This window comes from Neorhizobium sp. SOG26 (genome assembly GCF_003491345.1).
Lineage (GTDB): Bacteria > Pseudomonadota > Alphaproteobacteria > Rhizobiales > Rhizobiaceae > Neorhizobium > Neorhizobium turbinariae.
Map to the genome: position 1 here is coordinate 1512219 of NZ_CP025512.1, position 113054 is coordinate 1625272.

Here is a 113054-nt window from a genome sequence, read left to right on the forward strand (position 1 = left end):
CATGCAGGGCACGGCCACGTCCATCTCGTTGTCGGCGATCCGCTGCAGCGCCTTGCGGATGCTGCCGATCGGGCCGGTCACCGAGCGAACCACGAAAGTCGCGCCGCCAACCATGACCAGCGAGCAGACGCCGAAGATCATGGCAAACCGGATGGCATCCGAACGGAACATCGCGTGCAGGTCGTCGACGTAGACGCCCGTGCCGACGATCCAGCCCCAGGGCTCGAAGCCGGCAACGTGGGAATATTTCTCGACCGGCTGGTCGGCGCCCGGCTTCGGCCAGTAGTAGTCCATGAAGCCCTTGGCGGTCGTGCTCGCCTTCACGACGTTGACGAATTCCACGAACAGGAACTTGCCGTTCGGATCCTTGTCGCCGCGGAGATCCTTGCCGTCCATCTCCGGCTTGATCGGATGCATCACCATGCGCGGCAGCATGTCGTTGATCCAGAAATAGCCGGTGCCGTCGCCATACCGCATCACCGAAATGATGTTCTTGGCCTCGGTCTGGGCCTGGTCGCGCGTCATCGCGCCGGATACCTCAAGGTCATGGTATTTCTTCAGAACTGTCAAAGCAGCATCATTCATCTGGGCGAGGCCAGCCTTGCGCTCGCGCTCCGACGAAGAGTAGCTCTGGAAAAGGCTGAAGATCATCGCGCCGCCCAAAATAACGAGCGACAGCATCACAAGGCAGTAGAGCCGCCAGGATATGGTTAGACGTTGCATGGTACCCCCCTTATTCTTAACACCGGTCAATTTGTAACTGACGTTGGTTACCAGGTAGTGAAGCACCGTTTGGCGTCACCGCATGCGCGAGTAAGCGCCCGCTAATCAAGCGCGTAGAGATTCAATCGCCGGCGCATTGCGCCCCTGCGCCCGAGGTCTAAGGTGGCTGGAGGAGGAATCGGAAACGGACTGGCTGAAGGACCTTTGACGAATGACCGATACTGCGAAGCCAACGGGCGAACTGACGCTCAGAACCCTGGCCATGCCGGCCGATGCCAATGCCGCGGGTGATATCTTTGGCGGCTGGGTCATGGCCCAGATGGACCTGGCGAGCGGCATCCGCGCCGCCGAGCGTGCCCGCGGTCGCGTCGTTACCGCCGCCGTCAAGGAAATGGCCTTCGAGCTGCCGGTTAAGATCGGCGACACGCTGAACGTTTACACCGAGATCACCCGCGTTGGCCGCTCCTCGATCACGCTCTCGGTGGAAGCCTGGGCGCATCGTGCCCGCCACCGCATCCTCGAGAAGGTGACGGCGGGGACCTTCATAATGGTGGCGCTCGATGAAGAGGGCCAGCCGACCCCCGTGCCGGCCGAAGAATAGGCCCTACCCCTTCAAGTAGTTCGACGCACCGTCGAGCGTCAGGCCCGGAAACACCTTGGTGGTGAGGTTGGCCGGCGAGACCTCGAACTGCTGCTGCAGCAAGGATGCGGCCACCGCGCGCAGGTCACCTGTCGGCGACAGGTCCTGGCCATCGAGCAACTGGTCGGGCGTCAGGCCCGGCCACTGGCCATGAACCTGCCCGCCGGCCACCGCGCCGCCCGCGAGCAAGGCCACGCTCGCTGTGCCATGCTCCGTCCCGCCTTTGTCGTTTTCGCGCGCAGTGCGGCCAAACTCCGTCACCGCCAGCACGACCGTCTTGTCCCAGGCCTCCGTGCCCAGAGCCTCCTTCAGCGAGATGATTGCCGTCGTCAGGTCGCCGACTGCCTTCGGGAATTGCGTCTTCTGGTCAACATGCGTATCCCAGCCCGCGATGGAGAAGTTGGCGATCCGGTAGTTCTCGCGCAGCAGGCTGCCCGCCATCCGGCCGATCTCCGAGATTTGCGTCGCACGTGTCGCGCCTGCGGGCGGGCTCGGTGGTCCGCCGCCATCGGTGGTCGCTGCCGCGGACCAGACCTTGGCAAACTCCTCGTCGCCGCTGAACAACTCCTCGAAGAACCGTTCCTCGTCGCCTGCCAGCGCCAGGCCATAATGCGCACCGCGCCTCTGTGCGTCGTTCGGCCCATTCAGGATCAACTCGGAGGCACCGCTGACATTGACTGCCTGCCGTGAACCAGAGCGCGGCAGCACGGCGAGCGCCCGGTTCAGCCATCCGGATTTCTCGCCAACTTCGTGGCCACCGTTCTCCAGGATATCCTGGCCTTCGAAGTGGTTGCGCGCGCCGCGATACGGGGTTGCGACGGCATGCACGAAGGCAAGCTCGCGCGCCTGCCAGAGCGGCATCAGGTCGCCGGCGGCGGGATGAAGCCCGAAGAACCCGTCGAGATCGATCAGGCCGGTCTCGGGCTTCAACGCCAGCGACGGCCGCAGTGCTGCAAAGGCAGCGTCGCCATAAGGCTGCACGAGATCCAGCCCATCCATCGCACCGCGCAGGATGATGGTGACGAACCGGCCCTCACCGGACGCCGCGGCAACACTGATCGGCGCCATCATCGGCAAGGCGGCGAGTGCGCCTGCCCCGGCCAGAAGCTTGCGGCGGGACAACAGGAAGGATCGGTCGCGGGTCATCATCTATCTCCTGTTGAACTCGGGCGATGCAAGCACCATGCCGATGCCCTGCAGCCGGCTCGGCGCATGCTCCACCAACCTCTTCGTTTCCGGCCGCACCGCATCGCCTAGCGCCGCCACCACCAGCGCATTCGGCTCGATGCGTTGCGCGAAAATCCCGGCTACCATCCGCGCCCAGGAGATCCGTTCGCGCATCTGGTCCGGCGTCATCCAGACGCCCGCATCATCACCATGGCCTTCGAGGCGCGGAGGATGCCACATCGGCTGCCCCATCCGCTGCAACGCGCCCAGCGTCAGCGCCTCCGCCCGGTCGGCACGCGCCCTGCGATCCTCGACTCGAACGCCCGCCGCCAGTTCGATCGCCTTGCCCACCGGCCCGTCCGCCTCGATCTCCATGTCGCGCTGCAGGCCCGCCAGGCTGCGTTCCGAAAGTTCGATCGCCCTGAAGGTGGACGCAACGAATTCGAACGGCGCCTTGATCTTGCGTCCTGGCTCTGCCCAGGCGCGCGGATGCTCCAGCATCGCCTGGTACACCTGCATGAGGTCACCCTCGCTTTTCCCCCAGGCGTCGGTCATCGCGGAAACCAGCTCTTCCGGTGCCTCGTCGGCAATGAAATGCCGCACCAGCTTGCGACAGATATGCGCTGCAGTCTTGGGATGAACGGCAAGGTCCTCCAGGAACAGCACATGATCCTGGTTGCCGCCCTCTTCGCCACGATAGGTCTTCCCCATCACCACATGCGGACCCGGCGGGCTGAATCGAGGCTCGAACAGGATCGTCAGCGCCCGGTAATCGACCGTCACGCCGCCCAGCACACGGGCCGCGGCCTGCAGGTCATCGGGCGTCTGCCCAGCGTCCGGGCCGAGCGTATAGGCATCCAGCAACTGCCGCGCCAGCCGCTCGTTGCGGAGCGCCGGTGCACTGCCTTCCGCGGCCACCGTGGTGCCATCGCCCTGCACGCTGATCAGCAGCGCCGGATGCAGGACCGCCGACTGCAGCAGGGCTGAAAACTTGCCACCCAGCATGGGCCGGATGGCCTGCACCTCGTGAAGCCCCGCGATCATCCCCATCGGGAGAAAGTCGGCGACGCTCACCGCGAAATGGTTGGCCCAGAAGCTGACCAGCCGCTCGTAAAAGCCGAGGCGCGAATGCACCGCCCGGCCAAGCCGCGCCATGGCGTCCTGCCGGAAGATCTCACGCGCCTCCTTGTCCATCTCCTGGCGGATGCTCTCGTTCGGCTTGCCGCCTTCGGCAGCCTTCGCCTCCGCGGCCTTCACGGAAAGAAGCCGCGTCGCCCTTTCCAGCCGTCCCGCAACGCCGTCGCGCGGGAAGGTCGGCTTCTCCGCCACGCCTGCGGCGACCTGCGCAAGCACGCCTGCCGCATCACCGGGAAAGTCTTCACCGGGGCGCAATCCATAACCGTAGCGGATGGCGGCGAGCGTCGCAGTGGATAGAGCCATAGATCATTCCTCGTTCGCCGAACCACTGCCAGCGACAAAACACATAGACCAGTCAGGAAACGCGGCCATTTCGAGACGTGGAGTTTTCCAGATTATGTCGAACCGACGTTCTTGTGGTGGCGCGACAAGGTCCAACGTGACGATTCGCAGCCGTTCCGCAACATTGGAAATGCGGTGCAGCCGCAACTCTTTGTTACTCTCTGTTTAGGATGTTCCCGACATCATCGCGGCTCATCCCGCGAAGCAAGAATTTCTTATTATTCCTCTGGTTACGACTTCCACAACAACAAAACGAGCGACCGGAACCAGATGGAAGCCCAGCACATGCCCGGCTTGGACGGCCCCGCCCTCGCGCTGGAAATCAAGCGCGCACAAGCGGTGACGATGCGCGAGCGTTTGCGCTCCACGATCATCACCAATGCCTGCATCTCCGCTTCCGCCCTTTGCGTCGTCGCTGCCGGCCGCGGCCCCGTTTTCGAAGCTGTACTCTGGCTCGGCGCTCTCCTGTTGAGCATCGTTGTCCGCGGCATGGTCGGCGTGATCCTGACGAAGTGGGACGTGCTGGAACATTCGCCGCAGGCCGCGCTCGATGCCATGACGGTCGGCGCGCTGATCAGCGGCCTTGTCTGGGCGACGCTTCCGTGGGTGCTTCCAGGTTTCGATGCCACGGGCAAGGACGCCACGCTCTACCTGATGATGATCGGCATCTCCACCGGTGCGGTGCTGATGGGTATCGGGCACAGCCCGATCTCGCTCGCCTTCGCGGTGCCACCGCATCTGTCGGTGATGATCTCGCTTGGCATGAGCGGCGGCGTCGGCGGACCTCTTCTTGCCATCAATGTCTTGGCCCTGACGCTGATCCTCATCCGCAGCAGCCGCATAAGCCAGGCAATCTTCGTCAGCAATGTCTCGGGCAAGCTGCAGGCCACCGCACTTGCAACTTCGCTGTCGTCGGCGAACGGCGACATCATGCGCGCCAACGACCGGCTCGAAGTGCTTGCCAACTGCGATCCGCTGACCGGTCTCGCCAACCGCGCCGCCTTCAACACGGCGCTTCTGACCGGCATAGAAGAGGCCCGCACCGCCGGCCACCAGCTTGCGCTGCTGATCCTCGATCTCGACCGTTTCAAATCAATCAATGACACGCTCGGGCACAGCGCCGGCGACGCCCTGCTGATCGAGGTCGGCGAACGCCTTCGTGCTTCACTGGAGGGTCCCGGCATTGCCGCGCGCCTCGGCGGTGACGAGTTTGCAGTGATCCTCAGCGGGCCCCATGCGCTCGAAGACAGCCGCCGCCTCGCCCAGGCGATCCTCGATCGCGGCCGCCAGGCCATCATGCTCGGCGGCCAGCCCGCCGTGGTCGGCGCCTCGATCGGCATCGCGCTTTATCCGGACCACGCCACCACCGGCGAAGACCTGTTTGTTGCCGCCGACATGGCGCTCTACCGCGCCAAGGATGGTGGCCGCCGCCAGTGGCGCGAATTCGACCCAGCGCTGCGCTCGCAGTTTGACCGACGCCATCAGGTCGAGCAGGATCTTGGCGCCGCCCTCGCCGATGGAGAGGTCGAGGTCTGGTTCCAGCCGCAGGTCTGCCTCAACACCCACCGCGTCGTCGGTTTCGAGGCGCTGGTGCGCTGGTACCATCGCGAGCTTGGCCCCGTCTCGCCACCCGAGATCGTTGCCGCCGCCCAGGCTGCCAACCTTTCCGACCAACTGACGGCCACCGTGGCGGATGCCGCCTGCCGGCTGCTCAAGCGCCTGCCCGATCTTGGCCTGCCGTCAGCGACCGTCGCCGTCAACATCTCCCCGCGCGAGTTCGACTTCTACTGCGTCACCGAAATCCTCGACAGCATCACCGCCGCGCATGGCATCGACCCGGCGCTGTTCGAGATCGAGATCACCGAGGAAGCCATCCTCGACACGCTCGTCGCCGGCGAGCAGCTGAAGATGATCGAGCGCTCCGGCTACAAGCTCGCCGTCGATGATTTCGGCGCCGGGCATTCCTCCCTCGCCTACCTCGTCCAATTGAAGGTGGACCGCCTGAAGCTCGACCGCCGTTTCGTGCAGGGCATCACGGCCAAGGAGAACCAGGAGATCGTCGGGGCCATGGCGGGCCTTGGCCGCTCGCTTTCCATGGAAGTGCTGGTCGAAGGCGTCGAAACCGCCGAGGAAGCCGAGGCGCTGCGGGCGCTTGGCGTCGAGATGGCGCAGGGCTATCATTACGGCCGCCCGATGCCCGTCGAGCGCATCGAATCCTGGCTTGCCGACCGCGTGGTCGTCCCGCAGAAGCAGATCGCCTGAAGGTTTTTCGCAACCGCGCCTGTTTCTCTTCTGTACTCATTTTGCCGGCGCCGCCCCTTCCAATTCGGCCGGACTCCCTCCATATTCGACGCATGGCCAGATCCCCTCGCAAGACATCCGCCTCGAAGCCTGGTTTCGAGGAGGCTCCGCAATCGTCATTTGAAGGCGCGCCCTTCTCCGGCTCCGTCGCCGACTGGGTGAAGCAGTTGGAAGCCGAGGCGGAAGCGTCGTCGGTCGAGACGCAGCGCGAGATCGCCTCGAAGGCCGGCAAGCACCGCAAGAAGATCGAGATCGCTGCCCGCGAAGCCGCCATCAAGGAGGCCGCGAAGGACAAGGCGAAGTCTGCCCAGAAGACGGCTAAAAACACTACCGCCTCAAAGACCGCCCGCGGCGTCTCCATCGGTGCCTCTTCCGACCCGAAGACGCGCGCTCGCGCCGGCCTCAATCCGGTCGCCGGCATGGACATCTCGCTCGAGGACGCCCAGTCGCTGGCGCCCGGCGCCGTGACCGCAACCGTCGACGCGCTCTCGAAGCTCATCGAAAGCGGCAACCCGCTGTTCAAGGATGGCAAGCTGTGGACGCCGCACCGCCCGCACCGGCCGGAAAAGTCCGAAGGCGGCATCCCGATCGAGATGGTCACCGAATACCAGCCCTCCGGCGACCAGCCGACGGCGATCGCCGATCTCGTCGAAGGCATCAATTCCGGCGAGCGCTCCCAGGTCCTGCTCGGCGTCACCGGCTCCGGCAAGACCTTCACCATGGCGCAGGTGATCGCCCGCACCCAGCGCCCGGCCGTGATCCTCGCGCCCAACAAGACGCTCGCCGCGCAGCTTTATTCCGAGTTCAAGAACTTCTTCCCCAACAACGCGGTCGAATATTTCGTCTCCTACTACGACTATTACCAGCCGGAAGCCTACGTTCCCCGCTCCGACACCTTCATCGAGAAGGAATCGTCGATCAACGAACAGATCGACCGGATGCGCCACGCTGCCACCCGCGCCATCCTCGAGCGCGACGACTGCATCATCGTCGCCTCCGTCTCCTGCATCTACGGTATCGGCTCGGTGGAAACCTATACCGCGATGACCTTCCAGATGTCGGTCGGCGACCGCCTCGACCAGCGCCAGCTGCTCGCCGACCTCGTCGCCCAGCAATACAAGCGCCAGGACATCAATTTCGTGCGCGGCTCCTTCCGCGTCCGCGGCGATACCATCGAAATCTTCCCCGCCCACCTGGAGGATGCCGCCTGGCGCATCTCCATGTTCGGCGACGAGATCGACGCGATCACCGAGTTCGACCCGCTGACCGGCAGCAAGACCGGCGACCTCAAGTCCGTCAAGATCTACGCCAACTCGCACTATGTCACCCCGCGCCCGACGCTGAATGCCGCCATCAAGCAGATCAAGGAGGAGCTGAAGCACCGCCTCGCCGAACTCGAAGCCGCCGGCCGCCTGCTCGAAGCCCAGCGCCTGGAGCAGCGCACCCGCTACGATGTCGAGATGATGGAGGCCACCGGCTCCTGCGCCGGCATCGAGAACTATTCGCGTTACCTCACCGGTCGCCGCCCCGGCGAGCCGCCACCGACGCTGTTTGAATACATCCCCGACAACGCGCTGATCTTCATCGACGAAAGCCACGTGACGATCCCGCAGATCGGCGGCATGTATCGCGGCGACTTCCGCCGCAAGGCGACGCTGGCCGAATACGGCTTCCGCCTGCCCTCCTGCATGGACAACCGACCGCTGCGTTTCGAGGAATGGGACGCGATGCGCCCTCAGACGATCGCCGTCTCCGCCACCCCCGGCAACTGGGAGATGGAACAGGCGGGCGGCGTGTTTGCCGAACAGGTCATCCGCCCGACCGGCCTCATCGATCCGCCGGTGGAAGTGCGCCCGGCCCGCTCCCAGGTCGACGACGTGCTCGGCGAGATCCGCGAAACCGCGCAGAAGGGTTATCGCACGCTCTGCACCGTGCTCACCAAGCGCATGGCGGAAGACCTCACCGAATACCTGCATGAACAGGGCGTGCGCGTCCGCTACATGCACTCCGACATCGACACGCTGGAGCGCATCGAGATCATCCGCGACCTGCGTCTCGGTGCCTTTGACGTGCTCGTCGGCATCAACCTGCTGCGCGAAGGCCTCGACATTCCCGAATGCGGCTTCGTCGCCATCCTCGATGCCGACAAGGAAGGCTTCCTGCGCTCCGAAACCTCGCTCATCCAGACGATCGGCCGCGCCGCGCGAAACGTCGATGGCAAGGTCATCCTTTACGCCGACAACATCACCGGCTCGATGAAGCGGGCGATGGACGAAACCGCACGCCGCCGCGAAAAGCAGATGGCCTACAATGCCGAGCACGGCATCACGCCGGAATCGGTCAAGGCCCGCATTTCCGATATCCTCGATTCGGTCTACGAGCGGGACCACGTCCGCGCCGATATTTCCGGCGTCTCCGGCAGGGGTTTTGCCGAAGGCGGGCATCTCGTCGGCAACAACCTGCAGGCCCATCTCAACGCGCTCGAAAAATCGATGCGCGATGCCGCCGCCGACCTCGATTTCGAAAAGGCCGCCCGGCTGCGCGACGAGATCAAGCGCCTCAAGGCCGCCGAGCTCTCCGCCATGGACGACCCGATCGCCAAGCAGGAGGCGGCAAGCGCCGAAGGCGCGAGGGGCAACAGAAGAAGCGACGAGGCAAGGGCCGTGGAAGGAAAGCGGTCCCGCGATTCAATCTCCCCCCTTGCGGGGGAGATGTCCGGCAGGACAGAGGGGGGTGATACCCGCTCCGGTGCTGAAGGTTCACCCCCCTCTGTCCCTATCGGGGCATCTCCCCCTCAAGGGGGGAGATCAGGGGAGCCAGCTTCCTACTTCTCCAAACCCGGCCTCGATGACATGGGCCCGGGCACGGACATGCCGACACCGCTGTTCCGGAAAAACACGCTGGATGAAATGACGGTGGGACGCACGGAAAAACCGGTTCCCGGAACTCTTCCGCCCAAACCGTCACGCGACCCGAACAAGCGTTTTTCGCCGCTGCTCGAGGGATTGCCCGAAGTCGATGACGGCGTGCGCCCCGTGGCGCGCGGCAAGGTCGGTGTGGGGTCTTACGAGGATCCTGCGGACCAGAAGCGCAAGAAGGACCGGACGAAGGGCAAGACGGGGCGCCCGGGGCGGTGATCTTCACGTTGGCGTATTCAGGTAGAACCTCTTAAGCCGTTGATTTTCCCGAGCCCCTCAATATCCTCATCGAAAGCGGATATGAACGGCCGAGGAAAGCCCGTTGCCTCCTGCAGATACCGCATCACCTGCATATATACGTAAGAAACCTTTCGATCTCCGAGTACAAGCCTATTTGTATATTTTTCGTACTCTTCAACTACTCCGGATAGAGAGCGCAGCCCCAGTGTTCGTGCTGCAACCGGTACTCGTCTAAGGGAATTCACTGAGGGGATCAAAATTCCGATCAACTTGATGAAGCTGCTCCATGCAGGCAGAGCGAACTCCTCGTCTTCTAGCTGAAGGACTAATTGGCTCATCTTCTTCTTCGCTTGGAAGTTGTTGTAGCCACCCCAAAGATAGTACTTCGTCACTTCCTCAAGATAAGCCTTGTCACTAGAAGCTCCTACCATCCGTATCAGCCGGCTAACGGCAACCTGAAGATGAAGACAAAACGCAGCCACGATTTCCGCCAGCAGGTATCGATGCGCGGGTTTAATAGGGTCTAATTCGCCACTGATTTCGAGAAGTTTCGCCAGAAGTGATCTAATCGCTCGCGCCGAATCGCGCTCTAGGGGGCTTCGTTGCACCGCCCATTCATACGACGCCGAGAATACAGGGTTGGCGCGGATGAAGTCTTGAGCACTATCAAGTGCAACTAAGTCACTCAGATAGGACGTGGTAATTGTCGGTTCGAAGCCATGAAACTTCATGAACTGTTCGAAACCGTCAGCATCAAAAAGGTAGATGTCCTTCTCTTCCGCCGTAACTTTATGCGTAGGAAGAGCTGATCTTTTCAGGATGACATACGCCTCATCCAGGGACGAGTGCTCAACGATACCTGTCGACCAAATTGCTCTATTGATCGGGCTATCCTTCGACGTCTTGCAGTCGAAAAGCGTTCTGTGGATTGTCCCATTCCAGCTAAGCGTCAAACCCAGCACGTCTAAGTCGGTGATATATATCGGAGTGCGTTGAAACTGAACCTCTTCAACGACCGGAACCTCCATGTAAGGGAGTATTCCCTGCTGGATGCAGAACTCCATAGCCATCCGCTTTTGAGCGCGATCCTTGTCCTTCGGCGCCATTAGTCCGACTCCAGTAGCAGGTTGTTGAATATCTTAGTGGCTTCTGGATCGAGCACATGCGTGGACCGTTCGCGGAACTGGGCTGCACTCACCACAGATTCAACGTAGCTTTCATCACTTTCGAGCGCTATGACCGCGTCACGATCGATTTCTATGGATCCGGGATCACCGGTTCGCAACATAGCCAGAGCCATATTTATTGCTTCTATGTTTTCCTGAGTTTGCACAAGCCGAAGCCTATGCCAGCCCGGAGTGGTCTCCTCCAACACGGCCACCTTGAGGCTTACAAGCGTTCCGTACTGAAGATGTGCCTCGGTACTTGGACGTAGGTAACCAGTATCCCGCAGCGAACGGAGAATTGCGTAGGGGCTTCTGATCCTAATGCGAGCGGGAAGCAATTGCCCCTTGCGTACCGCCGAGACAAGGTTCATGGCCCGCTCGTAGATCAGCCGGTTGGTGGCGTTTAAGCGCCCTTGGCCAGGTGCAGGAGTGAAGAGAAACCGAAGATCGCCCGAAGGAGTAGAAAGAGATGGCGGTTTAATTACGTTCTCCTGAACGAGTTTTAGGATCAAATCCCGCTCTTCCCTTGAAACATCCACCCCTGCTAGCTTCGAGTTTGCCAATAGAAGATCCAGCGGCCAGCCTTGCGCCGACTTCAACTTCCTCATTACGGTCTCAAAATCCGAAAGTCCCTTCGATGCTGCCAAATCTGCGAGTGCGTCTAATCCGTCCGCGAAGTAGATTGGACTCAGAATGATGTCCTTGCCTCTAGCTCGATACTTTCGGACGAAGTTCCCTTTCTCGCCAATCGATATCGTCCTGCTTAATGGTGTTGGGTCAATACCAAGCGTCCCACCTAGACTAATCAAGTTTTCCGGCTTGTTCCTGAGGCGAAAAAGGATTTCCAGCGCAACGTTTTCCAGCTCGTTGAACCCCTTGATCGACGAATATTCACCGATCGACAAGTAAACATTATCGAATACAGAAATATTCGGAGTTATCTTGTTTATGGTTGTCCCGGTTCTGTCGATTTTAACCAACTCAACTTCTGCAAGAAGCTCAACGACACCCTTGAGGGCATACGACGGGATATTGAAATAGTGCTCCGAAACTAACCTTAGTTTCTCGTAAGGAATATCCGGAAAGGACTTGATGTGGGCTGCTAGTACAGCTCCCATCCCCACCATTCGTAGCAAGTCATATTCGGGAATGTCAGTCCGCCCAAGTCCGGTTTGGATGTCAAAGACAAGCTCGCCAGTTATCCGATCATCTCGCATAACCCCTCCACAAAATTCGCCACCTCTCCACTTACACTGGTAACCGAATGTAAACTACTATTTCAAGGTGCTAGTCAGATGTGGCGCGGCTTGAGTTTTGCACGAAAACTCACTTAGGAGCGGCTGAAAGCACCGGGCCGGAGGAATTCACCCGCCTCATCCCCGTCCCCCCGACCCCGCGCCTACACTTCCCTTGTCCCGCCGCGATACACCAGGAGGCATCCCGGCTGCCCGAAGGGACGGGCCGGCGCTGGTGGTGAAGGGACGACATGAACCTTTATCATCGGGGTCTGCGGAAAATGGTCTCCCTCCGGCGACACGGCAGCCTTCCGCCATTCCTGTGCTTGTCAGATGAACCGAGCAGTGCCGCGTCTGCAGCGCAGAGACTCTTTCGCCTCATCCTTCCGGCAACGACACCTCCACCCCCGTGGACAATTTCGCCCTTTTCCGCGCCCTCCCCACCAGAATTCAATCGCTTAGCGCCTGTTACGTCCACGCCCTGAAAGCCCGCGCCTACAATGCCCCTGTCCCGCCGCGGATACACCAGGAGGCGTCCTGGCGAGGCGGGGCCGGCGCTGGTGGTGAAGGGACGACGTGAACCTTCATCATCGGGGTCCGCGGAAAATGGTCTCCCTCCGGCGAGACGGGGGAAGCAGGCGGCTAGAAGGACCGGCCATCTGCTTCTGATGCCCGAAAGAGCGCGTCGGACGTCCCTGTGCGGCACACATGGGGGTCGGGGATGATGATGTCGCCGGGCTTTCGGGTCCGTCGGGAAGCCTGGGGTCAAACGCCAGCCTTTCCGCCACCGGCGAGAAGCATCGTCGTCCTGCAACCCTCGCAGAGAGACCCAAGTCGCGGGCAAAAACCGCCGAACGGGGCGCCGAAAGGTGCCACATACTACTAACTACCGAGGCAGCTTCCGGCGCCCCGTCCATTCATCAGATTTTTCAAGATCGCCAAGGGCGGAGTCTGCCTTGCCCTCAAGGTCCGGTTGAACGACCCGCCGCACGACGGGCGACGATCGACGGCGGCGATCGGAGACCAGGCCCATCCCAACCAGTCCGAGGAGTTTCTTCATGACCGACACCCCTGACATACCCGACACCGCCGAAACGGAGCCGCTCGACCTCAAACTCGCGATATGCGTCGTCGAGATGCTCGCCACGCCGCAGCTTGCCTGCCGCCACCGCAAGTGCCGGCGTGGCAACCGCTGCCACTATCACGTCATCGAGGAAGGCGTACCGGCTTGCGTCGGCAATTTCCGGCAGGCTCAGCTGGACGCATTCGTCGCGCTTTACGCCGACGCCTTTTATGTTCGCAACAACTGGCGCGGCCTCAACCTGATCCCGCCCGAAGCCGAGCAGCGTGAACTGCGCGACGCGGCGTTCGAAGTGGTCCGGCGAACCCTGCCCCGCCACGAATGGCCCGCCTTTTCCCGGCGGCTGCGCATTCGCCAGCGAGCGGCTTGCTGATACCCGCCGGGTTCGGGCGCATGGGATGCGCGTAGGGTGGCGGCGGTGCGGGAACATCGCCCGCACCCCGCAGTTCTCCATCACAACCCATGAGGAGCCATCCATGCCAGACCTGTCCAAGACCTTCATCGACGCCCTCGGGCGCCTCGAAACCGACCGCGACGTCGATGCGATCGCCAGCCTGTTTGCCGACAATGCGGAAGTCTCCAACCCGCTGGTGACCTACCAGGATGGCGGCGCCGATGCCGCCAAAATCTTCTGGTCGCAATATCGCGACGCCTTTGACGAGATCCGCTCCGAATTCCGCACCGTGACGGAAAAGGACGGCCTCTCCTTCCTCGAATGGACCAGCAAGGGCTCGATCGACGGCAAGGATTTTGACTACGAAGGCGTCAGCATCCTGGAAGGCGATGGCGACCGCATCACCTCCTTTCGCACCTATTTCGACACCCGCCACCTGCCGACCGCCCGCACCAGGGGTGGCGAAGGCACCGGCCGCGTCGAGGCCTCCGGCGAAGGCAACGGGAAGCCACAAGGCGGCATGGACTCGGGCGGAAAGGACGACATGGTGGAGGCGCAGCGTGACGCGGCCGAACAGCGTGCCGCCGGCGGCTACAGCTGATCGGCCACTGCAGCTGGCGTTAAACGGACATCAACCTCCGCATGGCATGGTTCCGACCGCCAGCAGCATAAGGAGAGTCGGATGGCGCTGATCGGTTTCAAGAACACCCATAACCAGCCGGTTTACGTCAATCCCGCCCAGGTGGCCTATGTCACCACCTTCGAGGAAGGCGTCACGATCATCGCGCTCGCCGTCACCGGTGCCGGCGGCAAGCCGGTGGCGCTCTATGTCCGCGGCGACATCGATTACGTCCAGCACCGGCTGGTCACGCCGCCCGCCCGCCACGCGGCCTGAGCTCAAACGCCGCTAGTCGGCGTCGAGCGTTTCGCGCACCACCACGGCAAGCTGTTTCAGCGAGAACGGCTTCGGCAGGAAGCCGAATTTCGCATCCGCCGGCAGGTTGCGGGCAAAGGCGTCTTCGGCATAACCCGATACGAAGATGAACTTCATGTCCGGATAGGACTTGCGCAACTCGGTCAGCAGCGTCGGCCCGTCCATCTCCGGCATCACCACGTCCGACACGACGATGTCGACCTTGCCGCCCAGCTCTTCCATGATCTCCAGCGCTTCGGCGCCCGATCCCGCCTCGTGCACCGTGTAGCCGCGCGTTTCCAGCATCCGTTTGCCACCGCGCCGCACCGCCTCCTCGTCTTCGACAAGCAGCACCACGGCTGACTTGCCCGTGAGGTCGAGCTCTTCGGCGGCCGGCATCGCCGGTGCCGCGACCGGTGCTGGCGCTGCCGCTTCCCGGGGCTGGCCGGCGATTGCCGGAGCAACAGCCTCCTGCTGGGGCTGCACCACGACCTCCGGGATATGCCGCGGCAGGAAGATCCGGAAGCTCGTGCCCCGGCCCACTTCCGATTCCGGATGGATATAACCGCCGGACTGCTTGACGATGCCGTAGACCATCGACAGCCCAAGCCCGGTGCCCTTGCCCACTTCCTTCGTCGTGAAGAAGGGCTCGAAGATCTTGTCCATGATCTCCGGCGGAATGCCCGTGCCCGTATCCGACACCTCGACCATGACGAAGTCTTCGGCCGGCACGTCGCCCTGCCCGAAGGCGATTGCCTCCGCCGCCGTGACGTTGCGCGTCTTGATCAGGATCGTGCCACCGTTCGGCATCGCGTCTCGGGCATTGACGCACAGGTTGATCAGCACCTGCTCGAACTGCGACAGGTCGGTGCGCACCGGCCAGAGGTCGCGGCCGTAATCCACCTCGAGCTTCACGTTGGTGCCGGAGATCAGCCGGTCGACGAGCATCCGCAGGTCGCCCACGACGTCCGTGAGGTTCAGCACGGCCGGGCGCATCGTCTGCTTGCGCGAGAAGGCGAGCAGCTGGCGCACCAGGACGGCGGCGCGGTTGGCGTTGCGCTTGATCTCCATCAGGTCGGCGAAACTCGGGTCCGACGGCCGTGCCTGCAGCAGCAGATGGTCCGACGACAGCAGGATCGCAGTCAGCACGTTGTTGAAGTCGTGCGCGATACCGCCCGCCAGCGTGCCCACCGCATTCAGCTTCTGCGTCTGCGCCATCTGCGTTTCGAGCGCTTTCTGCTCGGTCGTCTCGACGGCGTAAACGATCGCCGCCTCTTCCGGCGCCTCGTCGCTCTCGTCGATCACGGCATTGACGTAGAAGCGGACATAGCGGTTTTCGTCGCCCGGATGGCGGGAGTCGATCGGCGGAATATCGCCCTGCCGGTCCTTGGCCGCCGCCAGCGCCTGCATCAGGTGGGCGCGGGATGTTTCGTGAACGATCCGCTCCAGTTCGACGCCGGCCTCGACATCGTCGCGGGAGACGACGCCGTGGTAAAGCTTGAGGAACGGCGCGTTGATGCGCAGGATGCGGCCGTCGCCGTTGACGGAGGCGATTGCCATGGGAGTATTGTTGAAGAAGCGGGTGAACCGCATCGCAGACGCCGACTGGTCGCCCTCGCCGCCCTTCGGTCGCGTCAGGACGATCGTGCGGCTTTCGCCCGGAGCGCCATCGCGCGCGGCGCTGACGTTGTGCACGAGGCGCACCGGCAAGCTCTGGCCGTTGGCGCGCCGCAGGTCGAGATCGAGCGTTTCGGTGCGCTTCAGCCCGGGTGCGGCCTGGACCGACTCGATCAGCGCCATGCCCTCGCCCGCAACGATGTCGGAGATCGTCACTGAACGTGGCACGAACTGCGTCAGGTCGAGGCCGAGCCACTCGGCAAGCGTGGCATTGAGGTAGAAAAGCTCGCCGTTCCTGCCGGCCGAGAAGAAGCCGACCGGCGCATGGTCCAGGTAGTCGATCGCGTTCTGCAGTTCGCGGAAGAAGCGCTCCTGGTCTTCCCGTTCGGAGGTGATGTCGGTGATCTGCCAGATATCGAGCGGGCCGCCACGGCCTTCCACCGGCGTCAGGATGCGGGCTTTCAGCCGATACCAGTGCGCGCCTGCATTCTTGCCGACAGCGCGGCCGAGCGGCTGCATCAGGCGAAATTCCTCATGCCCCTCACGGCCCTCGCGCAGCGCCGTGGTCAGGCGGTAGAGCGCTTCGGTGCTCTCGCGGGTCTTGGAAAGCAGCGCTTCAAGGCTTTGCGCGTCGCTCGCCTTCGTCGCACCGGTCATCCGCCCATAAGCGGCGTTGGCGTAAAGGATGCGGCCCTTGGGATCGGTGATCAGGATACCGTCCGGATGGCTCGCCAGAAAGCTGCGCGCCAGTTCGTCGGACCGCGACTGCGGCATCACCTCGACCAGGCCGATGATCGACGACACGAGGAAGAATATGCCGACCATGGCAAGGATGCCGAGAACGCCGAGCACGACCTCGTTGTCCAGCGCATCCTGGAAAAGCACGAATGCCACAGCGACGCCGCAGAGAACCAACGCCAGGAGGACGATCCGGATGATGGTGCCGCCTCGTGCCCCGTGATCCACCAAAGGCGCGTCGTAGTTGCCGCCCTGCTGCAACTTCGTCATCAAGTCCTCGCATCTCGGCCGGTCTCGCGGCCATACAACACCTCGGGAGGCAATCCCGCGATTCTCTCTTAGCAAGTTGGGGGTAAAGCAAAAAGCTCTTGATGGGTATAAAACCCGGGACAGTTTGCGTTCGTGACCTATGTCTGCATTTTTAGCACCTCGTTTTACGCGGGAGCAGTGCCATCGGCAGCTTGCTTCACCCTGTAAAAAGTCGTCTGCTGCAGCGAAATAGAGTCACGGAGTAGGATGAATGATAGAAGAACTGATTGGCGCATATGGCGGTCGCGTGATTGTCGCGATCCTGGGCGTAGGCGTCGGTTTCCTGCTTCTGATCGGCATCCTTTGGATGATCCGCGGGCGTGGTGCCTCCTCGCCCTTCGTGCGGGGCGGCAAAAACCGCCAGCCGCGCCTGCAGGTACTGGATGCAGCAGCGGTCGATACACGGCGTCGGCTTGTCCTTGTCCGGCGCGATGATGTCGAGCACCTGATCATGATCGGCGGTCCAACCGATATCGTGGTCGAAAGCCGCATCATGCCGACGCAGTCTCGCGACACGGTCCAATCTCGCGATCAGTTCGTGTCGCCGGAGGCCTTGGCCCGGCAGGAGCCGGTCGCTTCAAGATCTCAAGCAGTCGAAACGCCGGTCCGGCCACAGCCCACCACGCCCATGCGGCAACCGGTCCCGCCGCGCGTGGCACCAGGAGCACCTGAGGCAAAAGCCGACGCGACCAATCAGGCAGGCGCCGCGCCCACGGCTCGTCCCCAGTTCGCACCGACACCTGCCCCGGCACCCCAGCCTGCCCCGGTTCCGCGCCCGGCTCCCGTTGCAACGCCCCCAGTCAACGCCGTACCGCCACGGGTGGAGCCCCAGCTTCGTGCCGCAACGCCAGACGTGCGCCCGGAACCACCAAAGCCACAGCCGGCTCCTGCACCCGTCATCGCCGAACCAGCCCCAGTTGCAGCCGCGGCGAAGCGTGATGTCGAACCGACGCTGATCGTCCCGGCCAGCGCCCCCGCGATGCCGGAGCCGTTGCAGGTCGCAGCCGAGCGCCCCAAACAACTCGGCACTGATTTCGACAAGCTTCTCCAGCAGGAAATGGAAGCAAACCTCGCCGCCCAGGACGCGCCCCAGGTGCAGGCGCCGGGCACGGAACCGAATGCAGCTTCCACAACCGAAAAACCCAAACCGGCGTCCCTGGAAGACGAAGTGGAAGCCGTCTTCGGAGAAATGTCTGCGACGCGCGACCGGTAGAAACGATCCGGTCCTGCAGGCAATAAAAAACCCGGCCAAGGCCGGGTCTTTTATTTGATCAGACGAGGCGGCTTTGTTCGAGGGCCGCTTCGATGAAGCTTGCAAACAGCGGATGCGGATCCAGCGGTCGGCTCTTCAGTTCCGGGTGGTACTGGACACCGATAAACCACGGATGATCCGGGTATTCGATCGTTTCCGGCAGCAGGCCGTCCGGCGACATGCCCGAGAACACCAGGCCGCAGCTTTCCAGCTTGTCCTTGTATTCGCGGTTCACCTCGTAGCGATGGCGGTGACGCTCGGAGATCTCCGTAGAGCCATAGATCTCGGCGATCTTGGTGCCCTTCTTGAGCGAAGCCTTGTAGGCGCCAAGCCGCATCGTGCCACCGAGGTCGCCCTTGGCCGAACGCTTCTCGAGCTCATTGCCCTTCAACCATTCCGTCATCAGACCGACGACCGGCTCCGGTGCCGGACCGAATTCGCTCGACGAGGCTTCCTCGATGCCTGCAAGGTTACGTGCGGCCTCGATCACAGCCATCTGCATGCCGAAGCAGATGCCGAAATACGGCACCTTGCGTTCCCGTGCGAAACGAGCCGCGTTGATCTTGCCCTGCGCACCACGTTCGCCGAAGCCGCCCGGAACAAGGATGCCATGCACCTTTTCAAGCCAAGGTGCCGGATCTTCCTTCTCGAAGACTTCCGACTCGATCCAGTCGAGCTTCACCTTCACATGGTTGGCGATGCCACCGTGATGCAGGGCTTCGATCAGAGACTTGTAGGCGTCCTTGAGGCCGGTGTACTTGCCGACCACTGCGATCGTGACCTCGCCTTCCGGCGTACGGATCCGATTGCAGACCTCTTCCCAAGCGTTGAGGCGCGGCTTCGGTGCCGGCTCGATCCCGAAGGCTGCCAGAACTTCCGAATCGAGGCCTTCCCTGTGATAGGCCATCGGCACGTCATAGATGTTCGCCACATCGAGCGCCTGGATGACGGCAGATGGACGGACGTTGCAGAACAGCGAAAGCTTGCGGCGTTCCGCTTCCGGGATTTCCCGGTCGGCGCGCACGAGCAGGATGTCGGGCGCAATGCCGAGTGCCTGCAGTTCCTTGACGGAATGCTGCGTCGGCTTGGTCTTCAGTTCGCCGGCAGCCGGAATGAACGGCATCAGGGTGAGGTGGACGTAAATTGCAGCGCCGCGAGGCAGGTCGTTGCCGAGCTGGCGGATCGCTTCCATGAACGGCATCGCTTCAATGTCACCGACCGTGCCGCCGATTTCGCAGATGACGAAGTCGTAATCGTCATTGCCTTCGACCACGAAATCCTTGATCTCGTTGGTGACGTGCGGAATGACCTGGACGGTTGCGCCGAGGTAATCACCGCGCCGTTCCTTGTCGATGATGTTCTTGTAGATCCGACCCGTGGTGATGTTGTCGGTCTTGGTCGCCGAACGGCCCGTGAACCGCTCGTAGTGACCGAGGTCGAGGTCGGTCTCAGCGCCGTCGTCGGTCACAAAGACCTCGCCGTGCTGGGTCGGGCTCATGGTGCCCGGATCGACGTTAAGATAAGGATCGAGCTTTCTCAGCCGAACCCGGTAACCCCGTGCTTGTAACAAAGCTCCGAGTGCCGCGGCCGCAATTCCTTTCCCAAGGGAGGAAACCACGCCGCCAGTGATGAATACATATCGCGCCATGGGAGTCACCGGATACCTTCTCATTGGCGATTCCGCCAGCCCAAATCGTACAATTCCGACATCGGCTGCAGAATCTTCACAAAATAAAACCGGCAGGCTTTTGGCCTGCCGGAGCTTGAATGCTTGACCTTGCCTTACTGGCCGGTCGGTACGCCACCCTCTGGGGCAGCTGGAGCGGCCGGAGCCGAAGGTGCTGCGGGCGCTGGTGCGGCAGGTGCTGCATCCGTTGCCGGAGCGGCTTGCGCCGGGGTGGCCGGAGCGGGTGCTGCAGCACCGGCGCCCGACGGTACGCCATTTTCAGACTGGTTCGGCGTCGCCGGACCAAGCTGGTCCAGAATGCCGGCGCCCGTGCCCTGCTGGCTCTGCGGAATGCGGTTCAGGATGTCGCTTGGACGCGAGTCGTAGCGGGCCATGATGCCGAGCGCGAGCGAGGTGATGAAAAACAGCGTCGCCAGGATGGCCGTCGTGCGCGTCAGGGCATTGGCAGTACCGCGTGCCGACATGAAGCCGGAGCCGCCGCCGACGCCGAGCCCGCCGCCTTCCGAACGCTGGATCAGCACCACGCCAACAAGCGCGAGCACGATCATGAGATGAATAACAATCAGAACGGTCTGCATATCGTAATCCAGGCCTCCGGATGGGAGGCAGCGAATGAGGTTGGCGGCTCTTTACATGAGAGACGCGGCCATTCCAAGCCCTTATGGAAGCTTTGCCGCCATCAGATCTTCATAGACGCCGTAGATGGCGAGGAAGTCGGCCGCTTTCAAGCTGGCGCCACCGATCAATGCACCATCGACATTCTCGATCGCCATCAACTCGGCGGCGTTGCTTGGCTTGACGGAACCGCCGTAAAGGATGCGCATGCGCCGCCCCTCCTCGCCAAACCGCTCAACGAGTTCGGCGCGCATGAAGGCGTGCGCGACGGCAACGTCGGCCGCGGTCGGCGTCAGGCCGGTGCCGATCGCCCAGACCGGCTCATAGGCAACAACCGTATCGTCGGCCGTGGAATCATCCGGCAGCGAGCCGAAGATCTGCCGCTTCAAAACCTCCAGCGTCTCGTAGGCATCCCGCTGGTCGGCCGTTTCACCGACACAGACGATTGCAGCCAGACCCGCCTCGTGGGCAGCCTGCGCCTTGGCGCGCACCACTGCGTCAGTCTCCCTGTGATCCTGACGGCGCTCCGAATGGCCAACGATGACATAGGTCCCGAAACAATCGGCAATCATCTCCGCCGAGATGTCACCCGTATGGGCGCCGCTCTGCTTGGCGTGGCAATCCTGCGCGCCGATCTGCAGCGGGCTGTCGGTCGCAAGCGCGGTTGCGACATAAAGGAGCGTGGCGGGCGGGCAGATCAGCGTCTCCACCCGTTCGGAGAGCGGCTGCAGGACCCCTTGCGCCATCGCCTTGATCTCGGAAAGGCTTTCGCGGGTGCCGTTCATCTTCCAGTTTCCGGCAACAAGCGGGCGCACGTCGGGCGTCATCGGCAACACATTCCTCTTCTCATGGCTCCATTGAAGGAGCTCCTCCACATGGGAAGCAAGCTCGTCGCCTCCTCCACCCACCTTCCTAAGCGAGGAACGGAGAGCACATCAAGGGCTTCGGCTTCAGTTCGACATCGAATATGGCAAGTCGTGCGCCGCAGCCAGATGGCGATCACCGGCTGCGGGACGAGAGGATGAAGTTGAGGAGCTTGCGCCAGTCCACCATGCGGATGGGCGTGCCGTGCCCGCCGGTCTGAAACATGGTGAAGCGGGTCGGATAGCTGGATTTGCGCAGCTGGCGGAAGATGCCGAGCTGGTGGTTCGCCTTGTAGACGCTGTCGGCGCTGCCATGCGCGAAATAAATCGGCAGCTTGTTCTTCACCGCCGGCGTCGTTGCCAGTCCGGGATCCGGAGGTCCGCCGAGCAGCGCCATGCCGCCAAGATACTGCACAGCCTCGCCATTGCGGCTGATATGCTGGCAGATGATGCCGCCCATGGAGGCACAGGCGAGGATAACCGGGCGCCCGGCGCTTTGTTCGAAGGCATGACGGATGAGGTTCGCGACATCGGCCGCGCCCTTTTCATCGAAGGACCGGATGCTTGGCGCGTAATAGACACTGCGGGACGCGACGACGAGGTTCTTGAGCCGGTTGAAATTGCCGCCAAAGCTGTAGTCGTTGGCACCGAGGCGCCGGTCGCCACCGCGCCCGTGGATGAAGATCACCGAGAAGGCCGCATTCGCCTCCTGTCCCACCCTGGTGACATCGAGCTTGCGGCCAGCGAGGTTGAGTGTCTCGTTCGCCTGGTAACGCCGCACCCCGAGCGAAACATAGGCATCCTTGACGCGCCGCTCCGGTTCCCGGTCGCGGCCGTTGATGTCGCGCATTTCCTGGTAGTCGATGAGTTCGTAGGCGCCGGAATCAGCGGTTTCGAGCACGGTCATGCGCGAAAACAGCTCGTCCTTGAACGGGCCGACAGGGCCCTGCTGCGCCGACACCGGAAGCGCCACGAGAAAGGCGAAAACGGCAAAAACAGCGTGACGAACGAAATGAACTGTGGACATGCCCGGCTCCACCTGCTTACTGACCGGCAAACGCCTTGCTAACGCAGGCTGCGCAACGCATTTCTCCAAGACGACCGTTTCCTCGCGGCATCGCGAACTCGCCGCCTTTCTGGCAGAATCGCGAGTGATTCGAAACAGCATGAGATGGGTATGGCTTCCTCTTCCGCGCCCCGACAGGTAGTAACGACGCAATCCATGGATGACAACAACGACCTCTTTGGCGACCTGACCGTGACGCCGAAGGTGGCTGCCAATGAACCGGCTCCTGCGGCGCGGGCTGAACGTGCTGCACCGCGCCCTGCCCCGGCACCGACGGGCGGCGATGACTACGGCGCATCCTCCATCCGCGTCCTTGAGGGGCTTGAGCCGGTGCGCATGCGTCCCGGCATGTATATCGGCGGCACGGACGAAAAGGCGCTCCACCACCTGTTCGCCGAAGTCATCGACAACTCGATGGACGAAGCGGTTGCCGGCCACGCCAACTTCATCGAGGTGCATCTCGACGCTGATGGCTTCCTAACCGTCACCGACAACGGCCGCGGTATTCCGGTGGAAAACCACCCGCAGGTGCCGGGCAAGTCGACGCTCGAAGTCATCATGACCAAGCTGCACGCGGGCGGCAAGTTCGACGGCAAGGCCTATGAGACCTCCGGCGGTCTGCATGGCGTCGGTGTCTCGGTTGTCAATGCGCTTTCGGATGTGCTCGAAGTCGAGGTCGCCCGAAACCGCAAGCTTTACCGGCAGCGCTTCTCGCGCGGTGTGCCGCAGGGTGGGCTCGAGGAACTGGGCGACGTCCACAACCGCCGCGGCACCCGTGTCCGCTTCCATCCCGATCCGCAGATCTTCGGCGATACTGCCAGGTTCGATGCCGGCCGCATCTTCCGCATGGCGCGATCCAAGGCGTACCTGTTTGGCGGTGTCGAGATCCGCTGGAGCTGCGACCCCGTTGTTCTGCCGGCTGGCGGCGAAATCCCTGAAAAGGCGGTCTTCCACTTCCCCGGCGGGCTCAAGGACTATCTGGCCGCAACGCTTGGCAAGGACTTCACCGTCACCCGCGAGATCTTCGCGGGACGGACGGAAAAGACCGGCGGCCACGGCGCCATGGAATGGGCGATCACCTGGTATGGTGGCGACCCGCAGCTTCATTCCTACTGCAACACCATCCCAACGCCCGAAGGTGGCACGCACGAGGCAGGTCTTCGCATCGCCCTGACCAAGGGGCTCAAGAACTACGCCGAACTGACGCAGAACAAACGCGCCGCGCAGATCACCACCGATGACGTGATGATCTCGGCTGTCGGTATGCTGTCCGTGTTCATTCGCGAGCCCGAATTCGTCGGCCAGACGAAGGACAAGCTGGCGACGGTGGAAGCCCAGCGGATTGTGGAAAACACGCTGCGCGACCCGTTCGACCACTACCTCGCCGGCAACCCAGCCGAGGCGGCGAAGCTGCTTGACTGGGTGATCGAGCGGGCCGAGGAGCGCCTGCGCCGCCGCAAGGAAAAGGAAGTCAACCGCAAGACCGCGGTGCGCAAGCTGCGCCTGCCGGGCAAGCTGGCTGACTGTTCGCAGAACACCGCCGAAGGCGCAGAACTTTTCATCGTCGAAGGTGACTCGGCCGGCGGCTCGGCAAAACAGGGCCGCAACCGTGCCAACCAGGCGATCCTTCCGCTACGCGGCAAGATCCTGAACGTCGGCAGCGCAAGCCGTGACAAGCTCTCGGCCAACCAGCAGATCGCCGACCTCATCCAGGCGCTCGGCTGCGGCACGCGCAGCAAGTATCGTGAAGAAGACCTCCGTTACGAGCGCGTCATCATCATGACCGATGCGGACGTCGACGGCGCCCATATCGCGTCGCTGCTGATCACCTTCTTCTACCAGGAAATGCCGGAGCTGATCCGCGGCAACCATCTCTATCTCGCGGTGCCGCCGCTCTATGTGCTGCGCCAAGGCGGCAAGACAGTCTACGCTCGCGACGACGCGCATCGTGCCGAGCTGATGAATACGGTGTTCAAGGGCAAGAAGGTCGAAATCGGCCGCTTCAAAGGCCTGGGCGAAATGATGCCGGCGCAGTTGAAGGAAACGACGATGGACCCGGCGCACCGGACGCTGCTTCGGGTGTCGATCGACGAGGTGGATTTCGAGGGCACCCGCGAAGCCGTCGATAACCTCATGGGCACCAAGGCCGATGCCCGCTTCCGGTTCATCCAGGAGCGCGCCGCCTTCGCCCAGAACCTCGACATCTAGCGTCGAAGCCTACAAAGCCTTCAAGACGACTGGGTGCCGTTCGTACGAGACACCAGCACGTTGGTCACGGCGCTGATCAGCGTCGCAGCCTCATACGGCTTTCGCACCACTGGCGCCGAAAAGCTCGACGGGATGATCGAGCGGTCGCTGTAACCGGTTGCGAAGACAAACGGGATGTCGCGGCGGATCAGTTCCTCCGCGATCGGCAATGACGTGCCCGAGCCGAGATTGACGTCGAGAATTGCAAAATCCGGGGTGTACTCCTTCAGGCGGCGGAAGGCATCGGCCGCCGATGGCGTCGTCGTCACCTTGTTGATGCCGTGATCGGCTAGCATCGCCTCGACATCCGCTGCAATCAGCATCTGGTCTTCGACAAGTAGCAGTTCGAGATCCGCCAGACTTGCTGCGCCATTGGTGGCGGACGGCAAGGCATCCGCTGAGACGACGACGGGCTCGGCTGGATCCGTTTCGACGTGGATGTGCTTGCTTGGGATGAGGAAGCGAGCCCTGACGCCCTCAGGCCGGTAATCCACTGTCGCCTGGCCATCCAGTTCGTACGGAACGCTGCGACCGATCAGCACGCTGCCAAAGCCGCTGCGCTGGGGCGGACGCACGAGAGGCCCACCGTCTTCGACCCAGTTCAGTTCGCAATCGCCGTTCGGCAGATGGCTCCACTCGATATCAAGCCGTCCGCCGTCCTGCGACAGCGCGCCATATTTGGCCGCATTGGTGGACATCTCATGCAGCACCAGGGCCATGACTGAAAATGTCCGGCTATCGAGCCATACCCTGGGGCCCTTCAAGGTCACCGTGCGGCGACCCTCGCTATAGGGCTTGAGCTCGGCCTCAAGAAGATCGCAAAGCAGGCCGCCATCGCTGCCGCGCACGACCTGGTCATGCGCCAGCGCCAGCGCCTGGATGCGGCCCTTCAAGGCGGCGATGTAATCCTGAAGGCTGACCTTGGCATCGACCGAGTGGCCAACCAGCGCCTTGATGATCGACAGGATGTTCTTGACGCGGTGGTTCAGTTCCTCGTTCAGCATCCGCTGGCGGACATCGGCCTTGTCGCGTTCATCGGCCAGGAGTTCGTTGTGATGCAGGACGATCTCCACCAGGACCGCACGGATCGCGTCGGCAATTTCCCGATCGCCGTCCGTCCAGGGCTGCGCCTGGTGATGGACGAGTTCCTTCCAGATCGCAAAGCTCTTGCGCGGCGTCAGACGATCGCCCAGGGGACCAACATTGTAGGACTTGTCGGGATTGCCGGCCCAGTTGAGCGTCTGCACAACCTCGCGGCGGAAGAAGAACAGGTAGTCCCTCGGACGCTGCGACAGCGGGATGGCGATGACGCCGCAGACATTCTCCGGTGACACACGCGAATCCGGCAGGTCCCGCGAGAGGTAGGATGTCGTCCAGACGCGTCCGCCACCGGCAACGCCGATCAGTTCCGTCAGTTCGGCAGCGAGTTCCTGCGACGGTGCGGTGCCGTTGCTCGACCAGATGCCGTCCAGCCACAGCCCGATGCCGTCGCACGGGATCATGGCCGAGAAGTCTCCGAGGGAGGTGCGCAGAAGCTCGCCGATATTGTCGTGATGCGAGGCCGTATGCAGGAAGCGGTCGAGCGACCGGCGGGCGCCGCTGACGGTTTCCATCAACTGCCGCTGCTTCAGCGTGTTGAGGTGCAGAGAGAAGAACTCGCCAAAGGTTTCGGCCGCCACGCGCTGCGGCATCGACAGCGTCTTCGGCGAATACTGGTGACAGGCGATCAGGCCCCACAATTCCTCGTCGACAACGATGGAGATCGACATCGAGGCGGCGACGCCCATGTTGCGAAGGTATTCGCAGTGCACCGGGGATACACTGCGCAGATGCGCAAATGAAAGGTCCAGCGGCTCGCCCGCCTCGTCCAGTTCCGGCACGATCGGCACGCGCTCGCCGCTGGCGTCGGCAATGATGCGAACGGTGTTCTTGAGGTAGAGTGCGCGGGCCTGCTTGGGGATATCGCTGGCCGGGAAGTACTGGCCCTTGAAGCTTTCCAGGTCACGGCGCTTGTATTCGCTGACGACTTTACCGGATCCATCCTCCTCAAACCGGTAGACCATGACGCGGTCATAGCCGAGCATCGCATAAGTGAGCCGCGCCGCAGCGTCGCTGAGCCGGTCGAGGCTGCCGACATTGCGGATGCGGCTGATCAGCATGCGGGCGACTTCAAGCGGCTGGTCGGAATCGGTCGAGGCCGGCTCGAACTCAAGGATCACGGCGGATGCCAGCCGATGGATCGCGATGTCGAAGATGCCACCCGACGGCAGCTTCACCGCGTGCCGCAGCGCCGGTCGTGCCGGGTCATCGGAGGTCGCGAGCGCGTTGCGCAGGCTGTGGGCCGCCTCTCCACCGACAATGTCTTCCAGCCGCTTGCCGTTCAGGCCATCGCCGATGGACAACATCTCTGGTGCATTGGCGGAATAACGCAGGATCTCCGAGCCCGCGGAATCGCAGGCGAGAAGACACCCATGAGGCTGGATGCTGCCGGGAATGTGGATGGGCTCTCGGTCGCAGTTGGTGAGATCGACCGTCTGCATGGGGGGCATGTCAAAGTTCCTGAAAGCCGTCTCCGCCAAACGACATGAGCAGCAAAAGCACTGGTTCCCGCCAAAGACTGAAAACGGTCACCTCATTACGATTAGCATCAACTCCGGCACAAACCGGCACACAGCAACATATTTCTATCGCATCTGCTGTTTAGGGCAAGCAGATGCTTGCCTAATTGGCGTTACAAAGTCTTGCGGCAAGAGGCTCCGTCAGCCATATGATGACGGGGAAACCCCAAGGAATGAAGCTGGTGAATGGAAGTGTAGATCATAAGGCCGCCCCGGAGCCGCGTTGGCTGGGCCCGGCGGCGCCTAGTCGTGTTGCGTTGATCCCTCCCATTTCTGCAGCCCGATGGCTTCTCATCCTCGTTGTTGCGGCAGGCATCTACTTCTTCCACGGCTTCCTCGTGCCGGTGCTGGCAGCCCTCGTCATCGGCTTTGCAAGCTGGCCTCTCTATCGCAGGCTGCTTCGGGCTGTCGGCGGCAGCACCACGATCGGCGCAACGCTTGCCATCATTGCCATCCTCGTCTTCCTGATCGTACCCCTCGCGGTAGCCATCACCTATACGATCGGCGAAGTTCGCCAGTGGATCGTCTGGGCTGCCGAGGTCAACCGGTTCGGTGCGCCCCCACCGGCCTGGATTACCGGCCTGCCATGGGTCGGTGAATGGCTCGGCGTGCAATGGGTTCAGCGGATCGGCTCGCCTGGCGCGATCGGCGAGCTCATCCAGATCGTCAGCGGCGCCAATATCGGCAATATCTATCGTGCGATCCTGGCGGCCGGCGACGGCGCCTTCCACCTTGCGTTGACCCTGATCTTCATGCTGATCGCGCTGTTCTTCGTTTATCGCGACGGCGCTTCCTTCAGCCAGCAGATCGACCTGCTCGGGGAACGCATCCTGCCGTCGCGGTGGGAGCGGATCTCGCGTGTTGTTCCCGCCACCATCAGTTCCACGGTCACGGGCCAGACGCTGATTGCGATTGGGGAAGGCATCGTGCTCGGTATCGCCTACTGGATCGCCGGCGTCCCCTCGCCCGTGACGCTTGGCGTCATCACAGGTTTCATGGCACTTATTCCGGGTGGCGCGCCGCTCTCCTTCACGCTGATCTCCTTCTACCTCGTCGCCAATGGCAACTATGTTGCCGGCCTCGGGCTGCTGACCTGGGGGACGGTAGAGCTCTTCATCGTCGACAAGACGCTGCGACCCCGGCTGGTCGGCGGTCCGATCAAGCTGCCCTTCCTGCCGACCTTCTTCGGGCTGGTCGGTGGCGTCAGCACGATGGGCTTCCTTGGCCTGTTCATCGGTCCGGTGCTGATGGCACTGCTTGTGTCGATCTGGCGGGAATGGATCCGGGAAGTGCGCAACGCCGAGACAGGCGAGATCGAGGCGGCAGACCTCGCGACCGGTCCCGCCGAACATCCGGTGGTCCGGACCGCTGCGTCCATCAAGAACTGATTGGCTAAGGCTCAGGCTGCGATCGAAAGACGGCTTGCGTAAGAGCGGGCATTGAGGCGCTCTTCAACACGGCAGAGCTTTTCGAGCATGTCGAGGACTTCGATCGGCGCGGCGAGCGTATTGCGGTCCTGGCGCAGTCTTTCGAGAAGACGCAGTGAGATGCTGCCGACGGCGAGTTCGGACGCGGCCTGACGCCACAGGAGCACGGCTTCCACGAATACTTCAGCCAGTTCCCGGCCGAGGCCTGCAGCCTCGAACAGCGCGCGCACGGCGTGAACGCGGGCAGTGGCTAAAATGGAGCGGACGCGCCGCTCCTCCAATCCTGACAGGGACACCATGGCTTTGGCAAAGAAATCTACCTTGCCGGTGCAGAGCGCGTGGATGAGGAAGGCAGGCGTCAGGTGACCGCCAGCACGCAGGTGCTCGACGAGCGCCACGACCTCGTTGCCGGCTGCCGTGCCGGCGATGGTGACGGTTGCCGCTTCGCCGGCCTCGCGCATGACGTGTTCGATGCGGCCGGATGCCATGGTCCCGCAGACGAGCGGCGAGCGCAGCAAGGTTTCTGCCACGCTGGTCACCAGCATGTGGCGGGCATCAGCCGGCAGGTCCTCGCGATCAAGCAGCATGTTGCGGATGTCGCAGCGATGGCCGAAGCGCTCAGCGAGGCGCCGCAGCGATGCCCGGGTGATGGATGCCGTCTCGTTTTCGAGCAGGATCAGCGCCTCGCCCTCGTCGCCGATTTCGGCGATTGCGGCTGCCACGCAGCGCGACAGCGACGGACGGGCGGCAATGATGCCTCTCCGGAGGCTGTCACCGCGCCCGGCGAGATCGACGAGGTCGTCATCCGTCAGCACGGGCGAGCGGGTAATGACGGTGCAGGCGATTTCCGGCTGGTCTTCGGCGAGCGAGATGATCACGCCACGCGGGGCGATGTCAGCGTCAGCGAGCGCTTCGGCAAGAGCCAGGCGAACGCGGGGAGACGGATCATCGAGCAGGTAGGTCATGGCGAGCCCTGCGGCGCGCTGGCGCTCCGTGCCTGCAAGACATTGCAGATAGGCGCGCCCCAATGCATTCGCCGCCTTGGCCCGATCACCCGCCTTTGCCGTTTCCGACCAACGAAGAAATGCCTCTACAATCACGCCCCAGCCCCAGAACACATGCCGGAGGAACTCCGGTCGGCTGTCATGAAAGCTAGCGCTTAATAGTTTAAGATTGGTTCACCATGTTCATTAAGGCTGCAAGGCCCGGATATCCGGGCCTTTCGGAGCCGAAATTCAGCCTCGTGCAACGGCCGGGCGCGACATCTGGAACACGTCCGTGCCGCCATCGGCATAGTCCATGTAGCCCATGCGGGCGATGGGCTTGGCAAGCGACATGTCGATTCGCCCGTCGCGCAGAATCGTTTCGCTGATGTGGATGCCGGTCACCTCGCCCAGCACCATGAACGAGCCTGACGCTTCGCCATCGAGCCCCTTGGGGTTGATGATCTCGGTCACGCGGCATTCGAGCACCGTATAAGCTTCCGCCACGAAGGGCGCATCCACCGTCACGGCCATCTTCGCCGTCAGCCTGGAGAGCTCGAATTCGCTGACGCCGTATTCCACGGCCGCAGACGACGCGTTCACCTGCTCGGCAAGATGCCGGCTGGCGAGGCTTGCCGTAAAGGCGCCGGTTTCCTCGGCGTTCTTCAGGCTGTGCTTGCGCCCGCTCGACGAGAACATCACGAGCTTCGGCTGGTCGGAGACGATATTGAAGAAGGAGTAGGGTGAGAGGTTCAGCGAACCATCCCTGCCTTTCGTTCCGATCCAGCCGATCGGCCGCGGCGCAACGATCGCCTTGAACGGATCATGCTTGAGACCATGCTGGTTGGTGTCTGTCGTGTAGAACATCTGGCCTCACGCCTCGCCGGCATAGGTGACGACCTGCGAGAGCTCAGGCCGCGGGCGGTCCGGCGTCGGGAAGTCGCTCGAGCCGATATGCACGAAACCTGCCACCTTCTCGCCGGGCTTGACGCCGAGAACGTCGAGCGCGGCATCATCATAGGCGATCCACTCGGTGCGCCAGTTGGCGACATAGCCATGCGCTTGCGCCGCAAGTACGAGGTTGAAGGCCAGCGCGCCAGCCGAAAGAACCTGTTCCCACTCCGGGATCTTCGGATGTGGAGCCGCCGTGCTGACCACCCCGACGACGAGCGGTGCGCGGGTGAAGCGGTTAAGTTCCGCCTGCCGGGCCGTTTCCGTCATCTCCGGGTCCTTCTCGAGCGCCAGCTTCAGGAATGCCTCCCCGAGTTTCTGCCGCACCTCGCCGCGGTACACAACCAGCCGCCATGGTGCGATCTTGCCATGGTCGGGAACGCGTACGGCAAAGGTCAAGATCTCATCCAGTTCCTCCTGCGTCGGCCCCGGTTCCTTGATCTGGGCAACGGGGGTGGAGTGTCGGTCGCGGAGAAAGTCAATGAGCTTGATATCGTTCTGCATTATGTCATCTTTCGAGCGGGAGAGGATGCATCGGGAAGGCCTTGAAATCGCCCCGACATTAGTCTCAAGTGGCTCGCGGTAAAACAAGAGTCAATTGGTACCGTAATCATGTCAGGCATCATCACTGTGGCACGCACCCTTGTGGCGGGAGCGCTGGTCGTCGGACTGGCGTCGTCCGTGTGGGCTCAGGGAGATGCCTTCAAGAGCTTTCGCCAGCTCGACAGCACGGCCAAGATGCCGAAGATCAATGCCTTTTCGGCCGTCGGCAGCGAAGAAGCGTACACGAATGCGCGCGATGTCACCTTCGATGCCAAGCTGACAGCGGATGGCGAGGTCATGCAGGAAGGCTTGGTCTGGCGCGTGTTCAGCCCAATTGCCGGTGAAGATGGCAAGCTTCCCCTTGTCGCAAGCTCAGAAGGTGGTCCGGCCGCGTTCCAGCTGTCGCCGGGGGAATATTTCGTCAACTGCGCCTTCGGCCGGGCGGGCGTCACGAAGAAGCTGACCGTTCCTGAGAACGGTGACGTGCCAAAGCAGACGCTGGTGCTTGATGCCGGCGGTTTCGTGCTGAACGCCGTGGCCGGAACCGACCAGCGCATTCCGCCGAAGCAGTTGAGCTTCTCCGTTTATGCTGCCGAGCAGAAAGAGAATGGCGACCGGGCGCTGGTGATGGCCGATGTTGCGCCGAACACCGTTGTACGCCTCAACGCCGGCACCTACCACATCGTCTCCGAATATGGCGATGTGAACGCCGTGGTGCGCGCCGACATTCAGGTCGAGGCAGGCAAGCTGACCCAGGCCGTGCTGCAGCATCGTGCGGCGCAGATCACGCTGAAGCTGGTGTCACAACCGGGTGGTGAAGCGATCGCTGATACGGCCTGGTCGGTGCTGACGGCAGCCGGCGACGTCGTCAACGAAAGCGTCAGCGCCTTTTCGACCATGGTGCTGGCGGAAGGCGAATATCTCGCCGTCGCCCGCAACAAGAACAAGATTTACCAGCGCGAGTTCAGCGTCAAATCCGGGCGCAACAGCGATGTCGAGGTGTTGATGCGGGACAGCAAGCAGGTGGCAGGCGCGACGAGCGACGTGAACTGATCCAAGGATCGCAGGTTCCTTAAGGAAAAGGCAGCGCCCGGTAACGAGCGCTGCCTTCCTGTTTTAAGCGGCAGTTTTTGCCTTCTTTGCTTCCTGGCGGCGCAGGACATCCGGCGGCGTTGCCTCGAGCGCAAGCGAAGCGATTGCCTCGTCCAGCGACATGGAGGTCTGCGCCTGAGAGCCGAGGCGGCGGATGTTCACCGAACGGTTCTCCGCTTCCTGACGGCCGCATACGACGATCACCGGTACCTTCGTGACCGAATGCTCGCGGATCTTGTAGTTGATCTTTTCGTTGCGGAAGTCGGTCTCGACGACCATGCCAGCATCGCGCAGCGCTTCTGCGACTTCACGGCCATAGTCATCCGCGTCCGATGTGATCGTTGCGACGACGACCTGCGTCGGCGCGATCCAGAGCGGCATGTGGCCCGCGAAGTTCTCGATCAGGATACCAAGGAAGCGCTCCATCGAGCCGCAGATCGCGCGGTGGATCATCACCGGCTGTGTCTTCTCGGAGTTCTGGTCGATGTAGAAGGCGCCGAACCGCTCCGGCAGGTTGAAGTCAACCTGGGTGGTGCCGCACTGCCATTCGCGGCCGATCGCGTCCTTCAACGTGTATTCGAACTTCGGACCATAGAACGCGCCCTCGCCTGGCAGAATGCCCGTCTTAATGCGACCGCCGGACTGCGCTTCGATCGTCTTCAGCACGTCCATCATGACGGATTCGGCGCGATCCCAAAGCGCATTCGTGCCGACGCGCTTTTCAGGCCGTGTCGACAGCTTCACGACAACTTCCTTGAAGCCGAAGTCTTCGTAGACGGACAGGATCAGGTCGTTGATGCGAAGGCATTCGGCTGCCATCTGCTCGTCGGTGCAGAAGACGTGTGCATCGTCCTGGGTGAAGCCACGAACGCGCATCAGGCCATGCAGGGCGCCGGAGGCTTCGTAACGGTGCACGGTGCCGAATTCAGCAAGTCGAATCGGCAGTTCACGGTAAGACTTCAAGCCATGCTTGAAGATCTGCACGTGACCCGGGCAGTTCATCGGCTTCAACGCGAAGACGCGGTTGTCGGCTTCCTTGTCGTCCGGATGCGTGAACGCATAGGCAGACTTCACGGCGAACATATTCTCCTGGTACCAGCCCCAGTGACCGGAGGTTTCCCAGAGCGAGGCATCCAGCACCTGCGGTGCATTGACCTCTTCATAAGTGCCGGCCAGACGACGGCGCATATACGCTGTCAGGGTCTGGAACATGCGCCAGCCCTTGCCATGCCAGAACACAACGCCCGGGCCCTCTTCCTGGAAGTGGAACAGGTCCATCTCACGGCCGAGCTTCCGGTGGTCGCGCTTTTCGGCCTCAGCCAGCACATGCAGGTACTGGTCGAGCTCTTCCTGCGTGGCCCATGCCGTTGCGTAGATTCGGGTCAGCATCGGGTTGTTGCTGTCACCGCGCCAGTAGGCGCCAGCCACCTTCATCAGCTTGAAGGCCGTGCCGATCTGGCCGGTGGAGGCCATGTGCGGGCCGCGGCAAAGGTCGAACCACTTGCCCTGGCGGTAGATCTTGACGTCATCACCTTCCGGGATCGCGTCAACAAGCTCGACCTTGTAGGTCTCGCCCATGTCGCCGAAGACCTTGCGGGCCTCGTCACGCGACCAGACTTCCTTGGTGAAGGGCTCGTTGCGTTGGATGATCTCCTTCATCTTCTTTTCGATCTTCGGCAGATCGTCAGGTGTGAAGGGCCAGTCTTCGCCCGTCTCCTTGTTGACGCGCTTGAAGTCGTAATAGAAGCCGTTCTCGATCACCGGGCCGATGGTGACCTGGGTTCCCGGCCACAGGGACTGCACCGCCTCGGCCATGACGTGAGCGGCGTCGTGGCGGATGAGCTCAAGCGCACGCGGATCGGTGCGCGTGACGATCTCGATCTTGCCGTCGGTCACGGGGTCGGAAAGGTCGCGCAACTGGCCATCGAGTGCGATCGCCACTGCCTTCTTTGCAAGCGACTTGGAAATGGATTCGGCGACAGCAAGGCCGGTCGTTCCGGCTTCAAAAGCGCGAACGGAGCCATCGGGGAATGTAAGGGAAACGGACATCTGAATTCTCCTGTCCAGTCCCGCCAACGAATGCGGGTGGTCAAAAAGGGCCGCCGACGCAGGCCAGCAGCATGAACGCGTGCGTATTAGTGAAAACAGGCGGACAAGTAAAGGTTTAAGCGGTGTGGCTTGGCCGCCAATAACGCCACGGCATCCACCAATGCTGGCGCCCCGCCAGTGTCTCCGGCACCGGATCAAGCCCGCTGGTGCCGCCCGGTCCGCAACGCGCGACGCGAAACAGCGTTATCCAGCCGCCGGGCCACAAACCATGGCGGGCGACGGCCTCGTAACCGAATTCGGAACAGGTCGGGATATGCCGGCAGCTATTTCCGATGAAGCCGGAAAGCGTGAGTTGATACAGCCGGATCACGCCCATGCCGAGCAGACGGTCCGGGGTCTTGCGGAAGGGACCGCGCCAGTTGCGTCCGGAGGAACGCGCCGGGGCTTCAGGATGTCGACAATCAGGCGCGCCGCACATGCCGGTCAGCCGACCGCCACGCTGGCCTGCGTCTTCGCCTCGATCTGGTCGATCGCATCGACCACGGCGTCGAAGGTCAGCATCGTGGAGGCGTGGCGGGCCTTGTAGTCCTTGACCGGCTTCAGGTAGCGCATTTCCTCGAAGCGACCTTCAGGCCCCTCACCGCCTTCCTTCAGCATCGCAAGCATGTCCTGGCGTGCCTGGCGGATCTCGGCCGCGCTCGCGCCAACGACGTGGCGCGCCATGATAGAGGACGAGGCCTGGCCCAACGCGCAGGCGCGCACCTCATGGGCGAAATCGGTGACGCGATCGCCGCTCATCTTCAAGTGCACCTTGACCTTGGAGCCGCAGAGCTTCGAATGCTTCTCCGAGCTAGCATCAGCATCGGGCAGAGTGCCGGCGCGCGTGATATTGCCCGCAAATTCCAGGATCTTGCTGTTGTAAATGTCGTCCATGGGGCTGTTTTGCCTATTGGCTGGTGAACACTCTGTGCTCGCTGGCGATCTACCAGAATGAATCTCGGACCCTTATATGTGATGGTGCGCAAGGATCATCAAGAACGGATCTTTTCACGAAATCCTATCGAAATGAGGATAGGATGTCTTGTAAAAGAGCCGGGCAGCGGTCAGATAGCGCCCAATTGCCTTACCATTCGTGGCGCTTCGGGGCCCGCTAAGGCGTGAGTGACGAACAGTCGGATGCGGCCTTGAACCGCATCGGGAGACGATAGATGGATGCCATCGTGAAGAATTTCCCGGGCACGCAGGAAAAGCAGGCCCGTCCAACCCAGCAGGAGGCAGAGGAAGCCGTTCGCGTTCTTCTGCGTTGGGCCGGCGATGACCCGAGCCGGGAAGGCCTGCTGGATACGCCCAAGCGCGTTGCTGCGTCCTACCGGGAGCTTTTCTCCGGCTATGACCTGGCCGCCGAAGACGTGCTGGGCCGCACCTTCGAGGAAATGTCCGGCTTTGACGACATCGTGCTGGTGCGCGACATTCCGTTCTTTTCGCATTGCGAGCACCACATGCTGCCGATCAAGGGCAAGGCGACCATCGCCTACCTGCCGTCCGGCCCCGTTCTCGGCCTGTCGAAGATCGCGCGCGTCGTGGAAATCTTCGGTCGCCGCCTGCAGACGCAGGAAAACATGACGGCGCAGATTGCTCAGGCAATCCAGAACACGCTGAAGCCGCGTGGCGTTGCCGTGCTGATCGAGGCGGAGCACATGTGCATGGAAATGCGCGGTGTGCAGAAGCATGGATCGCATACCCTGACCACCACCTTCACCGGTGAGTTCAAGACCAACGCCGCCGAGCAGGCCCGCTTCTTCACGCTTGCCCGCAATCGCTGACCAGAGGCGCCTCATGTCCATCTCGTTCGCAAGTCCTTCTGCCGACAAGGCAGAACTGGAAGCTGCCGGTCCGTTCACGCCGCGGTTCGATGCCAATGGCCTTGTGACAGCCGTCGTGACGGACGTGCGGGACGGTGAACTGCTGATGGTGGCGCATATGAACGCCGAGGCGCTGGCGTTGACGGTGGAAACCGGTGTCGCCCATTATTACAGCCGCTCGCGCGGCAAGATCTGGAAGAAGGGCGAATCCTCCGGGAACCTGCAGACAGTGCATGAACTGCGCACCGATTGTGACCAAGATGCCGTGTGGCTGAAGGTTTCCGTCGCGGGTCATGACGCCACCTGTCACACCGGCCGGCGCTCCTGTTTCTATCGCACGGTCACAAAAGTTGACGGTACGGCGGTTCTTGAAGTCAATGACGATCAGCGTCATTTTGATCCAAGTGTCGTTTATTCGGACGCGGGAACACGTTAGGCGTCTGCCCCGATTTCGGTCGGTTGCTCCCATCTGATGAACGGATTCGAAACCCTTTGAGGCGCTAGATTGGCGCCAAGGGGTATTCAGCTTTTCTTGGGGGTGTTTGCTGATGCTGAACTGGAGCTGGAACCGTCAGGAACCTGACGCCGCCTCTGCCGAAGCAGGCGGCACAGCCGTTGTGCCCCCGACCCCGCCGGAAAACGAAGCACCGCGGAAGGCAAAGCTTGCGCTCGCGCTGGGTGGCGGTGCAGCCCGAGGCTGGGCCCATATCGGCGTCCTGCGTGCACTGGACGAAGCCGGCATCGAGGTCGGCATGATCGCCGGCACCTCGATCGGCGCGCTGGTCGGTGGCTGTTACCTTGCCGGAAAGCTCGACGAACTCGAAAGCTTCGCGCGCTCACTCACCATGCGCCGCATTGCCGGCCTTCTCGACCTGACGATCGGCGGCGGCGGGCTGCTTGGCGGCATGCGGCTGACCAAGCGGATGCAGGAACACCTTGAAGGTCTCTCCATCGAGGATCTCGACCGGCCGTTCGTATCGGTGGCGACCGAGTTGCATACGGGTCATGAAGTCTGGATCTCCAGCGGCTCGCTGATCACGGGCTTGCGCGCTTCCTACGCGCTTCCGGGCATCTTCGAGCCGGTGCGGAGCAACAACCGCACGCTGGTGGATGGCGCGCTCGTCAATCCCGTTCCGACATCGGTGTGCCGGGCCTACGAGCAGCCCCTGGTCGTCGCGGTAAACCTCAACTACGAAATCTTCGGCCGTTCGGCGGTCGTGAAGCTGAACGCCAGTGTCCAGACGCCCGAAGAGCGGAAGAAGCAGGAAGAGACGCGGGTCAGCGTTACCGGGACCATGGTGCAGGCCTTCAACATCATCCAGGAGAGGATTTCGCGGGCGCGTCTTGCCGGCGATCCGCCGGACCTCGCGCTTCATCCGCGGCTGGCCGATATCGGTCTTTCCGAATTCCATCGCGCCGGCGAAGCAATCCAGCGTGGCTATGATGAAACCATCGCCCAGATTTCGGCGCTGAAGCGCATGCAGGAAGTCTTCGCCCGCTAAGGCAGCGGGCGACTTCTCTTCGGCGGCGGCCTCAGCCGGCGATATAGGCCTTGATCTGCTCGGCCTCGAACTCGATCTCGCGAATACGCGATTTCACGACGTCACCGATCGACACGATACCCGCCAGCTTTCCCTCCTGCTCCACAGGCACGTGCCTGAAGCGTCCGGCGCTCATCATGCCCATCAGTTCATCGACGGTCGTGTCTTCCGTGCAGCGCTGCACGGTGGATGTCATCGCCGAGCGTACCGGCTGATCGAGGACCGAAGCGCCGGACCCGGCGACGGCCCGCACGAGGTCGCGTTCAGTAAAGATGCCTGCGACCCTTCCATCGACGCCGGTGATGACGACGGCACCGATCTTGTTGTCATTGAGGACACGGGAGACGTCGAGCAATGTCATGTCGGGTTTTACGGTCACGACATCACGGCCTTTTGCATCCAGCATATTCTTGACGTTGATTGCCACAGGTCTCTCCTCAAACCATTCGGCTTCCGGGTCCCCCTCCCCAGGACGGCACCGGACGCGCTTCTTTGTCCCACGCGCTGGCGAAAGTTTAGGACGGTCTGATATGGAGATCAAGCTTGCGTGAATGCAGTCAGCGTCGTGCAGGCACCGGATCAAACAGGCCAAAGGTAAGGAAGCCGAACAGCAAGCCGCCGATATGGGCATCCCAGGCGATCGGTCCCACATCTGCGCCAAACAGCGTTACCCCAAAGGCAACGAGCAGGTTCCCGAGGAACCACATGGCAGTGAAGATCACTACCGTCCGATTGCGGAAGGCGCCGAGGATCGATTGCCGCGGCAGAAGGTGTCCGTACATGCGGTCATAGCCGCGCTCGCCCGGGAAGGCGAAACGGCAGGCAGCGCCCATCAGCGCGGATACAACGCCGGAAGCGCCGATCAGCAGTGTTTCGTCACCCCAGTTGATCCAGGCATGGAAGAAGGCGGAGGCGACAGCCGATAGCGCCCAAAAGACCAGGTAGCGGACTGTCCCGATGCGACGTACAACAGGCGCGCCGAACGCCATCAGCCACAGGCTGTTGAAAAGGATGTGCTCGATACTGCCGTGGAGCAGCGAATAGGTGACGGGCGTCCAGAGCCATTCATATCCCTGCTCCGCCAGCGGGTAGGCATAACGGAGCGGCGCGAAGGCCAGGTCGATAACAAGGTAGGCCCGTTCCTCAGGGCCGAGCAGATATTCCTGCACGACATAGATGAGGGCGAGCAGCGCGAGCGTGAAAACGAGGCTGTTCGGCAGGTTGAATATGGGCGGCGACGGCTCGATCTCCTGCCCGCTGCCTTCCGGCTCCGCCGGCGTGTCCCGCCCATCAACCATCATAACCTCACCATGCATGTTCCCTTCGAGCCATACAGAAGCGCCCGGCCAAAGGAAAGGCGCAGCAAAGTCTGTTGGCCACGACGCATTGCCGCAACCAATCCTTAACCATGGCGAGCCTGCCATGGCACGCTTTTCGCTGAAGGGAAGCGAACGGTCGCGCATGACGCGCGACTTTGGAATGAAATGTTACAGGTGCAGTGAATGCAAAACCATGCAAGCCGGTCCATTTTCGACTACTGGCTGAACATCAAGGGCGATCGGATCGCGCCGCTACGAACCCAGGTTGATCCATCCGCACTGCGCCATCTCCTGCCGGACCTGTTCATCATCGCAAAGAGCAACACCGGCGCGCCAACGTTCCGCCTGGCGGGGACCCGTCTCTGCGACCTGTTTGATCGAGAGTTGAAGGACCAGTCCTTCGGTTATCTCTTCAGCGGTTCCAACGCGACCGATGGTGCCGATCTGGCACGCAAGGTGCTCGAATACGAGACGCCGGCGCTTCTTGAGCTCGTTCTCACTGAGTTTAGAAAGGATCAGCCATACGAGATGTTGCTGCTGCCGCTCTGGTCGACAGAGTTCGATGGCTGCGACCGGGTACTGGGATCACTGATGCCGGTCATGCCCGGCCAGCCCCGGCCACGCTCGCCTCTCCCGGGCTTCCGGCTGAGGGACTGGACCTTCCTCACCGGCAGCGACGCCCACTTCGGCGTACCACTGACGGCAGACAAGGCCGACCAGCCAAACACGCGGCGGACGCCACAGCCGATGGTGGCGCGTACAACCTGAGGTGCAACAACCATCTGTTAACTCGGCCACGCTATTGTAGACGGGACGCACCAACAGGGCCGCACCCCTAATGTATTCATTCCAGCCGGCACCAACCCAGACGCAGGTTGCTCCCACGCAGCGGGCATTCCAGAGCGTGACGGTCAACGTGCCCGGTCGGCTGATGCTGGCGTCCTACGAAGAATTCCCGTGTGACGCTGTCGACATGTCGCCTGGCGACGTGAGCTTCACCTGCGCCGGCCGCCCGGCCGTCGGCGAGCGCGTCGTCGCCTATCTCGATCACCTGGGTCGCCTCGAGGGCAATGTCACCGCCCTCACCGCTAACGGCTTCGTGATGTCGATCAACGCGACGGACCGCAAGCGCGAGAAGCTGGCCGCCCAGTTGACATGGATCGCCAACAAGCACGAACTCGGCCTTCCGGAAGATCGCCGACATGATCGCCTTGCTCCGCGCAACACCCGCGCCGAGATCACGCTTGATGACGGCCGCCGTTATGCCTGCCGCATCATGGACCTTTCGCTGTCCGGCGCGGCAATCGACATCGATATCCGGCCTGCCCTTGGCACGGCCGTGCGCCTCGGCAGCATGCGGGGCCGCGTGGTTCGCCATTTCATGGAAGGCGTCGCGATCGAGTTCAGCTCGGTCCAGTCGCGCGAAACTCTGACCGAGTTCCTCTAAACCTCATCCACTCACTCTGCGATCAGCCCGTGACGACCTAAAGCGCCTGCGCCATGCGCATGCGCGCGATCACCTGTGTCATTTGTCGACATCACACCTCTGCTGTCCCATTACGACCAGAAAAAAATGTGCCGTTTCGAGATTTTTTTCTTGAGACGTTGCGGCGTAAAACCGGCGTGTGACGTGATTTTTCATGACAGCTTGTATGGATCAGCGCATCTCAGCCAGGCTTCGCGTTAACCTTTCACCGCGGTCTGCCACCATCGACCTGCTTCTTCCCCCTCGAACAAGCCCGAGTTCATTGGCCGACGAGCATTCCGCCGCGGTTACGGACGCTCTTCCGGCGTGCCATCTTCGATAACCCGATCGATCTAATTTTATCTGTATTCGATTGGTAATTTAGCAGAATTGAGTTCAAATAAGCATTTGTTTTTACTACGAGATTTTGCCGTCGCTCAAACCCTGTCTGGCATTGTCCTTCCCATAACGGGGAGACAAGAACATGAGCCACCTCAAGGGAATACGCCTCGCAGCCATCACCGCCGTCATGGCCGTAATCTCGGCCGGATCGGCCTTCTCCATGCCCGCCGGCGCCATGCGCGTCATCGGCCAGGCGAACCCGCCGATCGGGCATTACGAGTTCTGCAAGACCTATACGAGCGAGTGCACGGCTTCCTACAAGGATCGCGGGCCGATGACGCTGACCGAAGAGAAGTGGCGCACCCTTCTCGACGTCAACTACACCGTCAATTCGTCGATCACCCCGATGACGGACCAGGAGATCTACGGCGTCGAAGAGCGCTGGGCCTATCCGCGCACCGTCGGCGACTGTGAAGACTTCGTGCTTCTGAAGCGCAAGATGCTGATGACCAAGGGCTTCTCTCCCTCGGACCTGCTGATCACGGTCGTCCTGCAGCCGAATGGCGAAGGCCATGCCGTGCTGACCGTTCGCACCGATCGCGGCGACTTCGTTCTCGACAACATGCGCAACAAGGTGATGGTGTGGACCGACACGGAATACACCTTCCTCAAGCGACAGGCGAGCGACAACCCTGCGCGCTGGGTCAAGCTCCAGGACGGCCGCGCCATGGCCGTGGGTGCGGTCTCGAAGTGATCGTCAGGCGGATACTTCAGCTCTGCTTAGCGTCCGCCTCCACGCATTTACTCCGCATTAACCAAGACACGCCAGAGTGACCGTCGCTTCGTCTTGCTGCGTTTCGGGTTCATCCCCACCCACGCGCGACGAGCCAACGACGACGGAGCGCATCTGGCAGTGTCTGGCCATCATTCTCAAACAGAAGAGGCACCGCTGATCTCCAACCGGTTCATCTACCGGTTGACGACCGTGGTTGCCCTTCTCGCACTCCTGACTGCCGGAATCAGCCTTGGCGGTCGCTGGTTCGGCGAAAAGATCTCCCTCGCCGGGCATACGGACAGCGAAGAACTGGTTTCGCTGCAGATCGGCCAGGATAAGCTCGAACTGCCGGCCAACATCATCCGCTTCCGCGACCAGCGCCGCTCCGGGACATCCGAGCGGGCCGATCTTTACCTGACATGGCCGGAAATGTCGGGCTTTCGCCCTGAGTTGCGCGCGCGCTTCGATGACGCTGGCCAATCCTCCACCCTGATTTTCCTGCAGCTCTCGCAAAGCACCATGTCGCGCGACATGTCGGGTCGGGTCGATCCCATCTACTCAAAGCTGTTCGACGGACCACCGGAACAGGCGGAGTTCGGCCTCACCCTTCATCGACTCGATCCCGAGGCCGGCTATGGCCCGGAAGTGCTGCTGACCGCGTCACGTCCTGGCGAAGATGACTATGCCGTTCGCTGCCTCCTGCCTGCTGCGGGAGAGAGGTCGACGGGTGGTGACTGCCAGCGTGACATCCACGTCGGACAGGATCTTTCTGTGCTTTATCGCTTCTCCAGCGACCTTTTGGAGGACTGGCAACATATTGATGCCGCAGTTCGATCCTTTGTCGAAGCCCGGCTCTCCACCAGGTGAAATGCCCGCTGCTCCGCAAGGTTCGGATGCAGCAAACCGGGGCAACGGATTGTTCATCATAAACCTCTTGGTAACGCTATTCCCCTAGATTGCTGGATAACGGCTGCGATCGGGGGAGCGGCCGGATGTAATAACGTGAATGCAAGCGATGAGTGCGGCAGTGTCAAAAACAGTGTTTTCCGCATCCCCTAAGAAGGATGCTGCGGCCATCCCGGGGTGGTTCCTCGGTTATCTTCTCACCCTCGTGATAACCCTGACGGCGTTTGCGGCTCCCGCGGCTGCGGCTCCCAAATATGCCGGCATCGTTGTCGACGCCAAGACCGGCAAGGTGCTCTATTCGGAAGATCCGGATGGCCTGCGTTATCCGGCGTCGCTCACGAAGATGATGACCCTCTACCTCACCTTCGAAGCGCTTGAGGCCGGCCGCATCCGCCTCGACAGCACCGTTCCCGTTTCCGCCAATGCCGCCAAGGAGCCTCCGTCCAAGCTCGGCGTCCGCGCCGGTGGCTCGGTCACGGTTGACCAGGCGATCCGCGCCCTTGTCACCCGTTCGGCAAACGACATCGCAACGGCTCTCGGCGAATTCGTTGGCGGATCCGAATCCCGCTTCGCGCAGATGATGACCAGCAAGGCCCGTGCGCTCGGCATGACCCGCACCACCTACCGCAACGCGCATGGCCTGCCGAACACGGCGCAGATGACGACGGCACGCGATCAGGCTCGCCTTGGCATCGCGCTTCGCCAGCACTTTCCGCAGTACTACCACTATTTCAGCATCCGCAGCTTCAACTTCGGCAAGCAGGTCATCGGCAACCACAATCGCCTGGTTGGCTCGGTGAAGGGTGTCGACGGCATCAAGACCGGCTATACCCGCGCCGCCGGCAGCAACCTCGCAACCTCCGCGGAACTTGACGGCCGCTCCATCGTCGCCGTTGTACTTGGTGGTCGCTCCAGCGCCGCACGTGATGCCACCATGCGCAAGCTGGTCGCCGAATATCTGCCGAAGGCATCGCGCGGCGGCACATCGAACCTGATCGCCCAGGCTGCACCGACCGCACCGGTTGCCGTCCCGACCGCGCCAGTTCGCTCCGAGCCGAAGGTTTCCGAAGCCCGCCAAATGGCAGCGCTTGACCTGCCGCCGGATGGTCCGCGTCCGGAATCCCGTTACAGCGAACAGCCCGCTGCATCGATCGCTCCCGCTGCTACCGCCTATGCCGGCGAATCGTCGCAGAAGAAGGTGATCAACCAGGTCATGGACAAGGCGATGGCGAATGTCTCCGCCGTCCCGACGCCTGCGCCGGAATTCATCCCCGAGCGCCGCGAAGAAGTCGCTGCCGTTCGCACCAACAAGCCGGCGCTCGACCAGGTCACCACAGCGTCGACCAAGGCTTCCAAGGCTGCAGCCCTTCCGCAGGGCTGGGTCATCCAGATCGGTGCGTCGCCTGACGAGAAGATGGCGCAGGGCCTGCTTCAGAATGCGCAGGACAAGGGTGGCAAGGTGCTGCGTTCCGCAACGCCGTTCACGGTTGCCTTCACCAACAATGGCGAACAGATGTACCGCGCCCGTTTCGGTGGCTTCGGCGACCAGAAGAAGGCGGTCGAGGCCTGCAACATGCTCAAGAAGAAGGGCATCAGCTGCTGGGCTGCCCAGCAGTAGGCGAGGGTCTCGCATGACGTAATGCCCGCGCCGGCTGTCGGCGCGGAGAAATCTCGAGAGTATAGCGTAAGCGGGGTTTCCTATGGGACTGAACGAAAACAGCGCGGATCTTGCATTCCGCAGTCCGTCTAAGAACCGGGCACGGGGCATTGCCCTCAATCCGCTTCACGAGGCGGCGATGCGTCTGGCCGGCATCGGGATCGGCCGCTCCAAGGAGAAGACGCGCGATCTCGTGGCACTGCTGCTCAGCCATGGTGCCCGGGCATGGCGCCACACGCAGCCGGAAGCGCAGATCCATCTGCACGTCGCCGGCCGCTCCGGGCGGGCCCCGGTTCGTCTGAAAATCCGCTAAGAGATTACAGCAAGCCAAGCTCGGCGAGTTCGCGCCGAAGCTCTTCAGGAAGCGCCGTCAGGTCCTCGCCGAGATTTCCGAGGTCACGCGGCGCTTCTTCATGTTTCAGGTACCGCCAGCCCTGGAACGGCCGCTTCGGCTGAGGCGCCGTCTCGATCACTTCCGTGCCGAGGAATAGCTGGCAACGCTGGATACCGTCGCCGCCGGTCACCGTCTCGATCTTGAGCAGCTTCTGCCGCGCCATCACCTGGCCCTTGATCACCCAATAGAGCGAGCCATTTTCAAGCAGCTCGTCGATGCGCTTGGGAACCATGCGCGTGGTGTGCACGCTGTGCGGCTCGAGGCCGGCAGCGATCGCATTGAGGGCGCGTTCGGCAACCCAGTCCCGCAGATCCTGAATGGAATCGGCCCCGACGCAAAGCTTGATCAGATGTAGCGACATCCCCTTCTTCAAGACCCATTCGCCGTGGAGGTCAAGGCGCATGACCTCCCCTCCACAGCGACGAAACGACTCAGCACTCCACCACGTTGACGGCGAGGCCGCCGGTCGAGGTTTCCTTGTATTTCTCGCTCATGTCGTTGCCGGTCTGGCGCATGGTCTCGATGCAGGCATCAAGCGGCACGAAATGGGCGCCGTCACCCTTCAGCGCCAGCGATGCTGCGGTGACTGCCTTCACGGCTCCGAGCGCATTGCGTTCGATGCAAGGCACCTGGACGAGCCCGGCCACCGGGTCGCAGGTCATGCCAAGATGGTGCTCAAGCGCGATCTCGGCGGCGTTCTCGATCTGCTCCGGCGAACCACCCATCACGGCGGCAAGCCCTGCCGCGGCCATGGCGGCAGCAGAACCGACCTCACCCTGGCAGCCGACCTCGGCACCGGAGATGGAGGCGTTGTGCTTGATGATTCCGCCGATGGCGGCCGCGGTCAGCAGGAAGTTGCGGATATCCTCCTGCGTCGCATCCTCATGAAAATGCAGGTAATAGCGAACCGTTGCCGGTATGACGCCGGCCGCGCCATTGGTCGGTGCCGTCACAACGCGGCCACCGCCGGCATTCTCCTCGTTCACCGCCATGGCGTAGACGGAGAGCCAGTCATTGGCGAGCAGCGGATTGAGCCGATTGCTGCGCCATTCCTCATTCAGCTTGTCATGGATCGCGCGGGCCCGGCGCCGAACCTTCAGCCCACCCGGCATGATGCCGTCGACCTTGAGACCGCGGTCGATACAGCTCTTCATCGCTTCCCAGATTTCGTCGAGCCCCGCATCGAGATCTGCGCGGCTCATCCTGGTCTCTTCGTTGGCACGCTTCATCTGCGCGATGGTGAGCCCGGAGCCTTGCGCCATCTCGAGCATCTGCTTGGCAGTGGAGAAGGGATACGGCACCCGCGCATCGCTGCTGGACTTCTTCGAATCCCGCATGGCCTCAAGCTCGGTATCGGTAACGACGAAACCGCCGCCGATCGAATAATAGATCCGCTTCAGGAGAAGCCGGCCATCGCGATCGAAGGCGGAGAAGCTCATGCCGTTCGCGTGGCCCGGAAGAGGCTGCTTCTTGTCGAAGATCAGGTCGGTCTTCGGCTGGAACTCGTAAATCGGATGGCCGGGAGGCGAAACCCGTCCGGTCCGCTCTACCTCTGCGATGATCTCGTCCATGCGGTCGGGATCGACCTTTGCCGGCGCCTCGCCCATCAGGCCCAGGATGACCGCCCTGCCCGTTCCATGGCCGATGCCGGTAAAGGCAAGCGAGCCATGCAGGCTCACCTTCAGCGCTGCGACATGCGTGCCCGCCGGGCGCGGCCAATCATTGGAAAGTATCAGCTCGAGGAAGCGATTGGCAGCCGACATGGGTCCCATCGTGTGGGAGCTTGAAGGGCCTACACCAATCTTGAAAACGTCGAAGACGGAAAGAAACATCTGTATCCCGCTGACTAACCCGATGATGAAGTCTAGGTCGTCAGTTCCTATAGTTCAGGTGGTGATCCGACATCCACTTGGATGGCCGCGACACTGTTCTGAAATAGGAACGGCGCGGTAGCAATACCACGCCGCCAGGATCTTTTTAGGCTGATCAGAATGCGCCGAAGAGGTAGGCGAGCGCGAGAGCTCCTGCAAATCCTGCAAGCGCCTTGAAGGTTACGCTCCAGCAGGATGTCTGTGCAGTCTCTTCCATATCGTCTCCAAGGTCTCTAGACATTTTTCTACGTCCTTGCGCGGCCGTATGGCTAACCGTCTATTAAATTACCGCCGGCTCCGCAATCACTAAGATGGCGGAAAGAAGGCGGCAGCCACAGCTTTGTCATGTTTCAATGCTGCTGGGGCGTCCAAGTTCCCTCCTGCCCTCTGACTCTTGCGAGACTCTGAGAAACCTCTCATGAGAGAAGCACGACCACCGTCCTTCAAGGTTGCCCCATGACGACGCTCGACTATGCCGCACTAGCCCTCTTCCTCGTGCTCTGGTGGGTCTATTCGTGGATAACTGCCGGGTCCGGTGCGCGGCTGCTTCCGCGTGCGAGCCTCAACCGCGCCATGGCGGAACGACGCAAGCTGTGGATCTACAATTCCCTGCGGCGGGACCTGAAGATGATCGACACGCAGATCATGGCCGGCCTGCAAAACGGCACGGCCTTTTTCGCCTCCACCTCGATCTTCGCCATGGGCGGCTGTTTTGCGCTGCTCGGCGCCACCGACCAGGTCGATGCCGTGTTTCGCGACCTTGCCTTCGTCGCCTATAGCGGCCGCACGACCTTCGAGCTGAAGGTAGCTGGCCTTACCGTGCTGTTCGGCTATGCGTTCTTCAAATTCGGCTGGTCCTACCGGCTCTTCAACTACTGCACGATCCTGTTTGGGGCGTTGCCGATGATGCACGAGACCAATGTCGACCGCGCAGCTGCGGAAAAGGCGGCGGACCAGGTGGTGGAGATGAACATCATCGCGGCGCGGAACTTCAATGCCGGGCTGCGAGCGATTTTTCTGTCGATCGGTTATCTCGGCTGGTTCGCCGGGCCTTATATGTTCATGGCGACGACGGTGGTTGTGATCGCCGTCCTGACGCGCCGCCAGTTTTTCTCCGAGGCACGGCTCGCCTTGATGGATCCCGACGCCAATTAAGACGCCAGGTAAAAAACGAAAGATCCCCGTGACAGTCGCCGACGCTTCCCACACCTCCACGAAATTCCCACGTATCCCACTGATCGACACGCTGCGCGGCGTCGCGCTGGTGGCGATGGCAACCTACCACTTCACGTGGGACCTGGAGTTCTTCGGATACCTGGAGCCCGGAACGGCAACCCAAGGCTTCTTTCGCATCTACGCGCGCTGCATCGCCAGCAGCTTCCTTTTCCTGGCCGGTGTGAGCCTCGTGCTTGCCCACTACCCGGTGATCCGCTGGTCTTCCTTCTGGAAGCGTTTTGCGGTGGTGGCGGGTGCAGCGCTGTTGATCAGCATTGCGACACTCATCGCCGTTGCGAACGAGTGGATCTATTTCGGCATCCTGCACAACATCGCCCTGTCCAGCGTCGTGGGATTAGCGTTCCTGCGCGCGCCCGTTGCACTCACGGCGGCCTGCGTTCTTCTGGTGATCATCCTGATGGTTGCCGACAGCAGTTTCGCACCAGGCTTCCTCCACGCGCCTCTGTTCGACACGCGATGGCTGAGCTGGCTCGGTTTTGCAGTCACCCCGCCCCGGTCGAATGATTACGTGCCGCTGTTTCCATGGGTTGCCGCTTTGCTGGCTGGCATTGCCGTCATACGGCTGGCGCTGTCACGCAACTGGCTACCCCAGCTTGTAGCCGTTCAGCAACGGACAAATATCCTGTCGAAGGCCGGCCGCCACAGCCTGGCGATCTACCTGTTGCACCAGCCGGTGCTGATTGCATTTGTTTATCTGTTCTCGCTGGTGTCGCCTGCCCAAGTGCCGGATCCACGCACGACCTATAACCGCAGCTGCGAGGCCGGCTGCCTACAACAGGGCAATGATGCGAAAATATGCGAGAACTTCTGCGGATGCACCGCAGACCAGCTGGCATCACAATCGCTGCTCACTCCACTTCTCCAGGGAAGCATCAAGCTGGAGGACGACCGCGTGCAGATGATCGCGCAGGAGTGCTCGGCGATCGCCCAGCCGCAGGAATAACTCTACAGATTGGTGGAGATCAGGTACCGACGCCGATTTCCGCGAGGCGCGTGAGGCAGGCTTCTTCGGCCGTGTCCAGCTCGCTCAGCGTCTCGTCAATGTCGCGACGCTTCTGGCGCAGCTCGTCGCGCTTCTCATCGATGCGCTTCATCATCAGCTTCAGCTGGCCCAACTCGCCCGGTGGCTCCTTGTAGACCTGGATGATCTCGCGGATCTCGGCGATGGTGAAGCCGATACGGCGGCCCCGCAAAATTTCCTGCAAGAGACGGCGGTCAGCAGCGCGAAACAGCCGTGTGCGGCCACGCCTTTCCGGATGGATGAGGCCCTCATCCTCGTAGAAACGAAGAGTCCGAGTGGAGACCCCGAATTCCCGTGTCAGCTCCGTAATGGTATAATACTTGTTCACGTTCTCGCCCTGCTTACGAGCAGAAGCCTAAGTGACTTTTACGTTCAAGTCAATTTTCAGGGCGTCATGGCAAAAGCCAGATCGTGGCCAGCCCGAGAAACGCGAAGAATCCTGTGGTGTCGGTAATGGCGGTCACGAAGACAGCAGACGACACGGCCGGATCCGCGCCGGCCCGATCCAGCAGCAGCGGAATCATGATGCCTGCCATGGCCGCCGCAAACATGTTGATGAGCATGGCGGTCGCGATCAGCCCGCCGATATGGGGATCCTGAAACCATAGGCCTGCCACGGTGCCGACAAGAACCCCGATCACGACGCCGTTGATAAGCCCGACCCCTGCTTCGCGCCGGGCCACGCGCCAGGCGTTGTGGATGTCGAGATTGCGTGTCGCAAGCGCCCGCACGGTCACAGTCATCGTCTGCGAGCCGGCATTGCCGCCCATGCCGGCGACGATCGGCATCAGAATCGCCAGTGCGACGACTTCCTCGATCGTTGCCTCGAAAAGCGAGATGACCGAGGCGGAAATGAAGGCAGTGAACAGGTTGACGAGCAGCCAGGGAATGCGTGACCGCGATGTCTGTTTCACGGAGTCGGACAGTTCTTCGTCACCCACGCCGGAGAGGCGCATGATGTCCTCTTCCGCCTCTTCCTGGATGACGTCCACGACATCGTCGATCGTCAGCACGCCGACGAGGCGGCCGTTGTTGTCAACGACGGCGGCGGAGAGAAGGTCGTATTGCTCGAAAAGCTGCGCGGCCTCTTCCTGGTCCATGTCGGCGGGAACCGGATAGTTGGTTTCCCGCATGATCGCCTCGATCTTCACCCCGCGCTTGGTGCGCAGGATCTTGTCGAGATAGACCACGCCAAGCAGCTTGAAGGTCGGGTCGACGACAAAGATCTGCGTAAAGCTTTCCGGCAGGTCCGCTTCTTCGCGCATGTAGTCAATCGTCTGCCCCACCGTCCAGAACGGCGGCACGGCGACAAACTCCGTCTGCATGCGGCGCCCGGCTGACTGCTCGGGATAATCCAGCGCCCGGCGCAGCCGCACCCGCTCGGTAAACGGCAGTTGCGCGAGGATCTCTTCGCGATCCTCCTGGTCGAGGTCTTCCAGAATGTAGACGGCGTCATCCGAATCAAGATCGCCGATCGCCGCTGCGATCTGCGCATTCGGCATCTGGTCGACGATTTCCATGCGGATCGCTTCATCGACCTCGGTCAGCGCCGTCAGGTCGAAATCGTCGCCAAGCAGCCGAACAAGCGCCAGACGCTGTTCGGGCGGAATCGATTCCAGCAGGTCGCCAAGCTCGGACTCATGCAGGCGCGCCACATGCTTGCGCAGGAAAGAGGTATCGGCATCGGCGATGGCCGCACCAACGGCGGCAAGGAAATCGCCCCGGATCGAGCCGTTTTCGGCGTAGATGTCGGCAGTTGCCTCATCAAGCTTGGTGCGGGGGCGAATGTCTTCACCGGTATCGCTCATCTGCCGCCCTCGCCGTTTGACGTTCACTGGAACACCTGGGACAGGACCGGCCACGACGCAAACGACTCTGCCGGACCCACCCTATCAACCGTCTGCTAAAACAATCGGTTGGAGGCGTCCAGCCAAGAACCTAATTCCGCAGCTTGAGCCGCCAAGCCCCCGCCGGCTAAGTGTCTGGCGAAAAGATTTAAAAGAGGCTGCCATGACCGTGCTTCCGCTGGTGAAATATCCCGATCCACGCCTTTCACAACCCTGTGACGCCGTGACGACCTTCGATGACGAACTATCAAGATTCGCGCATGACCTGCTGGACACGATGCGGGCTGCCCCCGGCGTCGGCATTACGGCGGCGCATGTCGGCGTGTTGCAGCGCCTCGTCGTGCTTGAGCTGTCTGCGGAAATCGGACCGCGCTTCTACGTTAATCCCGAACTTCTCGATGCCTCTGCGCAGACCATGCGCCACATGGAAGGCAGTGTCTCGATGCCGGGCGCGACCGAAGAAGTGGAGCGTCCGCGGCGGATCCGCTTTCGCTATCAGGATCTGAAGGGCGAGACGCACGAGGAGGAGGCACAGGACTTCTACGCCATCTGCATGCAGCACGAGATCGACCAACTGAACGGTATCTTCTGGCTGAAGCGCCTCTCGCGGTTGAAACGCGACCGCGTCATCCGCAAGTGGGAAAAGGGAAAATCGTGAGCCGCGCCAGAACCAAAACCCGCTTCGTCCGTTGTTTGTCCACAGACGCGTCAGGCGTGCCCTGACCGGTAACGCGGTGCCTACTCCAGCCAGTTGAAACGCTCGGGGACGCACCGGACACACGACAGGAGACAGACATGCCAGCCAAGCGCAACGTCGACGAGATCAACAGGGAAGAAGACTTCCGCGACTACGACACTCGCAACATTGATCAGGGCTGGCCATACGACGACGCCAGCGGCGCCGGCGCCAAGCCGATCGAAAACGCGGCCTATGGTGACCCCAACGCCAATTTCGATGATGAGCGCAACCGCGGCTTCACCGTCGACAAGACAGAGGCCGACGGCCAGGAAGAGCGCCTTGTCGACAGCGACCGGCCGGGTACCGAGGGCCTGGAAGAATCGGACGATCTCGAAGAGCGCATCACTGACGCGATTGAGAACCTTGACCTCGTCGACATGGCGCTGATCGACATCGATGTCGAAGACGGGGTCGTGACGATCGACGGCGGAGTCGACGATGCGCAGACGTCCCGCACGATCGGCCGCCACATCCAGGCCCTGCGAGGCGTCAGAAGCGTCGTCAACAACCTGCGTATCGAGGGCGTCGACGCCCGCATACCTGACGACGACTAGGAGGTTGTCACCTCGAAAGAAGGAGAGCCCTTGAGCGTATTGCTGACGGTGCAGATCTCTTCCGCAAGGTGGATGATCTGCATCTTCTCGTTGGCGCCAAAGTCCCCATCGATCGCGAAGTCGATGGTGAACTGCTCGATCCGGGTTGGCTCGCCTTCAGCCTTTTCACCCGTCACATGCACCCTCACCTCGACAAGCCGATCCAGAAGCTGGAGGCGGCTTGCCGCGATGCGCGCGCTCAGCACAAGGCAGGCGGCAAGTGAGGAGAACATCAGGTCGAGCGGGTTGAAGCCCGGCTCCGACGCGCCGGTGACAATGGCCAGTCCACCGCCGGTCTCGCTTGTCACCTGCGGGTGACCATGGCGGCCGACTGTGGCGGTTGCGCCGATCGGGCGCGGCTTTACCTTGATGTCGACCACCTCAGCGCGGCCCCTCGTTTACAGTCGGGCCAAAGATGTCTTCGAATGCTTCGCGCAGGCGCATGTCGACATCGGCCATCATCACCGGCAGCCCGAGGTCAACAAGGCTGGTGACGCCATAGGCGCTGATTCCGCAGGGCACGATCCCGCTGAAATGCGAAAGATCCGGATCGACATTCAACGACAGTCCGTGGAAGCTCACCCAGCGCCGCAACCGGATGCCGAGGGCGGCAATCTTGTCCTCCGCCATCGAACCATCGGCAAGCAGCGGCTTTTCCGGCCGGCGCACCCATACGCCCACCCGGTCCTCGCGCCTCTCACCTTTGACGTTCATCATGTCGAGGGTGCGGATCACCAGCTCCTCCAGTGCCGCAACATAAGCCCGCACATCCTGGCGGCGGCGCTTCAGGTCAAGCATGACATAGGCCACACGCTGGCCGGGGCCATGATAGGTATATTCGCCGCCACGGCCGGTGGCATAAACGGGAAATCGATCCGGCTCGATGAGGTCACCCGCATCGGCGCTCGTACCGGCGGTGTAAAGCGGTGGATGCTCGAGAAGCCAGACAAGCTCGTCCGCCCGCCCCTCGGCGATTGCTGCAACTTCCGCCTCCATCTCTGCCACCGCCTGCTCATAAGGCACAAGGCTGTCGGAGATTCTCCAGCGCACGGGCGGCGAACCTTCCTTGGGAAACATGGTGGCGTTGAGTTCGGTGCGCGTCAGCATGGAAAATCTTCTTCTAAGGGCTGTTCAAGGGTCGAGACAGGGCGCGAATATGCCCGGTTCATATAGGGATGAAGAACCAAAAATTTTATCCCTGAAAAATCTGTCGCAGTGCACTTGTGCCCGCCAAATCCTTTTGCTACATGCTCCCCCGCCGGCGCAAGTCGGACCTACCACGATGCGGTCGTGGCGGAATTGGTAGACGCGCAGCGTTGAGGTCGCTGTGTCGCAAGACGTGGAAGTTCGAGTCTTCTCGACCGCACCAAATCAACCCGGCTTCGGCCGGGTTTTTTGTTGTTTTAGCCACCGCTGATCAACTCTGGTGCATGGGCTGTGCAAAAGGGCGGATTTTAACCTCTCGTTAATCTTGCCGTCGCCATGTTCCCCTTCGCTATCACTTGTGCGGAGTACGATATGCGCGCGTCCAATACCGGCTTGCTTCTGCTTGTCCCCCTCATAGCTCTCCTCCTGTTCGGCGTCTCGGTTGCTTGGGATCGCCTCGAAACCATTGATCCGACTGTGACTGGTTCGATCGGCGTCTTCGAGACCCGACCGCCCGCTCCGGTGCCCTGAGCGTCAGCCGATTTCCCGCGGGAACAAAGGGCGATGCTTCAGGTTGGTCAGCCAGACTTCTATGGAGGCGACCCCGATGAAACTGACGATCCTTGCGGCATCTGCTGTGCTTTCCATCTCGTCCACGCTGGCACTCGCGCAGGCACCGACTGACGCGCCCGCCACGCCTCCGGCCTCGCCGGCTGACGCGGAGCGACGGCCTGAAGCACCACCCGCGCCATCTGAAGGCGACCGCGACGAAGCCGACACCGCGACCTCCCGTTCCTGGCGCGAGCGCGCCGCTCGTTTTCGCATCGAGGCAGGCGGAACGGTGATCGATTTCCGGTGTGCGGAAGGCGAGCCGACCAAGGAATGTGCCGACCTGCTCATCCAGGTCCTCGATCGCCTGCGCGTCGAGCCTGGAGCCGATAATGAACGGCGCAGCTACGACCGCGATTCCGGCCGTGATCGGAATGATTTCCGGCCGAGATCACGGGACGACTTTCGCTAGAAATCCGCCAACTCTGGGCGACACAAATTTTTCTGCGCAAAGCATGGAACGATCGGCGAAGAAGATCATTATGTGCATGTCGCGAGGGCAGTCCCCCCGTCCCCCCGGTAAGAGATTCCCCCCATCTCGCGCCCTCGCGACGCCCCCTCTCAAGGTTTAATGATGCTGCAGAACGTAACCATCATCGGCGTGGCCATTGCCGCGATCTTCGTGACGGCGAATCTGGCCCAGAGCGTCCTGTTCTTCCTGCTCTAGAGCTTGAAGAAGCCGTTTGGCTGTGGTTGAACCGCTGCTCATCGAAAGCGGCTCGCCATGAATCATTCCACCCCTGAAAATCCGATCAAGGGCATGGCCCTCATGGCAAGCTGCATGGTGGTCCTTCCCGTCATGGATGCGATTGCCAAATACATGGCGACATTCGAGGCGATGTCGCCCGGCCAGGTCACCTTCTACCGGTTCTTTTTCCAGCTCGTCTGCCTGCTGCCCCTGGCGGTGGTGACGGGTTCGGCGCTCATCCACTCGCGACGGCCATGGATGAACCTGCTGCGGGGCGTGTTGCACGCGGCGGCCAGCCTGATGTTCTTCACGGCGGTCAAATACATGCCGCTTGCGGATGTCTTCGCCATTTATTTCGTTGAACCCTTCATGTTGACGATGATGTCGGCGATTTTCCTCGGCGACCGGGTGGGCTGGCGGCGCTGGCTCGCCATCATCGTCGGGTTTGCCGGGGCGATGATCGTCATCCAGCCGAGTTACGCGATCTTTGGCTGGACGGCGCTGCTGCCGGTGGTCTGCGCCTTCCTGTTCACGCTCTATCTCTTCCTCAACCGCGCGATTGGTGATGGCGATTCGCCGCTCGTGATGCAGACCATGGCCGGCGTTGGCGGCACTGTGTTCATGGCTGCAGCCTTGCTGGTGGGGGATGCGCAGGGGATTGTCGATTTCGAGCCCTCTCTTCCGGCGACATGGCCTGGCCTGATCCTGCTGGTCGTGCTCGGCTCGCTCTCCGGCTACGTCCACCTGCTGGTGGTCCGCGCTTTCCGGCTGGCGCCTTTGTCGCTGCTGGCGCCATTCCAGTATTTCGAGATCATCTCGGCAACCGTGCTTGGTTATGCGCTCTTCGGTGATTTCCCGACCGCCTCGAAGTGGGTTGGCATCGCCATCATCGTCGGGTCGGGCCTCTTCATCATCTGGCGAGAGCGTGCAAGGGAGGCACAGGCGGCCTCTGCCTGACGCGGCGGTAAACCAGCGTTAAGCATGTCTCCGCACCGCGCCTCAACTTCTCGAGGCAGCGCTCCACATCTTGTGCTGGATGAAAATGGAGATGGAAGATGAGCGCGTCCCGCTTCTCGTTTCCGGCCTGTGTCATCGCCGGCGCAAACCGTATCTCGACCGATGAAATCCTGCTGCTGCGTAAATACACCTTTCCGGACGGTGTTCGCACGCTGGAAGACGCTCGCACGCTTCTTGCACTTGCACATTGCTGCCCGGAAGCGTCTCCGGAATGGGAGGTCTTCTTCATTGAAAGCCTGACGCGTTTCCTTGTCCAAGAGACGCCGCCGAGAGGTGCGATTAGTGAAGCGGGCGCTCGGTGGCTGATGCGAAACATTTCCGATGACGGCGTGGTCACGTCCGTGCTGGAACTAGAACTGCTTCTGCATGTGATGGAGGTATCCGCCGAGGTGCCGGACAGCCTCTCCGCCTTCGCGCTGGACCAGATGCGGCACGCGATCGTCTCGCGTACAGGAGGCTATGCGGTGAGCCGCCCGGACTCGCGCGGCGTCTGCATCCACGATCTTCATTATCTCTGGCGGGTCTTGAGAGGCGCGCTTGTGCGCGGCCGGCTGATGTTGTCATCCCGCGAGGGGGCCATCCTCAAGGCAATCGACCGTGCCGCTCCCACATCGGAGCATCATCCGGCATGGCGAGAAATGATGGTTCTGGTCGTGACACTCGATCGGCCGGCCGACGACTTGCGAAGCGACGATGGCTGGAGATGGATAATCTGCCGCCTTTGGACGATGACATCGCTGCCTGAACGTCGATGGCTGCAATCCCATTGACATGATCGTCGGAACGAGTTCCAAAACGTTCCATGATCGAAGAACATCCCGCTCTTTCCACCGGCTACCACGCCTTGCCTCCGGGCAAGATCGCGACCATCGTAACCTTCCTCCAAATGCACGCCAGACCCGCCGTCAGGCCGGTGCGCGACCCTGGCGCTTTTGCCTGGACACGCTGGCACCCGGCGTCGCTGGATGAGTACCGGGCGCTGTTTCGCAAGGTCGGTGAATACTGGCTGTGGGAATCGCGCGTTGTCATGCCCGATGAGAAGCTCAACGCGATCCTCACCCATCCGCAGATCGAGCTTTATACGCTGCAGGATCAGGGGCGGCCGGTAGGCCTCGTGGAACTGGACTTTCGCGAGGAAGCGGAGTGTGAACTTGTGTTTTTTGGCCTGGTGGGTGATGCGATCGGCAAGGGCGCCGGGCGTTTCATGATGAACCAGGCCATCGAAACGGCGTGGTCGAGGCCGATCAAGCGATTCTGGGTGCATACCTGCCACCTGGATTCGCCCGAAGCACTGTCGTTCTACCAGCGCTCCGGCTTCACACCTTATGCGCTGAAGGTCGAGGTCTTGAACGACCCGCGACTGACGGGGCTCCTTCCCCGCAGCGCCGCGCCCAACGTTCCGGTGATCGACCCTTAAGCAAGCAAGTCGTTGTGACTGCGCAATCGTCGGTTCCCGCTTGAGCCGACGCATCGGCACGTGGCAAAGTCCGGCCGAAACAAAAACAGATTCTAGAACCCTCAAGGGAGAGACACCATGGATGTCCGCGCCGCCGTCGCCGTTCAGGCTGGAAAACCGCTCGAAGTGATGACCGTGCAGCTCGAAGGGCCGCGCGCCGGCGAAGTGCTGATCGAAGTGAAGGCGACCGGCATCTGCCATACCGACGACTTCACGCTCTCGGGCGCCGACCCGGAAGGTATCTTCCCCGCCATCCTTGGCCACGAAGGCGCAGGCATCGTCGTGGACGTCGGCCCGGGCGTCACCTCGGTGAAGAAAGGCGATCACGTCATCCCGCTCTACACGCCTGAGTGTCGCGAGTGTTATTCCTGCCTGTCGCGCAAGACCAACCTCTGCACCGCGATCCGCGCGACGCAGGGCCAGGGCCTGATGCCGGACGGCACGAGCCGCTTCTCGATCGGCAAGGACAAGATCCACCACTACATGGGCTGCTCGACCTTCGCCAACTACACGGTGCTGCCGGAGATCGCGGTGGCAAAGATCAACCCCGACGCGCCTTTCGACAAGGTCTGTTACATCGGCTGCGGCGTCACCACCGGCATCGGCGCCGTCATCAACACGGCCAAGGTCGAGATCGGATCGACGGCAATCGTGTTCGGCCTCGGCGGCATTGGCCTCAACGTGCTGCAGGGCCTGCGGCTCGCCGGTGCGGACATGATCATCGGCGTCGACATCAACCCGGACCGCAAGGCCTGGGGCGAAAAGTTCGGCATGACGCATTTCGTCAATCCGAAGGACGTCGGTGATGACATCGTGCCCTTCCTCGTCAACATGACGAAGCGCAACGGCGACACGATCGGCGGCGCCGACTACACCTTCGACTGCACCGGCAACACGAAGGTAATGCGCCAGGCGCTCGAATCGGCGCACCGCGGCTGGGGCAAGTCTGTCATCATCGGCGTTGCCGGCGCCGGGCAGGAGATCTCGACGCGACCGTTCCAGCTGGTCACCGGCCGGCAGTGGATGGGCACAGCCTTCGGTGGCGCCCGTGGCCGCACCGACGTACCGAAGATCGTCGACTGGTACATGCAGGGGAAGATCCAGATCGACCCGATGATCACCCACACCATGCCGCTCGAGGACATCAACAAGGGCTTCGACCTGATGCACCGGGGTGAAAGCATCCGGGGCGTCGTCGTCTATTGATGACGGCGCAGCCCTACAAGGTCGACGTGCGGAGCCTGGACGCATTCTCCGCGCGTGACCTCTACGCCATGCTGAAGCTGCGGGTGGATGTGTTTGTGGTGGAGCAGGAATGCCCTTATCCTGAACTCGACGGAAACGACCCGCAGTGCCTGCACCTGCGCCTGCTCGATGGAACCGACCTGCTGGCCTGCGCCAGGATCTGGCGCCCGGACCCGCAGCGCCCTCCCCGCATCGGCCGCGTTGCCGTCTCCCCGGTCCATCGCGGAAAGCGGCTGGGCGAAGCGCTGATGCGCGAGGCGATCGCCGAATGCGAAAAGCTTCACCCTCATGAGCCGATCGAACTGTCTGCCCAAAGCCACCTCGTGAAGTTCTACGGATCCTTAGGCTTTGAGCCCGTATCGGAGGAATATCTCGAGGACGGCATCCCGCACACCGACATGCGCAGGCCCGCCTCATGATCTATGTCGACGCCGATGCCTGCCCGGTGAAGCCGGAAGTGCTTAAAGTGGCCGAACGGCACGGGCTTGAAGTGACCTTCGTCGCCAACTCAGGCTTGCGCCCATCGCGCGATCCGATGGTCCACAACGTGATCGTCTCCGGCGCATTCGACGCGGCGGACGACTGGATCGCCGAACGGGCCACGACGGGCGACATCGTCATCACGGCGGATGTGCCGCTTGCGGGGCGATGCGTGGCCAAGGGAGCGCTCGTTACTGGTCCCACCGGCCGTGTGTTCGACGAGGGCAATATCGGCATGGCGACCGCCATGCGCGACCTCGGCGCTCATCTGCGCGAAACCGGCGAGAGCAAGGGTTACAACGCCGCGTTCTCTGCGCGCGACCGCTCCAAATTCCTCGAAACCCTCGACAGGCTTTGCCGCCGCGCCAAGAACACCCAATCCTAGGAAGAACTCCATGAAAGTCATCTCCCAGAACACCGCCTTTGGTGGCATGCAAGGCGTCTTTCAGCACGAATCCGAAACGTGTCACTGCGAGATGACATTCGCAGTCTTCGTTCCGCCCCAGGCGGTCCACGAGCCGCGCCCGGTGCTCTGGTACCTGTCCGGCCTCACCTGCACCCATGCCAACGTGATGGAAAAGGGCGAGTATCGTCGACTGGCAGCGGAGCTCGGCCTGATCATCGTCTGCCCGGATACGAGCCCGCGCGGCAGCGATGTCGCGGATGAATTGACGAACTGGCAGATGGGCAAGGGCGCCGGCTTTTACCTCGACGCCACCGAGGCACCTTGGGCAGAGCATTACCAGATGTACTCCTACATCACACAGGAACTGCCTGCCCTGATCGGCCAGCAGTTCCGCGCCGACATGAGCCGCCAAGGCATCTTTGGCCATTCCATGGGTGGCCACGGCGCCATGACGATCGCGCTGAAGAACCCCAGTCGTTTCAAGAGCTGCTCGGCCTTCGCACCGATCGTCCAGCCTTCAACGGCCGACTGGTCTGCACCTGCGCTCGAAAAATACCTCGGCGCTGACCGGGCTGCATGGCGCGCCTACGACGCTTGCGCACTCGTGGAAGATGGGGCGCGTTTCCCGGAGTTCCTCATCGACCAGGGCAAGGCGGATAGCTTCCTGGAGAATGGGCTTCGACCGTGGCTGTTCGAGGAGGCGATCAAGGACACTGAGATCGGGCTGACGCTGCGCATGCACGAGCGTTACGACCACTCCTACTACTTCATCTCGACCTTCATGGACGACCACCTGCGCTGGCATGCCGAGCGCCTGGGGTAGCTTGATTTGCTTCAAGCTTGGATACATATTCAATATGCATGGACATTCACTGGCCTGAAGAGAAGGCGCTGCTGCTCAAGCAGAAATTCGGCTTTGGCTTCGAGCGGATCATCGTGGCGTTGGCCGACGGCAAGCTTCTGGATGACCGGCGTCATGTGAACACGGAACGCTATCCGCACCAGCGACAACTGGTTGTCGACGTCGAAGGATATGCGTTCATTGTGCCGTATGTTGAAAATGAAGACGGCGTCTTCTTCAAGACGTTCTTTCCGAGCCGGAAAGCCACGCGAGATTATCTGGGAAAGGAGAAATCGTGAAGGATCAGAAACAGCTTTCAGATCCGACCGAGGACGATGTCATCGCTCTTTCTGAGACCGGGGACTGGGTTCCCGTTGGCGATCTTTCTGAACGGAAGGCTTTATGGAAAGACAGGGCTGGCCGGATGATCGACGGCAAGCGACAACGCATTTCGATTTCGATCCCCGAACGTGATCTGGCAAGGTTGAAGGCCAAGGCACTTGAAGAGGGCATGCCCTACCAGACGCTGATCAACTCAATCCTGCATAAATATGTGTCCTGACGTCACGGAAACAGCGCATTGACGATGGCGGGCCGTCCGGGACCATCCAGGCGAAACTCGGTGGTGATCCGGTCTGCGATCCGCTGGGCCAGCGCTCGGTCGGCGCCGGCATTGTCGAGCAGGAAGACGGATGTCTTGAATGACCCTTCGGCGATAGGGTCGCCGCTTGCGACGGCAATCACCTTGACCGTCACCTTCGCCTCGTGACGGCTGCCGATCATCAGCGGCAACCTGGAGATCTGGTCGATCCGCACCGAGATAATCGTCCGCGGCAGCATAGTCTTGCGCACCGTTGCGCGAACCGCCTCGTCCACCAGCATGTCCGTGGCGATGACCAGCTCTTGTGGTACGGTCGGGCGCGCTGTCACAAACACGCCGCGAACGTCGTAAAGTAGGCTTTCGAGTGATTCACTGGCTGCCGGCATCCGGAATGCCATCAATGGCAGGACGGTCAGGGCAACCAGAACGGGACGCGATACACAACGGAACATGGAGGAACCCGAAAACGACGGTTCCTCATGTTGTTCCAAACACGGTTAGAGAAGCTTTAAGCCCGACGCCCCAGCGCGTAAAAAACCGCGGCGGCTGCCTGCAGTTCTTCGTGCCGCTTCTCGCGCCGATGCTGGGCCTCGGCATCCGTGCCCCAATGCTCGTTGGTCCAGTCTTCGTCGAGATGGGCAAGATCCCAGACCTCTTCAGCAGACAGGCGCCCTTCTGCAAAGGCAAGAGCAAGGATGGCCGACCCCGTCAGCGTTGTGACCGTATGGAGCGCCGCAAGCTCGACGGGGCTCTGGTACTTCCGCAGCGTCACCGAAAAGGCCGCTGTCGCATCCCGCGGCTGTTCCTGAGGCATGATGCCTTCGATCAGGATGAATCGCGCGCCGAGATCATTGGCCGCCCAGTCGATGATCGGATCCCAGCGCTCGGTCTGGCGGGCAACGAGGTTGTCCGGTCCGTCGGCGCGGTAGCAGAGCATGTCGCTGGAGGAAAACCGCAGTATGTCCTCGAAGACCGGCTGCGGGTCGGGCGCGATCCCGTCAAGCGCCGTGTTCATGAGCCGAGTGATCGGCATGATCCGCGGGTCGATGACCTCGACCTGATTCGCCCATTCATCACGAATGAGTTCGGCAAGCTCGGACGTCGATGCTGTCAGGGCCTGCCGCGCGGGCGTCTTCACCGGCTTTCCATCGAGGTGAATGGCATACCCCCCATCCACTTCGGCAACCGAGACCTCCTTGTAGAAGCGCTTCGGAAGCGGCTTCTGCATCTGGATCTGGGCGCGTCGGGTGGGGTCCTCGTGGCTGAGGATTTCGGACGGATCGGGAAAAATGTCACGCATGCGTATAAACCTGCCAATGAACCAATGTGCGCCGGATTTAACCGATCAGCGCAAGAAGCTCTCGCGGATGATGGACGATGGCGTCGGCACCGGCCTGCCTGAGATCGTCAATGGAGGCATAACCCCAAGCCACGCCGATGGCAGTCGCGCCGGCTGCCTTTGCCATCTGCATATCGTAGATGGCGTCGCCGATAACAAGGGTTTGGGCTGGATCGACGCCGGTTTCGCTGCAACATTCCGTCACCATGGCCGGATGCGGTTTTGACGGACAATCATCAGCCGTGCGACCGACGATGAAGTACTTGTCGAAGGCGTGCGTCTCCATCACCAGGTTCAGGCCGCGCCGCGACTTGCCGGTGACGGCGCCGATCAACAGGTCGTCCCGCGGACCGATCGTATCGATGACCTCCCGAATACCGTCGAAAAGCGGCTCGCGGAAACCAAGATCCTGGCGCACCACCGAAAACAGTGACTTGTAGTAGGCCATCATCTCGACGGCCTCGTCGTCTGCATGCGGCTTACCCTGCATGCGCGCAATCGCGATATCGAGAGTGAGGCCGATGATCGACTTCGTTGCTGCGATCTCGGGCTCCGGCTTGCCGAACTGGACAAAGGTTCGGCGCATGGTTTCGTGGATCAGCGCCGCGCTGTCGACCAGCGTGCCGTCGCAATCGAAAAGAACAAGTTTCATCAGTCGTCGTCCCGCGCACCATTTTCCATGTCGAAGCCGAGCAGGTTCCAGCTCTGGACCATGTGCGGCGGCAGCGGGGCCGTGACGCGCAGGCGCCCGCCGCTCGGATGCGGGATGTCGATATGGCGCGCGTGCAGGTGAAGCTTCTTCTGGATGCCACCCGGGAACGCCCAATTCGGATCATCGTCGAAATATTTCGGATCCCCGATGATCGGATGGCCAATGTGGAGGGCATGAACGCGAAGTTGGTGCGTGCGGCCCGTGTAGGGCTCCATTTCCAGCCATGCGAGCGTCTGCGCTGCCGTCTCGAGCACGCGATAATAGGAGATGGCGTGGTCCGCCCCCTCCTCGCCGTGCCTGGCAATACGCATGCGGTCGCCGTCCGGCGTCTGCTCCTTGACGAGCCAGGTGGACAGCTTGTCCTCGTGCTTGCGCGGTACGCCCTTCACCAGTGACCAATAGGTCTTCTTCGTGTCGCGTTCGCGGAATGCGGTCGTCAGCTTCTGCGCAGCGCCACGTGTGCGGGCAATGACAAGGACGCCGGACGTATCGCGGTCGAGCCGGTGCACGAGGCGCGGCTTTTCGCCCTTCGGGCTGACGAAGGCGTCGAGCATCTGGTCGATATGGCGGGTGACGCCGGATCCACCCTGGACTGCAAGGCCGGCAGGCTTGTTCAGCACGATCACCTTGTCGTCTTCATGAAGGATCATGCGTGACAAGAGTTCGAAGTCGCTCGAATGCTTGAGGTCCTTGCCGGCGATCGGCCCGGACTTCTTGGCATCCACGTCCATGGGCGGAACGCGGACCGTCTGGCCAGGCTGCAACCGCGCATCGGTCTTCACCCTGCCGCCATCGACGCGCACCTGACCCGAGCGAAGCAGCTTCTGCAACGCTCCGAAGCCTAGGCCCGGATAGTGGATCTTGAACCAGCGGTCGAGACGCATCCCTGCCTCGTCCGCCTCAACGCGAACATGCTCGATGCCTGCCATCAAAGCTCTTTCTATTCTTGGATCGGCCCTGCCCTTTAGAGCATTGCCCGTCCTAAAGCCAGCCCGCCGAATACGGCTGCAAGCGAGATCACGACACTGAGGGCCAGATAACCGGCTCCCGCGAAGCCCGATCCCCGTTCAAGCAGCGCTACGAAGTCCAGCGAGAAGGCCGAGAAGGTGGTGAAGCCGCCGAGCATGCCGGTGATCAGCAGGAGCCGCATCTCGCTCGACGCCCCAAGACGCCGGATGATCCATTCGCTCAGGAAGCCGATCAGGAAGGAGCCAAGGATGTTGACGGACAGCGTTCCCCAAGGGAAGCCCGGCCCGAACTGCCGGAGCGTCCAGGCGCCGACGAGATAACGGCAAACGGAACCGAAGGCGCCGCCAACTGCGACAAGGAGCACATTGATCATGATGTTTGGTGTAATTCGCTACAGGAAAACGTCAATTCGTTAAAATGCGAACGTCGCTGTTAATCACTGGCCAGTTGCTTTGCCCTTAGGCTCCTGCGATCGATGAACGGTGAGACCAATGACCCTCGTAGCAAGCATATCGGCGAACACGGCTGCAGTCGCCATAGAAGCGATCAAGCACCCGCGCCGGCTGGCGAAGAAGGATCAGGTCGCTGACGTGAAGGCGGATGCCGAACGCAACGCACAGCGCGTCGCCAACGGCGGCGCCCCCAACGGCATCCACACGGCCCCGCCTCCAACAACCATATCGCTTGATCTGTTGGGCGCAGAGCGCCAGGCCCATCAGCAGGCGACCCTGCACCAGGCACGTGCGGCGTATCGCGATCTCGACGTCTGACCTGTCGTAGAGCTAGTTGTGCTGGTGCCCAGCGGGGCCGGCAGCACCCACGGGGAGCACAAGGTCAATGGACCCCGCCTTCTCGAAGGTCAATGTCAGCGGAACGCTTCCGCCAGCCTTGAACGGCTCCTTGACCTTCATGAACATGAGATGCAGCCCGCCGGGCTTCAGTTCCACGGTCGCGCCTGCCGGAACGGGTATGCCATCGTTCAGTTTGCGCATGCGCATGACCTCGCCCTGCATCGCCATCTCATGCAGTTCGACCATGTCAGCGATCGGGGAAGATGCGGAGACGAGTCTATCGTTGCTCGCGCCCTTGTTGTGGATGGTCAGGTAACCGCCACCGACCGGCTGGCCCGGCAGCATGGCCTTGGTGAAAGCGCCGGAAAGCTCAAGGTCACCCACCCTCACCGATGCTGGAGCCTCGGCAGAATGCGCCGCATGGCTAGCGCCATGTGCATGCTGGGCGGACGCCGCACCTGGCCCCGCAACAGCAATCAATCCGGCAAGAGCAATCAGGCCAAGCGTTTCCATGGATCTTCCCTTCCCGAGCCGCGGCTCAAATCTGAGGCCGACATACCCCAAAACATGGGCTGCCGCAAAAGGCGTTCTGTCGCGTTCAGCCGGCGTGGTTCTGCTGCGACATAAATGATGTTGGTGGCGACAGGGGGGACTTGCCAAATTGCCGCACCAGCCGATAATACCAACGCACTCGCTGGGAGAAGCCGCTTCAATGCGGTGCCGAAGGAGCAACCGCCCCGGAAACTCTCAGGCAAAAGGACCAGTGGGTAACCGACAGGACTCTGGAGAGAGGCCTTCCCGAAAGGGAGGCTCGCCGAAGGGATAACAATCTCAGGCGACAAGGACAGAGGGGGCTCAAACACTGGCGCGTCACTGTGCCCGAATCTGAGCCGGCGGAATCCGCCAAACCTGGAGGTGTCCCCATTGGGTGACCAAACCAACGACCAGACCGTTCTCAAGCAAACGCCGCTGCATGCGCTGCATCTGTCGCTCAATGCGAAGATGGTGCCGTTTGCAGGTTATGATATGCCGGTGCAGTATCCGCTCGGCGTCATGAAGGAGCACCTTCATACCCGCGCCGCTGCCGGGCTTTTCGATGTCTCCCACATGGGCCAGGTCATCGTCCGCGCCAGGTCGGGGTCCTATGCCGATGCCGCACTGGCACTGGAGAAGCTTGTCCCCGTCGACATCCTTGGCCTGAAGGAAGGCCGGCAGCGCTACGGCTTCTTCACCAACGAGAACGGCGGCATCCTCGACGACCTAATGATCACCAACCGCGGTGACCACCTGCTCGTCGTCGTCAACGCCGCCTGCAAGGATGACGACGTCGCCTACATGAAGGCGAACCTCGCCGACTGCGACGTCACGCTGCTCGAAGAGCGTGCACTGGTGGCACTCCAGGGCCCGCGTGCGGAAGCCGTGCTGGCCGAGTTCTGGCCGGACGTGACCGGGATGAAGTTCATGGACGTCCGCGATGTCACCATTCATGACGTCTCCTGCATCGTCTCCCGCTCTGGTTATTCCGGCGAGGATGGATTCGAGATCTCCATTCCGGCCGACAAGGCCGAGCACGTTGCCAAGGCATTGCTCGAAGATCCGCATTGTGAAGCGATCGGCCTCGGCGCGCGCGATTCCCTGCGGCTTGAAGCCGGTCTTTGCCTCTACGGCAACGATATCGACACGAACACCTCTCCGATCGAAGCCTCGCTCGAATGGGCAATCCAGAAGGTTCGCCGTCCGGGTGGCGCCCGCGCCGGCGGATATCCGGGTGCTGAGCGCATCGAGGAAGACCTTGCGAACGGCCCGGTGCGCCGCCGCGTCGGCCTGAAACCGGAAGGCAAGGCACCAGTGCGCGCCCATGCCGGCTTGTTTGCCGAAGATTCCCCTGAGTCACCGATCGGTGAAGTCACCTCCGGCACGTTCGGACCTAGCATCGAAGGTCCTGTTGCCATGGGTTATGTGCCCGCCTCGCTCGCAGAACCGGGAAGCCGGGTCTTCGCGGAAGTACGCGGCAAGTACCTGCCCCTGACCGTAACCGCCCTTCCTTTCATCACCCCCACCTACAAGCGATAGTCTCCGGAGAGAACCATGCTGAAATTCACCGCTGAACACGAATGGCTGAAGCTCGAAGGCGATGTCGCCACTGTGGGCATCACCACGCATGCTGCCGAACAGCTCGGCGACCTCGTTTTTGTTGAACTGCCGGAAGTCGGCACCGAACTGACGAAGGATGGCAATGCCGCGACCGTCGAGTCGGTGAAAGCCGCGTCTGATGTCTACGCGCCACTCGATGGCGAGGTGACCGAGGTCAACCAGGCGATCGTTGACGACCCATCGCTCGTCAACTCGGACCCGCAAGGCGCCGCCTGGTTCTTCAAGCTGAAGCTTAAGAACCCCGCCGATGCCGATGCTCTGCTGGATGAATCTGCCTACAAGGACCTGATCGGATGAGCGACAGCACCGATTTCCACTTTACCGACTACCAGCCTTACGACTTTGCCAATCGCCGCCATATCGGGCCCTCGCCGTCCGAGATGGAGGAGATGCTCAAGGTCATCGGCTACAAGTCGCTCGACGCGCTGATCGATGCCACCGTGCCCTCCTCCATTCGCCAGCAGACGCCGCTGGCCTGGGGCCCGGCGCTCACCGAACGCGAAGCGCTCGAAAAGCTGCGCGAGACGGCCAACAAGAACCAGGTCCTGACGTCGCTGATTGGCCAGGGATACTACGGCACGATTACCCCGCCGGTCATCCAGCGCAACATCCTGGAGAACCCGGCCTGGTACACAGCCTACACACCTTACCAGCCTGAAATCTCGCAGGGCCGCCTTGAAGCGCTTCTCAATTTCCAGACCATGGTCTGCGACCTGACCGGCCTCGACGTCGCAAACGCTTCCCTGCTCGACGAAGCGACCGCCGCGGCGGAAGCCATGGCGCTTTGCCAGCGCCAGGCAAAGTCGAAGGCGACGGCCTTCTTCGTCGACAAGGAATGTCATCCGCAGACGATTGCGCTGATCGAGACGCGCGCAGCACCGCTCGGCTGGACGGTGATCGTTGGCGATCCGATGACCGAGCTCGACCCCGTCGACGTGTTCGGCGCGATCTTCCAGTATCCGGGCACGCACGGCCATGTCCGTGACTTCACCGGCCTCATTTCCCGCCTGCACCAAACGGGCGCCGTCGCCGCTGTCGCAGCCGATCTCCTGGCGCTGACGCTCCTGAAGTCACCCGGCGAAATGGGTGCGGACATCGCGATCGGCTCCTCGCAGCGCTTCGGCGTGCCGGTCGGTTACGGCGGTCCGCATGCGGCCTACATGGCCGTCAAGGACGCGCACAAGCGCGCGATGCCCGGCCGCCTCGTCGGCGTTTCCGTCGATGCCCGCGGCAACCGCGCCTATCGGCTTTCGCTGCAGACACGCGAACAGCATATCCGCCGCGAAAAGGCGACGTCGAACATCTGCACCGCGCAGGTGCTGCTCGCCGTGATGGCGTCGATGTACGGCGTCTTCCATGGCCCGCAAGGACTGAAGGCGATTGCCCAGCAGGTGCACAAGAAGGCCGTGCTGATGGCCAAGGGTCTCGAAAAGCTCGGCTACACGATCGACCCGGACACCTTCTTCGACACCTTCACCGTTGAAGTCGGCCACATGCAGGGCCTGATCCTGCGGGCCGCGGTCGCAGAAGGCGTCAACTTGCGCAAGGTCGGCGAGACGCGGATCGGCATGTCGCTTGACGAACGCACCCGGCCGGTGACGCTCGAAGCGGTCTGGCGAGCCTTTGGTGGCAACTTCAAGGTCTCGGACTTCGAGGTCGAGTACCGCCTGCCGAACGCGCTTCTGCGGAGGTCGGATTACATGACGCATCCGATCTTCCACATGAACCGCGCCGAAAGCGAGATGACCCGCTACATCCGCCGCCTGTCGGACCGCGACCTGGCGCTCGACCGGGCGATGATCCCGCTCGGCTCCTGCACCATGAAGCTGAATGCGACAGCCGAAATGCTGCCGATCACCTGGCCGGAGTTCTCCGACATCCATCCCTTCGTGCCGGCCGACCAGGCGCTAGGCTACAAGGAGATGATCGACGACCTCTCGGCGAAGCTCTGCCAGGTCACCGGCTACGACGCCTTCTCCATGCAGCCGAATTCCGGTGCGCAAGGCGAATATGCCGGCCTGCTGACCATCCGCAACTACCACATTGCCAACGGCGACAGCCATCGCGACGTCTGCCTCATCCCAACCTCGGCGCATGGCACCAACCCGGCCTCCGCGCAGATGGCCGGGATGAAGGTCGTGCCGGTGAAAGCCAGGGAAAACGGCGATGTGGATCTTGAGGATTTCCGTGCCAAGGCTGAGCAGCATGCAGCGAACCTCTCCTGCTGCATGATCACCTACCCCTCGACGCATGGTGTGTTCGAGGAAACGGTGAAGCAGATCTGCGAGATCACCCACAAGCATGGCGGCCAGGTTTACCTCGACGGCGCGAACATGAACGCCATGGTCGGCCTGTCACGTCCCGGCGACATCGGCTCCGACGTCAGCCACCTCAACCTGCACAAGACCTTCTGCATCCCGCATGGCGGCGGTGGCCCGGGCATGGGTCCGATCGGCGTCAAGGCGCACCTGGCAGCCCACCTTCCGGGTCACCCGCAGTGGGCCGATGGAGGCATGGGCCGCCAAGGTGCAGTTTCGGCTGCTCCGTTCGGCTCGCCGTCGATCCTGCCGATCTCCTGGTCCTACTGCCTGATGATGGGCGGCGAAGGCCTGACGCAGGCGACAAAGGTGGCGATCCTCAACGCCAACTACATCGCGGCCCGCCTGAAGGGTGCTTATGACGTGCTCTACAAGTCGGAAGCCGGTCGTGTCGCGCATGAATGCATCATCGACACGCGCCCGCTGAACGCCTCCGCAGGCGTTACCGTCGATGACGTAGCCAAGCGCCTGATCGACTGCGGTTTCCACGCGCCCACCATGAGTTGGCCAGTTGCCGGCACGCTGATGATCGAGCCGACCGAGTCGGAGACCAAGGCGGAACTCGACCGCTTCTGCGATGCGATGCTGGCGATCCGCGAGGAAGCCCGCGACATCGAGGAGGGTCGGATGGACAAGTCCAACAACCCGCTGAAGAACGCGCCGCACACGGTAGAAGACCTCGTCGGCGAGTGGGATCGTCCCTACAGCCGCGAGCAGGCCTGCTATCCGCCGGGTGCCTTCCGGGTGGACAAGTACTGGTCACCGGTCAACCGCGTCGACAACGTCTACGGCGACCGCAACCTAGTCTGCACCTGCCCGCCAATGGAAGCCTACGCGGAAGCAGCCGAATAAAGGAATGGGGGATCGTGGGACGCCGGCAACCGGCGTCCCATGCCTGTGACAACGGGCGCGGCGTATGCGTTTCGGGCGTCTAAAGACTAAAAAAGAAGGCCCTGAGTTCTCGCTCAGGGCCTTCTTCTTGATAGCAGATGAACTGAAAAGACGTTTCAGCCGACGAAGGCGCGTTCGATGACGAACTCGCTCGGCTTGTTGTTGGCGCCTTCGGTCAGGCCCGCCTTTTCGAGCAGGTCCTTGGTGTCCTTCAACATGGCAGCCGAACCGCAGATCATGCCGCGGTCAACTTCCGGGTTCAGCGGCGGCACGCCGAGGTCGGTGAAGAGCTTGCCGCTTTCCATCAGGTCTGTGATCCGACCCTGGAACGGATAGTCTTCGCGGGTGACCGTCGGATAATGCTTCAACTTGTCACCAACCACTTCCGCAAGGAACTCGTGGTTGCGGATCTCTTCCATGAGGTCGAAGCCATATTTCAGCTCCGCCACTTCGCGGCAGGTATGGGTGAGAATGACCTCTTCGAACTTCTCATAGGTCTCCGGATCGCGGATCAGGCTCGCAAACGGCGCGATGCCCGTACCGGTCGAGAACATGTAGAGGCGCTTGCCGGGTGTCAGCGCGTCAAGCACCAGCGTGCCCGTCGGCTTCTTGCGCATCAGCACGGTGTCGCCCGGCTTGATCGCCTGCAGGTGCGAGGTCAGTGGGCCTTCCGGCACCTTGATCGAGAAGAATTCCAGTTCCTCGTCCCAGGATGGGCTTGCGATCGAATAGGCGCGGTAGATCGGCTTGTCGCCGACCATCAGGCCGATCATGGCGAACTCGCCGGAACGGAAGCGGAAGCCGGCCGGCCGCGTCATGCGGAAGCGGAACAGGCGGTCCGTGTAGTGCTCGACGGAAAGCACGGTCTCAGCATAAACGCCATCGGGAATCTTCACCGCTGCGTTCTGGACCGCAAACTCGTCTGTCTTCGCTGGAGCATTCATGCCAATCGTCTTTCAGTCTCGTGTCTCACGAGGCGAAATATACCATCTGCCTCAAGTTTTAAAGCGCGTGCGTCAAGCGGTCGCTCGCCGGCGCCAGCTATAGCCGCCGGACTTCTCAGCCGGACGCGCCGTCGGCTGGTAATGTACCGCAATGCCGGGCAGTCGGCCCTCTTCCAGCCGCTTCAGCGCCGTCGCGTTCTTCACGGCAAAACTGTCGATGCCACACCGCAGCATCAGCGGAATCTGGTCGATCAGCACATCGCCGACCGCTCGGATTTCGTTCCGGAACGCCAGCCGTTCGCGCAACAGCGAAGCGTGGGAGAAGGCTCGGCCGTCGTTGAAGGCCGGGAACTCAACCGCAACGATCTCCAGGCGGTAAAGATAGGGCTCGAGCTTGCGGACGTCATCCCCCGGCTTGATCAACACGCCGAGGCCAACGTCGTTGCTCGATTCCGCCTTCTCGATCAGGTCCGCGAGCGGCAGAAGCGCCTTCTGCTCTTCGCTCGCCGTCACCTCGTCGCTTTCGATCACCCAGGGGTCGTTCTCGACGAACCCCGTTTCTCTCCAGATCCGTGCGTCCGTCATCACGCTGCCTCCGCCTTGGCGTCACCATAGAGCGCTTCCTTGAACGGCTGCGGCCCGACACGGCGATAGGCTTCGAGGAAGGTTTCTTCCCTGGAGGTTCGCAGACCCAGATAGGTATTGACGATCGTCTCGATCGCATCCGTCACCTTGCTCGGTTCGAAACCGCGACCGATGATTTCGCCGACCGAGGTGTGTTCGTCGGCCGAACCGCCTAGCGTGATCTGGTAGAGTTCGGCGCCCTTCTTCTCCACACCCAGCAGGCCGATATGGCCGACATGGTGGTGGCCGCAGGCGTTGATGCAGCCGGAGATCTTTATCTTCAGCTCGCCAATTTCCGCCTGGCGCTCGGGCGAACCGAAACGGGTGGAAATCTCCTGTGCCACCGGGATCGAGCGGGCATTGGCCAGCGCGCAGTAGTCCAGCCCCGGACAGGCGATGATGTCGGTGATCAGACCGGCATTGGCGGTGGCAAGGTTCTGCGCCGCCAGAGCGCGATAAAGCGGCTCGAGATCGGCAAGCGCGACATGTGGGAAGATCACGTTCTGCTCGTGGCTGATGCGGATCTCGTCATGGGCGAACTCTTCCGCCAGATCCGCCAGCGCATCCATCTGTTCATGCGAGGCATCGCCCGGGATGCCGCCGATCGGCTTCAGCGAGATGGTCACCATGCCGTAGTCGGGATGCTTGTGAGGCTGCACGTTCTGGCTCACCCAGCGCGCAAACGCTTCATCCTGCTTCTTCCAGCTTGCAAGCTGCGCCCAGCCTTCGCTCCGCTCAGGCAACGCCGGCGGTGCGAAGTAGGCGGCGATCGCTGCCACATCGGCCTCCGGCAGCTTCAGCTCGCTGCCTTGGAGATGTGCAAATTCTTCTTCCACCTGACGCGACAGTTCCTCAATGCCGGTCTCGTGTACGAGGATCTTGATGCGCGCCTTGTATTTGTTGTCGCGGCGGCCGTGCAGGTTGTACACGCGCATGATCGCGGTCGTGTAGGACAACAGATCCTCTTCCGGCAGGAAGTCGCGGATCTTCTTGGCGATCAGCGGCGTGCGGCCCTGCCCGCCACCGACGTAAACCGCAAAGCCAAGCTCTCCGGCCTCATTCTTCTTCAGATGCAGGCCGATGTCATGCACCTGGATTGCGGCGCGGTCGCGCTCGGCACCGGTGACCGCAATCTTGAACTTGCGCGGCAGGAAGGAAAACTCCGGATGCACGGAGGACCACTGGCGCAGGATTTCCGCGTAAGGACGCGGATCGGCAACTTCGTCCGCCGCGGCGCCTGCGAAATGGTCGGCCGTGACGTTTCGAATGCAGTTTCCCGAGGTCTGCAGGGCGTGCATCTCGACCGTCGCAAGCTCGGCCAGGATGTCCGGCGTGTCAGACAGCTTCGGCCAGTTGTACTGGATGTTCTGGCGGGTGGTGAAATGCCCGTAACCGCGGTCATATTTGCGCGCGATATGCGCGAGCATCCGCATCTGCCTGGAGTTCAGCGTACCGTAAGGGATTGCGACGCGCAGCATGTAGGCGTGTAACTGAAGGTACACGCCATTCATCAACCGCAGCGGCTTGAACGCATCCTCGGCGAGTTCGCCGGAAAGCCGGCGCGCGACCTGATCGCGGAACTGCTCCACGCGACCCTGGACAAAAGCGTGGTCGAATTCGTCGTAACGATACATGACTTTCCAGATCTTTCGGTATCAGACTGCGATGAATGCCGGATCGGCAGGACGATAACCGGCAGCATATTCCATGGTCGGCCCCTGGGCACGGATGCGCTCGCGCAAGCGGATGGGCCAAAGCTTTCCGTCCTGCTCCTGCACGTCAATAACTGCAACGTCAACGACCTTGTTCGCGCTGAAATCGCGTTTGCCGATCAGTTCGAGGGAGGCGACGGCTTCAGCGTGACGCGCAACAAGCGCGTCCTGCAGGTTTTCAACCCACTGGCCATTGGCGTCCAGCCACACGGCGATGCCATCGGTAAGGCGGTTGGCGGTCAAAACCTTGTCGGTCATTTTCTTATTGTCCCATGTCTTCGCGAACAGCGACTTTCCCATAAGCGGAAAGCGGTTCGGACTTTTCAAAATTGGCACCGGCGACAGCCTCGCCGATGATCACCATGACCGGGCCTGCCAGATCGTCCCGGTGCTCCAGGTCTGAGAGTTCGCCAAGCACCCCGTGCAACAGCTTGCGATCGCTGCGGCTGGCGTTCTCGACCACAGCCACGGTGGTGTCGCGGCTCAGGCCCGCGTCGATCAGACGGCCGGCCACCGAGGCGGCCACAGAGCGCCCCATGTAGACGGCGATGGTCGCACCCGATACCGCAAGGCTTGCCCAATCCGGCAGCACGTCCCCGGCAAGGTCATGGCCGGTCGTGAAGATCAGCGAGGAGGCGACGCCACGCAAGGTGAGCGGCAAATCGAAATCGGCAGCCGCGGCAAAGGCAGAGGTGATACCCGGCACAATCTCATAGGCGATGCCGGCCTCACGCAGTGCCGCCATTTCCTCGCCGGCACGACCATAAACCAGCGGATCGCCGGATTTCAGGCGCACGACTCGCTTGCCCTGCCGACCGAGGTCCACCAGCAGGCGGTTGATCTCACCCTGCGACTTCGAATGGCAATTCTTGCGTTTGCCAACAGACAGGCGTTCGGCGTCGCGGCGCCCCATATCGACAATCGACTGCGGCACCAGCGCATCATAAACGATCGCATCGGCTTCCATCAGAACCCTTTGGGCACGAAGGGTCAGCAGATCCTCGGCACCCGGTCCGGCACCCACAAGCCAGATCTTGCCCTCCGCCCGACCGCTCGTCGACAGAAGAACGTTGGCCGCACGGCGGGCAGCCGCGTCATCGCTGGCGGCCACGGCATCCGCAACATCGGCGGAAAAGAACCGGCGCCAGAAAATCCGGCGCGAAACACCCCGCGGCACAAGCCGCTCGGCAGCGTCGCGATAATCGGCGGCAAGCTTTGCAAGCCGCCCGAGCGACGGCGGCAGCATCTGGTCGATACGGGCACGGATCATCTGCGCGAGTACCGGCCCAGCGCCTTCCGTGCCGATCGCCACCGCCACGGGCGCACGATTAACGAGCGCCGGCGTATAGAAGTCGCAGAGATCCGGCTGATCCACCGCATTGGCGGGAATGCGCTTGGCGCGAGCCGCAAGAACAATTTCCCGGTCCTGCGCGCCATCACCCGTTGCAGCAAAAACAAGCGCGGCACCGTCAAGCTGATCCGGCGAAAATGGCTCGGGAAGAGCAGGAATTCCCTGGTCAACCAGCCAAGCGGCGTAATCCGCCTCAGGCTCGACGGCGTAAGCGACGATCTCGGCTTGCGTATTCCGCAGCAGGCGCGCCTTTGCATAGGCCTCGTCGCCGGAGCCGAACACGGCAACCCGCCTTCCGCTCACGCGAAAGAACGCCGGAAAGACCGACAGACGGTTCGTGCTGGACGACATGGAGGCTTCCTGACTCATACCTGCCCAATATCGTCGATTGCGTGGGGAAGGTGAAGGAATGGATATCCCGCCTTTTCGCGATACCCGTATTTCTGTTCCTCCGATCGTCGGATTACGAGCAAAACCACCCGCGCCGCTTTCCCCAGCTTTTCCCAAAGCTTAACGGAAACACCTTCCGCAACTGCGCACCAGGCAATAAAGTCGCGGAGAACACCAGCAGAAGTGACATCATGACCATAGCAGCCCGCCTCCTCGACGTCATCGAAAACGACATCCTCCCCCTGACTGAACGCGGCGTTGCCGCAGGCAACAAGGTCTTCGGTGCGGCCATCCTGAAGAAATCGGACCTTTCGCTGGTCATTGCCGAAACCAACAACGAGCTGGAAAATCCGCTCTGGCATGGCGAGGTCCATACGCTGAAGCGCTTCTACGAAAGAAGTTCAGCTCTCAACACCAAGGACTTGATATTCCTGTCGACTCACGAGCCCTGCACGATGTGCATGTCGGCGATCACCTGGGCCGGTTTTGACAATTTCTACTCCTTCTTCAGCCATGAAGACTCGCGCGATGCCTTTGCCATTCCGCATGACCTGAAGATCCTGAAGGAGGTGTTCGGCCTGGAGCCTGGCAGCTACCGCCGCAGCAACGCCTTCTGGAATTCCTTCTTCATCGAAGAACTTGTGGAAACGGAGGAGGAGCCGCTACGGGCCGAACTGAAGGCGCAGGTTGCGCGCATCAAGGCTCGCTACGCAGCGCTCTCTGATAGGTATCAATCCGGCAAGACAAACAACAACATCCCGCTAGCCTGAGCGGCAACGCCTTCCAAGGGACGGATCATGGAAGCCTCCAAAGACATATCGCGCCTGCTCGAGATCATGGCTGCTCTGCGTACCCCCGTGACCGGCTGCCCTTGGGACCTTCAGCAGGATTTTGCGACCATCAAACCGTACACGATCGAAGAAGCCTATGAGGTGGCGGACGCGATCGAGCGGAACGACATGGACGACCTTCGCGAGGAACTGGGCGACCTGCTTCTGCAGGTAGTCTTCCACGCCCGCATGGCCGAGGAAGCGGGCGAATTCTCATTTGGTGACGTGGTGGAAGCCATCACGCGCAAGATGATCCGCCGCCACCCGCATGTGTTCGATCGCTCGGATGCGGATACACCCGATGCCGTCAAGCTGCAGTGGGACGAGATCAAGGCAGAGGAAAAGCGCGAGCGGGCGGAACGGCGCGCACAACGTGGCATCACCGAAGACTTCAAGCAGGGTTACCTCGGCGCGGTGCACCGGGCGCAACCCGCGCTGACCGAGGCGCTGAAACTGCAACAGCGCGCCGCCAAGGTCGGCTTCGACTGGTCGGAGGCTGAACCCATACTCGACAAGATCGAGGAGGAAGTCGGCGAACTGCGCGAAGCGCTGCGCAGCGGCCGCAAGGAAAAGGTCTTGGACGAGCTCGGTGACCTGATCTTTGCGATGGTCAATATCGGCAGGCATGTCGGGGCCGATCCCGAAGATGCGCTACGCGGCACGAACACAAAATTTCGTCGCCGCTTTCGCCACATTGAAACCGAGCTTCAAAAAGCAGGTGAGAGCCTGGAGGAAGCCTCACTCGAGCGGATGGAAGACCTTTGGCAGGCCGCGAAGGGCGTGACGGACTAAGGGCGCGCCGTTACCGTTTAGCGCTCCCAGTCCTCGCGCTCCGGCTTGGTGCCGTTGCCGAGCTTGCGTTCAAGCTCCGCCGCCTGCGCCTCGGACAGGCGCACATCCAGCGTCACCGAACCGTCGTCGTTGTCGCTGCGTTCGTCGACCATGGCGTTGTCATAGATCCACGACACCAGCGCAAGCTTTTCCGGCGGCAACGCGATCGTCGTCTCGACCAGAACGCCGGACAAGCGCTTGGAGATCTCGTCCATCAGCCGGTCGATGCCCTCGCCAGTGATCGCCGACACGGCCATGACGTTATCGCGTCCTGCGGCACGCTCGGCCATGGCATCATGCGCTTCCGGTTCAAGCTGGTCGATCTTGTTCCAGACCTCGATGAGCCGCGCGGCACTTTCCTTCTCGTCGATCCCGAGATCACCAAGGATGCGCATCACGTCAGCGGACTGGGCCGCATTATCCGGATCCGACATGTCGCGCACGTGCAGGATGAGGTCGGCTTCCAGAACCTCTTCAAGCGTTGCACGGAAGGCGGCAACCAGATGCGTCGGCAGGTCGGAGATGAACCCGACGGTATCCGACAGGATCACGGTGCGACCATGCGGCAGCTTCATGCGGCGCAGTGTCGGATCTAGCGTCGCGAAGAGCATGTCTTCAGCCAACACGCCGGCACCGGTAATGCGATTGAATAGCGTCGACTTGCCAGCGTTGGTGTAACCGACAAGCGCGACGATCGGGTGCGGAACCTTGCGGCGCTTGGCGCGATGCAGCTGACGGGTTCGCACCACCTGCTCCAGTTCACGCTCCAGCCGAACAATTCGCTCCTGCAGCAAGCGACGGTCGGCTTCGATCTGGGTTTCGCCTGGACCACCCATGAAGCCCGCGCCGCCGCGCTGGCGTTCCAAGTGGGTCCAACTGCGGACAAGGCGGCCCTTCTGATAATTGAGATGCGCAAGGTCGACCTGCAGCGTGCCTTCCTTGGTGGAGGCACGACGGCCGAAGATTTCCAGGATCAGGCCGGTCCGGTCGATGACCTTCGCGTTCCATTCCTTCTCGAGATTGCGCTGCTGGACAGGTGTGAGCGGATGGTCAACGATGACAAGACCGGCGTCATGCTCATCGAGCAACGCCTTGATCTCCTCGATCTTGCCCGTACCCATGAGCGTCGCCGGACGCGGCTGCGCCACCGGCACGATCAACCCTTGGACAATTTCGAGATCAATGGCCTTGGCAAGACCAACGGCTTCTTCAAGACGCGCTTCATTGGAGCGCTGCGGCACGGGGACGCCGCCGTCCACCTGCCCTGCCCTAGGCTTTGCCTGCTTGAGCACCGGCACGATGACGGCCGCGCGCATATCGTCCCGGCGCTTTTCAGCTTCCGGGACAAGGGATTCGTTCGAGGTATCGCGATTTGAAATACTGTCTGTCCTTAAGCCGCGTTTTCTTCCGTCTCGAACATCTGCATGGGCTGGCCCGGCATGATCGTCGAGATCGCGTGCTTATACACGAGTTGGGAATGTCCGTCACGGCGGAGAAGGACGCAGAAGTTGTCAAAGGACGTAACAACGCCCGTCAACTTCACGCCATTGATGAGGAATATCGTCAGCGAAATCTTTTGTTTGCGGACAGTATTAAGAAATAAATCCTGAAGGTTTTGAGAACGTTCCGCCATGGCGCCGCTTCTTTCTTATTTGCCGGATACACCGGATTCTGATCAAAAATGAAAGGAAAAACAGGGAAACGCCCTCGTGTTTCCCTTCCCCTGTGTCTGGTTATCAAATCGCTGTCTTTTCCGCAACGTCGAAAAAGCCATCACGTATAGCCGACGATGCTGTGCCGGGATGGCCGTTGGCAACAGGTTTTCCGTCGATTTCCACAATTGGCACGCAAATGCCGGTTGCAGACGTGAGAAATACCTCGCGCGCAGCCATCATCTCATCGACCTTGAACTCCCGCTCCACCACGGTCAAGCCAAGCTTGGCTGTCACGTCGAGGACAGTTGTTCGGGTGATACCTCTCAGGATGCCGTGCTCTGCCGGTCTGGTAATCAGTTCGCCATCCGCCGTCACCACCCACACATTCGAAGACGCGCCTTCCAGAACAATGCCGTTGCGGTCGACGAAGATGGCGTCCTGCGCCCCGGCTTCCTTCGCCTGCTGCTTGGCCAGTACATTCGGAAGCAGGCCCACCGTCTTGATGTCGACACGGTCCCAGCGGTTCTCAGACACGGTGATGACCTTGACGCCGTTGGCATACTTCCTGGTCATGATAGACGGATCGGTGCTCTTTGCGGTTATCGTCACCGTCAGCGGCGTATCCTGCGACGGGAAATAATGGTCCCGCCTGGCAACACCGCGGGTGATCTGCAGGTAGAAGAGGCCGTTGCGGACGCGATTGCGTCGTAGCACTTCGCGGATCACCGTGGTCAGTGCTGCGCGGCTCATCGGCGACGACATCCTCAACTCGCTCAGCGAGCGATCAAGCCGCGTCAGGTGCCGGGTGAGATCGACAATCATGCCCTGGCGGACCTCGCAAACCTCGTAGACGCCATCGGCAAACTGAAAGCCGCGATCCTCGATATGCACGGCTGCGTCCGAATGCGGGAGATACCGACCGTTGACATAAGCGATACGGGACATCTTGGACCTCGACTAGAAATATTGGATGGAGACGCGGAAAAGCTGTTCGACGTCACGCACCGCGTCGGCCGTGGCGAATAGGACGACGCGATCGCGCGCCTTGATTCTTGTCGCCCCATCGGGGTGGATCACGACACCGTCGCGGAAGATCGCACCAACGCGGATGCCGTCCGGCAGGTGAAGCTCGCGGAAGGACTTGCCGACCAGGGGCGATGTTTCCAGCGCCTCGGCCTCGATGATTTCGGCCGCGCCATGCTGCACCGCATAAACCGAGCGGATGCGGCCCTTGCGGACGTGCTGCAACACGCGTGAGATCGTTACGGCCCGGGGGTTGATCTGCGCATCGATGCCTACGGATTGCGTGATCTGGTTGAACGAGGTGGAGTTGATCAGCACCAGGTTCGACTTGCAACCCAGCGACTTGGCCAGGAGGCCGCCCAGGATGTTGATCTGGTCGTTGTTGGTCAACATCACGATCAGGTCGGTTTCCTGGATATCCGCCTGAGACAGGATGTTCTGGTCGAGCGCCGATCCATGAAGCACGATCGTGTTGCGCAGCGTCTCGGAGATGGTGATTGCCTTGTCGCGATCGCTCTCGATGATCTTGAGCCGCGTCCGCGGCTGGTGTTCCTCGATCGTGCGCGCAACGAAATGGCCGATATTGCCGCCACCGGCGATGATGATGCGGCGCGCCTCCGGCTCCTCGTGGCCGAACAGGCCAAGCGTGCGGCGAACATGGTCACGCTGGCAGATGACGTAAGCTAGGTCACCCACTTCCAACTGATCGGCGGAGCGAGCGACCTTCAACGAGCCCTCGCGGTAGATCCCGACCACGGTCGCCATCAGATCCGGAAAGAGGTCGGAGAGCTGGTGCAAAGGCGTCGAGACGACCGGGCAATCTTCCATGCACTCGATCGCGACCATGGCGATCTGGTCGTCCGCAAAACGCATGACGTCCGTCGCGCCGGGGAAGGAGATGCGTCGCAGCACCATCTTGCCCACTTCGACCTCCGGAGAGATCGTCACGTCGATCGACATGTTCTGCCGGCTGAAGAGATCGGCATATTCCGGCTGCAGGTAGCTCTGGGCGCGAATGCGGGCGATCTTCGTCGGCACCGAAAAGAGCGCATGCGCCACCTCGCAGGCGACGATATTGACCTCGTCAAAGAGCGTGACGGCGATGATCATGTCGGCGTCTTCGGCGCCGGCCTTTTCCAGCACGTCCGGATGGGCGCCGTGCCCGACATACCCCTTCACATCGAGCGCTTCGGTGATCGCCGCAATCAGCGTCTGCGATGTGTCGATGACGGAGACGTCATTGTCCTCCTGCGAAAGCCTTTCGGCGATGCCGTAGCCGACCTGCCCCGCGCCGCAAATGATCACCTTCATCGACAGAAACTTTCGCGGTCAGACGCCCAGGGATTTCAGCTTGCGATGCAGCGCCGACCGCTCCATGCCGACGAATTCGGCGGTGCGGGAGATATTGCCGCCAAACCGGTTGATCTGCGCAATGAGATAGTCACGCTCGAACATTTCGCGTGCCTCGCGCAAGGGCAGCGTCATGATGTGATAGTCGCCCTTGGTGGACACCTTTGGCAGCATGTCGCCAAGATCGGTCGGCAGCATGTCGGCGGAAATCGGGGTATCCGGACCATCGGTGCGGGCGAGAATCATCAGCCGCTCGATATTGTTGCGCAACTGGCGGATGTTGCCAGGCCAATCATGAGCCTGGAGGACCGCCATAGCATCTTCACCGATGCGGCGCGGGCGAATGCCGGCCTGCTCCGAGATCTGCCGCATGAACATGTCCACCAGAAACGGGATATCCTCGCGCCGTTCTGCAAGTGCTGGAACCTTCACCGGAACCACCGCAAGGCGGTGATAAAGGTCTTCGCGGAACGAGCCTTCGGAGATCAGGTTCTCGAGGTTATAGGCCGTCGACGAGATGATGCGGACGTCGACCTTCACCCGCTTTGATCCACCCACGCGCTCGAACTGCTGGTCCACCAGCACGCGCAGGATCTTGTTCTGCGTCTCGCGCGGCATTTCACCGACCTCGTCGAGGTAAAGGATGCCGCGATGCGCTTCTTCCAGCGCGCCGATCTTGCGCGGCTGCCCGGGTGCGCCTTCCGTGCCGAACAAGGCCACTTCCATCCGGTCCGGCGTGATCGTCGCGGCATTGAGCGCCACGAAGGGCCCGCCCGAACGGGCCGATCGCTTGTGGATCATCCGCGCGACCAGTTCCTTGCCCGACCCCGATGGCCCGAGGATCATGATGCGGCTGTTGGTCGGCGACACCTTGTCGATCGTCTGTCGAAGCTGGGAGACGGCAACCGACGTGCCGACGAGTTCGGCCGCATCGCCGGTGCGTTTCTTGAGTTCGGTCACCTCACGCTTCAGCTTCGAGTTCTCGAGCGCCCGCTCGGCAATCAGGATCAGCCGGTCTGCCTTGAACGGCTTCTCGATGAAATCGAACGCACCACGCTTGATGGCCGACACGGCAGTCTCGACATTGCCGTGACCGGAAATCATCACCACCGGCAACTCGGGATGGCGGCTCTTGATCTCATCCAGCAGCGCCAGCCCGTCGAGCTTGGAGCCCTGCATCCAGATATCGAGGAAGACGAGGCGCGGCACGCGATCGGAAATCGCCGCCAGCGCGCTATCGCTGTCGTGGGCCGTGCGGGTTTCATGCCCTTCGTCAGAAAGAATGCCGGATACAATATCGCGAATATCGGCTTCGTCATCCACGACCAGAATATCAGACGCCATATGCCAGTTCCTTGTTATTATCGTCCGTACCCGGGACGGCCGCCTTGTTGAGACGCGGCAGCACGACCCTGATCATGGCGCCTTTGCCATGATCGAAATCGGCGGGAGCATCGTGCAATTCCAACTGCCCGCCATGTTCTTCGATGATCTTCTTGACGATCGCCAGTCCGAGGCCGGTACCCTTCTCCCGCATCGTCATATAGGGCTCCAGAATCCGGTGCCGGTTCTCCGTAGGCAGGCCGCTGCCATTGTCGATGATGTCGACAACGTAGGCGTCGCGGTTCGCGTCAAGATAAGAGCGGACCTTGACCTTGCGCCCATCCCGCTCTTGATCACTCGGCACTGCCTCGATGGCTTCCACCGCGTTCTTGACGAGATTGCCGAAGGCTTGGCCAAGCATGCGCGCGTCGAACATGCCGCGCAGCGGCTCGTCGCCAAGTTCACGGATGAAGTCGACGTGGGTCGTCCCCATTTCGCGCAGGAAGACGGCGTCGCGGACAACATCCCGCAGGTCAGCCTCTTCCTTGGAAGGCTTCGGCATCCGCGCAAACGAGGAGAACTCGTCGACCATGCGCCCGATGTCGCCCACCTGCCGAACGATCGTGTCGGTGCATTGGTCGAACACCGCCCGATCGTCTTCCGCAATATGCTTGCCATAGCGGCGCTTCAGGCGCTCTGCCGACAGTTGGATCGGCGTCAGCGGGTTCTTGATTTCATGCGCAATACGCCGCGCGACATCCGCCCAGGCCGTCGAGCGCTGTGCGATCACCAGATCGGTGATGTCGTCGAGCGTGATGACGTAGGAATCTTGTGACGAGCGTTGCTCCTCGCGCGTGACCTGCACCGAAAGCGTCCGCTCCTTGCCGCCGCGCATCAGGTTCACCTGCTTGCGGAACTCGCCGCGGGCACGGGCCCGCGCTTCGGTGAGCACCTGCTCGATCTCCGGCGCCACGTCCTGCAACTTCTCGCCGATAAGCTCCTCTGCCGGTACACCCAGGAAGGCTTCGGCGGTCGGATTGACGATGGTGATGCGCCGGTCTTCCTCGACGCCAATGACGGCCGCAGTGACGCCGGACAACACGGCCTCGATGAAGCGGCGACGGTCATCCACCTCGTCCTTGGCCTCAAGGATTTCGTCGCGCTGGCCGCGAATCTCGGAAATCATCTTGTTGAAGGTGCGCGATAGGTTGCCGACGTCGCCATCGGCTGCCCTCACCGGTACGACGACGTTGAGATTGCCGGTCGCAACGCTGTCCGCCGCGCTGATGAGGAGGCGGATCGGCCGCACGATGCGGTCAGCGACCGCGATGGCCGTCCAGATGGCCGCAAGCAGAACGATCAGTGCAAAGCCGAGGTAGAGCACGGCAAAGGCGATCTGCAGCGAGGTCCGGCCCGCCTCCATCGCCTGATACTCGGCGGTGTTTTCTTCCATCATCCGCATTGCGGCGATGACCTTCGGGTCGACGGCGCGGATCGTGTAAAGGAAGGCGCCGGGCACCGCATCCATTTTGATGACGGCACCAACAAGGTTGGTGACACCCGGGGGGATCAGTGTCGGCTGCCCGGCAGCGGCAGATTGCAGCGCATCCTGCGGGATGGCAGGAAGCGGCTTCTCCGTCTTGATGTCAGCCTGGACGATCGCCTGGCCGTCCTCGCGCACCAGGAAGGCGCCGAGCATGCCGCGACCTCGGGCCTGGCGCGTCATCAGTTCGATGAAGCCGGTTCGATCGAGATAGAACATCGCACGGTTGCGTTCGAGGTCGTTCGACATCGAAACCGTCTGGCCCTGCAAATAGCTGGCGTTCTCCAGCATATAGGCCCGCGCCACGTCCTGCGACGACTGGACGATCGACTGCGTGCGCAGCGAAAACCAGCGATCAAGCCCGACATTCAAGGTCAGGCTTGCGAAGATCGCGACCAGCACTGCCGGGGTGATCGCCACGATCGAGAACAGCACGACGATGCGCACATGCAGCCGGGCCGCTGCCCGGCCACGATTGCGGGCTCGCACCAGCCGTGCCACCTCACGACCGATAAGGTACATCAACCCGAGAATGAACAGGGAATTCACCGCCGCGGACGCAATGACCACGTTGGTCGTCGGCGCGATCGGCGTCAGGCCAAGCAGAACAAAAAGCGTGAGCGAGGCACAGATGAGCGCGCCGCCAGCCAGCAGCAGCCCCGGAAGCGCAAACGACGCCCGGCGGTCCTGCCCGCCTGCCTCGCCGCCCGACACGTCATCTTCGGTCGCCGGCGCTGTCACACCCTGCATCATCGAAATCACTCCGATCCCCAAGCCCTCGCGGGAGATCGTTTTCAACCCGCCCGGCGGGAAAACGACAGCCACCTCAGCGATCTGTCAGTGCACTTGAAGCACTGTCGCGAACCGCCACTCCACCACCGGCACTGCGTTGCCTTTAAGCAACGCAATGTGGCGAAAATGCAACGATCGGCGAGTCCTGTCAAGAAGGCTGGAACATTCCTCAGCTCACGCTGTGCGTGAACTGCGGTACACGGAGACGCCCAGTTCGCGGATCTTCTTGCGCAGAGTATTGCGATTGAGACCCAGGAGATCAGCCGCCTTGATCTGGTTGCCGCGCGTGGCCGTAAGTGCGGCGAGGATCAGCGGATACTCCATCTCGGTGAGCACCCGGTCGTAAAGACCTGGCGGCGGCAGGCTGTCGCCGAAGCTCGCAAAATAGCTGCGCATGTTTTCTTCGACTGCCTGGGCAATGGTGAGCGATCCACTGCGGGCGCTGACCTTGTCGATCGGGCTGTCCGGCACATCCGAGCGCAGCTCCGCCTCGATGATCTCGCGGGTGATGACATCCTGCGGATAAAGCGCGGTCAGACGGCGGATCAGGTTTTCCAGTTCGCGCACGTTGCCCGGCCAGGCGTAGGCCTTCATCAGGTCCAGCGCCTCGTTGTCGAACCGCTTGTGGTCGAGCCCTTCCTTTTCCGCCATCTGCATGAAGTGACGGACGAGATCCGGGATGTCTTCGGCCCGGTCGCGCAGCGGCGGCAGGCGCAGCGGCACGACGTTCAGGCGGTAATAGAGGTCTTCGCGGAAGAGGCCCTGGTTGATGAGGTGCTTCAGGTCCTTGTTGGTTGCGGCAACGATGCGAACATCGGTGCGGATCGGGGTGCGACCACCAACGGTGGTGTATTCGCCCTGCTGCAGCACACGCAGCAGGCGCGTCTGGGCGTCCATCGGCATGTCGCCGATCTCGTCCAGGAACAGGGTACCGCCCTCGGCCTGCTCGAAGCGACCGGTGGAACGGCTTTGCGCGCCGGTGAAGGCGCCCTTCTCGTGGCCGAAGAGTTCGGATTCGATCAGGTCGCGCGGGATTGCGGCCATGTTGATCGCCACGAAGGGCCCGTTGCGGCGCTTGCCGTAGTCGTGCAGCGCACGAGCGACCAGTTCCTTGCCCGTACCCGACTCGCCGGTAATCATCAGCGTCAGGTCCGTCTGCATCAGGCGCGCCAGGACGCGGTAGATTTCCTGCATGGCAGCAGAACGACCGACAAGCGGCATGCCGTCCTGTGTGTCGTCATCCAGCCGCGCCGGCTTGCGCTTCGGCTCAGCCAGGGCGCGTCCGATGATCGCGATGAGTTCAGTCAGGTCGAACGGCTTCGGCAGGTAGTCGTAGGCGCCCTTCTCGGATGCCTTGATTGCGGTCATGAAGGTGTTCTGCGCGCTCATGACGAGCACCGGGAGTTCGGGCCGGGCCTTCTTGATCCGCGGCAGCAGATCAAAGGCGTTCTCGTCCGGCATCACGACGTCGGTCACCACCAGATCGCCCTCGCCCGCCGAAACCCAGCGCCAGAGCGTGGCAGCATTGGACGTGATGCGCACCTCGTATCCGGCACGCGTCAGGGCCTGGTTTAGAACGGTGCGGATCGCCGCGTCGTCATCGGCGACAAGGATCGTGGCAGTCATTTCAAGCTTCCTGTGGAATGCGAGGCGCGATCGTCAGCCGCCTCTTCCTTGTGCATGGGCATCAACACCCGGAATGTCGTGCGGCGGGCCTGGCTGTCGCATTCGACGATGCCACCGTGGGCGCCGATGATCTTGGCAACCAGCGCAAGCCCGAGACCGGAACCGTTCGTCTTGGTGGTGATGAAGGGATCAAAGAGATGCGGCAGCAGATCCGCCGGCACGCCCGGACCGTTGTCGATGACGCAGAATTCGAGCGGCAGCGAAATTTTCTCGCGTGTACCGGAGACCGAGAGCTTGATCCCCGGACGATAGGCCGTCGTCAGCATGATCTCCGCATCCGGCTGGTCGCCCACTGCTTCCGCTGCATTCTTCACCAGGTTCAGGAAGACCTGAACCAACTGGTCGCGGTTGGCAAAAACCGGCGGCAGTGACGGGTCGTACATCTCCGAGATCTTGATGTTGCGACCGAAGCCTGCCTTCGCAACCGCCTTCACATGATCGAGCACCGAATGGATATTGAGCGGCGTTCGCTGCACCGGGCGCTCGTCGGAGAACACTTCCATACGGTCGACCAGCGAGACGATACGGTCCGTTTCATCGCAAATGAGACGGGTCAGGGCGCGGTCCTCGTCTGGCACCGACGTTTCGAGAAGCTGGGCGGCACCGCGAATGCCGGAAAGCGGGTTCTTGATCTCATGCGCCAGCATGGAGGCAAGACCGGTGACAGAACGGGCTGCCGCACGATGCGTCAACTGCCGGTCGATCTTGTCTGCCATGGAGCGTTCCTGGAAGACCACGACAACCGAGCCAGGTTCGCTCACCACCGGCGCGACATAAAGGTCAACGAGCTTGTCCTGGCCAAGACGGGGAGACGATAGATCGACCCGGTATTCATTGACCGGCGCCTTGCGCTCACGCACCTGGTCGATCAGTGCGAGAAGCGGGCTGCCGAAGGGAATGAAGGTGGAGATCTCGTTTTTGGCGAGATAGGTTGCGCTCGCGCCGAAGAAGGACTCCGCTTCCCAATTGGCGAAGGCAACCTTGCCGGCCGAATCGACCAGGATCACAGGATTCTGGACGGAGTTCAGAACCGCCATGGCAAGCGTATTGCCGACCGCGGCACCCAAAGCTCCGTTGGCTCCTTCGGCCTTGCTCATGCAGCCTTCCTTTGCTTCTCGCCATCCTCACCGGCAAAGGCCAACCTCATTCGAGACATGACGTCCTGCGGGTCCTTCGAGATCATGATCGCTGCCTTTTCCTCCATGGCAAGTGACGGCGCATAGCGGTCAAGATACCAGCCAAGATGCTTGCGGGCATGCCGCAGCCCCGGCTCGCGGCCGTAAAGCTCCAGCATCGCCTCGTAGTGCTCGCAAACGAGGTCCGGGATCTCGTTGGTAGCCGGACCCCGCTCGCCTGCAAGTTGGCCGACATGCCATGGCCGGCCCTGCGCGCCGCGGCCAAGCATGACGGCGTCGGCGCCGGAGCGACGGACGATCTCCGCCGCATCCTCGGGCGTCTCGACGTCCCCGTTGGCAATCAGGGGAACTGATATGACCTCACGCACAGCACGAATGGCGTCCCAGTCCGCCCTGCCCTCATAGAACTGCATCCGGGTGCGGCCATGGATGGTAATCAACTGAACGCCGGCGTCTTCAGCACGCTTGGCGATCTCCGGCGCGTTGATCGAGTTCTCATCCCAGCCGAGCCGCATCTTCAGCGTGACCGGCACCGAAACGGCCTTGACCGTTGCCTCGATCAGCGTAAGCGCGTGGTCTGGGTCCCGCATCAGGGCGGAGCCCGAATAACCGCCGGTCACCTTCTTGGCGGGACAGCCCATGTTGATGTCGATGATGTCGGCGCCGTTGTCGGCCGAGATTTTGGCAGCCTCGCCCATCCAGTGGGCTTCACGGCCAGCCAGCTGAACCATATGGGGGTTGATGCCGGTGCTCTTCAGCCGCGCCCAGGATTCACCGCGGTTCATCACCAGTTCACGGCTGGCGACCATCTCCGTCACCACCAGGCCGGCGCCGAACCGCCAGGCGATCTGCCTGAACGGCAGGTCGGTGACCCCCGACATGGGCGCCAGGACAACACGGTTCCTGATGTCGACAGACCCGGTCCGAAAAGGCGTGGAGAGATCCTGAAGCGGCAAATGATGATCTTTCGGGCACATGATGCTACTGCACTATTTTTATTCACCTCAACTGCATTTGCCAAGAGCAAATCAGGAGATGCGCAATATTTAGCTTGCTGGCTGGATTACCCGCCTTTCATTCTATAGTTCTGCGCCTGTCAATCCTCCAGTATCGAGAAACAGGTGCGGCGCATGGGCGACAACGCCATGACAAACAAAGCCATGACGAATGACCACATGCTCATCGGGATCGTCATTGTTGCGGCCGGGCGTGGCGAACGTGCCGGATCCGCCGAGGAAGGGCCGAAACAGTACCGCCCGATTGGTGGCAAGCCCGTGCTGGCGCACACCCTGCAGCAGTTCGTGACCTGGCCCCGCAGCGGGCCAATCGTCGTCGTGATCCACCCGGACGATCGATCACTTTATGATGATGCAACGGCCGGGCTGCACGATCCGCAGCGGATCATTGTCACCTTCGGCGGCGCGACGCGCCAGCAGTCAGTCTTGGCAGGGCTGCAGGCACTGTCGGGAACGAGCGCAACGCACGTGATGATCCATGACGCCGCGCGTCCCTTCATCGATCATAGTGTTCTCGACCGGGTCGCGACGGTGCTGGACCGCGGTGCCCCCGCGGTGCTTCCTGTCATTCCCGTCACCGACACCCTAAAGCGCGGCGGAAATGATGGTCTGGTACAGGAGACGGTCTCGCGAGCCGGGCTGTATGCGGCGCAGACGCCGCAGAGCTTCCGGTTTTCCGATATCCTTGACGTTCACGCGAAAGCCGCCGCAAGCGGCCGCCATGATTTCACCGACGATGCATCCATCGCCGAATGGGCAGGGCTTCCTGTTACTCTGGCGGAAGGGTCCGTCGACAACATCAAACTGACAGTAAAGCGTGACATGGCCATGGCCGATGAAAAACTCTCGCGATTTGTCGTTCCGGACGTGCGCACCGGCAACGGCTATGATGTGCACCAACTGGAGCCGGGTGACGGTGTCACGCTCTGCGGCGTCTTCATTCCACACCATCTGAAGCTCAGCGGCCATTCGGATGCCGACGTGGCACTCCACGCGCTGACTGACGCCCTGCTTGCGACCTGCGGCGCCGGCGACATCGGCGACCACTTCCCGCCAACGGACATGCGGTGGCGAGGCGCGGCCTCGACCATCTTCCTTGAGCATGCGGCAAAGCTCGTTCGCGACCGCGGCGGCGTCATCACCAACGCCGATGTCTCGCTCATCGCCGAAGCACCCAAGATCGCGCCGCACCGCGACCAGATGCGCAAGAATCTCGCCGATACCCTGGACATCACGATCGACCGCTGTTCGGTAAAAGCAACCACTAACGAAAAGATGGGCTTTGTGGGTCGCAATGAGGGCATCGCCGCCATTGCCACCGCAACCGTCGTTTACCGGGGGAGTATCGAATGAGCATCTTTCCGCCGGAGATCATCCGCAAGGCCGAACAGATCATCGCCGACTTCTCCAGCCGCGGCATGATGGCTGCCACCGCTGAATCCTGCACCGGCGGGCTGATTGCCGGCGTACTAACCGAGGTTCCGGGCTCCTCTGCCGTCGTTGATCGCGGTTTCGTCACCTATACCAATGAAGCCAAGGCCGACATGCTCGGCGTCAGCCCCGCCACGCTTGAGGCTCATGGCGCGGTGTCAAAGGAGACGGCGCTGCAGATGGTCCACGGCGCGCTCTTCCGCTCGCGTGCGACGGTCGCCGTCGCTGTCACGGGTGTTGCCGGGCCTGGTGGCGGTTCGGCAGGAAAGCCGGTCGGCCTCGTGCACCTGGCTGCCAAAAACCGCTCAGGAACCATCCTGCATCGCGAGATGCGCTACGGCGATATTGGCCGCGACAAAGTGCGTCTCGCGACCGTTGAGACGGCACTGGACATGCTGGTGGAAGCTGCAGTCTAAGCGTAGATCTTGTCGGCTCTCGCCTCGAATGCTTCGGCAAACATCCGAAAAGCGCGATCAAACATCGATCCCATGAGCGCACCAAGAATCATGCTCTTGAACTCATAATCGATATAAAAATGCACGACGCATGCGTCTGACGACCCATCCGCCGCCGGCTCGAACCGCCACCGGTTGTCGAGATACTTGAACGGCCCCTCGATATATTTGACGTCGATCGCCTGTTCCGCCGGATTGAGCAGCACCTGGGTCGTGAACGTCTCGCGGATCGCCTTGTAACCAACCGTCATGTCCGCCAGCAAAAGCGTCTTGCCGTCCCGCTCCTTGCGTGAGCGGACCGAAAGGGCGTCGCACAGCGGCAGGAATTGCGGGTAGCGTTCAATATCGGCAACCAGCGCATACATCTTCTCTGCACTGTGCTTCACGGGGCGGCGGATCTCAAACTTTGGCATGCCCGTGAGTTAAGCCCGCTTCCACACAATATCAAGCTGTTGAGCGGAGCCGCGACAGAATATCCACGTGAGCGCTCGGACCTCTGCCTACGAAATTCTAGGCATGGAACGCCGGACGATCGGACATGGATTTCCTTCGCAGCCAGACAATATTATACGGGTTGTCGAAGACCATGCTGCGGCGCCTTCCCGCACCGCAGGTAGAATACGTCATGGTGTTCCGGGACTGTAACGATGAGGATGGGTGCGGCGCGCCGGGCTTGCTGGACGACGGGTTCTGGGCCGAGTGACCGCCTCCCTCCTAGCGGAAAGACGTGCAGATGGATGATTTCGCCCAGATGATCAAGTTGCTGGAATCCGCCAAGCAGCTTGCTGACATGAACCAGCTACCCATGCTCGCATACCTGATCGAAATGGCAAAGGGAGAGGCTCGCGGCCACCGTTATACGCTGCGTGAGCGCCGGCGCGGGCAGGCAAAACGCCAGAAGGACGAAGCTGCGGAATAAAGAGAGAAGGATCGCCGCTTATTCAGCGGCGACCATCAGCTTCTGCTCGCGGGCTGCGCGAAGGCGCGCGAAATCGTCGCCCGCATGGTGCGACGAACGGGTGAGCGGGCTCGAGGACACCATCAGGAAGCCTTTGGAGTAAGCCACGGTCTCGTAGGACTTGAACTCCTCGGGCGTCACGAACTTCTCGACCTTGTGGTGCTTGCGGGTCGGCTGCAGGTACTGGCCGATCGTCAGGAAGTCGACGTCCGCCGTGCGCAGGTCGTCCATCAGTTGCAGCACTTCGTTCCGCTCTTCGCCGAGGCCTACCATGATGCCGGACTTGGTGAACATGGTGGGGTCGAGTTCCTTCACCCGCTGCAGCAGGCGAATGGAGTGGAAATAACGGGCGCCCGGGCGAACGGTCAGGTAGTTGCCCGCGACCGTTTCCATGTTGTGGTTGAAGACGTCCGGCTTGGCGGCCACGACGCGCTCCAGTGCACCCGGCTTCTTCAGGAAGTCAGGCGTGAGGATCTCGATCGTCGTGTTTGGCGAGGCGGCGCGGATTGCCCAGATCACCTTTTCGAAGTGCTCGGCGCCCCCATCTTCCAGGTCGTCGCGGTCGACGGAGGTGATGACGACGTGCTCGAGGCCCATCTGCTTGACGGCCTTGGCGACATTTTCCGGCTCATCGAGATCGAGTGCATTCGGGCGACCGGTCGAGACATTGCAGAATGCGCAGGCGCGGGTGCAAATCTCGCCCATGATCATGAAGGTGGCGTGCTTCTTGTCCCAGCACTCGCCGATATTTGGGCAGCCGGCTTCCTCGCAGACCGTGACGAGCTTGTGCTCCTTCACGATCGACCGAGTTTCCATGTAGCCCTTGGAGACGGGTGCCTTGACGCGAATCCACTCCGGCTTGCGCATCACTTCCGTGTCGGGGCGGTGTGCCTTCTCCGGATGGCGGACACGCTTCTCATCACTCAGAGCAGTCCTGTCGAGAATAGTGACCATCGAAAACCTGCTTTCAACCGCATGCCTGCGGTTCCTTCGTCAACGCCTGACGAGCTTGGCAACAAATAACAAAATGCAGGAGCCGACGAAACCCTGCACGAGGTAACCCAGCCATCCGCTGGCGACATGGATGTCGGCGCTTTCGAAGATGGCATTGGCAATAACGGCACCCACGATGCCGATCACGATGTTCATGAAGATGCCGAAGCGGATGTCCATCAGCTTGCCGGCGAGCCATCCCGCCAAACCGCCGATGATGATTGCCGCAAACCAGCCCACTTCCATGCGTGTCGTCCTTCCGCTTGTCCGAGAGATATGGGCAGTCGCCTGCCCATCTGCAAACTGTCGAGGATCAGGCGTTCAGGACCTTGCCATAGGCGTCGAGAACGCTCTCCTTCATCGACTCCGAAATCGTCGGGTGCGGGAAGATCGTGTGCATCAGGTCTTCTTCCGTCGTCTCAAGGTTCATGGCGACGACGAAGCCCTGGATGAGTTCGGTGACTTCAGCACCGACCATATGCGCACCGAGGAGTTCGCCGGTCTTCTTGTCGAAGATCGTCTTCACCATGCCCTGGTCCTCGCCAAGCGCTACGGCCTTACCGTTGGCGGCAAAGGAGAAGCGGCCGACGCGGATCTCGCGACCCTGTTCTTTGGCCTTGGCTTCGGTTAGGCCCACCGAAGCGACCTGCGGGTTGCAATAAGTGCAGCCCGGGATCTTCAGCTTGTCCATTGGGTGGACGTTCGGGACGTCGGCGATCTTTTCGACGCAGATGACCGCCTCATGCTCGGCCTTGTGGGCGAGCAGCGGCGGGCCGGCAACGTCGCCGATGGCGTAGATGCCGTCCACGCTCGTCTTGCCATAACCATCGATGACGATGAAGCCGCGATCGGTCTTGACGCCGACGGCCTCGAGCCCGATGCCTTCGATATTGGCCTGGACACCGACGGCCGAGATCATCCGGTCGGCGGTGATCTTTTCGGTCGTGCCATCTTTCTTCTCGATGGTGGCAGTCACGGAATTGGCGCCCTTCTCCACCTTGGTCACCTTGGTTTCCAAGTGGATCTTGATGCCCTGCCGGTCAAACTGCTTCTTGGCGAAGGCCGAAATCTCGGCATCTTCCACAGGCATGACCTGGCTCATGATTTCCACCACGGTCACATCGACGCCCATGGTGCGATAGAAGCTGGCAAACTCGATGCCGATCGCGCCGGAGCCCATGACGAGCAACGACTTCGGCATTTCTTCCGGCTTCATCGCCTCGAAATAGGTCCAGATCAGCTTGCCATCCGGTTCGATCCCGGGAAGCGCACGTGGACGAGCGCCGGTTGCGACGATGATATGCTTGGCGGTGTAGGTGCCCTCACCGAGCGTGTTCTTCGGCACGGGGCCCTGCGGCTGGACGATCGGCTTCGAGATCTTGCCGACAACGATCTCGCCGGGCTTGGTGATCTTCGCCTCGCCCCAGATGATGTCGATCTTGTTCTTCTTGAACAGGAAGCCGACGCCGTTGTTCATGCGCGCCGCAATACCGCGCGAGCGTGTAACGATCGCCTTGATGTCCGGCTTGATCGAACCTTCGAGCGTCAGGCCGTAGTCCTTGGCATGGCTGGCCGTGTGCATCACATCGGCGGACCGAAGCAGCGCCTTGGTCGGGATGCAGCCCCAGTTGGAGCAGATGCCGGCCAGGTGCTCACGCTCGACGACAGCGACCTTCATGCCGAGCTGGGCTGCACGGATTGCGGCAATATAGCCGCCCGGACCGGCACCGATAACGATCAAGTCGTAGGATTGAGCCATAGCTTGCGCCTTTTCTCTGGGAGCCAGCCGTCGTCGCGGCTCGCCTCTCAACTATTAAAGTCCGAGCATCATCCGGACGATCGGCTCGAGGCCGCGCCCGATGGCTCGCGTATTGTCTGCCGTCAGATGCACGCCATCGATCGGCGTGGTCTTTGCGACCGATCCGGCATCAAAGAAACCGCAGCCCATGTCGTCCGCCAGGTCCCGGTAGAGCGAAGCCAGCATCGCTGACTCTTCCACGCCGCCACGGAACATGGCGGAGAACACAGGATCTGCCGTCTCGCAAAGCGGCGGAGGCGAGACGATCAGCACGTCGGGCGCATCATAGTCGAAGGAGTATTCGTGATGCCGTATCAGCCCGACAAGCCGTTGCATGCCGGAACGCGCCGCGTGCGCGGTACCGGCAATGACCGGCTTCATGTCGTTCGACCCCAGCATGATGATGACGAGGTCGAGCGGCATGTGGGTGTGAAGAACCGTCGGCATCGTCCTCACGCCGTTGCGATCGCAATCGGCCAGATGGTCGTCATAGCCGGTGGTGCGACCGTTCAGGCCTTCGGCGATCACCGTGACCTCGCTGCCGAGGGCCGCGCCAAGCACGCTTGGCCAGCGATCCTCATAGGCATGGCGACCGGGGCCATCCGGATTGTAGCCCCAGGTCAGCGAGTCGCCGAAGCAGAGAACGGTTTTCACAAGCCGGCCCTCCGTATTTAGACGAGCATCGCCATCGGATTTTCGATGTAGCGCTTGAAGGCAGAAGCCAGTTCCGCGCCGAGCGCACCATCAATAACGCGGTGGTCGAAGGCGAAGGTGGCCGTCATGACAGTTCCGACCTCGATCTTGCCGTTGCGAACAACCGGCTTCTCCACGCCTGCACCGATCGAAACGATCGAGGCCTGCGGCAGGTTGATGATCGAGGTGAAGTTCGACACGCCGAACATGCCAAGGTTCGACACGGATGTCGTACCGCCCTGATACTCTTCCGGCTTCAGCTTCTTGTCACGCGCACGCTTGGCAAGGTCCTTGACCTCATTGGAGATCGCAGACAGCGTCTTCGTTTCGGCCTTGCGGACGATGGGCGTGATCAGCCCGTCGGCGATGGCAACTGCCACGCCGACATCGGCATGCTTGTGCATGACCCGTGCAGTCGACGTCCAGGAGGCGTTCGCCATCGGAACGTCACGCAGCGCAAGCGCCATCGCCTTGATGATGAAGTCGTTGACCGAAAGCTTGAAGGCCGGAACCTCGCCCTTCTCGGTCTTTTTCACGGGAGCCGACGCGTTGATCTCGCCACGCAGCTTCAACAGCGTGTCGATTTCGCAATCCATGGAAACGAAGTAGGACGGAACCGTCTGACTCGACTCGGTAAGGCGCGAGGCGATCGTCTTGCGCATACCGTCATGCGGCAGAAGTTCGTAGGAACCCTGTTCGAAGAGCTTCAGCACGGCATCATCCGACTGGCCCTTGGCCGGTGCAGCAGGTGCCGCGGCGCCTGCTTCGGCTGACGCAGCAGCAGACTTCGTGCCACCGGAGGCGACTGCCTTCTCGATATCCGCCTTGACGACGCGACCATGCGGACCGGAGCCTGCAACGGACGACAGGTCGATGCCGGCTTCCTTGGCGAGACGGCGTGCAAGCGGCGAAGAGAACACGCGCTTGCCATCGGCAACCGGCGCAGGGGTCGACGGAGCAGGCTTGGCATCCGCGACAGGCGTCGAGGCCTGCTGCGCGGGCTCAGCAGCCTTCGGAGCCGGTGCGGCCTCCGCCTTTGCAGGCTCGGCCTTCGATGCCTCTGCCTGCGCAGGCGCACCACCACCGGAAGAGGCGGCTGCCGCGACATCTTCGCCTTCGGCAGCAAGGATGGCGATCAAGGCATTTACCTTCACCGCTTCCGTACCGGCCGGCACGACGATCTTCGCCACGGTACCCTCATCGACGGCTTCCACTTCCATGGTCGCCTTGTCGGTCTCGATCTCGGCGATGACATCGCCGGACTTGACCTGGTCGCCTTCCTTCACAAGCCACTTGGCGAGGTTGCCCTCTTCCATGGTGGGAGACAGGGCCGGCATGGTAATGTTGATCGGCATCGAACGCCCTCCCCGTTACTTGTAGCAGACGGTCTTCACCGCCTGGACGACTTCACCGACATTCGGCAGCGCGAGCTTTTCGAGGTTCGCAGCGTAAGGCATCGGCACGTCCTTGCCGGCGATCGTGAGGATCGGCGCATCGAGATAATCGAAGGCCTGCTGCATGACGCGCGTCGCGATTTCGGTGCCAACGGACGACTGCGGGAAACCTTCCTCAACCGTGACGAGGCGACCGGTCTTCTTGACCGATTCAATCACTGTCGGCAGGTCCATCGGACGGATGGTGCGAAGGTCGATGAGCTCGACGTCGATGCCTTCCTTCTCCAGTTCAGCCACAGCCTTGACCGCATAGGTCATGCCGATGCCGAAGGAGACGATGGTGGCGTCCTTGCCGGCCTTGTGGATACGAGCCTTGCCGATCGGCAGCACGAAATCATCCAGCTTCGGCACCTCGAAGGAGTGGCCGTAGAGGATTTCATTTTCAAGGAAGATGACCGGGTTCGGGTCGCGGATCGCGGCCTTCAGCAGGCCCTTGGCGTCAGCTGCCGTGTAAGGCTGCACGACCTTGAGGCCCGGAATATGGCTGTACCAGGCAGCGTAATCCTGGCTGTGCTGGGCCGCAACGCGAGCGGCCGCACCGTTCGGACCGCGGAACACGATCGGCGCGCCCATCTGGCCGCCGGACATGTAAAGCGTCTTGGCAGCGGAGTTGATGATCTGGTCGATCGCCTGCATGGCGAAGTTGAAGGTCATGAACTCGACGATCGGCTTCAGGCCCGCCATCGCGGCACCAACGCCGACGCCGGCAAAACCGTGTTCGGTGATCGGCGTATCAACGACGCGACGCGCCCCGAATTCCTGCAGCAGGCCCTGAGTGATCTTGTAGGCGCCCTGATATTCGGCGACTTCCTCACCCATGATGAAGACGCTCTCGTCGCGGCGCATTTCCTCAGCCATGGCGTCGCGAAGCGCTTCGCGAACGGTGATCGTTACCATCTCCGTGCCTTCCGGAATATCCGGGTCGGAGGCAACATCGATCTTCGGCTGGGCCGGGACCTTGCTGTCAGCCTTGGACGAAGGCTCTTCGTCGGACTGACGCGCCTTGCCGCCTGCTGCGTCAGAGGTTGCAGCCGGAGTATCGGCATCTGCCTTCGGCGCGTCTGCCTGGGCAGGCTTGGCTTCCGAGATCGCGTCGGCGCTTTCGCCTTCGGCCAGCAGGATCGCGATCTTGGTGTTGACCTTGACGTTCTCGGTACCGGCTTCCACCAGCAGCTTGCCGATCACGCCCTCATCCACGGCTTCCACTTCCATGGTCGCCTTGTCGGTCTCGATTTCGGCGATAACATCACCGGAGGTGACTTTGTCGCCCTCTTTCTTGAGCCACTTGCTCAGCGTGCCTTCCTCCATGGTCGGAGAAAGCGCGGGCATCAAAATGTCGATTGGCATGAAGTTCTCTCCCGCGATCAGAGCAGAATATCGGTGTAGAGCTCGGACGGATCCGGCTCAGGATCGGCCTGCGCGAAGTCGGCGCTATCCGAAACAACGTCACGGATGTCCTTGTCGATCGCCTTCAGTTCGTCCTCGCTCGCCCAGGACTTTTCCAGAAGACGCTGACGCACCTGCTCGATCGGGTCCTGCTCGGAACGCATCTTCTGCACTTCTTCCTTGGACCGGTACTTGGCCGGGTCGGACATCGAGTGACCGCGGTAACGGTAGGTGAGCATCTCCAAGATGATCGGGCCAGCGCCACAGCGGCAGTGAGCCAATGCTTCGTCGCCCGCAGCCTTCACGGCGCGAACATCCATGCCATCGACCTGGATGCCGGGAATGCCGAAGCCGGAACCACGCAGCGAGTAGTTCGACTGCGCGGTGGCGCGGGACGTCGAGGTGCCCATCGCATAACGGTTGTTTTCGACGATGTAGACAATCGGCAGCTTCCAGAGAGCCGCCATGTTGAAGCTCTCGTAGACCTGGCCCTGGTTGGCAGCACCATCACCGAAATACGCAACGGCAACATTGTCATTGCCGCGGTACTTGTTGGCGAAGGCCAAGCCCGTGCCGAGCGACACCTGCGCACCAACGATTCCGTGGCCGCCGTAAAAATTCTTTTCCTTGGAGAACATGTGCATGGAGCCGCCCTTCCCCTTGGAATAGCCGCCCCGACGCCCGGTCAACTCGGCCATGACGCCACGGGCGTTCATGCCGGTTGCCAGCATATGGCCGTGGTCGCGATAGGCCGTGATAACCTGGTCACCTTCCTTCTGGGCCATCTGCATGCCGACAACGACAGCTTCCTGGCCGATATAAAGGTGACAGAAGCCGCCGATGAAGCCCATGCCGTAAAGCTGGCCCGCCTTTTCTTCAAACCGACGGATCAGAAGCATCTCGCGGTAGGCGTGGAGATCCTGTTCCTTGGTGAAGTCCGGCGAATTCTGGCCGGTAAATTCCTTGGAGGAGGATTTGGAAGCAGACTTTGCCGCTGCTTTGCGGCCGGATACAGACGCGGTATTGGGTTGCGCCATCGATCCCTCCCTTTGAGTTCTGCGTTATGCGAAATTGGCACACCCGCTAAGGATGCTGGAACTCCAATCCCATTTCGAGGCGTAACATAGGCAAGAAGTGGGGCCCCAGCAATGCCATAATTGCATGGCACACATTCCGGCTAAAGCCCTGTCATAATTACCAAAAACTGAAGTTAACCAGATTCTGGTTAATTCAGTAGTAGCTTTTGAAGATGACGATTTCGTCGCTCCGAGAGACGTTCAGCTGGTAACGCGCAATCTCGTCCAGCATATCCTTTTCGAGCGTCCCATCGCTCATCAGCCGCACCTGCCGCTCAAGGGCTTCACGCTTGGCCGTGAGCTTTGCAAGCTCGTCCGCACGCGCCGCGCGCTGACGTTCGAACTCCTCCGTTGCAATCAGGCCAAGGTCACCATGCACGGAATGATAGCCGAAATATGAAAGGAACGCGACGGTGATGAGGGGAAGAACAAGGCGGCCAAACTTCCGCTTCTTATGATGTTTGGTCCACATGCCGTTCTTGATGCCCTGCTACGCTTCAACGGATCTGGAGATTCGATCCGGACAGGATCCAGATTCCCATAACTTGCTTAACCATTCGTTGATCGAAGCAAATGGAAAAGCCCGCGCCCTGCGCGGGCTTGGTATTGCATCACATCGTTCTACGGGCTGACCCGAAAAGGCCTCAGCCCTTCAGGATGCTGCGACCAGCATAAGCAGCCTGCGGGCCCAGCATTTCCTCGATGCGGATCAACTGGTTGTACTTGGCAAGACGGTCGGAGCGCGACAGCGAACCGGTCTTGATCTGACCGCAGTTGGTCGCGACCGCGAGATCGGCGATCGTGGAGTCTTCCGTTTCGCCGGAGCGGTGCGACATGACGGCCGTGTAGCGAGCCTTGTGCGCAGTCTCGACCGCATCGAGCGTTTCCGACAGCGAACCGATCTGGTTGACCTTGACGAGGATCGAGTTGGCGACGCCCATCTTGATACCGTCGCGCAGGCGAGCCGAGTTGGTGACGAAGAGGTCGTCGCCGACGAGTTGTACCTTCGAGCCGATCTTGTCGGTCAGGTACTTCCAGCCGTCCCAGTCGTCTTCGGCCATGCCGTCTTCGATCGAGATGATCGGGTACTTGCCGGCGAGTTCCGCCAGGTAGTCTGCCATGGCTTCCGGCTCCAGGCTGCGGCCCTCGCCTTCCATCTCGTACTTGCCGTTCTTGAAGAACTCCGTGGAGGCGCAATCGAGCGCCAGGAACACGTCGTCTCCCGGCTTGTAGCCAGCCTTCTCGACCGAGCGCATGATGAAATCGAGCGCCTCTGGCGCGCTCTTCAGGCCCGGCGCAAAGCCACCTTCGTCGCCGACATTGGTGTTGTGACCCTGGGCAGCAAGCTCCTTCTTCAACACGTGGAATATTTCCGCGCCCATGCGGACGGCATCCTTCAGCGTGTCGGCGCCGACCGGCATGATCATGAATTCCTGGAAGTCGATCGGGTTGTCAGCATGCGCGCCGCCATTGATGATGTTCATCATCGGCACCGGCAGGAGATGCGCGCTGGCACCACCAACATAACGATAGAGCGGAAGGCCGGACGACTCGGCCGCAGCCTTGGCAACGGCGAGCGAGACGCCGAGGATGGCATTGGCGCCGAGACGTGACTTGTTCGGCGTGCCGTCGAGCGCGATCATCGTCTTGTCGATGTGGATCTGGCTTTCGGCATCGAAACCGCCGATCGCATCGAAGATCTCGGTATTGACCGCTTCGACAGCCTTCTCGACACCCTTGCCGTTGTAGCGCTTGCCACCGTCGCGCAGTTCCACCGCCTCATGTGCGCCGGTCGAGGCGCCAGACGGAACGGCTGCACGGCCCATCGAGCCGTCTTCAAGATAGACGTCCACTTCCACGGTGGGATTGCCGCGGCTGTCGAGGATTTCGCGGGCAATGATATCGGTGATGGCGGTCAAGGGTCTCTCCTTGGTTGGACTTTTGAATGTCGTAGAAGTTTGTCTCGCGTCGGTGACACGAGACCGTGCTCAATTGGCCTTGGCAATCGCGTCGAAGGCGAGCAGTTTTTCGAGAAGGCGGCGCATATCTCTCAGGTGCACCATGTTCGGGCCGTCGGATGGCGCATTGTCTGGATCTTCATGCGTTTCAATGAATACGCCGGCAACGCCCACGGCAACGGCTGCCCGCGCCAGCGTTTCGACAAACTCACGCTGGCCGCCGGACGAGCCACCCTGGCCGCCTGGCTGCTGCACCGAATGGGTCGCATCGAACACCACCGGCGCACCAAGCGAGGCCATGATCGGCAAGGAGCGCATGTCGGACACAAGCGTGTTGTAACCGAAGGAGGCACCGCGTTCGCAGAGCAGTACATTCGGATTGCCGCTTTGCGTGAACTTCGCAAGCACGTTCTTCATGTCCCAAGGCGCGAGGAACTGCCCCTTCTTGACGTTGATGACGCGGCCCGTCTTTGCCGCCGCGACCAAAAGGTCCGTCTGGCGGCTGAGAAACGCGGGAATCTGCAAGATGTCGACGGTCTTAGCGACGAGGCCGCACTGCTCTTCGGTGTGGATGTCCGTCAGAACCGGAAATCCGAACTCCTTCTTGAGATCTTCGAAGATCTCCATGGCAGGCTCAAGCCCGATGCCGCGCTTGCCGGAGATGGAGGTGCGGTTCGCCTTGTCGAAGGACGACTTGTAGACCAGCCCGATGCCAAGCTCGCCGCAAAGCTCCTTCAGCGTGCCGGCAATGTCGAAGGCGTGCTCGCGTGTTTCCATCTGGCAGGGGCCGGCGATCAGCGAGAGCCTTGCATCCTGTGCGAAGACAACCTGGCCCGCGCCTTCGCCAACGAGCACACGAGAATTGGCCGCAACTTCCATGATCTATTCCTCAAATCCGAACAGAACGCCCTGACCGGGCGCTGCCGAAACAAGCACCCGGCCCTCTCGGCGGATGAATGCGACGTCATTAGCAGCAAGGGTAATCTCTGTCACGGCAAGATCGGCAGTCTTGAAGATCACGGCGCAGCCCTGCAGCCCTTCCCCGCCGGCTTGAGGCGGAAGAAGGAAATGCAGCCCCAGGTCATCGTCGGACATCACCCGTGTCCGAACGCCGTTCGCTGCCACGAAACCGGCGCCCAACTCATCCTGCTCATGCTCGAACACCTGCGCCAGCAGCGGCACGGCAGCATCGGGCTGAGATGCACCCAGGATGATCTCACTGATGCCGATCACCGCGTTCGCATGGCTCAGCAGTTCCTCCCGCCCCGAAGGCAGTGGGTTCAATCTTTGGCAGGAGAACAGAAAGAAATCGGGTGACTGCGAATCGGCCGCAAAGGCGAGTCGGAAGCGTGCCTCCGATTCCGTGCCATCCGGTAGCTTCATCGGCCGGGCGAACTCCAGCATCTCGCCGCCGGATATGCCCTGCGCCGTGAAAGCGGCATGATCCGCCTCCGCATCATCGGTGGCGAGCACGATGGCTGAAAGTCCCTCCCGATGCCTCGTGCGACAGAAGGCAAGATTGCGCGCGGTAAACACATTGCCACGCTTCGCAGCCGCTGCGGCCTGACGACGATTGGCGAATGCGAGCGGCTCCAGATAGCTCCCATCCCGCAGGAAAACGCAGGCGTTGGCGGTGCCAAACGGGTGCAGCGCATCGGGTGCAACCGTGAACCCAAGGTCACCAAGCCGAGCCCGCGTCGCTGCCAGATCCTTCACCGGTAGGACCAGATGATCGATTGCTCTTGCGTTCACGTCATACCCCCGAGCCAGAACCGCCCCTTAAATTGGCAACCGCGACGCCAGCAGCAAGTGCTCTCACGGCCAGATCACCGGCTCCTGATCAACAAAAATGCATATGACTTCACGGATATTTAGCCACTTGCGGAACACATACTGAACAGATAGTGTCTGTTCTGGATTTGTTTCCGACTCTTGGGGTGCTGACATGCTGACGCGCAAACAACAGGAATTGCTGCTTTTCATTCACGAACGAATGAAGGAGTCAGGCGTACCGCCATCTTTCGACGAGATGAAGGACGCGCTTGATCTTGCGTCGAAGTCTGGCATCCACCGGTTGATCACAGCGCTTGAGGAACGGGGCTTCATTCGCCGGCTTCCAAACCGCGCCCGGGCCTTGGAAGTCATCAAGCTCCCTGAGGCCTACTCCCCCAGCATGCAGCCCCGCCGCGGTTTCTCCCCAAGCGTGATCGAAGGCAGCCTTGGCAAATCGCCAGCGTCTACCGCGTCCGCCAAACCTGCACCCGCCGCGGCCGACAATTCCAATTCGGCGACTGTCCCCGTCATGGGACGTATCGCAGCCGGCGTGCCGATCTCGGCGATCCAGAACAACACCCACGATATCACCGTACCAGCCGAGATGCTTGGCGCGGGCGAGCACTATGCGCTCGAGGTCAAGGGCGACTCGATGATCGAGGCTGGCATTCTCGATGGCGATACGGTGGTGATCCGCAACGGCAGCACCGCAAATCCGGGCGACATTATCGTGGCGCTTGTTGATGATGAAGAAGCAACGTTGAAGCGCTTCCGTCGTCGCGGCGGCTCGATCGCGCTGGAGGCCGCCAACCCGGCGTACGAAACCCGCATCTTCCCGCCGGACCGGGTCAAGATCCAGGGCAAGCTGGTCGGCCTTATTCGCCGCTACCACTGAGAATTGCCCGAAGCGGCGCCGGCAGCTCCGCGCTGAAACTTTTGCTCCGCCAGTCGTAATGGCGGTGCCGGTTCCAAGAGCGACTGAGCCCGACCATGGCAGCACTTGCTGTCCAAAGATCGCGTTGCTTCGCGCGGTTGAAGTTGATCTCAAGCGTCCCTGCCTTTCGAAGCGTTTGCCCGCTGATCATCAGCGCGCCGGAGCGACACTCGTGGAAGCGGGCGCTTGGAGCTATGACGATGTCGGCGGCATCACACGCTGCGCCTGCGAAACGTCCATCCTCGACCACCGCGACAGTCACGCTCCCATTGGTTTTGGCCGCACACCACGCCTTCGAGACACAGCTGAACCCGCCTTCCGGCGCTGATCGCATCGCAGAGCGGACCGCCTCCACTTCCTGTTCAGTCAGCGCCCGCCGCTCACGAGACGGTTGAGTAGGCTTATTATTGTCGCCGCCCGGAAACAGGCTGGGCTTCACATCCGGCTTCAAAGGCTGCGGCAGCGTCAGCGCTCTCGTCCACTGGCCATAGATAAAGTCGGGTGGACGGGCACGATTCGTCGCTACATGCTGGCCACGGGTTAGCGCCACGAGCGTCCCATCCTCGGAGATCAGAAGATCCGGCAGCGGTTTTGCCCGTTCCTGCCAGGAAAGGATTACCGCCAGCATAAGAAGCGGCAGGCCGAGAAGCCGCAGCCGCGTGCGCAGGAGCACGAGCAACAACAATCCGGCGGTAGCGACAGCAAGAAACCACGGATGCTGCCGTCCGAGAGGAACATCGCCGCCCCAGTCGGCAACATGTTTGGCAACGGCGATGACCGCTTCAAGACCATAACCCATCACCGTCAGGAAGGGCCATTCAAGCCCGAACGGCATCAGCAGCATGCCGATCAGGCCTGCCGGCATTACCACGAAGGAAATGATCGGCATCGCCGCGAGGTTGGCCGCGAGACCATAGGTCGCGAGACGATGAAAGTGTTCAATGGAATAGATCGAGGTGGACAACCCGCCGATGAGAGACGTCACGAAGATGCCGGAGAGGAAGGTCACCCCCGCAAGGAAAGGCGTCACCAGCGGGTGACGCAGCAGAAAGTGCTCGCCATCCTTGCCCTCGCGGCGCCGCTTCCAGAGCGCGTAACCGGCAACCAGCGCCGCCGTCGCGGCAAACGACATCTGGAAGCTCGGCCCCAGAATCTCGGACGGCGTGAGTGCCATGATGACCAGTGCGGAGATCGCAACATTGCGCATGCTGATGGCCGGCCGGTCCAGGAGCGCGGCGACCAGCATCACCGCCATCATGATGTAGGCTCGTTGCGCCGACACCCCAAAGCCGGAGATCAGGTAGTAGGCGGTCGCCATGGCGAGAGCGCCGACGGCTGCGATCTTCTTGATGGCGTGACGCTGGGCAAATCCGGTGAATACGGAGAGCACGCTGCGCACGCCGATAAAGAAGATGCCGGCGGCAAGCGCCATGTTGAGGCCCGAGATCGCCACGATATGCGCCAGCCCCGAAAGACGTAACGCCTCGACGGTTTCGGCGGATATGGCGCGCCGTTCGTCGGTGACGATGGCGGCGGCGAACGCACCGGAATCTCCGGGTACAGCCGTGCGGATGCGTTCGGCGATCGCGCCACGCAGGCCAAACAGGAAGCGCCTCGTATCGAAACTCCATCCGGCTTCGGCGGGCGCGACCTGCTCGACCTTTTTCGGCGCACCATAAAAGAAGCCGACGGCGCCGATGCCATCGAAGTAGGACGTAAAAGCGAAGTCATGCAGCCCCGGAAGCGCCGGGCCAGAGGGCGGCGAAAGTCGCGCGCGCCCATTGATGACGTCACCCGGGAGAAATGCCGGATGCTTCGACCTCGCCAGAAGCGAAACCTGTTCGGGCGGCCGACCGACCGTCGGCTCCGCCGTCTTCGATACCTTCACGATGTATCGCCAGCGCCCGGAGGCATCGACCTCACGGCGCTCCACGACCCCGGTTACAAAGGTGGTGACGGGCGAGTCGAGGAGCACCGTACTGCGCCGCCATGCTTCCCATTCGGCAAGCATCATGCCCGCAAGGAACAGTGCCACCGCCGTCAGCGAGAGGGTCATCATGCCACCGCGGTTGCGCATGGCAATCGCTGCCAACGAGCTCGCGATGAGAACTACCACGAGAGGCCAAAATGGTGGGTCGCGCGCAAGGCTGAACCAGAAGGCCGCGCCGCCGCCCACAGCAACCGGGACGAACAGGAAGCCATGCCCGAAGGCTCTCTCCTCCTCGACAGCCAGCGTCATGGCGCGAGGCAACCGTCGCAGCTTGCGACCGGCCGCCTGCTGGAGACGAGCGAGCGGTACGGCAGGCTTGCCGGTAGGCAAACGCGTCAGCGTCCTGAGCAATTGTCCGTGATGACCGACTGCCGGCGGGTCGTGTCTGGCGAGCCCCGTACCCTCCACGAGCGACAGGTTCAGCGTGCGCGCTTCAAGAGATGCCGTTTCATCCGTCACCGCAACCCCTCAACCGCGGCCACACAAGGCATATCGCTGCAACCCTAACGTTTCCCGCTACGCCGTCAACTGGTGTAATCAGCACCTGCTTTCACCGCCTGATTGCCGGATGCACCATCAGATTGCTCAATGAGTTAACCTGCTCTTTGGCATGCTGATTTCGCGGTGCACAAAATGCCTTTCGTATACCTTGGCATCGGCGGTCGGATCATATAGCAAAGCACGGGACGCTTAATTCTTGTGGCGCTTTTCAGGCGCCATGCCGCCGAACGGTTGGAGGATCAGAATGACGGAACAAAGCGCAAATGTGGTATTGGGCGACAAGAAAGTCGACCTGAAGGTCAAGTCGGGGACCATTGGTCCGGACGTGATCGACATCGGCTCTCTTTACAAGCAGACCGGTGCCTTCACCTATGACCCAGGCTTTACGTCGACGGCCTCCTGCGAGTCCAAGATCACCTATATCGATGGTGACAACGGTATCCTGCTACATCGCGGATATCCGATCGAACAGCTCGCCGAACACGGCGACTTCCTGGAAACCTGCTACCTGCTTCTTTACGGGGAATTGCCGACTGCAGCCCAGAAGAAGGACTTCGACTACCGCGTGACCCATCACACGATGGTGCACGAGCAGATGAGCCGCTTCTTCACCGGCTTCCGCCGCGACGCCCATCCGATGGCCGTCATGGTTGGCACCGTTGGTGCTCTCTCGGCCTTCTACCATGACTCGACGGACATCACCGATCCGCACCAGCGCATGGTTGCATCGCTGCGCATGATCGCCAAGATGCCGACGATCGCGGCAACGGCCTACAAGTACCACATCGGCCAGCCCTTCGTGTATCCGCAGAACAATCTCGACTACGCGTCGAACTTCCTGCGCATGTGCTTTGCGGTGCCGTGCGAAGAATATGTGGTGAACCCGGTTCTGGCTCGCGCCATGGACCGCATCTTCATCCTGCATGCCGACCACGAGCAGAACGCATCGACCTCGACCGTTCGTCTCGCCGGCTCTTCGGGTGCAAATCCGTTTGCCTGCATCGCGGCCGGCATCGCCTGCCTCTGGGGCCCGGCACACGGCGGCGCCAACGAAGCAGCGCTCAACATGCTGCAGGAAATCGGCACCGTTGACCGCATTCCGGAATACATCGCCCGTGCAAAGGACAAGAACGACCCGTTCCGCCTGATGGGCTTTGGTCACCGCGTCTACAAGAACTATGACCCGCGCGCCAAGATCATGCAGAAGACCACGCATGAAGTTCTTGGCGAACTTGGCCACAAGGATGACCCGCTCCTGCAGGTTGCCATGGAGCTCGAGCGCATCGCGCTGACGGACGAGTACTTCATCGAGAAGAAGCTCTACCCGAACATCGACTTCTATTCCGGCATCACGCTGAAGGCGATGGGCTTCCCCACCACCATGTTCACCGTTCTCTTCGCGCTGGCTCGCACCGTCGGCTGGATCGCACAGTGGGCGGAAATGATCGAAGATCCGCAGCAGCGGATTGGTCGTCCGCGTCAGTTGTATACGGGCGAACCGCAGCGCGACTACCTGCCGATCTCGAAGCGCTAATCGCTTCATTGACACGAAACGAAAACCCCGGAGTTGGCGACAACCCCGGGGTTTTCTTTTGGCGTATTTGAGAATGCTTCAACCGACGCGGGTCGTAGTCGGCACCTGAAAACGAATGATCCGCCTCTAAGGGCGGATCATTGAGTTACCCAAGGCTTGATCAGGGCTTCGGCGCCGGTGTCGGGGCAGGCTTGGCCGGAGCCGCCGGCTTTGCCGGGGCTGGCTTGGCGGCAGGCTTAGCCGGTGCAGCCGCGCTGGTGTCGACCGTCGGTGCCTCGATCGGCGTTGCGTCGATCACGCCACGCAGCTTTTCGGTGCTCTGGTTGGTGAGGTCACGCGAAATGCCGTTTGCCCAGATTTCCGCGGCGCGAACGAGTTCGCGGTTCACGAGTGGCTGGTTGGTGAGCAGCTTCTTGCCGGCCTCGGTATTGAAGAAGGTCGAGATCACCTTCAGTTCATCGATCGAGAAGCTCTTGGCATAGATCGTCGCAGCTTCCTTTTCGAGATCAGCGCGGCGCGGTGCAAGAGCAAGCGCTGCTTCGTCAACCACGTCGGAAATCTGCGACTGGAAGTTCGGCGATGCCTGGATGAACTGAGCCTTCAGGCGCTCAGCCAGGTTCGGCAGGATGTTGTCGTAGCGGTCCGTCACATTCAGCGAAGCAATGGCGTCACGCGCAGCAGCGAGTTGTGCTTCCGACACGTCCTGCGCATGAGCCGGCAGCATGGAAGCGCCGGAGAAGAGGATCGCCAGGGCGGCGGCACGGCCGATAACCGCGAATCTGATCATGAGTTCGTTGCTCCTAGTTTATTTCGCCTCAAGCGTTCGCGCTCCTGCCGGACCGGCAATGATCGCGATGGACGCCATTTGAATGAACAGCCCGTGTTCAACGACACCGGGTATGGAAAACAGTTCCGCCGACAGAGCCTCTGCATCAGGAATACGGCCAAAAGATGCGTCGACAATATGGTGGCCGCCGTCGGTCGTGAAGACACCATCGTCTGAACGGCGCAGCTTCAATTCGCCGGTGAGATTGAGCTTGGAAGCCGCACGCTCGATGGCAATGACGGTTGCAGCTTCACCGAACGGATTGATCTCGATCGGCAACGCAAAAGCGCCCAGCGTCTCCACCAGCTTGCTTTCATCGGCGATCACGATCATCCGGCTTGAGGCCGCTGCGACGATCTTTTCGCGCAGAAGCGCGCCACCGCCACCCTTGATGAGGTTCAGCTTCGGATCAACTTCGTCGGCACCGTCGATGGTAAGGTCCAGTTCCGGCATCTCGTCGAGCGATTTCAACGGCACGCCAAGTTCGAGGCAAAGCCGCGCGGTGCGTTCGGAGGTGGGAACGCCTTCGATCCGCAGCCCGCCATGCACCTTTTCAGCCAGAAGGCGGACAAACTCCTCTGCGGTGGAGCCAGTCCCGATCCCGAGCTTCATCCCGTCTTCGACATACGAAAGGGCGACCTGCGCCGCCTTGACCTTCATTTCCCTGGCGTCCATCCGCCAAAAGCTCCCCGCTATCTCGTTGCCCGCTGTTTACACGCCTCCTTCGGCAAACGAAAGTCCCCCTCGCCTGGCTTTCGCCCGCAAGACTGCCGGTGATTTGCTTTTTGACCCTGCTTTTCGTAAGCGAAAGACTGTCCCAACGCCTCGTGAGGATTCCTTGTCAGCACCCCTCGTCGTCTTTGATCTTGATGGCACGCTCATCGATACCGCGCCGGACCTGATCGACAGCCTGAACTATACGATCGAGGCCGTCGGTCTTGCGCCCGTCACTTTCGATGACCTGACGCATCTCGTGGGCCAGGGCGTCAAGGTGATGATCCAGCGTGCCTTCGAGCTGCGGCGCGAGCCCCTGGACGAGGTGACGGCGGCAAAACTATTCGATCGATATATGGAGCACTACCAGGAGAACATGCCGGGCAAGAGCCTTCCCTATACGGGTCTCGTGCCGTGTCTCGACCGGCTCGAGGCGGCCGGCATGCGCTTTGCCATCTGCACAAACAAGGGCAGCCAGCTTGCGACGCTGCTGATGGACAAGCTTGAGCTCTCCCATCGTTTCGCCGCCATGACCTGCGGTGACACCTTCGCGTTTCGCAAGCCCGACGGCCGTCACGTCCTCCAGACCGTGGAACTCGCTGGCGGTGATCCGCTGAACGCCATCATGGTCGGCGACAGCATCAATGACATCCTGGCCGCCCAGAACGCCGGCGTTCCCGCCGTGGCGGTGACGTTCGGTTACTCTGATGTTGCGGTTGACCAGTTGAACCCCGACCGGATCATCGAAAGCTACGCCGATCTCACGCCGGACATGGTCCTCGAACTGCTGGACCGGGGAGCAGAGCGTTCCCGGCTGGCGCGGTAAACCAGACGCAAAAAAGGCGGCTCAAGGCCGCCTTTTTTTGTTTTGCCCTAAAGCTTGATCAGACCTTCGTCGCCCGCGCCTTTGTGGTCGCATGGAAGGCCTTGGCGACCGCATCGTCACGGCCGTAGACATCGTCGAAGAATTCGACCACGCCATCCTTGTTCGGCCATGCTGTGAAGTAGGAGATGTAGACGGGGATCTTCACCGGCACCTTCACTGCCACGTTCTGCCCGCCGGCAATGCGCGCATTGACGTCCTCGATGGTCGTTCCCAGCACGGCAGCGGCCATCTTTCGCGGCTCCGCCAGGCGCACGCAGCCGTGGCTCAGTGCACGCATGTCACGCTGGAAGAAGCTCTTCGAAGGCGTGTCATGCATGTAGATCGCATGGCTGTTCGGGAACAGGATCTTGAGGTCGCCGAGCGCATTGTCGCTGGAAGGCGGCTGGCGGACCGAAATCTTGTCCGTCGAGCCGTACCAGTTGACGCTGGTCGAGGACACCGTCTTGCCGCCCACGGAAACCTCATAGCCCAAGCGGTCGAGATAGCTCGGATCCTGACGCAGACGCGGCAGCATCTCGTTGATGATGATCGACTGCGGCACGCCCCAATACGGGTTGAACTCGACGGTCTCGATCTCGTCCTGGAAGAAATAGGTCTGGTTCGCCTTGGAACCGACGACGGTGCGCATCGAGAACTGCTCGACCCCGTTGTCGTGATAATAGACCCGGAACGCCGGCTGGTTGATGAAAACATACCGGTTGCCAAGCTCATCCGGCAGCCAGCGGGCCTGCTCCATGGCGACCACGATCTTCTTGATCTTGTCCTCGGCGGTGTGGCCGGTGAGCTTGCGGATCGTGGCTGCCCCGACGACACCGTCAGGCTTCAAGCCTGCTTCCGTCTGGAACGACTTCACCACGTCCACGAGTTCCGGCGTGTAATCCGGCGTCTGCTGGTAGGAGGCGAGCACGTCCGCATGCTTGGTCTTCAAGGCCTCGGAGGACTTCTGCTGGATCGCAGCAATGATGTTGCCAAGGTCCGCGCTGCTCTTGCCAGGCTTCAGGAGGATCTGTGTCGGCAGCTCGATCTGCGGCCCGGCGGCGTTGTCCTCGGCGCGCAGCTTCGCGAGTTCGGCCTTCAGCGCCTGATAATGCGCGCTCTTCGGCTCAAGCCCTTCCAGATACGCAGCCGCATCGGTGGAGGTCTTGGCGAACGGCAGCACGACGGCGAGCTTCATGTCCTTGCGCTTGATGTCATGGTAGCCGGAGATGCGGTTGGCATCGATGCGGCCACGCAGCATGTCCTGCGCGAACATCAGGACCTTACCGGATAGCGCGAGTTCAAACTGCATCAAGGCCCGCTGATGGCCTTCAACCGGATCGGTCGCGCCAGCATCGGTCGCAACGCTTTCGTCGGTCGCCACATTGACGACCTCGGCCGCCGCATCCAGCGGTGCTGCAACGCTCGCGGTGACCAGTGCCGGAACCGTCAGACGGTAGTCGGCCGGATCGAAACCGAACTCTTCGGCGCGATCGAACAGCGCAAGTACGCCCCTCGCCTTTTCGTTGATGTCGCCGTCTGCCACCCAAAGCGGCTCGGCATTCTTGGCATAATAAGCTTCAAGTGCGGCTGCGATATCGGCAGGTGCCGTGACTTTCGCTTCCGCGATGAGCTGCGTGCCGTCGGCGGCAGATGCTGCGGCAAAGCCCGCTGTCTTCACCGCGCGCTGGGCATCAGCCTTATAGGTATAATAGCGCGGCCCGGTGACCTTCGGCAGCGGCTCGGGATCTGCAAGCGCCTTTTCGCTCGGCATCGCAGCACGACCGGTTGCCACACCCGGCACGACCTGATGCGGTTCGACCTGGCGGTTCTTGCCGGGGCCACCACGCAGGATATCCATCAGTGTGATCGCATTTGCCGGCGCAACGGCACCGGCATAGACGGAGACGCTCGACACAAGCGCTAACGCGAGCGAAATTTTTCGAGATGAATGCTGCAAGGTCTTCCCCGTCTCTGGTCCGCACCGCACTGATGCGGCCTGGAATAAGTGTGACGCCATTTACCCGATCGGGTTCCCGATGAAAAGAATCGCGTGCCGGCGTCAAGGGTTCCATGAACACGGCAACTGGGGCGTGGCGCAGGCGGAACGTTAAGAAAATATTGGTTAATATTTCCTTCATGCGGCGCTGACTGACGGACTTGAGGCGCGACCATTAACGCCACTTTTTACCACCTCGTGTCATAAAAGGCACGCCGCAAACCGCGCCAGACAGGCCGCTTCCGGCTTGCAGCCGCAGATCAATCGTATAGTAATGCCGCAGCAAAATTCAGCGCTGGCGCCTGACCAAAGCGCCGCGACATCTACGAAGAGACAGAGGCAGCGAAAATGGCATCAACCCGCACCGAAACCGATACATTCGGCCCGATCGAAGTCGCAAGTGACCGGTACTGGGGTGCCCAGGCCCAGCGTTCGCTTGGCAACTTCAAGATCGGCTGGGAAAAGCAGCCGCTCGCCGTTGTGCGTGCGCTTGGCATCGTCAAGCAGGCTGCCGCCCGCGCCAACATGGAACTCGCCGGTCTCGACCCGACGATCGGCAAGGCGATCATCGACGCCGCCCAGGAAGTGATCGACGGCAAGCTCAACGACCATTTCCCGCTGGTTGTCTGGCAGACCGGTTCCGGCACCCAGTCGAACATGAATGCCAACGAAGTCATTTCCAATCGCGCGATCGAGATGCTCGGCGGCGTGATGGGTTCCAAGAAGCCGGTTCACCCGAACGACCACGTCAACATGAGCCAGTCGTCGAACGACACCTATCCGACGGCCATGCACATCGCCTGCGTCGAAACGATCGTTCGCCACCTGATCCCGGCCCTGAAGCACCTGCACGAGGCGCTGGAAGCCAAGGTCAAGGCCTTCTCCCACATCATCAAGATCGGCCGCACCCATACGCAGGATGCTACGCCGCTGACGCTTGGCCAGGAATTTTCCGGTTACGCGGCTCAGGTCGCTTCCGCGATTGCCAATATCGAACTGACGCTGCCGGCGCTTTCCAAGCTCGCCCAGGGCGGTACTGCCGTCGGCACGGGTCTCAACGCACCGGTCGGATTTGCTGAAAAGGTCGCCGAAGAAATCTCGAAGATCACCGGCCTGCCCTTCGTGACGGCACCGAACAAGTTCGAAGCACTTGCTTCGCACGACTCGATGGTGTTCTCGCACGGCGCGATCAATGCCGCTGCAGCCGCGCTCTTCAAGATCGCCAACGACATCCGCTTCCTCGGCTCCGGCCCGCGCGCCGGTCTTGGCGAACTGTCCCTGCCGGAAAACGAACCGGGCTCGTCGATCATGCCGGGCAAGGTCAACCCGACCCAGTCGGAAGCACTGACCCAGGTCTGCGCCCACATCTTCGGCAACCACGCTGCGCTCACCTTCGCCGGCAGCCAGGGTCACTTCGAGCTCAACGTCTACAACCCGATGATGGCTTACAACTTCCTGCAGTCGGTGCAGTTGCTGGGCGATGCCGCCGTGTCCTTCACCGACAACTGCGTCGTTGGCATCGAAGCGCGCGAAGACAACATCAAGCGCGGCGTTGAAAACTCGCTGATGCTGGTAACGGCGCTCAACACCAAGCTCGGCTACGACACCTGCGCCAAGATTGCCAAGACGGCCCACAAGAACGGCACGACGCTGCGTGAAGAAGCTGTCGGCGGCGGCTACCTCACGAACGAAGAGTTCGACCAGTACGTCCGTCCGGAAAACATGATCGGACCGAAGTAAGACTGGAAATCATTGGATTTTCGAGAACCCCGCCTGCCTCAGGCGGGGTTTTTGCTGCTTTCTATCGCTTGAGCCGGCAATTCTACTTCCGACGCCACTTGCCTCGATACGACACGATCAAGCACTCGCACATCAACAGGAGACCTACACCTCTGCGTTGCGATGGCCGGCGTTAATTTGCGCCTCTTAATTCTTTTCCAATATTTTTCGCATACCAATTCTCCTAGA

At 61.5% G+C, this 113054-nt stretch carries 108 protein-coding genes, 1 tRNA gene, 1 pseudogene and 1 riboswitch (1 of these 111 only partly in view); of the genes and pseudogenes, 49 read left to right on the top strand and 61 right to left on the bottom strand.

Going from position 1 to position 113054, the window contains the following annotated elements; genetic code table 11:
- Positions 1-723, bottom strand: partial view of a methyl-accepting chemotaxis protein gene (locus CYG48_RS07605; RefSeq protein WP_118849821.1) — the beginning only. It extends 1110 nt beyond the left edge of the window; only the first 723 of its 1833 coding nucleotides appear in the window; its start codon is at positions 721-723; its stop codon lies beyond the left edge, outside the window.
- Between the two features lie 211 nt (positions 724-934).
- On the opposite strand from CYG48_RS07605, the gene CYG48_RS07610 reads away from it, so the two are divergent.
- Positions 935-1324 (top strand): acyl-CoA thioesterase, encoded by a 390-nt coding sequence (locus CYG48_RS07610; protein WP_118849823.1) that lies wholly within the window; start codon positions 935-937, stop codon positions 1322-1324.
- Positions 1325-1327: 3 nt separating this feature from the next.
- Here the strand turns inward: CYG48_RS07610 and CYG48_RS07615 are convergent, their stop codons facing one another.
- Positions 1328-2509 (bottom strand): DUF1501 domain-containing protein, encoded by a 1182-nt coding sequence (locus tag CYG48_RS07615; protein WP_118851543.1) that lies wholly within the window; start codon positions 2507-2509, stop codon positions 1328-1330.
- A gap of 3 nt (positions 2510-2512) precedes the next feature.
- Entirely contained in the window at positions 2513-3970 is a 1458-nt protein-coding gene (locus CYG48_RS07620) for a DUF1800 domain-containing protein (RefSeq protein WP_118849825.1), read from the bottom strand.
- Between the two features lie 324 nt (positions 3971-4294).
- Between CYG48_RS07620 and CYG48_RS07625 the strand changes: the two genes are divergently transcribed.
- A complete protein-coding gene (locus CYG48_RS07625) occupies positions 4295-6271 on the top strand; it encodes a putative bifunctional diguanylate cyclase/phosphodiesterase (protein WP_199925250.1) in 1977 nt (658 codons plus the stop codon).
- Between the two features lie 92 nt (positions 6272-6363).
- The gene (gene uvrB / locus CYG48_RS07630) at positions 6364-9447 is read left to right on the top strand and encodes an excinuclease ABC subunit UvrB (RefSeq protein WP_118849829.1); all 3084 of its coding nucleotides are present in this window, start codon (positions 6364-6366) and stop codon (positions 9445-9447) included.
- Positions 9448-9464: 17 nt separating this feature from the next.
- Here the strand turns inward: uvrB and CYG48_RS07635 are convergent, their stop codons facing one another.
- Both CYG48_RS07635 and CYG48_RS07640 read right to left on the bottom strand, forming a co-directional pair.
- Positions 9465-10574: a hypothetical protein gene (locus CYG48_RS07635; protein ID WP_118849831.1), complete on the bottom strand. Its 1110-nt coding sequence runs from the start codon at positions 10572-10574 to the stop codon at positions 9465-9467.
- Positions 10574-11851 carry a hypothetical protein gene (locus tag CYG48_RS07640; protein WP_118849832.1) on the bottom strand — a complete coding sequence of 426 codons (1278 nt, stop codon included), beginning with the start codon at positions 11849-11851 and terminating at the stop codon, positions 10574-10576. The genes CYG48_RS07635 and CYG48_RS07640 overlap by 1 nt, the downstream gene beginning before the upstream one ends.
- A gap of 1076 nt (positions 11852-12927) precedes the next feature.
- Between CYG48_RS07640 and CYG48_RS07645 the strand changes: the two genes are divergently transcribed.
- The 3 genes from CYG48_RS07645 to CYG48_RS07655 all read left to right on the top strand — a co-directional run bounded on the left by CYG48_RS07645 (position 12928) and on the right by CYG48_RS07655 (position 14239).
- Positions 12928-13323 carry a hypothetical protein gene (locus CYG48_RS07645; RefSeq protein ID WP_118849833.1) on the top strand — a complete coding sequence of 132 codons (396 nt, stop codon included), beginning with the start codon at positions 12928-12930 and terminating at the stop codon, positions 13321-13323.
- A gap of 103 nt (positions 13324-13426) precedes the next feature.
- The gene (locus CYG48_RS07650; protein ID WP_199925251.1) at positions 13427-13945 is read left to right on the top strand and encodes a nuclear transport factor 2 family protein; all 519 of its coding nucleotides are present in this window, start codon (positions 13427-13429) and stop codon (positions 13943-13945) included.
- Between the two features lie 81 nt (positions 13946-14026).
- Positions 14027-14239 (top strand): hypothetical protein, encoded by a 213-nt coding sequence (locus tag CYG48_RS07655; protein ID WP_118849836.1) that lies wholly within the window; start codon positions 14027-14029, stop codon positions 14237-14239.
- Positions 14240-14251: 12 nt separating this feature from the next.
- On the opposite strand, the gene cckA is transcribed toward CYG48_RS07655, so the two are convergent.
- A complete protein-coding gene (gene cckA / locus CYG48_RS07660) occupies positions 14252-16882 on the bottom strand; it encodes a cell cycle histidine kinase CckA (RefSeq protein ID WP_118849837.1) in 2631 nt (876 codons plus the stop codon).
- Positions 16883-17132: 250 nt separating this feature from the next.
- Here cckA and CYG48_RS07665 point away from each other — a divergent pair, with 250 nt between their 5' ends.
- Positions 17133-18134 (top strand): flagellar biosynthetic protein FliO, encoded by a 1002-nt coding sequence (locus CYG48_RS07665; protein WP_118849838.1) that lies wholly within the window; start codon positions 17133-17135, stop codon positions 18132-18134.
- A gap of 58 nt (positions 18135-18192) precedes the next feature.
- Here the strand turns inward: CYG48_RS07665 and CYG48_RS07670 are convergent, their stop codons facing one another.
- From CYG48_RS07670 to CYG48_RS07685, 4 genes are all read right to left on the bottom strand, one after another.
- Complete coding sequence (locus CYG48_RS07670) at positions 18193-19830, bottom strand: CTP synthase (RefSeq protein ID WP_305778821.1); 1638 nt, start codon at positions 19828-19830, stop codon at positions 18193-18195.
- Positions 19831-19955: 125 nt separating this feature from the next.
- Positions 19956-20438, bottom strand: coding sequence for a preprotein translocase subunit SecG (gene secG / locus CYG48_RS07675; RefSeq protein WP_118849840.1), 483 nt, complete (start codon positions 20436-20438; stop codon positions 19956-19958).
- 81 nt (positions 20439-20519) lie between these two features.
- A complete protein-coding gene (tpiA, locus tag CYG48_RS07680; protein ID WP_118849841.1) occupies positions 20520-21302 on the bottom strand; it encodes a triose-phosphate isomerase in 783 nt (260 codons plus the stop codon).
- 172 nt (positions 21303-21474) lie between these two features.
- Positions 21475-22365, bottom strand: coding sequence for an alpha/beta fold hydrolase (locus CYG48_RS07685; protein ID WP_199925253.1), 891 nt, complete (start codon positions 22363-22365; stop codon positions 21475-21477).
- A 195-nt stretch (positions 22366-22560) separates the two neighbouring features.
- Here CYG48_RS07685 and parE point away from each other — a divergent pair, with 195 nt between their 5' ends.
- Positions 22561-24612: a DNA topoisomerase IV subunit B gene (parE, locus tag CYG48_RS07690; RefSeq protein WP_445304326.1), complete on the top strand. Its 2052-nt coding sequence runs from the start codon at positions 22561-22563 to the stop codon at positions 24610-24612.
- Positions 24613-24632: 20 nt separating this feature from the next.
- On the opposite strand, the gene CYG48_RS07695 is transcribed toward parE, so the two are convergent.
- Positions 24633-27200 carry an HWE histidine kinase domain-containing protein gene (locus CYG48_RS07695; RefSeq protein WP_118849843.1) on the bottom strand — a complete coding sequence of 856 codons (2568 nt, stop codon included), beginning with the start codon at positions 27198-27200 and terminating at the stop codon, positions 24633-24635.
- Positions 27201-27442: 242 nt separating this feature from the next.
- Between CYG48_RS07695 and CYG48_RS07700 the strand changes: the two genes are divergently transcribed.
- Positions 27443-28657, top strand: a complete 1215-nt coding sequence (locus CYG48_RS07700) for an AI-2E family transporter (RefSeq protein ID WP_118849844.1) — start codon at positions 27443-27445, stop codon at positions 28655-28657.
- An 11-nt stretch (positions 28658-28668) separates the two neighbouring features.
- On the opposite strand, the gene CYG48_RS07705 is transcribed toward CYG48_RS07700, so the two are convergent.
- The 3 genes from CYG48_RS07705 to CYG48_RS07715 all read right to left on the bottom strand — a co-directional run bounded on the left by CYG48_RS07705 (position 28669) and on the right by CYG48_RS07715 (position 31134).
- Positions 28669-29796 (bottom strand): DUF2336 domain-containing protein, encoded by a 1128-nt coding sequence (locus CYG48_RS07705; protein WP_118851545.1) that lies wholly within the window; start codon positions 29794-29796, stop codon positions 28669-28671.
- Positions 29797-29931: 135 nt separating this feature from the next.
- Positions 29932-30546 carry a flavin reductase family protein gene (locus CYG48_RS07710; RefSeq protein ID WP_118849845.1) on the bottom strand — a complete coding sequence of 205 codons (615 nt, stop codon included), beginning with the start codon at positions 30544-30546 and terminating at the stop codon, positions 29932-29934.
- A 6-nt stretch (positions 30547-30552) separates the two neighbouring features.
- Positions 30553-31134: a nitroreductase family protein gene (locus tag CYG48_RS07715; protein WP_118849846.1), complete on the bottom strand. Its 582-nt coding sequence runs from the start codon at positions 31132-31134 to the stop codon at positions 30553-30555.
- Between the two features lie 108 nt (positions 31135-31242).
- Between CYG48_RS07715 and CYG48_RS07720 the strand changes: the two genes are divergently transcribed.
- Positions 31243-32226: a hypothetical protein gene (locus CYG48_RS07720; RefSeq protein WP_118849847.1), complete on the top strand. Its 984-nt coding sequence runs from the start codon at positions 31243-31245 to the stop codon at positions 32224-32226.
- Between the two features lie 63 nt (positions 32227-32289).
- On the opposite strand, the gene thrS is transcribed toward CYG48_RS07720, so the two are convergent.
- The 3 genes from thrS to CYG48_RS07735 all read right to left on the bottom strand — a co-directional run bounded on the left by thrS (position 32290) and on the right by CYG48_RS07735 (position 35247).
- On the bottom strand, positions 32290-34314 hold the full coding sequence (thrS, locus tag CYG48_RS07725) for a threonine--tRNA ligase (protein WP_445304327.1): 2025 nt from the start codon (positions 34312-34314) through the stop codon (positions 32290-32292).
- A gap of 115 nt (positions 34315-34429) precedes the next feature.
- Entirely contained in the window at positions 34430-34792 is a 363-nt protein-coding gene (gene yidD / locus CYG48_RS07730) for a membrane protein insertion efficiency factor YidD (RefSeq protein WP_118849848.1), read from the bottom strand.
- Positions 34793-34797: 5 nt separating this feature from the next.
- The gene (locus CYG48_RS07735) at positions 34798-35247 is read right to left on the bottom strand and encodes an iron-sulfur cluster assembly scaffold protein (protein WP_118849849.1); all 450 of its coding nucleotides are present in this window, start codon (positions 35245-35247) and stop codon (positions 34798-34800) included.
- 275 nt (positions 35248-35522) lie between these two features.
- Here CYG48_RS07735 and folE point away from each other — a divergent pair, with 275 nt between their 5' ends.
- From folE to CYG48_RS07750, 3 genes are all read left to right on the top strand, one after another.
- Entirely contained in the window at positions 35523-36137 is a 615-nt protein-coding gene (gene folE, locus CYG48_RS07740) for a GTP cyclohydrolase I FolE (RefSeq protein ID WP_118849850.1), read from the top strand.
- 13 nt (positions 36138-36150) lie between these two features.
- The gene (hisI, locus tag CYG48_RS07745) at positions 36151-36612 is read left to right on the top strand and encodes a phosphoribosyl-AMP cyclohydrolase (protein WP_118849851.1); all 462 of its coding nucleotides are present in this window, start codon (positions 36151-36153) and stop codon (positions 36610-36612) included.
- Positions 36613-36724: 112 nt separating this feature from the next.
- On the top strand, positions 36725-37678 hold the full coding sequence (locus tag CYG48_RS07750) for a patatin-like phospholipase family protein (protein WP_118849852.1): 954 nt from the start codon (positions 36725-36727) through the stop codon (positions 37676-37678).
- 31 nt (positions 37679-37709) lie between these two features.
- Here CYG48_RS07750 and CYG48_RS07755 read toward each other — a convergent pair whose 3' ends face one another.
- Positions 37710-38144, bottom strand: coding sequence for a CBS domain-containing protein (locus CYG48_RS07755; protein ID WP_118849853.1), 435 nt, complete (start codon positions 38142-38144; stop codon positions 37710-37712).
- Positions 38145-38274: 130 nt separating this feature from the next.
- On the bottom strand, positions 38275-39033 hold the full coding sequence (locus tag CYG48_RS07760) for a rhomboid family intramembrane serine protease (RefSeq protein ID WP_445304328.1): 759 nt from the start codon (positions 39031-39033) through the stop codon (positions 38275-38277).
- Positions 39034-39219: 186 nt separating this feature from the next.
- Between CYG48_RS07760 and CYG48_RS07765 the strand changes: the two genes are divergently transcribed.
- From CYG48_RS07765 to CYG48_RS07790, 6 genes are all read left to right on the top strand, one after another.
- Complete coding sequence (locus CYG48_RS07765; protein ID WP_118849854.1) at positions 39220-39804, top strand: PAS domain-containing protein; 585 nt, start codon at positions 39220-39222, stop codon at positions 39802-39804.
- Positions 39805-39874: 70 nt separating this feature from the next.
- Positions 39875-40483: a PilZ domain-containing protein gene (locus tag CYG48_RS07770; RefSeq protein ID WP_118849855.1), complete on the top strand. Its 609-nt coding sequence runs from the start codon at positions 39875-39877 to the stop codon at positions 40481-40483.
- 547 nt (positions 40484-41030) lie between these two features.
- On the top strand, positions 41031-41597 hold the full coding sequence (locus CYG48_RS07775) for a transglutaminase-like cysteine peptidase (protein WP_245450457.1): 567 nt from the start codon (positions 41031-41033) through the stop codon (positions 41595-41597).
- 159 nt (positions 41598-41756) lie between these two features.
- A complete protein-coding gene (locus CYG48_RS07780; RefSeq protein ID WP_245450444.1) occupies positions 41757-42485 on the top strand; it encodes a hypothetical protein in 729 nt (242 codons plus the stop codon).
- Between the two features lie 139 nt (positions 42486-42624).
- Positions 42625-44142, top strand: coding sequence for a D-alanyl-D-alanine carboxypeptidase (locus CYG48_RS07785; protein ID WP_118849857.1), 1518 nt, complete (start codon positions 42625-42627; stop codon positions 44140-44142).
- 82 nt (positions 44143-44224) lie between these two features.
- Positions 44225-44494 carry a hypothetical protein gene (locus CYG48_RS07790; RefSeq protein ID WP_118849858.1) on the top strand — a complete coding sequence of 90 codons (270 nt, stop codon included), beginning with the start codon at positions 44225-44227 and terminating at the stop codon, positions 44492-44494.
- Positions 44495-44498: 4 nt separating this feature from the next.
- Here CYG48_RS07790 and CYG48_RS07795 read toward each other — a convergent pair whose 3' ends face one another.
- Together CYG48_RS07795 and CYG48_RS07800 are read right to left on the bottom strand one after the other, a co-directional pair.
- Entirely contained in the window at positions 44499-44936 is a 438-nt protein-coding gene (locus CYG48_RS07795; protein WP_118851549.1) for a DUF1489 family protein, read from the bottom strand.
- Positions 44937-45006: 70 nt separating this feature from the next.
- On the bottom strand, positions 45007-46407 hold the full coding sequence (locus CYG48_RS07800; RefSeq protein WP_118849859.1) for an L-serine ammonia-lyase: 1401 nt from the start codon (positions 46405-46407) through the stop codon (positions 45007-45009).
- 495 nt (positions 46408-46902) lie between these two features.
- Here CYG48_RS07800 and CYG48_RS07805 point away from each other — a divergent pair, with 495 nt between their 5' ends.
- Complete coding sequence (locus CYG48_RS07805; RefSeq protein ID WP_118849860.1) at positions 46903-47601, top strand: DUF599 domain-containing protein; 699 nt, start codon at positions 46903-46905, stop codon at positions 47599-47601.
- A 28-nt stretch (positions 47602-47629) separates the two neighbouring features.
- Positions 47630-48625: a heparan-alpha-glucosaminide N-acetyltransferase gene (locus CYG48_RS07810; RefSeq protein ID WP_118849861.1), complete on the top strand. Its 996-nt coding sequence runs from the start codon at positions 47630-47632 to the stop codon at positions 48623-48625.
- 19 nt (positions 48626-48644) lie between these two features.
- Here CYG48_RS07810 and CYG48_RS07815 read toward each other — a convergent pair whose 3' ends face one another.
- Both CYG48_RS07815 and mgtE read right to left on the bottom strand, forming a co-directional pair.
- Positions 48645-49031, bottom strand: coding sequence for a MerR family transcriptional regulator (locus CYG48_RS07815; protein ID WP_118849862.1), 387 nt, complete (start codon positions 49029-49031; stop codon positions 48645-48647).
- Positions 49032-49095: 64 nt separating this feature from the next.
- Entirely contained in the window at positions 49096-50511 is a 1416-nt protein-coding gene (gene mgtE / locus CYG48_RS07820; RefSeq protein ID WP_118849863.1) for a magnesium transporter, read from the bottom strand.
- A 202-nt stretch (positions 50512-50713) separates the two neighbouring features.
- Here mgtE and CYG48_RS07825 point away from each other — a divergent pair, with 202 nt between their 5' ends.
- Together CYG48_RS07825 and CYG48_RS07830 are read left to right on the top strand one after the other, a co-directional pair.
- On the top strand, positions 50714-51208 hold the full coding sequence (locus CYG48_RS07825) for a peptide deformylase (RefSeq protein ID WP_118849864.1): 495 nt from the start codon (positions 50714-50716) through the stop codon (positions 51206-51208).
- 137 nt (positions 51209-51345) lie between these two features.
- Complete coding sequence (locus CYG48_RS07830) at positions 51346-51843, top strand: BON domain-containing protein (protein ID WP_118849865.1); 498 nt, start codon at positions 51346-51348, stop codon at positions 51841-51843.
- On the opposite strand, the gene CYG48_RS07835 is transcribed toward CYG48_RS07830, so the two are convergent.
- Both CYG48_RS07835 and lipB read right to left on the bottom strand, forming a co-directional pair.
- The gene (locus CYG48_RS07835; protein WP_118849866.1) at positions 51840-52262 is read right to left on the bottom strand and encodes an OsmC family protein; all 423 of its coding nucleotides are present in this window, start codon (positions 52260-52262) and stop codon (positions 51840-51842) included. The two genes, CYG48_RS07830 and CYG48_RS07835, sit on opposite strands and share 4 nt — an antisense overlap.
- A gap of 1 nt (position 52263) precedes the next feature.
- On the bottom strand, positions 52264-52989 hold the full coding sequence (gene lipB, locus CYG48_RS07840; protein ID WP_118849867.1) for a lipoyl(octanoyl) transferase LipB: 726 nt from the start codon (positions 52987-52989) through the stop codon (positions 52264-52266).
- A 177-nt stretch (positions 52990-53166) separates the two neighbouring features.
- Here lipB and CYG48_RS07845 point away from each other — a divergent pair.
- From CYG48_RS07845 to CYG48_RS07900, 12 genes are all read left to right on the top strand, one after another.
- Positions 53167-53251 (top strand) — tRNA-Leu (locus CYG48_RS07845).
- A gap of 149 nt (positions 53252-53400) precedes the next feature.
- Positions 53401-53559 (top strand): hypothetical protein, encoded by a 159-nt coding sequence (locus CYG48_RS22460; RefSeq protein ID WP_199925254.1) that lies wholly within the window; start codon positions 53401-53403, stop codon positions 53557-53559.
- 76 nt (positions 53560-53635) lie between these two features.
- Positions 53636-54049, top strand: a complete 414-nt coding sequence (locus tag CYG48_RS07855) for a hypothetical protein (RefSeq protein WP_199925255.1) — start codon at positions 53636-53638, stop codon at positions 54047-54049.
- 312 nt (positions 54050-54361) lie between these two features.
- Positions 54362-55282, top strand: a complete 921-nt coding sequence (locus CYG48_RS07860; protein WP_118849869.1) for a DMT family transporter — start codon at positions 54362-54364, stop codon at positions 55280-55282.
- A 98-nt stretch (positions 55283-55380) separates the two neighbouring features.
- The gene (locus CYG48_RS07865) at positions 55381-56112 is read left to right on the top strand and encodes a hypothetical protein (RefSeq protein ID WP_118849870.1); all 732 of its coding nucleotides are present in this window, start codon (positions 55381-55383) and stop codon (positions 56110-56112) included.
- Positions 56113-56144: 32 nt separating this feature from the next.
- Complete coding sequence (locus CYG48_RS07870) at positions 56145-56759, top strand: GNAT family N-acetyltransferase (RefSeq protein ID WP_118849871.1); 615 nt, start codon at positions 56145-56147, stop codon at positions 56757-56759.
- 117 nt (positions 56760-56876) lie between these two features.
- Positions 56877-58004 (top strand): S-(hydroxymethyl)glutathione dehydrogenase/class III alcohol dehydrogenase, encoded by a 1128-nt coding sequence (locus tag CYG48_RS07875; protein ID WP_118849872.1) that lies wholly within the window; start codon positions 56877-56879, stop codon positions 58002-58004.
- The gene (locus tag CYG48_RS07880) at positions 58004-58462 is read left to right on the top strand and encodes a GNAT family N-acetyltransferase (RefSeq protein WP_118849873.1); all 459 of its coding nucleotides are present in this window, start codon (positions 58004-58006) and stop codon (positions 58460-58462) included. Before CYG48_RS07875 ends, CYG48_RS07880 begins: the two co-directional genes overlap by 1 nt.
- Positions 58459-58908, top strand: coding sequence for a YaiI/YqxD family protein (locus CYG48_RS07885; RefSeq protein ID WP_118849874.1), 450 nt, complete (start codon positions 58459-58461; stop codon positions 58906-58908). The genes CYG48_RS07880 and CYG48_RS07885 overlap by 4 nt, the downstream gene beginning before the upstream one ends.
- Positions 58909-58918: 10 nt before the next feature.
- Entirely contained in the window at positions 58919-59752 is an 834-nt protein-coding gene (gene fghA / locus CYG48_RS07890) for an S-formylglutathione hydrolase (RefSeq protein WP_118849875.1), read from the top strand.
- Positions 59753-59790: 38 nt separating this feature from the next.
- A complete protein-coding gene (locus CYG48_RS07895) occupies positions 59791-60069 on the top strand; it encodes a toxin (protein WP_118849876.1) in 279 nt (92 codons plus the stop codon).
- Complete coding sequence (locus CYG48_RS07900; protein WP_118849877.1) at positions 60066-60332, top strand: DNA-binding protein; 267 nt, start codon at positions 60066-60068, stop codon at positions 60330-60332. Before CYG48_RS07895 ends, CYG48_RS07900 begins: the two co-directional genes overlap by 4 nt.
- A 2-nt stretch (positions 60333-60334) precedes the next feature.
- On the opposite strand, the gene CYG48_RS07905 is transcribed toward CYG48_RS07900, so the two are convergent.
- The 5 genes from CYG48_RS07905 to crcB are packed head-to-tail and all read right to left on the bottom strand — an operon-like array spanning position 60335 to position 63764.
- Positions 60335-60823, bottom strand: coding sequence for a hypothetical protein (locus CYG48_RS07905; RefSeq protein WP_118849878.1), 489 nt, complete (start codon positions 60821-60823; stop codon positions 60335-60337).
- A 56-nt stretch (positions 60824-60879) separates the two neighbouring features.
- Positions 60880-61671 (bottom strand): ATP12 family chaperone protein, encoded by a 792-nt coding sequence (locus tag CYG48_RS07910; RefSeq protein ID WP_118849879.1) that lies wholly within the window; start codon positions 61669-61671, stop codon positions 60880-60882.
- A gap of 37 nt (positions 61672-61708) precedes the next feature.
- Positions 61709-62362 carry an HAD-IA family hydrolase gene (locus tag CYG48_RS07915; RefSeq protein WP_118849880.1) on the bottom strand — a complete coding sequence of 218 codons (654 nt, stop codon included), beginning with the start codon at positions 62360-62362 and terminating at the stop codon, positions 61709-61711.
- The gene (locus CYG48_RS07920) at positions 62362-63351 is read right to left on the bottom strand and encodes an RluA family pseudouridine synthase (RefSeq protein WP_118849881.1); all 990 of its coding nucleotides are present in this window, start codon (positions 63349-63351) and stop codon (positions 62362-62364) included. Before CYG48_RS07920 ends, CYG48_RS07915 begins: the two co-directional genes overlap by 1 nt.
- 35 nt (positions 63352-63386) lie before the next feature.
- Complete coding sequence (gene crcB, locus CYG48_RS07925) at positions 63387-63764, bottom strand: fluoride efflux transporter CrcB (RefSeq protein ID WP_118849882.1); 378 nt, start codon at positions 63762-63764, stop codon at positions 63387-63389.
- A 118-nt stretch (positions 63765-63882) separates the two neighbouring features.
- Here crcB and CYG48_RS07930 point away from each other — a divergent pair, with 118 nt between their 5' ends.
- Positions 63883-64161 carry a hypothetical protein gene (locus CYG48_RS07930; RefSeq protein WP_118849883.1) on the top strand — a complete coding sequence of 93 codons (279 nt, stop codon included), beginning with the start codon at positions 63883-63885 and terminating at the stop codon, positions 64159-64161.
- 12 nt (positions 64162-64173) lie between these two features.
- On the opposite strand, the pseudogene CYG48_RS07935 reads toward CYG48_RS07930, so the two are convergent.
- Positions 64174-64638, bottom strand: a pseudogene (locus CYG48_RS07935) (copper chaperone PCu(A)C); the annotation flags it as partial.
- 229 nt (positions 64639-64867) lie between these two features.
- A riboswitch (glycine riboswitch) is annotated at positions 64868-64955 on the top strand.
- A 151-nt stretch (positions 64956-65106) separates the two neighbouring features.
- Between CYG48_RS07935 and gcvT the strand changes: the two are divergent.
- The 3 genes from gcvT to gcvP are packed head-to-tail and all read left to right on the top strand — an operon-like array spanning position 65107 to position 69506.
- Positions 65107-66255, top strand: a complete 1149-nt coding sequence (gcvT, locus tag CYG48_RS07940; RefSeq protein ID WP_118849885.1) for a glycine cleavage system aminomethyltransferase GcvT — start codon at positions 65107-65109, stop codon at positions 66253-66255.
- A 15-nt stretch (positions 66256-66270) separates the two neighbouring features.
- Complete coding sequence (gcvH, locus tag CYG48_RS07945) at positions 66271-66633, top strand: glycine cleavage system protein GcvH (RefSeq protein WP_118849886.1); 363 nt, start codon at positions 66271-66273, stop codon at positions 66631-66633.
- On the top strand, positions 66630-69506 hold the full coding sequence (gene gcvP, locus CYG48_RS07950; protein WP_118849887.1) for an aminomethyl-transferring glycine dehydrogenase: 2877 nt from the start codon (positions 66630-66632) through the stop codon (positions 69504-69506). Before gcvH ends, gcvP begins: the two co-directional genes overlap by 4 nt.
- A gap of 155 nt (positions 69507-69661) precedes the next feature.
- On the opposite strand, the gene CYG48_RS07955 is transcribed toward gcvP, so the two are convergent.
- From CYG48_RS07955 to cysG, 5 genes are all read right to left on the bottom strand, one after another.
- Positions 69662-70489: a ferredoxin--NADP reductase gene (locus CYG48_RS07955; RefSeq protein WP_118849888.1), complete on the bottom strand. Its 828-nt coding sequence runs from the start codon at positions 70487-70489 to the stop codon at positions 69662-69664.
- Positions 70490-70561: 72 nt separating this feature from the next.
- Positions 70562-71074, bottom strand: coding sequence for a DUF934 domain-containing protein (locus CYG48_RS07960; protein ID WP_118849889.1), 513 nt, complete (start codon positions 71072-71074; stop codon positions 70562-70564).
- On the bottom strand, positions 71074-72747 hold the full coding sequence (locus CYG48_RS07965) for a nitrite/sulfite reductase (protein ID WP_118849890.1): 1674 nt from the start codon (positions 72745-72747) through the stop codon (positions 71074-71076). Before CYG48_RS07965 ends, CYG48_RS07960 begins: the two co-directional genes overlap by 1 nt.
- Positions 72748-72768: 21 nt before the next feature.
- Positions 72769-73083, bottom strand: coding sequence for a DUF2849 domain-containing protein (locus tag CYG48_RS07970; RefSeq protein WP_118849891.1), 315 nt, complete (start codon positions 73081-73083; stop codon positions 72769-72771).
- A 4-nt stretch (positions 73084-73087) separates the two neighbouring features.
- Positions 73088-74527, bottom strand: coding sequence for a siroheme synthase CysG (gene cysG, locus CYG48_RS07975; protein ID WP_118849892.1), 1440 nt, complete (start codon positions 74525-74527; stop codon positions 73088-73090).
- Positions 74528-74757: 230 nt separating this feature from the next.
- On the opposite strand from cysG, the gene CYG48_RS07980 reads away from it, so the two are divergent.
- Positions 74758-75336, top strand: a complete 579-nt coding sequence (locus CYG48_RS07980) for a deaminase (RefSeq protein WP_118849893.1) — start codon at positions 74758-74760, stop codon at positions 75334-75336.
- 27 nt (positions 75337-75363) lie between these two features.
- Positions 75364-76188, top strand: a complete 825-nt coding sequence (gene mazG, locus CYG48_RS07985) for a nucleoside triphosphate pyrophosphohydrolase (protein ID WP_118849894.1) — start codon at positions 75364-75366, stop codon at positions 76186-76188.
- 17 nt (positions 76189-76205) lie between these two features.
- On the opposite strand, the gene hflX is transcribed toward mazG, so the two are convergent.
- The 9 genes from hflX to dusB all read right to left on the bottom strand — a co-directional run bounded on the left by hflX (position 76206) and on the right by dusB (position 87712).
- Positions 76206-77543, bottom strand: a complete 1338-nt coding sequence (gene hflX, locus CYG48_RS07990) for a GTPase HflX (RefSeq protein WP_118849895.1) — start codon at positions 77541-77543, stop codon at positions 76206-76208.
- A 74-nt stretch (positions 77544-77617) separates the two neighbouring features.
- The gene (gene hfq, locus CYG48_RS07995; RefSeq protein ID WP_007757453.1) at positions 77618-77860 is read right to left on the bottom strand and encodes an RNA chaperone Hfq; all 243 of its coding nucleotides are present in this window, start codon (positions 77858-77860) and stop codon (positions 77618-77620) included.
- 103 nt (positions 77861-77963) lie between these two features.
- Positions 77964-78827 carry a D-amino-acid transaminase gene (locus tag CYG48_RS08000; RefSeq protein WP_118849896.1) on the bottom strand — a complete coding sequence of 288 codons (864 nt, stop codon included), beginning with the start codon at positions 78825-78827 and terminating at the stop codon, positions 77964-77966.
- 12 nt (positions 78828-78839) lie between these two features.
- On the bottom strand, positions 78840-80216 hold the full coding sequence (gene trkA, locus CYG48_RS08005) for a Trk system potassium transporter TrkA (protein ID WP_118849897.1): 1377 nt from the start codon (positions 80214-80216) through the stop codon (positions 78840-78842).
- Positions 80217-80234: 18 nt separating this feature from the next.
- Positions 80235-81599, bottom strand: coding sequence for a nitrogen assimilation response regulator NtrX (ntrX, locus tag CYG48_RS08010; RefSeq protein WP_118849898.1), 1365 nt, complete (start codon positions 81597-81599; stop codon positions 80235-80237).
- The gene (locus CYG48_RS08015; RefSeq protein WP_118851550.1) at positions 81589-83874 is read right to left on the bottom strand and encodes a sensor histidine kinase NtrY-like; all 2286 of its coding nucleotides are present in this window, start codon (positions 83872-83874) and stop codon (positions 81589-81591) included. The genes ntrX and CYG48_RS08015 overlap by 11 nt, the downstream gene beginning before the upstream one ends.
- A 213-nt stretch (positions 83875-84087) precedes the next feature.
- A complete protein-coding gene (gene ntrC, locus CYG48_RS08020; RefSeq protein WP_118849899.1) occupies positions 84088-85539 on the bottom strand; it encodes a nitrogen regulation protein NR(I) in 1452 nt (483 codons plus the stop codon).
- Positions 85536-86696: a two-component system sensor histidine kinase NtrB gene (locus tag CYG48_RS08025; RefSeq protein ID WP_118849900.1), complete on the bottom strand. Its 1161-nt coding sequence runs from the start codon at positions 86694-86696 to the stop codon at positions 85536-85538. The genes ntrC and CYG48_RS08025 overlap by 4 nt, the downstream gene beginning before the upstream one ends.
- Entirely contained in the window at positions 86693-87712 is a 1020-nt protein-coding gene (gene dusB / locus CYG48_RS08030) for a tRNA dihydrouridine synthase DusB (RefSeq protein WP_118849901.1), read from the bottom strand. The genes CYG48_RS08025 and dusB overlap by 4 nt, the downstream gene beginning before the upstream one ends.
- A gap of 168 nt (positions 87713-87880) precedes the next feature.
- Between dusB and CYG48_RS08035 the strand changes: the two genes are divergently transcribed.
- A complete protein-coding gene (locus CYG48_RS08035; protein ID WP_245450446.1) occupies positions 87881-89104 on the top strand; it encodes a bifunctional 2-C-methyl-D-erythritol 4-phosphate cytidylyltransferase/2-C-methyl-D-erythritol 2,4-cyclodiphosphate synthase in 1224 nt (407 codons plus the stop codon).
- Complete coding sequence (locus tag CYG48_RS08040) at positions 89101-89598, top strand: CinA family protein (protein WP_118849902.1); 498 nt, start codon at positions 89101-89103, stop codon at positions 89596-89598. The genes CYG48_RS08035 and CYG48_RS08040 overlap by 4 nt, the downstream gene beginning before the upstream one ends.
- Here the strand turns inward: CYG48_RS08040 and CYG48_RS08045 are convergent.
- Positions 89595-90050: a type II toxin-antitoxin system RatA family toxin gene (locus CYG48_RS08045; protein WP_118849903.1), complete on the bottom strand. Its 456-nt coding sequence runs from the start codon at positions 90048-90050 to the stop codon at positions 89595-89597. The genes CYG48_RS08040 and CYG48_RS08045 overlap by 4 nt on opposite strands.
- Positions 90051-90175: 125 nt before the next feature.
- On the opposite strand from CYG48_RS08045, the gene CYG48_RS22465 reads away from it, so the two are divergent.
- Together CYG48_RS22465 and CYG48_RS08050 are read left to right on the top strand one after the other, a co-directional pair.
- Positions 90176-90340, top strand: a complete 165-nt coding sequence (locus CYG48_RS22465) for a hypothetical protein (protein ID WP_199925256.1) — start codon at positions 90176-90178, stop codon at positions 90338-90340.
- A gap of 30 nt (positions 90341-90370) precedes the next feature.
- On the top strand, positions 90371-90556 hold the full coding sequence (locus tag CYG48_RS08050; RefSeq protein ID WP_118849904.1) for a hypothetical protein: 186 nt from the start codon (positions 90371-90373) through the stop codon (positions 90554-90556).
- Positions 90557-90574: 18 nt separating this feature from the next.
- On the opposite strand, the gene lipA is transcribed toward CYG48_RS08050, so the two are convergent.
- From lipA to CYG48_RS08105, 11 genes are all read right to left on the bottom strand, one after another.
- Positions 90575-91549 (bottom strand): lipoyl synthase, encoded by a 975-nt coding sequence (gene lipA / locus CYG48_RS08055; RefSeq protein ID WP_118849905.1) that lies wholly within the window; start codon positions 91547-91549, stop codon positions 90575-90577.
- A 39-nt stretch (positions 91550-91588) separates the two neighbouring features.
- A complete protein-coding gene (locus CYG48_RS08060; RefSeq protein ID WP_118849906.1) occupies positions 91589-91834 on the bottom strand; it encodes a GlsB/YeaQ/YmgE family stress response membrane protein in 246 nt (81 codons plus the stop codon).
- Between the two features lie 67 nt (positions 91835-91901).
- Positions 91902-93347 carry a dihydrolipoyl dehydrogenase gene (gene lpdA, locus CYG48_RS08065; protein WP_118849907.1) on the bottom strand — a complete coding sequence of 482 codons (1446 nt, stop codon included), beginning with the start codon at positions 93345-93347 and terminating at the stop codon, positions 91902-91904.
- A 54-nt stretch (positions 93348-93401) separates the two neighbouring features.
- Positions 93402-94040, bottom strand: coding sequence for an SGNH/GDSL hydrolase family protein (locus tag CYG48_RS08070; protein WP_118849908.1), 639 nt, complete (start codon positions 94038-94040; stop codon positions 93402-93404).
- A 17-nt stretch (positions 94041-94057) separates the two neighbouring features.
- A complete protein-coding gene (locus CYG48_RS08075) occupies positions 94058-95434 on the bottom strand; it encodes a pyruvate dehydrogenase complex dihydrolipoamide acetyltransferase (RefSeq protein WP_118849909.1) in 1377 nt (458 codons plus the stop codon).
- A gap of 15 nt (positions 95435-95449) precedes the next feature.
- Entirely contained in the window at positions 95450-96880 is a 1431-nt protein-coding gene (locus tag CYG48_RS08080; RefSeq protein WP_118849910.1) for a pyruvate dehydrogenase complex E1 component subunit beta, read from the bottom strand.
- A 17-nt stretch (positions 96881-96897) separates the two neighbouring features.
- Entirely contained in the window at positions 96898-97956 is a 1059-nt protein-coding gene (pdhA, locus tag CYG48_RS08085) for a pyruvate dehydrogenase (acetyl-transferring) E1 component subunit alpha (RefSeq protein ID WP_118849911.1), read from the bottom strand.
- Between the two features lie 193 nt (positions 97957-98149).
- Positions 98150-98467: an FtsB family cell division protein gene (locus CYG48_RS08090; protein WP_118849912.1), complete on the bottom strand. Its 318-nt coding sequence runs from the start codon at positions 98465-98467 to the stop codon at positions 98150-98152.
- 172 nt (positions 98468-98639) lie between these two features.
- A complete protein-coding gene (eno, locus tag CYG48_RS08095; RefSeq protein WP_118849913.1) occupies positions 98640-99914 on the bottom strand; it encodes a phosphopyruvate hydratase in 1275 nt (424 codons plus the stop codon).
- Between the two features lie 69 nt (positions 99915-99983).
- Complete coding sequence (gene kdsA, locus CYG48_RS08100; protein ID WP_118849914.1) at positions 99984-100832, bottom strand: 3-deoxy-8-phosphooctulonate synthase; 849 nt, start codon at positions 100830-100832, stop codon at positions 99984-99986.
- A 3-nt stretch (positions 100833-100835) separates the two neighbouring features.
- The gene (locus CYG48_RS08105) at positions 100836-101705 is read right to left on the bottom strand and encodes a VOC family protein (protein WP_118849915.1); all 870 of its coding nucleotides are present in this window, start codon (positions 101703-101705) and stop codon (positions 100836-100838) included.
- 193 nt (positions 101706-101898) lie between these two features.
- Here CYG48_RS08105 and lexA point away from each other — a divergent pair, with 193 nt between their 5' ends.
- Positions 101899-102621 carry a transcriptional repressor LexA gene (lexA, locus tag CYG48_RS08110; protein WP_118849916.1) on the top strand — a complete coding sequence of 241 codons (723 nt, stop codon included), beginning with the start codon at positions 101899-101901 and terminating at the stop codon, positions 102619-102621.
- Here lexA and CYG48_RS08115 read toward each other — a convergent pair.
- A complete protein-coding gene (locus tag CYG48_RS08115; protein ID WP_245450448.1) occupies positions 102602-105109 on the bottom strand; it encodes a ComEC/Rec2 family competence protein in 2508 nt (835 codons plus the stop codon). The genes lexA and CYG48_RS08115 overlap by 20 nt on opposite strands.
- Positions 105110-105395: 286 nt before the next feature.
- Here CYG48_RS08115 and gltA point away from each other — a divergent pair, with 286 nt between their 5' ends.
- Positions 105396-106685 carry a citrate synthase gene (gltA, locus tag CYG48_RS08120; protein WP_118849917.1) on the top strand — a complete coding sequence of 430 codons (1290 nt, stop codon included), beginning with the start codon at positions 105396-105398 and terminating at the stop codon, positions 106683-106685.
- A 160-nt stretch (positions 106686-106845) separates the two neighbouring features.
- On the opposite strand, the gene CYG48_RS08125 is transcribed toward gltA, so the two are convergent.
- A complete protein-coding gene (locus CYG48_RS08125) occupies positions 106846-107472 on the bottom strand; it encodes a DUF2059 domain-containing protein (RefSeq protein ID WP_118849918.1) in 627 nt (208 codons plus the stop codon).
- 18 nt (positions 107473-107490) lie between these two features.
- Positions 107491-108186 carry a ribose-5-phosphate isomerase RpiA gene (rpiA, locus tag CYG48_RS08130; RefSeq protein ID WP_245450449.1) on the bottom strand — a complete coding sequence of 232 codons (696 nt, stop codon included), beginning with the start codon at positions 108184-108186 and terminating at the stop codon, positions 107491-107493.
- Positions 108187-108349: 163 nt separating this feature from the next.
- On the opposite strand from rpiA, the gene CYG48_RS22640 reads away from it, so the two are divergent.
- The gene (locus CYG48_RS22640; RefSeq protein WP_245450451.1) at positions 108350-109051 is read left to right on the top strand and encodes an HAD family hydrolase; all 702 of its coding nucleotides are present in this window, start codon (positions 108350-108352) and stop codon (positions 109049-109051) included.
- A 58-nt stretch (positions 109052-109109) separates the two neighbouring features.
- Here CYG48_RS22640 and CYG48_RS08140 read toward each other — a convergent pair whose 3' ends face one another.
- The gene (locus tag CYG48_RS08140; RefSeq protein WP_118849920.1) at positions 109110-111107 is read right to left on the bottom strand and encodes a L,D-transpeptidase family protein; all 1998 of its coding nucleotides are present in this window, start codon (positions 111105-111107) and stop codon (positions 109110-109112) included.
- A 327-nt stretch (positions 111108-111434) separates the two neighbouring features.
- Here CYG48_RS08140 and fumC point away from each other — a divergent pair, with 327 nt between their 5' ends.
- Complete coding sequence (fumC, locus tag CYG48_RS08145; protein ID WP_118849921.1) at positions 111435-112826, top strand: class II fumarate hydratase; 1392 nt, start codon at positions 111435-111437, stop codon at positions 112824-112826.
- Positions 112827-113054: the final 228 nt, after the last annotated feature.

What these genes read in the sequence shown, in the direction of transcription:
- CYG48_RS07610 (WP_118849823.1), top strand. Translation starts at nt 935, where the DNA reads ATGACCGATACTGCGAAGCCAACGGGCGAACTGACGCTCAGAACCCTG.
- CYG48_RS07615 (WP_118851543.1), bottom strand. Translation starts at nt 2,509, where the DNA reads ATGACCCGCGACCGATCCTTCCTGTTGTCCCGCCGCAAGCTTCTGGCC.
- CYG48_RS07620 (WP_118849825.1), bottom strand. Translation starts at nt 3,970, where the DNA reads ATGGCTCTATCCACTGCGACGCTCGCCGCCATCCGCTACGGTTATGGA.
- CYG48_RS07625 (WP_199925250.1), top strand. Translation starts at nt 4,295, where the DNA reads ATGCCCGGCTTGGACGGCCCCGCCCTCGCGCTGGAAATCAAGCGCGCA.
- uvrB (WP_118849829.1), top strand. Translation starts at nt 6,364, where the DNA reads ATGGCCAGATCCCCTCGCAAGACATCCGCCTCGAAGCCTGGTTTCGAG.
- CYG48_RS07635 (WP_118849831.1), bottom strand. Translation starts at nt 10,574, where the DNA reads ATGGCGCCGAAGGACAAGGATCGCGCTCAAAAGCGGATGGCTATGGAG.
- CYG48_RS07640 (WP_118849832.1), bottom strand. Translation starts at nt 11,851, where the DNA reads ATGCGAGATGATCGGATAACTGGCGAGCTTGTCTTTGACATCCAAACC.
- CYG48_RS07645 (WP_118849833.1), top strand. Translation starts at nt 12,928, where the DNA reads ATGACCGACACCCCTGACATACCCGACACCGCCGAAACGGAGCCGCTC.
- CYG48_RS07650 (WP_199925251.1), top strand. Translation starts at nt 13,427, where the DNA reads ATGCCAGACCTGTCCAAGACCTTCATCGACGCCCTCGGGCGCCTCGAA.
- CYG48_RS07655 (WP_118849836.1), top strand. Translation starts at nt 14,027, where the DNA reads ATGGCGCTGATCGGTTTCAAGAACACCCATAACCAGCCGGTTTACGTC.
- cckA (WP_118849837.1), bottom strand. Translation starts at nt 16,882, where the DNA reads ATGACGAAGTTGCAGCAGGGCGGCAACTACGACGCGCCTTTGGTGGAT.
- CYG48_RS07665 (WP_118849838.1), top strand. Translation starts at nt 17,133, where the DNA reads ATGATAGAAGAACTGATTGGCGCATATGGCGGTCGCGTGATTGTCGCG.
- secG (WP_118849840.1), bottom strand. Translation starts at nt 20,438, where the DNA reads ATGCAGACCGTTCTGATTGTTATTCATCTCATGATCGTGCTCGCGCTT.
- tpiA (WP_118849841.1), bottom strand. Translation starts at nt 21,302, where the DNA reads ATGACGCCCGACGTGCGCCCGCTTGTTGCCGGAAACTGGAAGATGAAC.
- CYG48_RS07685 (WP_199925253.1), bottom strand. Translation starts at nt 22,365, where the DNA reads ATGTCCACAGTTCATTTCGTTCGTCACGCTGTTTTTGCCGTTTTCGCC.
- parE (WP_445304326.1), top strand. Translation starts at nt 22,561, where the DNA reads ATGGATGACAACAACGACCTCTTTGGCGACCTGACCGTGACGCCGAAG.
- CYG48_RS07695 (WP_118849843.1), bottom strand. Translation starts at nt 27,200, where the DNA reads ATGCCCCCCATGCAGACGGTCGATCTCACCAACTGCGACCGAGAGCCC.
- CYG48_RS07700 (WP_118849844.1), top strand. Translation starts at nt 27,443, where the DNA reads ATGAAGCTGGTGAATGGAAGTGTAGATCATAAGGCCGCCCCGGAGCCG.
- CYG48_RS07710 (WP_118849845.1), bottom strand. Translation starts at nt 30,546, where the DNA reads ATGTTCTACACGACAGACACCAACCAGCATGGTCTCAAGCATGATCCG.
- CYG48_RS07715 (WP_118849846.1), bottom strand. Translation starts at nt 31,134, where the DNA reads ATGCAGAACGATATCAAGCTCATTGACTTTCTCCGCGACCGACACTCC.
- CYG48_RS07720 (WP_118849847.1), top strand. Translation starts at nt 31,243, where the DNA reads ATGTCAGGCATCATCACTGTGGCACGCACCCTTGTGGCGGGAGCGCTG.
- thrS (WP_445304327.1), bottom strand. Translation starts at nt 34,314, where the DNA reads ATGTCCGTTTCCCTTACATTCCCCGATGGCTCCGTTCGCGCTTTTGAA.
- yidD (WP_118849848.1), bottom strand. Translation starts at nt 34,792, where the DNA reads ATGTGCGGCGCGCCTGATTGTCGACATCCTGAAGCCCCGGCGCGTTCC.
- CYG48_RS07735 (WP_118849849.1), bottom strand. Translation starts at nt 35,247, where the DNA reads ATGGACGACATTTACAACAGCAAGATCCTGGAATTTGCGGGCAATATC.
- folE (WP_118849850.1), top strand. Translation starts at nt 35,523, where the DNA reads ATGGATGCCATCGTGAAGAATTTCCCGGGCACGCAGGAAAAGCAGGCC.
- hisI (WP_118849851.1), top strand. Translation starts at nt 36,151, where the DNA reads ATGTCCATCTCGTTCGCAAGTCCTTCTGCCGACAAGGCAGAACTGGAA.
- CYG48_RS07750 (WP_118849852.1), top strand. Translation starts at nt 36,725, where the DNA reads ATGCTGAACTGGAGCTGGAACCGTCAGGAACCTGACGCCGCCTCTGCC.
- CYG48_RS07760 (WP_445304328.1), bottom strand. Translation starts at nt 39,033, where the DNA reads ATGCATGGTGAGGTTATGATGGTTGATGGGCGGGACACGCCGGCGGAG.
- CYG48_RS07765 (WP_118849854.1), top strand. Translation starts at nt 39,220, where the DNA reads ATGCAAAACCATGCAAGCCGGTCCATTTTCGACTACTGGCTGAACATC.
- CYG48_RS07770 (WP_118849855.1), top strand. Translation starts at nt 39,875, where the DNA reads ATGTATTCATTCCAGCCGGCACCAACCCAGACGCAGGTTGCTCCCACG.
- CYG48_RS07775 (WP_245450457.1), top strand. Translation starts at nt 41,031, where the DNA reads ATGGCCGTAATCTCGGCCGGATCGGCCTTCTCCATGCCCGCCGGCGCC.
- CYG48_RS07785 (WP_118849857.1), top strand. Translation starts at nt 42,625, where the DNA reads ATGCAAGCGATGAGTGCGGCAGTGTCAAAAACAGTGTTTTCCGCATCC.
- CYG48_RS07790 (WP_118849858.1), top strand. Translation starts at nt 44,225, where the DNA reads ATGGGACTGAACGAAAACAGCGCGGATCTTGCATTCCGCAGTCCGTCT.
- CYG48_RS07795 (WP_118851549.1), bottom strand. Translation starts at nt 44,936, where the DNA reads ATGTCGCTACATCTGATCAAGCTTTGCGTCGGGGCCGATTCCATTCAG.
- CYG48_RS07800 (WP_118849859.1), bottom strand. Translation starts at nt 46,407, where the DNA reads ATGTTTCTTTCCGTCTTCGACGTTTTCAAGATTGGTGTAGGCCCTTCA.
- CYG48_RS07805 (WP_118849860.1), top strand. Translation starts at nt 46,903, where the DNA reads ATGACGACGCTCGACTATGCCGCACTAGCCCTCTTCCTCGTGCTCTGG.
- mgtE (WP_118849863.1), bottom strand. Translation starts at nt 50,511, where the DNA reads ATGAGCGATACCGGTGAAGACATTCGCCCCCGCACCAAGCTTGATGAG.
- CYG48_RS07825 (WP_118849864.1), top strand. Translation starts at nt 50,714, where the DNA reads ATGACCGTGCTTCCGCTGGTGAAATATCCCGATCCACGCCTTTCACAA.
- CYG48_RS07830 (WP_118849865.1), top strand. Translation starts at nt 51,346, where the DNA reads ATGCCAGCCAAGCGCAACGTCGACGAGATCAACAGGGAAGAAGACTTC.
- lipB (WP_118849867.1), bottom strand. Translation starts at nt 52,989, where the DNA reads ATGCTGACGCGCACCGAACTCAACGCCACCATGTTTCCCAAGGAAGGT.
- CYG48_RS22460 (WP_199925254.1), top strand. Translation starts at nt 53,401, where the DNA reads ATGCGCGCGTCCAATACCGGCTTGCTTCTGCTTGTCCCCCTCATAGCT.
- CYG48_RS07855 (WP_199925255.1), top strand. Translation starts at nt 53,636, where the DNA reads ATGAAACTGACGATCCTTGCGGCATCTGCTGTGCTTTCCATCTCGTCC.
- CYG48_RS07860 (WP_118849869.1), top strand. Translation starts at nt 54,362, where the DNA reads ATGAATCATTCCACCCCTGAAAATCCGATCAAGGGCATGGCCCTCATG.
- CYG48_RS07865 (WP_118849870.1), top strand. Translation starts at nt 55,381, where the DNA reads ATGAGCGCGTCCCGCTTCTCGTTTCCGGCCTGTGTCATCGCCGGCGCA.
- CYG48_RS07870 (WP_118849871.1), top strand. Translation starts at nt 56,145, where the DNA reads ATGATCGAAGAACATCCCGCTCTTTCCACCGGCTACCACGCCTTGCCT.
- CYG48_RS07875 (WP_118849872.1), top strand. Translation starts at nt 56,877, where the DNA reads ATGGATGTCCGCGCCGCCGTCGCCGTTCAGGCTGGAAAACCGCTCGAA.
- CYG48_RS07880 (WP_118849873.1), top strand. Translation starts at nt 58,004, where the DNA reads ATGACGGCGCAGCCCTACAAGGTCGACGTGCGGAGCCTGGACGCATTC.
- CYG48_RS07885 (WP_118849874.1), top strand. Translation starts at nt 58,459, where the DNA reads ATGATCTATGTCGACGCCGATGCCTGCCCGGTGAAGCCGGAAGTGCTT.
- fghA (WP_118849875.1), top strand. Translation starts at nt 58,919, where the DNA reads ATGAAAGTCATCTCCCAGAACACCGCCTTTGGTGGCATGCAAGGCGTC.
- CYG48_RS07895 (WP_118849876.1), top strand. Translation starts at nt 59,791, where the DNA reads ATGGACATTCACTGGCCTGAAGAGAAGGCGCTGCTGCTCAAGCAGAAA.
- CYG48_RS07905 (WP_118849878.1), bottom strand. Translation starts at nt 60,823, where the DNA reads ATGTTCCGTTGTGTATCGCGTCCCGTTCTGGTTGCCCTGACCGTCCTG.
- CYG48_RS07910 (WP_118849879.1), bottom strand. Translation starts at nt 61,671, where the DNA reads ATGCGTGACATTTTTCCCGATCCGTCCGAAATCCTCAGCCACGAGGAC.
- CYG48_RS07915 (WP_118849880.1), bottom strand. Translation starts at nt 62,362, where the DNA reads ATGAAACTTGTTCTTTTCGATTGCGACGGCACGCTGGTCGACAGCGCG.
- CYG48_RS07920 (WP_118849881.1), bottom strand. Translation starts at nt 63,351, where the DNA reads ATGGCAGGCATCGAGCATGTTCGCGTTGAGGCGGACGAGGCAGGGATG.
- crcB (WP_118849882.1), bottom strand. Translation starts at nt 63,764, where the DNA reads ATGATCAATGTGCTCCTTGTCGCAGTTGGCGGCGCCTTCGGTTCCGTT.
- CYG48_RS07930 (WP_118849883.1), top strand. Translation starts at nt 63,883, where the DNA reads ATGACCCTCGTAGCAAGCATATCGGCGAACACGGCTGCAGTCGCCATA.
- gcvH (WP_118849886.1), top strand. Translation starts at nt 66,271, where the DNA reads ATGCTGAAATTCACCGCTGAACACGAATGGCTGAAGCTCGAAGGCGAT.
- gcvP (WP_118849887.1), top strand. Translation starts at nt 66,630, where the DNA reads ATGAGCGACAGCACCGATTTCCACTTTACCGACTACCAGCCTTACGAC.
- CYG48_RS07955 (WP_118849888.1), bottom strand. Translation starts at nt 70,489, where the DNA reads ATGAATGCTCCAGCGAAGACAGACGAGTTTGCGGTCCAGAACGCAGCG.
- CYG48_RS07960 (WP_118849889.1), bottom strand. Translation starts at nt 71,074, where the DNA reads ATGACGGACGCACGGATCTGGAGAGAAACGGGGTTCGTCGAGAACGAC.
- CYG48_RS07965 (WP_118849890.1), bottom strand. Translation starts at nt 72,747, where the DNA reads ATGTATCGTTACGACGAATTCGACCACGCTTTTGTCCAGGGTCGCGTG.
- CYG48_RS07970 (WP_118849891.1), bottom strand. Translation starts at nt 73,083, where the DNA reads ATGACCGACAAGGTTTTGACCGCCAACCGCCTTACCGATGGCATCGCC.
- cysG (WP_118849892.1), bottom strand. Translation starts at nt 74,527, where the DNA reads ATGTCGTCCAGCACGAACCGTCTGTCGGTCTTTCCGGCGTTCTTTCGC.
- CYG48_RS07980 (WP_118849893.1), top strand. Translation starts at nt 74,758, where the DNA reads ATGACCATAGCAGCCCGCCTCCTCGACGTCATCGAAAACGACATCCTC.
- mazG (WP_118849894.1), top strand. Translation starts at nt 75,364, where the DNA reads ATGGAAGCCTCCAAAGACATATCGCGCCTGCTCGAGATCATGGCTGCT.
- hflX (WP_118849895.1), bottom strand. Translation starts at nt 77,543, where the DNA reads ATGCGCGCGGCCGTCATCGTGCCGGTGCTCAAGCAGGCAAAGCCTAGG.
- hfq (WP_007757453.1), bottom strand. Translation starts at nt 77,860, where the DNA reads ATGGCGGAACGTTCTCAAAACCTTCAGGATTTATTTCTTAATACTGTC.
- CYG48_RS08000 (WP_118849896.1), bottom strand. Translation starts at nt 78,827, where the DNA reads ATGTCCCGTATCGCTTATGTCAACGGTCGGTATCTCCCGCATTCGGAC.
- trkA (WP_118849897.1), bottom strand. Translation starts at nt 80,216, where the DNA reads ATGAAGGTGATCATTTGCGGCGCGGGGCAGGTCGGCTACGGCATCGCC.
- ntrX (WP_118849898.1), bottom strand. Translation starts at nt 81,599, where the DNA reads ATGGCGTCTGATATTCTGGTCGTGGATGACGAAGCCGATATTCGCGAT.
- CYG48_RS08015 (WP_118851550.1), bottom strand. Translation starts at nt 83,874, where the DNA reads ATGATGCAGGGTGTGACAGCGCCGGCGACCGAAGATGACGTGTCGGGC.
- ntrC (WP_118849899.1), bottom strand. Translation starts at nt 85,539, where the DNA reads ATGACTGCCACGATCCTTGTCGCCGATGACGACGCGGCGATCCGCACC.
- CYG48_RS08025 (WP_118849900.1), bottom strand. Translation starts at nt 86,696, where the DNA reads ATGAGCAAGGCCGAAGGAGCCAACGGAGCTTTGGGTGCCGCGGTCGGC.
- dusB (WP_118849901.1), bottom strand. Translation starts at nt 87,712, where the DNA reads ATGTGCCCGAAAGATCATCATTTGCCGCTTCAGGATCTCTCCACGCCT.
- CYG48_RS08035 (WP_245450446.1), top strand. Translation starts at nt 87,881, where the DNA reads ATGACAAACAAAGCCATGACGAATGACCACATGCTCATCGGGATCGTC.
- CYG48_RS08040 (WP_118849902.1), top strand. Translation starts at nt 89,101, where the DNA reads ATGAGCATCTTTCCGCCGGAGATCATCCGCAAGGCCGAACAGATCATC.
- CYG48_RS08045 (WP_118849903.1), bottom strand. Translation starts at nt 90,050, where the DNA reads ATGCCAAAGTTTGAGATCCGCCGCCCCGTGAAGCACAGTGCAGAGAAG.
- CYG48_RS22465 (WP_199925256.1), top strand. Translation starts at nt 90,176, where the DNA reads ATGGATTTCCTTCGCAGCCAGACAATATTATACGGGTTGTCGAAGACC.
- CYG48_RS08050 (WP_118849904.1), top strand. Translation starts at nt 90,371, where the DNA reads ATGGATGATTTCGCCCAGATGATCAAGTTGCTGGAATCCGCCAAGCAG.
- lipA (WP_118849905.1), bottom strand. Translation starts at nt 91,549, where the DNA reads ATGGTCACTATTCTCGACAGGACTGCTCTGAGTGATGAGAAGCGTGTC.
- CYG48_RS08060 (WP_118849906.1), bottom strand. Translation starts at nt 91,834, where the DNA reads ATGGAAGTGGGCTGGTTTGCGGCAATCATCATCGGCGGTTTGGCGGGA.
- lpdA (WP_118849907.1), bottom strand. Translation starts at nt 93,347, where the DNA reads ATGGCTCAATCCTACGACTTGATCGTTATCGGTGCCGGTCCGGGCGGC.
- CYG48_RS08075 (WP_118849909.1), bottom strand. Translation starts at nt 95,434, where the DNA reads ATGCCGATCAACATTACCATGCCGGCCCTGTCTCCCACCATGGAAGAG.
- CYG48_RS08080 (WP_118849910.1), bottom strand. Translation starts at nt 96,880, where the DNA reads ATGCCAATCGACATTTTGATGCCCGCGCTTTCTCCGACCATGGAGGAA.
- pdhA (WP_118849911.1), bottom strand. Translation starts at nt 97,956, where the DNA reads ATGGCGCAACCCAATACCGCGTCTGTATCCGGCCGCAAAGCAGCGGCA.
- CYG48_RS08090 (WP_118849912.1), bottom strand. Translation starts at nt 98,467, where the DNA reads ATGTGGACCAAACATCATAAGAAGCGGAAGTTTGGCCGCCTTGTTCTT.
- kdsA (WP_118849914.1), bottom strand. Translation starts at nt 100,832, where the DNA reads ATGGAAGTTGCGGCCAATTCTCGTGTGCTCGTTGGCGAAGGCGCGGGC.
- lexA (WP_118849916.1), top strand. Translation starts at nt 101,899, where the DNA reads ATGCTGACGCGCAAACAACAGGAATTGCTGCTTTTCATTCACGAACGA.
- gltA (WP_118849917.1), top strand. Translation starts at nt 105,396, where the DNA reads ATGACGGAACAAAGCGCAAATGTGGTATTGGGCGACAAGAAAGTCGAC.
- CYG48_RS08125 (WP_118849918.1), bottom strand. Translation starts at nt 107,472, where the DNA reads ATGATCAGATTCGCGGTTATCGGCCGTGCCGCCGCCCTGGCGATCCTC.
- rpiA (WP_245450449.1), bottom strand. Translation starts at nt 108,186, where the DNA reads ATGGACGCCAGGGAAATGAAGGTCAAGGCGGCGCAGGTCGCCCTTTCG.
- CYG48_RS08140 (WP_118849920.1), bottom strand. Translation starts at nt 111,107, where the DNA reads ATGGCGTCACACTTATTCCAGGCCGCATCAGTGCGGTGCGGACCAGAG.
- fumC (WP_118849921.1), top strand. Translation starts at nt 111,435, where the DNA reads ATGGCATCAACCCGCACCGAAACCGATACATTCGGCCCGATCGAAGTC.